The sequence below is a fragment of the Bradyrhizobium brasilense genome, from assembly GCF_029714345.1.
Classification (GTDB): domain Bacteria; phylum Pseudomonadota; class Alphaproteobacteria; order Rhizobiales; family Xanthobacteraceae; genus Bradyrhizobium; species Bradyrhizobium australafricanum.
Window position 1 is genome coordinate 1,397,672 of the sequence record NZ_CP121669.1, and the last position, 112,974, is coordinate 1,510,645.

A 112,974-nucleotide genomic window follows, 5' to 3' on the forward strand; every position below is an offset into this window, starting at 1 on the left:
ACGCGCAATGGGTGACGCGGCCCTATCCATCGATCGTGCCGTGGCAGGGCGACAGCCATCGCATCTCCGACGACATCCTGCTGGTGCGCGGCGGCGGGCATTTCGCCGGTGCCACCATGCTGCATTGGCGCAACGGCGCCGACGGGCGCGGCGCGCTTCTGACCGGCGATATCGCGATGGTGGCGATGGACCGCCGCTCGGTCAGCTTCATGTATTCCTACCCGAACTATATCCCGCTCAATGCATCAGCGGTCCGCCGCGTCGCGCGTGCGGTCGAGCCGCTGGCCTATGATCGGATCTACGGCGCCTGGTGGGGCAAGAACATCGCCTCCGACGCCAAGGCGGCGTTCGACCGTTCGGTGCAGCGCTATATTGCGGCGATCGCGGACTGACGGTTCCGGCCGCATTTGGCAACCTTGCCACGCGGCGCGATCGCGCTATATCAGGGCTTTCCCGCCACCTACCGATTGTCCGAGTTTCCGCATGACCACAACTGCTGCTGCCGAATCCCAGCCGTTCCAGGCCGAGGTTGCCGAATTGCTGCACCTGATGGTGCATTCGGTCTATTCCGAGACCGATATCTTCCTGCGCGAGTTGATCTCGAACGCGTCGGATGCCTGCGACAAGCTGCGCTACGAGGCGATCGCCAATCCGTCCCTGATCACCGACGGCACGCCGCCGGAGATCAGGATCGTCCCGAACAAGGCGGCCAACACGCTTGCCGTGGTCGATACCGGCATCGGCATGGAGCGCCAGGAGCTGATCGACAATCTCGGCACCATCGCGCGCTCCGGCACCAGATCGTTCCTGTCGAAGCTCACCGAGGCCAAGGACGGCGCCAACCTGATCGGCCAGTTCGGCGTCGGCTTCTATGCCGCGTTCATGGTCGCCGAGAAGATCGTCGTCACCAGCCGCCGCGCCGGCTCGGACGAGGTGTGGGTGTGGACGTCGGAAGGCGGCAGCGGCTTCGAGATCGCACCGGCGAGCGAAGAGGCCGCCCAGCGTGTCGCGCGCGGCACCGAGATCGTGCTGCATCTGAAGAAGGACGCCGCCAAATATCTCGAGGCCTACGAGATCGAGCGCATCGTCCGCGAATATTCCGACAACATCCAGTTTCCGATCCTGCTGGTGCCGGAAGAGGGCGAGCCGCGCCAGATCAATTCGGCAAGCGCGCTGTGGCAGCGCTCGAAATCCGAGCTCACGCCGGAGGACTACGCGCAGGCCTACAAGCAGATCGCCGGTGCGTTCGATGAGCCGGCGATGACGCTGCATTACCGCGCCGAGGGGCGGCAGTCCTACGCCGTGCTGCTGTTCGCGCCGTCGCAAAAGCCCTTTGACCTGTTTCAGGTTGAGCGCAAGGGCAAGGTCAAGCTCTACGTCCGCCGCGTCTTCATCGCCGACGATGCGGAGCTGCTGCCGGCTTACTTGCGCTTCATTCGCGGCGTGATCGACAGTGAGGATCTGCCGCTCAACATCTCGCGCGAGATGCTGCAGAACAATCCGCAGCTCGCGCAGATCCGCAAGGCCGTTACCGGCCGCGTGATCGGTGAATTGGAGACGCTCGGCGAGAAGGAGCCGGAGACCTTTGCAAAGATCTGGGACGCGTTCGGCCCGGTCATCAAGGAAGGCCTGTGGGAGGATTTCGAGCGCCGCGACAAGCTGCTGGCGCTGGCGCGCTTCACCACGACGTCGGGCGAGAACCGCTCGCTGAAGCAGGTTGTCGACGACTTCAAGCCGAACCAGACCGAGATCTATTATCTGGTCGGCGACAGCGTCGAGCGGCTGAAGTCGAACCCGAAGCTGGAATCGGCGCGGGCCCGCGGCATCGAGGTGCTGCTCCTGACCGATCCGGTCGATGCGTTCTGGACCTCGGCGCCGCTCGATTTCGGCGGCAAGCCGCTGAAGTCGCTGAGCCAGGGCGATGTCGATTTCGGCCTGATCCCGCTTGCCGACGATAAGGACGACAAGAAGGACGAACCCGCGGCCGACGCGGCGACCACGATCGCCGTGATCAAGGACGCGCTCGGCGAGCGCGTCTCCGACGTCCGGGCTTCGCAGCGGCTGACCGCGAGCGCGTCGTGCCTCGTTGCCGGCGGCGATGCGCGCGACCGCGCGCTGGAGCGGCTGCTCGCCCAGCAGAACCGCGGCGCGATCACAAAGCCGGTGCTCGAGATCAATTTGCGCCACCCGCTGGTCGCGGCGCTCGCGACCGACAGCGCGCAGGCGAAGGACCTGTCGCTGCTGCTGTTCGAACAGGCGCAGATCCTCGACGGCGAGATGCCCGACGACCCCGCCGCGTTCGCTGGCCGCATGAACCAACTCGTGCTGCGCGGATTGGGGAAGTAGAGCGCGAACTCTGAACCCGTCATCCTGAGCCCGTAGCCCGGATGGAGCGAAGCGCAATCCGGGGTCTCTTCGTTCGCTGAGGCGGGCCCCGGATTTCGCTGCGCTCCATCCGGGCTACGCAGCCGCAAATCCGTCATCCCCGCGCAAAGGCTTTGCCTTTGTCGCTGGAGGCGCGAGCGGAGCGAGCCTCGAAGGATGCGCGGCCGTACTGCTGCGGCGGGGCCGTATGCTTCGAGACTGCCGCTGCGCGGCCTCCTCAGCATGACGGACGTAGCCCGGATGGAGCGTAGCGCAATCCGGGAAAGGTCCATCCGTGGATAGCGCGGCCCCGGATTTCGCTTCGCTTCATCCGGGCTACGCATTTCTAAAACTGGCAGGCTGACTGCGCCGCCCAGGCGCTTGACAGGCCGCGCCTCATTGATGTTATGTTATAACATAACATCAAGCGAATGCCCCATGTCCCGCCGCCGCCGATCCCTCCAGCAACTGTTTGATCTCGATGCAAAAACTCCCCGTCACCATCTTGTCCGGCTTCCTCGGGGCTGGAAAGACCACTTTGCTGAACCACGTCCTGAACAACCGCCGCGGTCTGAAGGTTGCGGTGATTGTGAACGACATGAGCGAGGTGAACATCGACGCCGACCTGGTTCGCGATGGCGGTGCGAACCTGTCCCGGACTGACGAAAAACTGGTCGAGATGAGCAATGGCTGCATCTGCTGCACCCTGCGCGACGACCTGCTGAAGGAGGTGCGCGCTCTCGCCGAGAGCGGCCGCTTCGATTATCTCCTGATCGAATCGACCGGCATCTCCGAGCCGCTGCCGGTCGCCGCGACCTTCGAGTTTCGCGATGAGGATGGTCAAAGCCTCTCCGACATCGCGCGGCTCGACACCATGGTCACGGTGGTCGACGCCGCCAATCTCCTGAAGGACTACGCCTCGACCGATTTCCTCAGCCAACGCGGGGAGGCGCTCGACGGCGACAAGCGCACGCTGGTCGATCTGCTGGTCGAGCAGATCGAATTCGCCGATGTCGTGGTGCTGAACAAGGTCGATGCCGCGACGCAGGCCGAGCGCGAGGCCGCCCGCACCATCGTGCGCGCGCTCAATCCCGAGGCCGACATCGTCGAGGCGAATTTCGCAAAGGTCCCGTTCGACCGCGTGCTCGACACCGGCCGCTTCGCCTATGAGCGCGCGCAGCAGCATCCGCTCTGGCACAAAGAGCTCTACGGCTCTGCCGGGCACGTGCCGGAGACCGAGGAATACGGCATCACGAGCTTCGTCTACCGGGCGCGGCGCCCGTTCGATCCGCTGCGCTTCCACGCCTTCCTGCGCGAGAGCTGGCAAGGCGTGATCCGCGCCAAGGGCCATTTCTGGATCGCGACGCGCCCGGATTGGTGCGGCGAGCTGAGCCAGGCCGGCGCCATCGTTCGCACCGAAGGGCTCGGTTCGTGGTGGGCCGCGATCCCGCGCGAGCGCTGGCCGGATCATCCGGACTGGCGGCTGATGATGCAGCGGAGCTGGAACGATCTCTACGGCGATCGCCGGCAGGAGCTGGTCTTCATCGGCTCCGGCATGAACGAGGACGACATCCGCCGTCGGCTCGATGCCTGCCTCGTCACCGGCAGACCGGGCATGGACCCACAGGCCTGGGCTGGGCTGCGCGATCCGTTTCCGCCGTGGAGCAGGGCAGGCGAGGCGGCGTGAGGCAGTCACCGTAGCCCGGATGGAGCGGAGCGCAATCCGGGGTCTCCCGCCGCTTGAGAGGTTCCCGGATTTCGCTGCGCTCCATCCGGGCTACGCTTCTAAAACCGGTCCCAACCCGCGCCGTATCTGCTACAGAATCCCGCATCGGGGCGGAAACGGCGCGGCGTTGCGATGGCTGGCGGCAGCGATATCTTCTACGGCGGCATTCCGGTGTTTCGCGGCTTCGCGCGGCTGATGGACCCCGCGCTGTATGCGCCGTTGCCGGATGACTGGACGGTCGGCGTCGCCGATATCGTGGAATCGACCAAGGCGATCGCGGCGCAACGCTACAAGGCGGTCAACATGGCCGGCGCCGCGGTGGTCGCCGCCGTCACCAATGCGCTGGAGGGCCGCGAATTCCCCTTCGTGTTCGGCGGCGACGGTGCGAGTTTTGCGGTCGCGCCCGCCGATCTCGACAAGGCGCGCGAAGCCCTCGCCGCGACCGCGCGCTGGGTGCACGACGACCTCGATTTGGTGCTGCGGGTGGCGCTGGTGCCGATGGCCGCGATCCGCGCCGCGGGCGCCGATGTCCGCGTCGCGCGCTTCGGGCCGTCGGCCAATCTGTCCTATGCGATGTTCTCAGGCGGCGGTCTTGCTTACGCCGATGCCGCGATGAAGCGCGCCGAGTTCGCGGTCGATCCGGCGCCTCAGGGCACGCAACCCGATTTGTCCGGCCTGTCCTGCCGCTTCGAGGTGATGCCGTCCGCGCGCGGCGTCATTCTGTCGGTGCTGGTGCTGCCGGCAAAGAACGCCGATCCCGCGTCCTTCCGCAAGGTGATCGAGGATATCGTCGTCCGCGTCGAGAAGAGTCCCGACGCCGGCCGGCCGGTGCCCGCCAGCGGCCCGCCGCTGCACTGGCCGCCGCAGGGAATGGAGTACGAGGCGCGCGCACGGCGCAGCGGCCCGCTTGCGCTGCGGCGCGCCATGGTGCTCACATTCGCGCTGTGGGCCTATACGCTGATGCGGTTCAACATCCCGGTCGGCAAGTTCGCGCCGAAACGTTATCTGCAGCAGGTGGTCGAGAATTCAGACTTCCGCAAGTTCGACGACGGCCTGCGCATGATCCTGGATTGCACGCCGGAGCTCGCCGCCGACATCGAGCAGCGCCTCGCCGCCGCCGCCGTGCAGGGCATCGTGCGCTATGGCCTGCACGAGCAGGATGCCGCGATGATGACCTGCTTCACTCCGTCGGTGATGCGCGCCGACCACGTCCATTTCATTGACGGCGCTCGCGGCGGATACGCGTCGGCGGCGACGGTGCTGAAGGCGCGCGCGGTGTAGCAATTTTTCTAACCTCTCTCCGCTCTTTTGCGGGGAGAGGTCGGAAGCCTCGCCTCGCGTGGCTTCCGGGTGAGGGGCAGGGCAATGCGTGGCCGCAAGGAGATATTCATCCGACTCGCGAGATCGACGGTGAGCTGACTACAATTCAGATATGGCTACGCGGATAGAGCCCCTCACCCCAACCCTCTCCCCGCAAGAGCGGGGCGAGGGAGCATGGTCCCGTCGCGGTTGCCGCTCGGCTCAGAATTACCGCCCCACCCGCGTCCAGGTCTCGCCGCCGCACAGCGCGCCGACGCAGCCTTCGACGCGCAGCGTGCTCTCGCCGGTCACCGAGATGCTGCTCGCATAGGTGCCGCCGTCGTCGGCGTTGTAGATCTGGCCCGACCATTTGCCCGCGGCGACCGGATGCATGCCGGAAAACAGCGGCAGCCCGATGATCGGCCGGCTGGACAGCGACGGATTCGGATTCTTGTTGTCGATCTGGGGCTTGCCGGTCATCGGATCGATCGGGTCGCGCAGGCTCACCACCACGCCGCAGATGCCGCCGCCGCATTTGCTGATCTTGACGCGGGCATCGCCGGCCTGGGTCTGCCAGACGCCGACCGGCTCAGGCGCGCCTTGCGCATGCGCGGCGGGCACGGCAAGCGCCGTCGCAATGATTGCGATCATGAATTCGAATCTGCAGGCCATGGCTCATTCCCCCCAGAGCATGATCCGGAAAAGTGCGAAGCGGCTTTCCGAAAAGATCATGATCAAACAAAGAGCTAAAGCGCGATGACGATTCGACCCAATCTCATCGCGCTTTAGAGGTCGGCCTGCATAGCAAGTCGAAGAATTTCTGCAATGTCATATTCGCGCGATCAGGTGAGCGCGCTCCCAAAAATTTTGGTGCCTGTTTCAGGAGCAGTCATGCTCGGGCAACGCTCCGGTGCGAGGGCGCTGCGTCGTATTTATCCCCAGCGGGTCAGCCGGATCGAAATGATGGTGGCGAGGCCGAACGCCACCATTGCACCGCCGACCAGCGCAAACAGCGTCCACGCCGGGGCGCTCACGGTAGCGAGCCACCAGCCGCCGATGCCGACCAGCAGCAGGCGGATAGTGCCGGCCAGCACCGGTCCGCCGACCTTGGCCGCGCCCTGCGAGGAGAAATAGAGACAGACGCCGACGCCGAAGAAGCCGAAGCCCGGGCCGGCCAGCGCGAAATAGGACGAAGCCGCGGCGGTCACGCCGGGATCGGTGGTGAACAGCGCGATCCATAGCGTCGGCTTGAGCGCGACCACAAGTCCGACGAAGCCAACGACAAGTCCGGCGACGGTGCCGGCGGTCCACGCCACCTTGCGGGCGCGGGTCACGAGTCCCGCGCCGATCGCCATGCCGACCATCGGCACTGAGGCGACGCCGACCGCGAACGCGATCGGGATCAGCAAAAACTCCAGCCGCGAGCCCATGCCGTAACCGGCCAGCGTCTCGGTGCCGAAGCTGGCCAGGATCTTGGTGAAGATCAGGATCGTCAGCACGCTCTGCAGCGGCGACAGGCAGGAGATCGCGCCGACCTTGAGGATGTCGAGGAACATCGCGCGCTGGAAGCTGAAGGCGGCGAAGTCGAGTTTCAACCGGCTGCGGCCAGAGGCGAGATACCAGGCGAGGAAGATCGCACCACACGTGAAGGCCGTGAGCTGTCCGGCGGCGACGCCGCGCATGCCGAGACCGGGCATGCCGAACAACCCGAGACCCAACACGCCGCCGACCGCGATCTGGATCATCGAGACCGTGATCAGCGTCATCGAGGGAATCCGCATGTCGCCGGTGCCGCGCACGACGGAGGCGAGCGTGTTGACCAGCCAGATCGAGATCGCGCCGGAGAACAGCACCTGCGAGTAATGCATCGACTGCTCGAGCACGCCGCCATGTCCGCCGAGCAGCGCATAGAAGTTGCGGCCGAAGCCCAGCATCATCACGGTGAAGAACAGTCCGGCGCATCCGCCGATGATAGCCGCATGCAGCGCCAGATCGGCGGCGCGGTCGCGGTCGCCGGCGCCGAGCGCGCGGCTGATCGCCGACGAGACGCCGCCGCCCATCGCGCCGGCCGACATCATCTGCGTCAGCATCGCGAACGGAAACACCAGCGCAATGCCGGCCAGCGGCTCGGTGCCGAGCCGGCCGATGTAAGAGGTCTCGGCCACCGCGACCAGCGTCGAGCCGAACATGGCGATGGTGTTCGGGATCGCGAGGCGAAGCAGCGTCGGCAGGATCGGCGCGGTCAAGAGGTCATTGACCGGCGTGGCGGGCGCGGCCGTGGCCGGCTGCACGTCGTCGATCGAGGCATCAATGGTCATGCGTTACGGCTCACTTCGCAAGCGGGAGAGGGGCGCACTGCAATCCAACGCCAGTGAACCGGGCTCGCAATCAATAAATGATGATCGACATGTTACGAGGTTGCACCGTTCATCGCCACCGCCGCCGATGCAGGGGTCACCATGGCAGGCCGCATAGGTCGATCTTGCCCTGGCGCGGCGCGCGGACGATGTCGTTGACGAACGGCGCCATCGCCTCGAAGCGGATCTGCCCGGAAGGCTGTTCGCAATAGACTTCGCCGCTGAAGGGATGCCAACCGCGCGCCTGGTAGAACGCGAAATTGTGCGGCTCGCAGAATAAGATTGCAAATTTCACTGCGTCGTTGGCACGAATGGTGTGCACGGCGGCATCTAACGCGAGTGACGCGTAGCCGCGCCGCCGGCAGTCCGCGCGGGTCGAGACTCCGCCGATGCCGCCGACATGCACCTTGTGGCCATTCCAGGTGACGGTCCGGAAATAGATACCGACATGGCAGGCCAGCCCGCTGTCGTCGGGCGCATCGAGCAGTACGCGCAAATCCGCGTGGGCCCATTTGATGTCCGCCCAGACCGGCTTCTCGACCGCATCCGAGCTCCAGACCGCCCGGAGCAGCGGCTCGGCGCGCTTCCACGATGCATCTCCGTTGAGAATGTCGATTTCGATGCTCATCGTCTGGGTCCTTGGTCTTGGTTCGGGCTGTGCCGATCTGTCATAGGCGATCCGAAAATGCGGTGTTTCTCCGCCATGGAACCTTCTATAAGGGGGACCCGTTAAGTGTAGTCTCCCACCCTCTGTTGGACATTACCCCATGACCTTCACGCTACCCGATCTGCCCTACGCCCACGACGCCCTTGCTCCCTACATGTCCAAGGAAACGCTGGAGTTTCACCACGACAAGCATCACCAAGCCTACGTCACCAACGGCAACAACGCGATCAAGGGGACCGAATTCGAAGGCAAGTCCCTCGAGGAGATCGTGAAGGGTTCGTTCGGCAAGAACGCGGCCGTCTTCAACAATGCCGGTCAGCACTACAACCACATCCATTTCTGGAAGTGGATGAAGCCGAATGGCGGCGGAAGCAAGCTGCCCGGCCGGCTGGAGAAGAAGATCAATGAAGACCTCGGCGGCTTCGACAAGTTCAAGGCCGACTTCGCCGCTGCCGGCGCCGGTCAGTTCGGCTCCGGCTGGGCCTGGCTGCAGGTCAAGGGCGGCAAGCTCGAGGTCGCCAAGACTCCGAACGGCGAGAACCCGCTGGTCCACGGCGCGGTGCCGATCCTCGGCGTCGACGTCTGGGAGCACTCCTACTACATCGACTACCGCAACCGCCGTCCGGACTATCTGAAGGCGTTCGTCGAAAACCTCGTCAACTGGGACTATGTCGACGAGTTGTTCGGCAAGGCCGGCTAAGCGCGGCTTCGACCGTCGCATATTTCTTCACCCTCCCCTGAAAGGGGAGGGTCGTTTCGCATGCAGCGAAGCGAAATGCGAAACGGGGAGGGGTCATCTCTCAGCACGAGCAGTCTCTCAATGGAGAGACTGTGACCCCGCCCCGCCGCTCATTTCATTCGCGTCGACCCTCCCCTTTCAGGGGTGGGTGATTTGAGTGTGCGGCAAGATGCGCCCTCACTCGACACACACCAGCGGGGGCATTGGTGGGTAACGCGGCAAGCTATCTCCTCGTCTTCTTCGGCGGCGGTCTCGGCGCGACGTTGCGGCAATTGATCAACGTCACCTGCGCGCGCTGTATCGGCACCGCGTTTCCCTACGGCACCTTCATCATCAACATCACGGGCTCGACCGTAATGGGCCTGATCGCCGGCTATCTCGCCTTCAAGGGCGACGCCTCGCAGCCCTGGCGGCTATTTTTGATGACCGGCATCCTCGGCGGCTACACCACCTTCTCCGCCTTCTCGCTCGACACCGCGCTGCTCTATGAGCGCGGCGAGCTCGGCCTTGCGGCGCTGTACGTCGCGGGCTCGGTGGCGCTCTCGATCGCCGGCCTGTTCGCCGGGCTCGCGATCATCAGGCATTTGACGTGAGATGCGCTCGGCACCGCCGTCTCTGGAATCCTGGATCACCCGCATGCGCATGCGGGGGTGATGACACCGCGTGGTGTGGCAACTTGAATCGAGAACCATCCTTCCCGTCGTCCCGGCGAAGGCCGGGACCCATTACCCCAAATCTCAATTGTTGCGCGCGCTGGGGCCACAATCCCGTTCATGATTGAGTACGGTGGTCATGGGTCCCGGCCCCCCGTGCGCAATTGCGCACAGGCCGGGACGACGTGGGGAGGGGTCTCGCCACCTTCCATCCCGCGGAAACTGTTCATCTCCGGAACCCGCCAACCTCCCCGGCCGGCGGCATTTCCAGCCTCCAAATTTCCCTTTGGTAACCTCGCCTTAACCATGATTAGCGTTTGGTTAGGGTCGGAATGACGCGTGAAAAGCCCTCGTTTTGACATGTTGGCAGGGGAAGCAGGGCCCGGCTTTGGACGGGCCCCCCATGCGACAGATGTAAGAGGCTCTCGCGCAGTTTTGCCGCGCCGGGCGCGCGGCCGTGGAAGGGGTGCCGATTGGCGGCCCGCCGAATTGGGACACTTGCGTTGAGAGGATATTGCCGATGAATCCCGCCGACGTGGCTCAGTCAACTCTGCCACTGGCATCGAGCGACGTGTCGCTGATCGCGCTGTTCTGGCAGGCCCATTGGGTCGTCAAATGCGTGATGTTGGGACTTCTGTCCTGCTCGGTGTGGGTCTGGGCGATCGCAATCGACAAGATCCTGCTCTACGCCCGCACCAAGCGGGCCATGGACAAGTTCGAGCAGGCTTTCTGGTCCGGCCAGTCGATCGAGGAACTCTACCGGGCCCTCTCTGCCAAGCCGACCCAGTCGATGGCGGCCTGTTTCGTCGCGGCGATGCGAGAGTGGAAGCGCTCCTTCGAAAGCCAGTCGCGGTCCTTTGCCGGCCTGCAGGCGCGGATCGAGAAGGTCATGAACGTCTCGATCGCCCGGGAGGTGGAGCGGCTGGAACGCCGGCTGCTGGTGCTCGCCACCGTGGGCTCGGCCGGTCCCTTTGTCGGCCTGTTCGGCACCGTCTGGGGCATCATGTCGAGCTTCCAGTCGATCGCGGCCTCCAAAAACACCTCCTTGGCGGTGGTGGCGCCCGGTATCGCGGAAGCGCTGTTTGCCACCGCGATCGGCCTGATTGCCGCAATTCCGGCGACTATTTTCTACAATAAGTTCACTTCGGAGGTGAACCGGCAGGCCGCGCGCCTGGAGGGGTTCGCCGACGAGTTCTCCGCCATCCTGTCCCGTCAGATCGACGAGCGGGGTTGAGTTAGATGATGGTCACTTTTGCGGGTGTGCGATCATGGCGATGAGCATGGCAGGGTCCGGCGGTGGCAGACGCCGCCGCGGCGGGCGCAAGCCGGTCATGGCCGAGATCAACGTCACGCCGATGGTCGACGTGATGCTGGTGCTGCTGATCATCTTCATGGTGGCGGCGCCGCTGATGACGTCGAACATCGACATCGACCTGCCGGTGGCGAGCGGCGGCAAGTCGATCTCGTCGAACCAGCCGCCGCTGACACTGTCGGTCAAACGCACCGGCGGCGGCTGCAATTCGAATGTCGAGCTCTATCTGGGTGACGCGCCGGTCACGGCCGCCGATTTTCCGGCCAAGATCAAGGCGATCGGTGACGCCCGGTCGGATGCCGAAAAAGTGGTCTATCTGCGTGGCGACAAGGACGTCTGTTACACGGATATGATGAAACTGCTCGGGGAGGTCCGGGCCGCGGGATTCAAGGCGAATATCGTCATCATCCCGGAAGGCGGATAACCACCATGCCAAGGCACGGGGAAGCCTGATTTGAAGGTCAAGGTCGACAAGACTCTGGCGGCATCGATTGTCCTGCACGTCCTCGTGATCGGGTGGGGCCTCGTGTCGTGGTCGACCAAGGCGTACGTGATGCCCGAAGAGGAATCGGTTGCCGTCGACGTGATCTCGCCCGACCAACTCTCGCATGTCATGGCCGGTCAGAAGGACGGCAAGAAGGAAAATCCCAAGCCGCTGGTCGACAAGGTCGCTGAAGCCAAGCCGGTCGACGACACCGTCGGCAAGGTCGAGGAGAAAAAGCCCCCGGTCGTGACCGACACCGCGCCGCAGCCGGCGCCGAAGGTGGAGAAGCCGGAAGACAAGAAGCCGGATCCGCCGAAGAAGGTCGAGAACAAGCCGAAGGAAGAGCCGAAGCCGGTCGAGAAGAAGCCCGATCCGGTGAAGCCCGACCCGATCGCGGAAGCGATCAAGAAGGAAGAGAAGAAGCCGCCGCCGAAGCCGGTTCAGCAGGCCGCCAAGCCGCCGCCGGAGCAGAAGCCGAAGGATCGCGTGTTCGACCAGAGCAAGATCGCAGCCCTGCTCGACAAGCGTGACCCGACGCGGGCCGCGGCGACCGGCGATACGCTCAATGCCAACGCCGCGCTCGGCACGGCGAAGGGCAAGGCCGCCGACAATTCCGCGACCTGGGGCGCGATGTTCAAGCAGCAGGTCGAGCGCTGCTGGAAGAAGCCCTATGGCGGCATCGAGGCGCAGCAGACCGAGGCGGTGTTCTCGATCAAGCTGAAGCGTGACGGCTCGCTCGAGGGCATGCCGGTGCCGGAAGGCACGCCGGCGACGCCCTATCTGCGCGTCTATCAGGAGAGCGCGCTGCGGGCGATCATCGAATGCCAGCCGTACAATCTGCCGGCGGCCTTCTTCGACGAATGGAAGTATTTTGCGCCGGTGTTCACAGAGCGAAAGACCTGAGGGCGACGGCGTCGCTTGGCCAATAGCAAACAAAGTCTACGGACAATGACCGACCAGAATGATTTGCGTGCAATGACGTTTCGCCTCGACCGCCGACAGATGATCTCCGGAATGGCTGCCCTAGGCGTGCTGGCCGGAAGCCGCAGCGCCTTTGCACAGAAGCGCGTCGTCATTCCGGAAGGCGACTTCGCGCCGCTGCCGATCGCGATCCCGAACTTTGCCGCCGGCACGCCCGGGGACACCGAGGTCGGTGTCGGCGTGACACAGGTGATCACCAACAATCTGAAGCGCAGCGGCCTGTTTGCGCCGATCGATCAGGCGGCCTATCTCGAGAAGCAGATCAACATCGACGCGGCGCCGAACTTCAACAACTGGAAGAGCATCAACGCGCAGGCGCTGGTCACCGGCCGCATGACGCGCCAGGGCAACGGGCGGGTGAAGGCGGAGTTCCGGCTCTGGGACGTCAACACCGGCCAGCAGCTCGCCGGCCAGCAATACGACACCTCCGCCGAATACTGGCGGCGCATCGCCCACATCATCTCCGACCAGATCTACGAGCGGCTGACCGGCGAGAAGGGTTATTTCGATACCCGCGTCGTGTTCGTCGACGAGAGCGGCTCGGCGGATCGCCGCGTCAAGCGCCTCGCGCTGATGGACCAGGACGGTGCCAATGTGCGCTACCTGACCCGCGGCTCGGACCTCGTGCTGACGCCGCGCTTCTCGCCGTCGACCCAGGAAATCACCTACATGGAATTCGGGCAGGGCGACCCGCGCGTTTATCTGCTCAACATCGAGACCGGCCAGCGCGAGATCGTCGGCAACTTCCCGGGCATGTCGTTCTCGCCGCGCTTCTCGCCCGACGGCCAGCGCGTCATCATGAGCCTGCAGCAGGGCGGCAACTCCAACCTGTTCGTGATGGATCTGCGCTCGAAGTCGATGACGCGGCTGACCGACACGCCGGCGATCGACACCTCGCCGTCCTACGCGCCCGACGGCACGCGGCTGTGCTTCGAGTCGGATCGCGGCGGCAAGCCGCAGATCTACGTGATGCCGGCAACCGGCGGCGGCGCGCAGCGCATCTCGTTCGGCGACGGCACCTATTCGACGCCGGTGTGGTCGCCGCGCGGCGACTACATCGCCTTCACCAAGCAGGGCGGCGGGCAGTTCGCGATCGGCATCATGAAACCCGACGGTTCGGGCGAGCGCATCCTGACCTCGGGCTTCCACAATGAAGGCCCGACGTTTGCGCCGAACGGGCGCGTCGTGATGTTCTTCCGCGATCCCGGCGGCAACAGCGGCCCGTCGCTGTTCACCATCGACGTGTCCGGCCGCAACGAGCTGCGGGTACCGACCCCGGGCTTTGCCTCCGACCCGGCTTGGTCACCGCTGTTGTCGTGAGGTGGGTGCAGACTGCTCCTGGGAACCTCGGCGGCGGTCGGCACTTCTCACCTAGCGCACTGAATTTTATAGTGAATTCCGGCCGTCGGCTGGGCGAGGCAAGGACTTGCTAACGATGTTCGCTCAGAAAGACTTCACCTGCGATCAGTAAGAGTGCGAGCTGAAAAGGACGCGCGCTCTCACAATGCAGTTTGCAAGTCAGACGGGTGAACCGGACCGGTCGATGTCGCCGACGATTTCGGCGGCGCTGGTCGATTCCCTGTTCATGAACCCAGCGCCCATGATCTTCGGCGCCTTCGGCCCCGCCATTGCGGGCGCCGTGATTGCGGCTGTCACGAGCAATCTGTTGTGCTGGCTGTGCGTGCCGCTGTTCATCGTGGTGGGGCTGACGCGCGCGCTGCAGATGTACCGCTACCAGCAGCGCAATTCCCGGCTCACCGTCGAAGAGTCCGTGACCTGGGAGAAGCGCTACCGGATCGGCACCATCGCCTACGGCATCTCGCTCGGCATCTGGGGCGTCACCGTGCTGCTCACGACCAATGATGCCGCCGCGCACATGCTGTGCGTGACCACGGTGGTCGCCTACACCTCGGCGGGGGTAGGGCGGACCTTCGGCCGGCCGCAGATCTTCCACCTGCATCTGTTGATGTCGATCGGTCCCTTGATCCTGGCGCTGATGTATGTCGGCGGCCCCTATCACATCGCCCTTGCGCTGCTCAGCCTGGTGTTCTTCAGCGCCATCCGGCACCTGACCTCCAGCCTGCAGCGCATCTACGTCAACGCCTGGATCGCCAAGGAGCGCGAGGCCGCGCTGGCGGGTCAGTTCGATACCGCGCTGAACAACATGCCGCACGGCCTGTGCATGTTCAGCGCCGACGGCCGCGTTGCGGTGATGAACCACCGCTTCATCGAGATGATGCAGCTGTCGGACGATTTCGTGCAGCGCGGCGCCAGCGCGACCGATATCTGCAACGCCTGCGTCCTGTCCGGCTCGATCTCGGCCGCGGCCGCACAGCAGATCCTCTACGAGATCGAGAGCTCGCAGCGCGGCGATATCGTCACCAGCGACCCCGACCCAACCAAGAACCGCTCGCTCGACTGGACCTTCCAGCCGATGGCCGGCGGCGGCACGGTGGTGCTGGTCGAGGACATCACAGAGCGCAAGGACGCCGAGGCCCGGATCAGCCACCTCGCGCGCTACGACGAGCTGACCGCGCTGCCCAACCGCGTCAATTTCCGCGACGAAATCGGCCGGCTGCTCGCCATGCAGCACGGCGACCATCGCTCCGCATTGCTGTTCGTCGACCTCGACCAGTTCAAGCAGGTCAACGATACGCTCGGCCATCCCTGCGGCGACCAGCTGCTCTGCGCGGTCGCCGAGCGGCTGCGCGAGATGCTGCGGCCGGAGGATTTCGTGGCGCGGTTCGGCGGCGACGAGTTCGTGGTGTTCCAGCAGAACATCCACTCGCACGAGGACGCTGCGGCGCTGGCGCGGCGCATCGTCGACCGCCTCAGCGAGCGCTACAAGATCGACAATCACCTGGTCGAGATCGGCGCCAGCGTCGGCATCGCGATGACCGCGCCCGGCGTCGGCGCCGACACGCTGCTGAAGAACGCCGACATGGCGCTCTATCGCGCCAAGGCCGACGGCCGCGGCACCTTCTGCTTCTTCCGCGACGAGATGGCGCAAACCGTCGAGGCCCGCCGCATCCTCGAGCTCGACCTGCGCAAGGCGCTCGCCAACGAAGAATTCGAGCTGTTCTACCAGCCGCTGATCAACCTGAAGTCCGGCAAGGTGAGCACCTGCGAGGCGCTGTTGCGCTGGAACCATCCGGCGCGCGGCACGGTCTCTCCGGTCGACATCATTCCCGTTGCCGAGGACATGGGCCTGATCGTCGATCTCGGCCGCTGGATCCTGCGCAAGGCCTGCATGGAATGCATGAAGTGGCCCGAGGCGGTCAGCGTCGCGGTCAACTTCTCGCCGCAGCAGTTCCACCAGCGCGACGTGCTGAGCGAGGTTCGCTACGCGCTCGAGGTCTCCGGCCTGCCGGCGCACCGGCTCGAGATCGAGATCACCGAATCCTCGCTGCTGCACAACACCGAGCTGACCCACGACTTGCTGTCCCAGTTGCGCTCGCTCGGCGTGCGGATCTCGCTGGACGATTTCGGCACCGGCTACTCGTCGCTCAGCTACCTGCACAATTTCCCGCTGCAGAAGGTCAAGATCGACCGGTCCTTCCTCGAAGGCATCGACAGCGACCGTCCGCTGACCTTGCTGCGCGGGGTGGCGCGGCTGTCGGCGGATCTCGGTATGTCGGTCGTGGTCGAGGGCATCGAGACCAATGAGCAGCTCGAACTGATCAGCGCCGATGGCGCGGTGACCGAAGCACAGGGATACCTGTTCAGCCGGCCGGTTCCCTCCGTCCGCATCCGCCAGCTGCTCAATGCCTCGCACGGCCGGCGGACCGACGAGCAACTGCACGTGGTTCCCTCGCGCTCGATCGCTTGACACGGCGCAATATACTCAATCGATAGTTGTGAGAGCCTTCGGCTGCACCATTCGTAGTGTACCCTCGCGGCGAGAGGTTAACTGTATTGCCTCGATTGCTTTGACGGAAATTAAGAAGCTGTTAATCTTTTGGCCGCGCGTTGAAGTTGTTGCGTTGTTCAGGGAGTACCAAATGAGGTCCGCGGCCGAAGCCATCAAGCCCGCGACAGGAAGGCTTGCGGACCCTCTGGATCAAGTCGATTACCGCCTCGCTCAGACCCCGGAACAGAAAGACGAGATCTACCGGCTTCGCTATCGCGCCTATCTGCGCGAAGGCGCGATCCGGCCCTCGGCGGATGAGCGGGTCGTCGATCAGTTCGATGATGCGCCGAATGCCTGGGTGTTCGGTGTCTATCTGCAGGGCGAACTCTGCAGCTCGATCCGCATCACCGTGGTGACGCCGGAGTGGCGTACCTCGCCGACGCTCGAGGTGTTCGGCGACGTGCTGCTGCCGAAGCTTGATCAGGGTCTGGTCTTCATCGACTCGACGCGCTTCGTCGCGGATCCCGAAAAGGCCCGGAACGTTCCGGAACTGCCCTATGTCACCGTGCGCCTCGGCTCGACCGCGGGCGTGCACTTCAACGCCGATTACGGCCTGGCGCCGGTCCGGCCCGAGCACATGGCGTTCTACCGGCGTGTGTTCCTGCACGAGACCTGGTCGGAGCCGCGGCTCTATCCCGGGCTGGTGAAGCCGGTCGGCTTGATGGCGTCGCATCTGCCGACGGTGCGGGAACGCGTGCTGGCCCGCTATCCCTTCCTGCGCTCCAGCGCCTTCGAGCGGCGCATGCTGTTCGACCGCGAAGGCCAGTTGCAGCCCGACGGCTTCGTGCAGCCGTTCGAGCGCGCTTCGATCGTGCCGAATCCCTGAGGGAATCGGCCATTCTCATCGAGTCAGTGTCGATCGACTGTTGCGCGCAGGCCAAATTGTCCTGCAAAAGCGGCCGGTTCCCGCGAACCTTGCCTTCCCTTCACCATCGCGCCACATTTGCCACCCATTAACCATCGGGGGCGCTTTTCGCCATTGCCTGGCATTTGATGGGGTTCAGCAAGGTCTCGTCAAGGTTGACGGAACGTTCGCTTAACCATCGCCCTGTAGATCGATTGGGTAGTACGAAGAGCGCGAGCGTGGAGGCTCCGGGAATGAATTATCTCCAGGGTATGAAGCTGGTTACGGTTCTGGCGGTGGCGCTGTCGATGGGGGCCTGTGCCAACAAGAACCCGTTGGACGCCAATGGCGCGATTGGGGGCGCCGCGACCCCGGGCAGCCAGCAGGATTTCGTGGTCAATGTCGGTGACCGCGTGTTCTTTGAGAGCGATCAGACCGATCTCAGCCCGCAGGCGACGGCGACCCTCGACAAGCAGGCGCAGTGGCTGCAGACCTATAACCGTTACTCCTTCACCATCGAAGGTCATGCCGACGAGCGCGGCACGCGCGAATACAACATCGCGCTCGGCGCCCGCCGTGCCCAGTCGGTCCGCGCTTACCTCGCCTCGCGCGGCATCGATCCGAGCCGCATGCGCACCATTTCCTACGGCAAGGAGCGTCCGGTCGCGGTCTGTAACGACATCTCCTGCTGGTCGCAGAATCGTCGCGCCGTCACAGTGCTGAACGCCAGCTCCTGACGCGAACCTGAATGAGTGTTTTCAAGCCGGCGCCTTCGGGGCGCCGGTTTTGTTTTGGCCGCGTGAAGGCCCGGCCCGCCGTCATCAAGATGAACGAAGCTGCGCGCAATTGGCCGCTTGCTTGTTCCAGCGTCCGTACTAAACCGGTATCCCGCGACGCTGTCCCGGATTTGAAGTGCCAGTCACAATTCCGGCGTACTCCGTCTTTCAATGTCGCTCGCTTTTCACGTCGATCTCGTCGTCAGGGCAAAATGTCATCCAGGATTCATTTTCTTTCCTCCGCCGCGGCGATCGCGGCGTTGCTCGCCGTTTCCTCGCCAGTGTTTGCCCAATCCGACGATTCCGATGCTGAAATGCGGATCGAGCGGCTCGAGAACCAGCTGCGGCAGCTGACCGGTCAGAACGAGGAACTGCAATACCGCAACCGCCAGCTCGAGGAGCGGCTGCGGCAGCTTGGCGGGCAACCGCCCGGCCCAGGTGGACAGGCTCCGGCGGCTCAGCCCGGCGTCGCGGCGGTTCCGCCGGCGCAGCAACCACAGGCCTACCCGCAAGCGCAGCCGGGCTACGCCCAGCCCCAGCAAGGCTACGGCCAGCCGCAGCAAGGATATGGCCGGCAGCCGCAGGGCGGCTATGACCAGCAGCAGCAGATCGCGGCGCCTGCGCCGATCGCGCAGGAGCCGGCGCCGGCGGCTTCCGGCCGCCGCGGCCGCGGCGATGCCTTCGATCCGAACCAGAACCCGAATGCCCCAGGGGCGCCGCGCGCACTTGGCGGCGGCGGGATGCCGATGCCCAGTGAGGCGGCGGTTGGTGCGCCCGGCGGCCGTGGGGCAGGCGAGCCGCTCAATCTCGGCAACACCAGCCCGCAGCGTGCGCCCGGCGCGAGCGCAGCCCTGACCACGCTGCCGCCGTCGGCGACGTCGAAGGACGAGTTCGACCTCGGCATCGGCTATATGCAGCGCAAGGACTATGCGCTCGCCGAAGAGACGATGAAGAACTTCGGCCAGAAGTATCCGAACGATCCCCTGGTGGCGGACTCGCAATACTGGCTCGGCGAAAGCTATTTCCAGCGCCAGCAATATCGCGATGCTGCGGAGACCTTCCTCGGCGTGACCACCAAGTTCGACAAATCCGCGAAGGCGCCCGACGCCCTGCTGCGGCTCGGCCAGTCGCTGGCTGCGCTGAAGGAAAAGGAAGCGGCCTGCGCCGCGTTCGGCGAGATCACGCGGAAGTACCCGCGCGCGTCCGGCGGGGTCAAGGCTGCGGTTGACCGCGAGCAGAAGCGCGTGAAGTGCTAAACCAGATGCGGGAAGGCCGCTTCCGGCCTCTCCGCCAGCAGCTGGTTTTGCGATGCCCGACGATCAATCCGCCATCCCGGCACGGGACGCCAAGCGCCTGTTCGCAGGCCTTGCGGGCGCGCCGGCGCTCCTGCTTGCGGTGTCCGGTGGTCCCGATTCAGTCGCGCTGATGTGGCTCGCCGCGCGCTGGCGCCGCGCGCTCGCGCAGGGACCGCGGCTGGTGGCGGTCACGGTCGATCACGGCCTGCGCCCTGAAGCGGCTCGCGAGGCGCGCGACGTCAAGCGGCTGGCGCGAAATCTCGAGCTGCCGCATCACACGATGCGTTGGACCGGACCAAAGCCTGGAACCGGCGTGCCGGCGGCCGCGCGCGCGGCCCGCTACCGACTGCTCGCGCAGGCCGCGCGCAAGCATGGCGCCACGCATATTTTGACCGCGCACACCCGTGACGATCAGGCCGAGACGCTGTTGATGCGGATGCTGCGCGGCAGCGGCGTTGCGGGCCTCTCGGCAATGGCGCGCGAGACCGAGCGCGACGGCGTCTTGCTGACACGGCCGCTGCTCGACATCTCCAAGGCCCAGCTGATCGCGACGCTGAAGAAGGCGCGCATCGGCTTTGCCGACGATCCGACCAACCGCGATCGATCCTACACGCGTCCACGGTTGCGCGCGCTGATGCCGATGCTCGCGGAGGAGGGCGGCGACGCGCGGAACCTGGCGCGGCTTGCCGCGCGGATCGCGCGCGCCAATGCCGCGCTGGAGGTGCTGGTCGACGGCGCCGAGCACTATCTTGCGTTGAAGAGCGAGGATAATTCCGGCGCGGGCTTCGATGCTGCGCTGTTCGCGGTGATGCCCGAGGAAATCCGCGTCCGTCTGCTTAAGCGCGCCATCGACCGCGTCGGACATGAGGGCCCGGCCGAACTCGGCAAGGTCGAAACCCTGCTCGCCGCGATGGACGAGGCCTTGGATGGGACTTTGGGAAAACGCGAATCCAAGCTGAAACAGACCCTTGCCGGAGCGGTCATCAGCATCGCCGCCGGCCGTATCAGGATCGGCCCGGCACCGCCCCGCCGGGGGCGCTCTCGCTGAGCCGGGTTCGATTGTTTCAATCGCTGTCATAATCGGGCAAAGAGGCTTAACCACCCCGGAAAAACACCGGATTCAGCGCCATTTTTTGACCGGGAATCGCGCTAGGATGCGGTAAATAGTCGTGCGTGGTTCCCTTGGCATCTACCCCAGCGGCACCTAAATTGTATGCCATCGACGGGATGGATTCCCTGGGGATTCCCACAGAGCCTGCCCAAGGATAGAGAGAGGCCGCGATCCGCGCGACCACGAAGGAAGACCATGAACGCCAATCTGCGGAATTTCGCCCTCTGGGTCATCATTGTCCTGCTGTTGCTGGCGTTGTTCACGCTTTTCCAGAATCCTGGCCAGCGCTCGTCGTCCTCGGACATCTCGTTCTCGCAGCTTCTCACTGAGGTCGATCAGGGTCATGTCCGCGACGTCGTGATCCAGGGGCCGGAGATTCACGGCACCTTCAACAACGGCACGAGCTTCCAGACCTACGCGCCGAGCGATCCGACGCTCGTGAAGCGCCTCTTTGACGCCAAGGTGCAGATCACCGCGAAGGCGCCCGGCGATAACGTGCCGTGGTTCGTCTCGCTGCTCGTCTCCTGGTTGCCGTTCATCGCGCTGATCGGCGTGTGGATCTTCCTGTCGCGGCAGATGCAGGGCGGCGCCGGCAAGGCGATGGGCTTTGGCAAGTCGCGCGCCAAGATGCTGACCGAGGCGCATGGCCGCGTCACCTTCGAGGACGTCGCGGGTGTCGACGAGGCCAAGCAGGACCTGCAGGAGATCGTCGAATTCCTCCGCGACCCCGGCAAATTCCAGCGGCTCGGCGGACGGATTCCGCGCGGCGTGTTGCTGGTCGGCCCTCCCGGTACCGGCAAGACGCTGATCGCGCGCGCGGTCGCGGGCGAAGCCAACGTGCCGTTCTTCACCATCTCCGGTTCTGACTTCGTCGAGATGTTCGTCGGCGTCGGCGCGAGCCGCGTCCGCGACATGTTCGAGCAGGCCAAGAAGAACGCGCCCTGCATCATCTTCATCGACGAAATCGACGCGGTCGGCCGTCATCGCGGCGCCGGCCTCGGCGGCGGCAACGACGAGCGCGAGCAGACGCTGAACCAGCTGCTGGTCGAGATGGACGGCTTCGAGGCCAATGAGGGCGTGATCTTGATCGCGGCGACCAACCGTCCCGACGTGCTCGATCCCGCGTTGCTGCGTCCCGGCCGCTTCGACCGCCAGGTCGTGGTGCCGAACCCGGACGTCGTCGGCCGCGAGCAGATCCTCAAGGTTCACGTCCGCAAAGTGCCGCTGGCGCCGGATATCAACCTCAAGACCATCGCGCGGGGCACCCCGGGCTTCTCGGGCGCCGACCTGATGAATCTCGTCAACGAGGCTGCGCTGACCGCCGCCCGCCGCAACAAGCGGATGGTGACGCAGGCCGAGTTCGAAGAGGCCAAGGACAAGGTGATGATGGGCGCCGAGCGCAAGTCGCTCGTGATGACCGAGGAAGAGAAGTTGCTGACGGCCTATCACGAGGGCGGCCACGCCATCGTCGGCCTCAACGTCGTCGCGACCGATCCGATCCACAAGGCGACCATCATTCCGCGCGGCCGTGCGCTGGGCATGGTGATGCAGCTGCCCGAGCGCGACAAGCTGTCGATGTCGCTTGAGCAGATGACTTCGCGCCTTGCCATCATGATGGGTGGCCGCGTCGCCGAAGAGCTGATCTTCGGCCGCGAGAAGGTGACCTCGGGCGCCGCCTCCGACATCGAGCAGGCGACCCGCCTTGCCCGCATGATGGTGACGCGCTGGGGCCTCTCGGAAGAGCTCGGCACCGTCTCCTACGGCGAGAACCAGGACGAGGTGTTCCTCGGCATGTCGGTCTCGCGCACGCAGAACGCGTCCGAGGCGACCGTGCAGAAGATCGACTCCGAGATCAGGCGTCTGGTCGAGGAAGGCTACAACGAGGCGACCAAGATCCTCACCGAGAAGCGCGAGGACCTCGAGGCGCTCGCCAAGGGCCTGCTCGAGTTCGAGACGTTGACCGGCGACGAGATCATCGACCTCTTGAAGGGCAAGAAGCCCAATCGCGAGTCGGTGCTGGAGCCGTCGACGCCGCGCGCATCCGCCGTGCCGCCGGCCGGCAAGCCGCGCCCGCGTCCCGATCCGGACACCGGCATGGAGCCGCAGCCGCAGGCGTAAGCCTCGCCCGCGATGGCCGGCACGTCCGGCAAACCAGTTGTGCAAAAGCTCGGCCTCAAGCCGGGCTTTTGTATTTTTGTCGACGGGTTGTCCGTTCCCTACGGCGACGTTGTCGGCGAGCTGCCCGCCGATGTGCTGGTGACGAAGACCGCACGGGCACCGCTCGATGCCGTGCACCTGTTCGCCGCCAAGGCCGAGGGGCTTGCGGCCAGGCTGCGGCGTTACCGTCATGCGATCGCCCCTGACGGCATGATCTGGGTGTCGTGGCCGAAGAAGAGTTCGGGCGTCGCGACCGATCTTACGGAGAGACAGGTCCGCGAAACCGGGCTCGCGAGCGGCCTGGTCGACGTCAAGGTCTGTGCGGTCGATGACGTCTGGTCGGGACTGAAATTCGTGATCCCGGTCAAGGACCGCGGCAAGCGCTGAAATCGCGCCTTTCGAATATCCGTGGCCTCCGCTGCGGCGCCGTGGCATCCTCGCGCCAAGCCGTCAAACGGCACGGCCGCGTTGTCTGAAGGCGCGGCAAGAAAAAGGGGAGGGGAGGCTGATGCGCAAGGCATTCGGCGCGCTTGGCGCCATTTCGTTCCTGCTGCTGCCCACGTCTTCCATCGCCGCCGAGATGCGCGGCGTCACATCAACCGAAATCAGGATCGGCCAGACCATGCCCTATAGCGGGCCGGTGTCGGCGTTCGGCGCGCTCGGCAAGGGCGAAGCCGGCTATTTCAGGATGCTGAACGATCGCGGCGGCATCAATGGTCGCAAGATCAACTTCATTTCGCTGGACGATTCCTACGCGCCGCCGAAGACGGTGGAGCAGACGCGCCGCCTCGTCGAGAGCGACGAGGTCGCGCTGATCTTCTCCTCGATCGGCACCGCGCACAACACCGCGATCGCAAAGTACCTGCAGGGCAAGAACATCCCGCAGCTGTTTCTGGCCTCCGGCGCCTCGAAATTCGGCGACGTCACGCAATTCCCGCAGGCGGCGATGGGCGTGCAGGCGCCGTTCCGTTACGAGGCACGGCTCTATGCGCGTTATGCGCTGGCGAAGAATCCGAATGCAAGGTTCGCCGTCATCTCGCAGAACGACGACTACGGCCGCGACTATCTCGCCGGCCTCAAGGACGTGCTCGGCGAGAAGTATGAGTCTCTGGTCACGGTTGCGACCTATGAGATCACGGACCCGACGATTGACTCCCAGATCGTCAAGCTGAAGGCCACCAATGCCGACGTCTTCGTGATCGCGGCGACGCCGAAATTCGCGGCGCAGTCGATCCGCAAGGCCTTTGAGATCGGCTGGCGGCCGATGACCTTCCTGTCCAACACCGCGGTGTGGATCTCGACCGTGATGCAGCCTGCCGGCGTCGAGGCCGGCACCGGCATCATCTCCACGGCCTATGTGAAGGATCCGGACGACCCGGCATGGAGCGACGATCCCGGCATGAAGGGCTGGCGCGAGTTCATGACCAGATACGTGCCGGAAGGCGATCAGCACGACACCAATTACGTCAACGCCTACAACAGCGCGATGGCGCTGGAGGCGGTGCTGAAGGCCTGCGGCGACGATCTCTCGACCGAGAACATCCTGCGTCAGGCATTCGCGATCAAGGGCCTGGAATTGCCGATGCTGCTGCCGGGCATCAAGGTCAACACCTCGCCGGCCGACCACGTGCCGGTCGATCAGATGCAACTGATGCGCTTCAACGGCAAGACCTGGGATCGCTTCGGCGAGCTTCAGACGGGGAATTGAGGGTGGGGCTGATCGCGCTTGAACTGTGAGCGCCATGATCAAACCCGTCATCCTGAGGAGCCGCGCAGCGGCGTCTCGAAGGATCGACGGCCCGACTGGTGGCCGATTCATGCTTCGAGGCTCGCCCAGCGGCGCAAGGCTCGCACCTCAGGATGACGGGACGACGATGCGATTTTGGACTTATGCAGCGTCGGTTAGTTCGTGCTCTGACCCGCCGCCGCGCCGGCTCTCTTCTCGTCCGAGCGCACATGGATCACGGCGATGTCGTCCTTGTACAGCCGCTTCCAGCCTTTCAGGTGATCCAGCGCGTTGCCGGCGGGAGAGTCCGAGCTCAACAGCGTGGCATCGATCCGGTATTTGTCGAGCAGGCCCAGCAACTGGCCGACGTCGCGGGCGTCGAGCGCATCGTAGTAGTCGAGCACGAATTGCTCGCCATAGAGCTCGGCGCGGCCGTCGATGAACACTTTCATGTCGCGGCTGACCATGTAGCCGCCGAACGGCGCCGTGCTGAACACGCGCTGCGCCTTGTGCTGCTGCAGCACATCGACCGCGGCAACGGGCGAGAACATCGGCAAGAACTTGAACTGATGCTGCGCGACGAACATCGCCGTCGTCACCCACGCGCCGATCACCATCGCGATCACAGCCAGGATCGTGACGACGGGGAATGAGCGCGTTTCTCCGAAGCGGGCGGCGGTGGCGCCTGCCGTTCCCCATTGCTCGGCGATCGGCTTGGCGAGCACCAGCGGAGCGATGAACGCGAACACCTCGATGTTGCGGACATGGCTCAGCGCCATCCAGATCAGCCCGAGCAGCAGCAGGATCCGCGGCACCGACAGCATCAGCCTGCGATGGCAGATCAGGCCGATCAGGCCGAGCAGCGTGGCTTCGAAGAAGCTCGGCTTGCTGAAATCCGCCGGCTTCCATTCCCCGATCAGCGTCAGCAATTTGCCGAGGCTGAGGATCTTGGTCGCGCCCAGCAGGCTGTTCCAGCCATAGGGCGTCAGGCAGCTCGCGGCCAGCGCGGCGAGGCCGAACAGGCCCCATCGCACGACAAGCTGGCGGCGGCGGCTGCGCTCCGCGTTCCACACCGCCTCCAGTCCGATCGGTCCGATCAGCGCCAGCCCGAGAACGAAGCCGCCATGCAGATTGGCCCACAGCGTCATCAGCGGCAGCAGCCACCATGACGGTGAAGTGCGGCGATCCGCGGCCGCGAGCAGGCCGCCGATGAACGCCAGCAGCACCGGCAGCGCCAGCACATGCGGCCGCGCCAGAAAGTGGATCGTCGACAACAGCAGCGCCAGCGCCGCGATCAGGAGCGCGCGCGCCGGATCGAAATACGGGCTCAACAGATGCAGGAAGATCGCGACCGTCGCGCCGATCGCCATCGACGACAGGATCACCGGTCCGGCCCAATCGCCGCCGTATACGAGCGCGTACACCACCTGCGACAGCCACGAGCTCGAGATCCAGGGCTCGCCGAAACGGGTGAACGAGAACACGTCCGACGTCGGCATCGCGCCGTGTTCGAGGATCCACTGTCCGACCCTGATCTGCCACATCGTGTCGGAATCGCGCAGCAGGATTTCGCCGGCCGAGAGATAGAACAGATAGGCACCCACGGCGGCGCACAGCGGCACCAGTCCTCGCGCCGCGCTACGGCTGCTCACGCTGCTGGTGATGGAGAGTGACATGCGCTTTCTTGCTTGTTTCGGCCGGGGGCATCCAGAGCCCAACGCCACGCGTGACGCCAGCGCGCACTCGACCACGGCTTCCGATAAATTCGGGTAAATGCCGCGGCGATATTGCGAGTGTGCGCAAGATCAGATGTCTCGATTTCGAGCGATTACCATCGCGGCCCTGATCCGGTCGGGGAGGGGTCGGAGCGCCGCCGGCTCAATCAGAGGTGGTACCGGAGGTTGCAAAAAATCCTTACAATTCCAGCTTGTCATTCAGTCTGAATAGTTGTTCACTTCTTCAGGCGATTGCGGGATCAATCGCTCAAAACGTTGAAGACTCGTGTGTTCTGCCGGTGGGCGCCGGCGGGGCGCACGGCGGGGGGACGGAACGCCATGGTCTACCGGCGAACTCATCAGGTCGTGAAACGGCTGGCCGCGCGGCGCAGCGCCATCCTGTCGGCTGCGCGGGACGCGGCGGCGGCGGGCGGTATGGCAGCGGTCCAGATCGCACCCGTCGCGGTGCGGGCCAATGTCGCGGCCGGAACGGTCTACCGCTATTTCCCGTCGAAGGCCGAGCTGATCTCGGAATTGATCACGGAAGTCTCGCGCGACGAGCTCACGGCGATCCGGCGTGCCGCCGATGCCGCGCCGGGGCCGTCATCGGCGCTGGCCGCCGCGGTGACGACGATCGCGGTCCACGTGCTGTCGCAGCGCAAGCTCGCCTGGGGCATTTTGGCCGAGCCGGTCGACGTCGACGTCACCGCCTCGCGCCTCGCCAGCCGCCGCGACATTTCCGGTGAGCTGGCCATGCGCATCGATGCCGCGGTGCGCGCCGGACACCTGCCGGCGCAGGACACGGCGCTGGCCGCCACCGCCTTGCTCGGCGCGCTGCACGAAGCGCTGGTCGGCCCGCTGGCGCCGGCCAATCTCGACGATCCGATCAAGCTGCGTGACGCGGTGCAGACCGTGACGCTGCTTGCGCTGCGCGCGGTCGGCGTGATGGACGCACGCGCGCGTGGCCTCGTGGTGCAGGCGACGACTCCGGCGAAGGCGCTGGTCGGCGCCTGAGTCCAGGATGAGGCCAACGCGCGCGAAGAACACTTCTGTCGCATTGGCGTTGTAGGTTTCGGGGCTGGGCTCAACCACCTCACGGAGCAACCCATGACGACGACCCATGGCTCGGCCAAATGGCAGGGCGGCATCAAGGACGGCAAGGGCGCGATCTCGACCAAGAGCGGCGCGCTCTCGGATTACCCCTACGGCTTCGCCAGCCGTTTCGAGGGCAAGCCCGGTTCGAACCCGGAGGAGTTGATCGGCGCTGCGCACGCCGCCTGCTTCACGATGGCGCTGTCGCTGATCCTGGGCGAAGCCAAGCTCACGGCGGAGCATATGGAGACCAAGGCCGATGTGACCCTGGAGAAGGTCGCCGACGGCTTCGCGATCACCGCGGTGCATCTGACGCTATCGGCGAAGATCCCGGGCGCCGACAATGCGACGTTCCAGGAACTGGCCGGCAAGGCGAAGGCCGGATGTCCGGTGTCGAAGCTGCTCAACACCAAGATCACGCTCGACGCGTCATTGCAGGGCTGATCGCGGCGCGGCGGGTTAGAGCGTTTCGAGCGAAACAGGCACCGGTTCGCGTGAAGAAAACGCGTCAAACTGGAATCTAGAGCTGCGCGTCGCCCTTCGGGCCGACCGAGGCGATACGCAGCATGTTGGTGGTGCCGGGCGCGCGCAGCGGCACGCCGGCGACGATGATGACGCGCTGGCCGGCCTTGGCAAAACCGTCGCGGAACGCAATCGAGCCGGCGCGGTCGACCATGTCGTCGAGATCGTGCGCGTCCTCGGCGACCACGCAATGCACGCCCCACACCACCGACAGCTTGCGGCCGGTGACGAGGTTCGGCGTGATCGCGACCACCGGCACCTTGGGGCGCTCGCGCGCCACGCGGATCGCGGTCGAACCTGACGACGTCCAGCAGATGATCGCCGACAGGTCGAGCGTCTCGGCGATCTGCCGCGCGGCGTCGGCAATGGCGTCACCCACCGTCGCTTCGGGATCGACGCGCTGCGCGTTGATCACGTTGCGATAGGTCGGGTCGCGCTCGACCTCCTCGCCGATGCGGTTCATGGTGGAGACTGCCTCCACCGGGAATTTGCCGGCGGCGGATTCCGCCGACAGCATGATGGCGTCGGCGCCTTCGTAGACGGCGGTGGCGACGTCGGAGACTTCGGCGCGCGTCGGCACCGGCGCCTGGATCATCGATTCCAGCATCTGGGTTGCGACCACCACCGGCCTGCCGGCGCGGCGCGCCATCCGGATCATCTGCTTCTGCAGGCTCGGTACCCGTTCCAGCGGCAGTTCGACGCCGAGATCGCCGCGCGCCACCATCAGCGCGTCCGACGCTTCGATGATGTCGGCAAGGCGGTCGATCGCCTGCGGCTTCTCGATCTTGGCCATCACGGCGGCGCGGCCGCGGATCATCTTCTTGGCCTCGATCACGTCCTCGGCGCGCTGCACGAAGGACAGCGCGACCCAGTCGATCCCCTCCGGCAGCGCAGCTTCCAGGTCGGCGCGGTCCTTTGCGGTCATCGCCGACACCGGCAGATCGGTATCGGGCAGGCTGACGCCCTTGCGGTCCGACATCTTGCCGCCGATCACGACGCGCGTGACCGCGCGCTCGGGCGAGGTTTCCTCGGCGATCAGCCGCACCTTGCCGTCGTCGAGCAGCAGCGCATGGCCCGGGCGGAGCGCCGCGAGGATCTCCGGATGCGGAAGCTGGACGCGGCTGTTGTCACCCGGCGTCTTGTCGGAATCCAGAATGAAGCTCTGGCCGTTCTTGAGCTGGGTCGCGCCTTCCGCGAACGAGCCAAGCCGCAGCTTCGGCCCTTGCAGGTCGACCAGGATGCCGATCGGCCGGCCGTAGCTCGATTCGACATTGCGGATGGTCTTGACCAGCTCCCGCATCTTGTCGTGCGGGGTATGGCTCATGTTGATGCGGAAGACGTCGGCGCCCGCCTCGAACAGCTTGCGGATCATCGCGCTGTCTGAGGAGGCCGGGCCGAGCGTTGCGAGGATCTTGATTCGACGCAGTCGTCTCATGGTTTGTTTCCGGGTGGTGCGGCTGGCGGCAGACCAGACGCGCCCGGCGGCGCTGCGCCCGGCGGCGGGTTGGGCAGGCCCGGCATCGCCCCGGGACTTCCTGGACCCACGCCGCCCGGCATTCCCGGTACTTTCTGCGGCTGTTGTTCGTTGGCTTCGGTCAGCTGGACGGTCCATGCACGCTGCTCGCCGGTGTCGACCTCGAAGAAGCCGGTGCGGTCGAACCCGCGCGCCAGGCAATTTTCGGTGCCCTTGATGGTGAATTCCTTGTCGCGCGAGCACATGAAGGCCTGGCCGGACCATTCGCCGCCGCGATCATAGTCGAGAGCGTAGATGTAGTAATAGCGCGCCACAAGGTTGCCGCGCAGCAAGGTCTCGCAGGTGCGCGACGACACGTTCCACCAGCCCTCGGTGGTCCAGCCCTCGGCGTCCTTGTAGCCGAGCGCGATGCCGACGCGGCTCGAGGTGTTGTTGCAGAGCCGGAAATCGGCCGCCGCCGGGCTCGTCCACAGGCAGGCCGCGACCAGCGCCAGCACCGGCAGGAGGCCGGCCAACGTCAGACGGATATTGCGGGGAGCTGAGGCGAGGGAATCTGTTGGGCTCATGCAGCGAAGCTATATCAAATCATGGACGATTTCGCGTGCCCGGCCGGCACTGTCAACGGGCGGGCGCCCGTCTGCGACGCTGTCGGACCATGGCCAGGGTGGCCGGACCGGTCCGTTTTGCGCGCCGATATGGCAAAATCTGTGACAAATCGCGATTGCCAAAAATATCACAGCGATACCGTCTCCTTGGGCCGCTGGCGGGCCGCTGCTTGATGCCGTGCCGGTAAGGGGGGCGGGCCGCCCTCCGGCCCGCGCAGAGAGATGACAAGGGCACCTCCGAGGCCCTTCCCTGTGCCGGGCCGTAAACGGGCGGACAGAGCAAGCCACGACGAAAGGTAGGCTCGTGCCGCGCGGACCCGCGAGGGATTGATAATTTGCCAGTCGCCGGTCACGGCGCTTTGATCGCGGCATGCCCCGCCGCCGCTACACGAGATGGTCCGGTCGCTACCCGCCGGGTAGCCCCGCCGAGTGGATTGCGGACGGCCATGCCACCTGTAACGTCCGGTGCCACGGGTGCAGCCGCATGGTCGATATCCGCCTCGACATGCTGCCGCAGGACCGGCCATGGTCCCGGGTGGGCTGGTGCCTCGTCTGCCAGGAATGCGGAGCTGCGGGCGCGGTGAACATCGTGCCGACTGGCACGACATGGTCGGGCGCGCGGTTCCGTTCTCGCCGGGGTGGAAGTTATGAAGTTCTGTGCTCGGTGCGACAATGGCCGGTGGGTTTGTGAGACCCACCCGGATCGGCCGTTCTTTGGCGATCGGGCGTGCAACTGCGGCGGTGCTGGCGCACCTTGCCCCGCCTGCAATCAGACCGATCCCGCCGATCCGGAAGACTTGCCGGAGATGCCAGAGGACTTCGCACCCGACATGTGGCGAAAAAAATGAAGGATCGGGCCGATCGATTACTGTGGGGGAACTTAGGGAGGGGTTGACCCGGCTCGCGATGGCCGTGTTCATGCAACCATTGCGATAATGCCGCCGAAAGCCGGGGGGCTGCGGACGTGACGCCTGATGAATTTATCCGAAAGTGGAAGAACGTCGAACTGAATGAGCGAGCGGCGGCTCAATCTCATTTCATCGACCTCTGCCGAATGCTAGGCGAACCCGCTCCAACGGACGCCGATCCGACGGGCGAGTGGTACGCATTTGAGCGCGGTGCCACCAAGACGACTGGCGGCGAAGGGTGGGCCGACGTTTGGAAGCGCGATCACTTTGGGTGGGAGTACAAGGGCAAGCGTAAGGACCTCAAAGCGGCCTTCGCGCAATTGCAGCAATATGCTCTGGCGCTCGAAAATCCGCCGCTGCTGGTCGTCTGCGATATGGACCGGTTTGAAATCCACACCAACTGGACCAACAGCGTTTCGGCGGTCCATCAATTCGGCCTCGACGATCTGCGCGATGCCAATATCCGGCAAAAACTCAAATGGGCATTCTCTGATCCTGAGCAGTTGAAGCCGGGCAAGACCCGGCAAACGCTCACCGAGGAAGCCGCCGCCGAATTCGCAAAGCTTGCCCAACGCTTGCGCGATCGAGGCCATCCCGCCGAGGTTGTCGCCCATTTCATCAATCGGCTGGTTTTCTGCATGTTCGCGGAAGATGTCGATCTTCTTCCAAACAAGATGTTCAAGCGGATGCTGGAACATGCCTCCTCGCGGCCAGAGGAGTTTCATGCGCTTGCGAGCGACCTATTTAAGGCCATGCAATCCGGAGGACGGGTTGGCTTCGAACATGTTGCATGGTTCAACGGCGGGCTGTTCAACGATGACACGGCGCTGCCGCTGGATAAGGACGACATTGCGCTAACACTGGTCGCGGCTAATTTGGATTGGGCTGAAATCGATCCGTCCATTCTCGGCACACTGTTTGAACGCGGCCTTGATCCGGACAAGCGCTCGCAGTTGGGCGCACACTACACGGATCGGGAAAAGATTATGATGATCGTCGATCCTGTGATCGTGCGTCCATGGCTCGCAGAATGGGAAAGGGCAAAGGAGAAATTAGCAAGTTCAGTAGAGAAATCTCGCTCGGCGAAATCGGCAAGCGCGCGCACGAAAGCCCACGATCAGGCCGTCGCTGATTATCGCTCCTTCTTGAATAAGCTTCGCGCATTTAGAGTTCTCGACCCAGCATGTGGGTCGGGCAACTTCCTTTATCTCGCACTTCTTGCGCTCAAGGATATCGAACATCGCGTCAGCATCGAAGCGGAAGTCATGGGTCTTCAACGCGAGTTCTCGCAGGTCGGCCCAGCCGCAGTCAAAGGGATTGAAATCAATCCCTACGCCGCAGAGTTGGCGCGCGTTTCCGTGTGGATCGGCGAAATTCAATGGATGCGACGGAACGGCTTCGGTGTCTCCGACCGACCGATATTGAAGCCTCTCGATCATATCGAGTGTCGCGATGCAGTGTTGAATGAAGATGGCAGCGAAGCGATGTGGCCGGATGCTGACGCAATCGTCGGCAACCCGCCCTTCCTCGGCGACAAGGCCATGCTGAGTGTCCTTGGTACGGCCTATGTCGACAAATTGCGTTCAAAGTTCGCTGGTCGCGTGCCGGGCGGGGTCGATTTGGTTGTTTACTGGTTCGAAAAAGCTAGGGCTGCAGTCGAAGCCGGCTTATCCAAATCGGTCGGGCTCGTGTCCACGCAAGCTATTCGCCGCGGCTCGAACAGGTTCGTGCTGGACAAGATTTCAGAAGGCGCAACCATCTTCGACGCTTGGGCAGACGAGCCATGGGTGGTGGACGGAGCGGCTGTTCGCGTTTCGCTCGTCTGTTTCGCCAGAGAGATGGACGATCCACGTCAATATCGTTTGAATGGCAAACGGGTCGCCTCAATCCATGCCGATCTCACCGGCGATACTGTCGATCTGACGAAGGCTCTGCCCCTGCCGGAAAACGTCGGATGGTGCTTCCAAGGACCGGTAAAGGTAGGGCCATTTGATGTTACGGGCGACACGGCAAGAAACTGGCTACAGTTGCCGCGAAACCCAAATGGGCGATCTAATTCCGACGTTGTTCGCCCGTGGCTGAATGGACAAGACGTGACAAGACGGTCGTCGGACCACTGGATTATTGACTTCGCTGACATGCCCGAGAAAGAGGCAGCGATATACGAAGCACCATTCGAGTACGTTCGACGGAACGTGAAACCGTTGAGGGACAAGAATAATCGCGAGCGCCGCCGAATTTTCTGGTGGCAGCATGGAGAGACTGTTCCCGGATTGCGCAAGAAGACGATCGGGCTGGAGCGTTTGATCGCCACGCCTCGTGTTTCGAAGCATCGCATTTTTGTCTGGGTCTCACCAAAGGTGTTGCCCGATAGCCGAATAAACGTAGTGGTTCGCGACGATGATGCCACATTTGGCATTTTGCATAGCCGCTTCCACGAGGCTTGGTCGCTTCGACTTGGCGGTTGGCATGGCGTTGGCAACGATCCGCAGTATACGCCAAGCACAGGGTTCGAGACATTTCCGTTTCCGGTCGGACTTGCGCCGAATATCCTGGCTGCGGCTTATGCGAATGGTCCGCGCGCGACACAGATCGCTGTGGCGGCCGACCGATTGCATAAGTTGCGCGAGAACTGGCTAAATCCCGCCGACCTAGTCCAACGGAAGCCGGAGATTGTCGCTGGCTTTCCCGAGCGCGTCGTTCCGATAAATGAGCATGCGGACAGGGAATTGAAGAAACGCACCCTTACCAAGCTCTACAATGAGCGACCAACGTGGCTGGTGAATGCTCATGCCGAGTTGGACGCCGCTGTCGCCGCCGCATATGGCTGGCCCGCTGACATTTCGGAAGAAGATGCGCTAGCGCGGCTGTTTGCCTTAAATCAGGAACGGGCCGCAGCAGCGAGTGCTGCCGAGATGCAAGACGAGCCTGCGGACTGAGATCAAGCGGCGGTGGAAAGCGGCCTATTGCACCATCCTCTGGCCTATTTCTCTGAGCCAGCCGATTACCTCATCTCCCGGATCGCACTGAGCGAGACGGGCGTGGGACATCCTGGCGACCGCCGCTGTGTTGAGTTGCGTTTTTGCCCTTGATGTCTTTTTCGCGCATTTTTGCGGATCGTCGATAGGCCAAGGCGCCCCTCCTCCAGCCGCGAGGACCGCCTGCGCAACAAGAGCGGGTACGTCGTCAAAGTCTGCGAACGGCGCTCCGAAATTGACCACTATGTTTTGCTGTTGGTAGGCTTCCCGAATGGCATCCTGATGGAGGAAGTTCTCCATTTCACGCTTGCTAGTCGTAACCGCCGAGCAACCCGGGCGCGCGTTTACCTCTGCGGCAAACTGATCATATTTCCCGGGTTGAGGCGGCGGATTGTCGCGGTCGTAAATGTGCAGTTCCGGCCTGTTGAGGGGTTCGAGCCGAGTGGTCCAATACGCGAGATTGCAACCTCCGAATGGGAAGAAGATGAGTTCGCCAGATATCTCAAGCGCCTCAATATCCGGCACGTCCACTCCATCGGCCCTAAGTGCCTTGCTCATACCCTTGAGGAAGGAGATATCGTGCTTTCCTTCTACGCCCACGAACAGCTTGACCGAATGGTCCGGCAAAACGCCGAGAGAGTGAGCGATCCGGGCATTTGTAGTGGGCCCGCCAGTTACTATAGTTCGATTTCCGTTTGGTTGAGCCTCAATAAACCGCAGGGAGGCATCGGGCAGCGCTCGGGCAAGCATGGGCGTGTGGGTGGTCACAATTACCTGCCGCCCAGCGGTCGCAGACAGGTCAGACAACGCGGACATCAACATGCGTTGGTTTCGCGGATGCTGGCCCGTCTCGGGCTCCTCAATCGCATAGATGACCGAGCCGGCCTGCCTCTCGATCGCTGCCTTCTCGGCCTTCGCCCTAAAGAAATTCAGGAGTACAAGGCGTTTGACCCCGCTCCCTCTCTTGTTGAGAGGAATTCCTTCATCGCCCGTGATGCTGGTTTGGAATAGGCTATCCCACTTCTTCGTAGCAATAATGGGATTGAGAGTTTGGGCGACCGATGCATCCATCTCCTTGATCTTCTGAACGGTTGCCTCCGCTATCTTGCGCACCTCAGCTTCCACATGGGCTTGGACCTTGGCTAAATCCTGCTCGACAGCCTTGAGCGCATCGCGAATGGCTGCCTTTAGTGGGTCCTGCGCCTCAGCGTCTTGGTCGGTGCTCGCTCTGTCGGATTTGAACAGGGCAAACGTCGGAAGGTAGGGTGTCAAAGTAGCCCAGATTTTCCCGCCCTCTTTCTCCAAAGAGACAGGCCCTAAGTCCAGCTTGAGCGCTTCTGTGCGCTGCCAGATCGCCGCCCGGATTGGTGCATTAGCTTGTTTGTTCACCTCGGTGAGGTCGATCCCGAGTTCGTTGGCTCGCGCGATAAGCTCCGTCTTTTTCAATTGCAGTAAGTCATTCACTCCGTCTTCGGTGGGGTGTACCGCAATGGCTTCCACCGAGGTAAGCTTGGGGGTCACGAGTGAGCCGTCATACGTCTTGCGGATTTCGAGCCGGCCCTCCAAATTGACGAGATATTCAGCCTCTAAATTGGTCTCGTAGTCTGCATCCAGGATGATCTTCTCAGGAAGATCATCAAACTCACACGTAATGCGGACTGCCTTGCGATCGCCCGAAAGGCAGGCGTCGTCTTTGTCCGGCTTGGCCTCGTCAAAGAAGATCGCGAGGCTATCCATGATTGTGGATTTCCCGACGTCGTTTCGTCCCACAATCGCGGTGATGTCGTCGAAATCGATGCAAACTTCGTCTTTGAAACAGCGAAAGTTCTCTAGCTTCAATTTGGTTAGTTTCATGTAGCCCCCAGTACAACTACAGGGGGCATGCTAATACATGATGTTCGGCGCGCGGATATCCGTAGAATTGCGGTGTGACGGCCGACGGAGACGCAACCCGACGCGATCCGCGAATTGTGCCAGCGGGAGCGGCCCTAGCTCAGGTGCTAGGGCCGCTGGTGAGCCCAAGGCGCGGTACACCCCCTGCGCTCGGTCCCACTAGAGCCGAAAAGCTCAAGGTTGCATAGCGCGACGGGAAGACTGGTCCAGCGGTCTTGCGGTCGCAGGGCTTTTACCATGTACTCGTCGAATTGACGGAGACAGGAATGAACGACGTTTTTGGTAGCCGCCCCGAGGATTTCCTAAACCGTGGCCTCAAGGCGGCAGTTGGTGCCTTGCCGGTGGTTGGTGGCACGCTCAACGAATTCCTAGCGTTCGTAATAGGTGACCCCGCGCAGGAACGCCGCGATGATTTCATGAAGGCGACGCTGGAGCGCGTAATCGCCCTAGAGGTTACCAGTGAGCGCCTTCGCCCCGAGAACCTGCGCGACAACGAACAATTTCAGGCTACGTTCATTCAGGCCGTGCGCTTAGCAACGACAACCGCTTCGGCCGACAAGAAGAAACTGCTGCAAAACGCGATCATCAATTCGGCCGTTGGCGATGTTGACGAGACGGTCAGGCTGCTCTTCGTCCAGATGCTGGATCGCATCACGCCGATGCACGCAGTGCTGTTGTCGTTTTTCGATAACCCGCGAAGCAATACTGCGGCCGTCCGGAAAGCTGAGAGTATATCGCTGGGCGGAGCCTTTGCGCACCTGATAGAAGCCGCATTCCCTGAAATTCACAGCAACGGCGAGTTAATGACCCGCATGGTCCTTGATCTCCACAGCATGGGACTAACAACGACGAACTCCGTGCAGGCCATGATGACCGGCAGCGGACTGCTAGAGCGCCGTTCTACCGAACTGGGTCGGTCGTTTTTGGCGTTTATCAGCGATCCAGAAACGAAGTCAGTGCCCTGATGCGAGCGCCGCGCCTATGTCACAGAAGCAGATCAAGGAGGCTCTCGGCCTCATCTTTCAGGGTATCGGAATGCTCCAAACTGAATTCGCTCACAGGCAGTTCACGATCGACGGCCGTTTGGTCGGCGATATAGGAGAAATTATTGCAGCAACGGAATTCGACATTGAGTTGGATGACGTAAGCCGAGCGATCCACGATGGCAAAATGCCCGATGGCCGTGGGGTTCAAATCAAAGCGACGTTTCAAGATCATCTAACGTTCAAGACGATCCCCGACCTCTATCTCGGCTTTAAGCTGTTCCGAGACGGTACCCATGAGGTCATATTCAACGGGCCGGGTCGGATCATCTTCGATCATTACGCTGGCCGGGCGGGCATTGGAGAGAAACTCCTTCGCTTCCCGAACACTGTGCTCAAGAGGCTATCGGCTGACATCCCGGATAGCAGTCGGGTACCGAAGAGATTGTCCGTTCTGGCCTAAGGACCATTGGGCGGGTCCTACCGATCCAGCAATCCGGCGCGGGTACGCGGGACCGCGCGCCTTTCGCATATTTGCCCCGGCCGTTTCCGGGTTTCGGTTCCCGATGTGAAGGCGTAGTTATCGCCGATCGGAGGTGCCGGAATGTCTGATCTGGATCAAGCGTGGGCGATTTGGCGGCGGTTGTCGGGTGCCGACCGCATCAAGTTCGGATCGCGGGTGCGAAAGCTCCGCCAAAAGGAGCGGCAGGTGATGAAGGATCGCGCGATGCCGGTTGCTCGAACCTTTGCGGGCCTGACCCTGACCGAGGCGGACCTTGGCGGCGCTGGCGGATCGATCGCGGCGCGGCGGCCATAAACGGTCTCCCCACCGGCCGGCCGGCAAACCGTATGAGCGGCAGTTCACCGGCGCGGGTAGCGAACGCTGGAATACCCGTAGGACTACGGTCTCTGGCCCACGGGCACAAACTGCACTTTCAGCGCGCAAAGTTCCGGGCATAAGCTGGTGCGGTTCCCATGGGCGGGGTTTGCTATGGCCGAAATCTTCATTTGTGTGAGCATTGTCCTGTTTGGACTGACCCCGATCGGGATAGCTGCAATCGCCGTGTTTGTTTGAGCGAACGAACCTGGCCCGACCGCGCCACTCGGGCCGGTAGATGGCCCCAGCGCCTGCCTCCCATAGGCCCCCAAAGGGTGCTGGGGCCCGCTAAATGAAGAGGCCGCCTGAGTTGGCGGCCTCCTTCATTTAGACGGCTCACCGGGCCGGGGCCCGATCCGGGTGCGCAAATGTCAGCCTTTGGCGGCCATGCGAAAGGCCCACGATACGCACTGCAAGGAGCCGCAAGTCACTTCTGTTCCCGCACGGTCGATCCGGCGCGCACGCCGGAGGGCGTCTCGCCGAAGCGCCGGCGGAACATGCGATTGAAATAAGAAACGTCACCAAAGCCGACTGCATACGCGATATCGATAATGGCCAAATGCAGATGGTGCGGGTCAGTCAACATCGCGAAGGCACGCTCAAGCCGGCATCCTGCAAGATGCTCGGTGAAAGACTTTCCGGTCCCCTCGTCGAGCAATTTTTGCACGTATCGCCGCGACATACCGATCGCCCCCGCGACCTTATTCAGATCGAAATTGGGATTGCTGTAACGTCTCGCGATCTCCGCCAGGATCGCCTGCAGGTTTGCCGCCCTCACACCGCGCTCCGTAACGATGTCTGCTGCTTGGTCGGTCGGCCCGAGTGTCGCGGCTACAAGATCGACGAGATGTACGCCGACGGTGGCGGCTGATAACGGTGGTTCTTTGAAGGACGCGAGCGACCGCAGGTAGCGGTTGAGAAGTTTCAGCGCCGGTCCGGAATGTACTGGCCGGCCTGATAGGTCTTCCGGGTTGGCAACCAGAGACCTAAGGGCGGCAGCCTGCACGGTTACGAATTTGACGCTCCCGCCACGCGGCCCAAACACTCGCAGAGGCCTTCCTCGGTCGACCAAACAAGCGGAGCCGACATCATAGGCATGCTCTTGGCCAGCATTTGTAAATTGGACCGGTCCAGCCTCGACGACGTTTAGCCCGAACTGTTCACGGCTATCCTTGAGGTGGTGTTTGTGACGAATAAACTCCACCGGCGTCGTGACGAGGTGACAAACGCCAACCGCGCCGAGCGACAAGTAGGTGACGTCGATACGCGGGCGGCCGCCACTGTGATCTATCACGTCCAAGGCGAGGTTCAGCCGCGCAAACTCGTCACGGAACGTGGAGAACCGCACGCGCTCCGGCAGCATCTCGGTCGACCATTGCAAACGCTGAGATGACGTTGGCAATCTGACCTCCGTTCCGGGGGCAACCCCTCAAGAAATCGTATCGCGCTTCGCTGCCGTGTGAAACAAACTACAAAGTGTACCGCTGTCGTGCGCTATCAGCGGCACGGCGGACATTGTGGTGATGAGCCGGCTCTCGGCGGATGGGCGGCAGCATTGGATCGCCCATCCGCCGGGCCGCGCCGCCTGCCGATGCGTGCGGCGACGCATCGGAAACGTTACGCGTGACGAACGAGACCGGCTTCACCGGCGCCCTCCGGAGCGGCTGGCGGCGCGGCAGGGACCCACTCGATCGAAAGCAGCGCGAGCGGATCGGTGCCGGCGCGGTGGGCGACGTGCTGGCCCTGCTTTTCCGCGCGATCGACTAACATGACTTCCTCGCGCTCGACGGCCAGCAAGTCGGCTAGAATTTCGGCCTCCCTCTCGCGGCGTTGCTCAATCGTCAATGCCTCGCCATCGTCGGCGGCCTCGTCGATCTCGCGGTCGAGCGCGGCGATTAGCGCGTCCTTGAACAGCCACGCGATCAGTCCGATGGAATTGGGCTGCTCGGAAAATCCGATGGCGCCGCCGCCAGGAACGTTGTGAATTTCGACCTGACGGCTTTGGGCCTGAAACGCTATCGGCTCGTTGTGCTCGACGGCACCGATCGCGTCCGGCCGCCCGCTCTCGGCCAGAGCTTCGATCTGCTCGCGCATCCGCGCTTTTGCGATCGACGACGGCCACGGCGCGGCGCGGCAGCGCGCGAGATCAGCTTGCAACTCGCGGCCGCGACGCCTGCGATCCTCGATGCGATCGAGGATATTTCCTTTGATTGGCGGCACCTCGATTTCGATCATCTGCGCGACGGTCCCGTTTGGCCGCGCGCGGACCGCCGCCTCGGTATTTTGCAGCAAACGGCCGAGGAGCGTGTTCTCTGCATCTCGCGGCTCTCGCGCAGCAAGGAGCCGGTCAAGATCGCCGCGCGCACGGTCCAGCTTCCTTCGCTCCACAACAACCTGTTGGCTGTTATCGTCGCATCCGTAGCCACCCATACTGCGCGGCTTTTGCAGTTGGGCGATGTGCTGCTCAATTTTGACGATCGAGATGCGTGTCGCCTGCTCGTCCTCGAAAGACGCGCGGTACAACGCGCTGAATTCTTCGCGCCGCAATCGCATTTGCTCGACCTTCTCGCGCGCTTCGTTCGGCAGAATATCCATCGGATCGCCGATGTTCATCGCCAGCATGCCGGGCAAGGGGCCGGCAACAACGTTTCCGGTGGGTGACGGCGGCACGCTCTCGTTCGTGAACTGCGGCCTGCTACCAAAGCCAAAGTTCTGATGCTGATTGTTTGCCATTATGCGCTCGCTCAATGATCGATACCATGATCGAACCACGTTTCCATTGCAGCGAAACCCCGGTAGCTCGCTGCAAAGGGCGGCAGATACCGCCGGGGTTTCCGAGCGGCGAATTCGGGATGCGCCGAGCTATGTGCGCGGCCATGACGTGCGGTAGGTAAGGATATCGTCGATCAACCGCACGCTTGGCACATGGCCGCCGCGCGCTTTCAGGATTGCCCAGATCAACTGCCGCCGCCGATCGGCGTGCCGGCATGCGGTGTCACTGCACGTCCGCGTCCACGTCGTCGCCGCATAACGGGCAAGATCGTCGTGGATACGCACTGATTGCTGGTGGCGGCAGAGATTGGAAAAACAGGTTGCTGCTAACTCGCGAACCAATCGATCCCGCTCGGCAAGCGCCGCCCTCGTTTCTGCCGTCCGCTCGCCCGGCTTGGTGCGCAAATCCTCGCGCAGGGCGGCCAAGTCGTCCGGCGAGAGGGAGGTAAGGTCGATCCGAACTGGCCCCGTCATACCCTTACCCGAGGTGTATTATCTCGCTCGTCCTTCTTCTCGCGAAGAACCCACATTCGCCACGCAGTCGAAACGTCGGTGCACGACAAGGGCCTCGCTTGGTAGTAGGTGCGGAACTTCTTAGCGACGAAATCGACGCGCTCAGCATTCCAACCTAGCGATGCCGCGAATTCTCTATCGGCTTGTGATGGTCGCCAATCATTTCCGATCGGACTAGGGACAGACTGAGGGAGAACCTCTCTCTGTGTTTCTTTGATGTGTGTAAGTGTAAGTGTAAGTGTAGGTGTAGGTGTAGGTAGCATTGCGTCCGCATCTGCGGTCGCAGTGCGATCGGACGCATCTTTTTCCTTTTTCCACCGACGCTTAGCGGAAGCCCTATTCATTTCGACCTTTTGCCGCACATACTCATAGTCCTTCCGCAGGCGCTCGTGCGTGATCCAATTCCCGGACGATTTGCAGAGGTCAACGATGATCGGACGAACGACTTTTCCGACCTTGGCCTCCGATATACCGAGATAGCGCGCCATCCATTCATTATCGTTTGGAATTCGGCAGTGCGGCCGCTCCCACATTAGGATCAGCAGACTGAGGAGAATGCCGCGTTGCTCGTAGTTGAGATGGCGCGTGCTCGCGGTCCACTCATCGACCCACAGCGGTAGCGAGGGCAATTTACTCATAGCTCGGCTTCCTTTCCCTTGACAGGAACAGGTTCACCGGGCGTAGATGCAGTGGTCTGTAAGAGGCCGACCTAAGCCCGGTCGGAACATGACAAAGAGCGCCGCTAGACGAGAGCGGCGCTCTTTGCGTTTAGGTGGTGACGCGCCGATCGCGGTCGTGGCCGCATCGCAGCCAAAGCCGCAATCCGACCTCGGCAATCTTGCCGAGCACGTTCGGTGCTACCTCGGCGTTAGGGGCTTTCGTCGTAGCTGCTGATTTCGGCATCGAGCTTCCCTTTGCGTTGGGCGTGGCCCGGCGAATTGGGAAAGAGATCGCCAGGCCACGCGTATTGGCAAAGGGAAGTCGATCAGGCTCGACCGCGCGGGGTCGCGAGCAGCACGTACTGTGGGCGTCATGGCGGACCTTTTATGATGACGCTGTAGAACAGCGCGAGCCCGAACATGGCATCAAGCGTTACTCAGATTTTCGCTCTTGTCACGGTGTAAACCGCGATCTCTGCCGACCAATTGCGTAAATCAATTTTCCCCGAATGCTTCGCCGCGTAGTTCCGCTTTGCCCGCTTTTTCAGGCAGGAACATTGACGGCGCCGCCGAAGCAGGTTGAGGATGATGGAAGCGCGACCACGACAACATCCCTCAAGTGCGCGCAGGTCGGTCTTAGCCGAGCCGAGAGCTATCGGGCCGCAGAATGGATATCCTTCGCGCTGACGAACGGGCCGAGAGGAGCAGCAAAACATGACGACGATCGACGAGAACGTGCCTGCCCGCCCACGATAGGGGCGCCGTCGCCGCGACTGTTGCGGTGACGGGCGTCCCGGGAACGGACACAGGAGATAACGACATGGACATCAAACCTATCTCGCCCGACGATCTTCCGACGGTCCGCTGGAGGGGCAAGCCGTATCGCGTGCAGAAGCCGCTGGGTGACAATGAGATGCGGCTCGTCACGCTCGACGGTGAAAGCACCGTCGATGTGCCGGCGGCGGAGATCACATCGGAGAGGAAAAATGGCGGACGATGACAGCGAGACGCTGGCACTTCACGAGCGACTGTGGGCGCTCTATGATGAGATCGTCATGCTACTCGCGACTGATCTCGGTCTCGATGCCAACGAACTGACGGGACCTGTATTTGCCAGTGGCGAATGGACCCTCTTGCTGCAAGACCTGATCGCCAAAGCATCACCAATAACGAACCCTCGCGTGACGGCCTTGCTTAAAGAATACGACGAGTTGGAGAAGCCGCTTTGGGATGCGGCCAGAACGATAAGCGTCTAGGAGGGCAGGACGATCGAGCACGGCCGATCCGGCCGCGCTATCGATAGCCCCGGGCGCCCGGGCAAATCAGGCTGAGTGAAGCAGGCCCCGTTTCGAGAGGCCGAAACCCGACCCGAAAAGCGTCGGTCTTTCCGTAGGTTGCTGGGATTATTGCTTTTTTAGGCAATCTCCCGCAGGTCCGACGAGTTTCAGTAATGCGTCGCCGCCGCGTATCTTCCCGGAAATCCGAAGGGGGAAAGCGGCCGGGCATGATCCGGCCGCTCAATCCCGACGACCCGCGCAACCCGAACCATCCGAGCCACGAAAAGCAATGGCTCGAATTGGCGGCGGCGCTAGGGCGGATGGCAGCGGACGAAGATTGGGATCGATTGCACAACCGAACTTTAGGCAGGCGAGAAGATGGGAAAGCAAAAGGCGGCGGTCATCTACGCAAGGTTTAGCTCCGATTTGCAACGAGACCGATCGATCGATGATCAGGTGACGCTTTGCGAGCAAATCGCGCGGCGAGAGGGATACAGGGTCATCGAAGTGTTCAGTGATCGCGCCAAGTCCGGCGCGAGTATGTTTGAGCGCGACGGCTTGCTGGCGCTGATGACCGCCGCCAAGAAGCGCGCCTTTGATGGCGTGATCACCGAAAGCCTTTCGCGCCTGTCGCGCGATCCGGAAGACACCGCCGCGATCTTCAAGCGCCTTCGGTTCAACGACATCACGATCTTTGACCAGAACGGAGCCGTCACTGACATCCACGCCAGCATCGGCGGCATCGTCAATTCGATGTTTCTCAAAAATCTGGCCGACAACGTTCGCCGCCATCATAGTGGCCGCGCCCGCGAGGGAAAATTCCCCGGTGCGCTCACCTACGGTTATCGCTGCATCCTCGGCAAACCGGGAGAGCGCGAGATTGACGAAGCGCAAGCCGCGATCGTGCGGCGCATCTTCGCCGAGTATGCGGATGGCAAGCCCGCGCGCCAGATTGCGGCCGATCTCACCCGCGAGGGCATCCCATCGCCGGGCGGCGGTAAGCACTGGAACCATCAAACCTTCGTTGGTGGCATGATGGGAAGGCGCGGCATGCTCGGCAACCGGCTCTACGTTGGTGAGATTGTCTGGAATTCAAACCGGACCATCCGCAATCCGGAGACCGGAAAGCGGACGCAGCGGAAGGCAAATCCGGACGATCAAATCGTGACGAGCGTCCCGCATCTGCGGATCATCGATCAGGGGTTATGGGATCGCGTTCACGCGCTTTGCGATCAGCGCGCCAGCAGGTTTGGACATGATCGACGGGGCGGGGTGCGGCGCGGCCAATACAAAGATCACCTCTTGTCCGGCATGCTTTGCTGCGGCGCTTGCGGCGGCAACATGCGGGTCTATCAGGTTACGGCGAAGGGCGGCGGCCGGGTGGCTTGCGCCGCCGCAATCCAAAAGGGCACATGCGCGCACCGCAAAAGCTACTACCTGTCCGGCTTGGAGGCGGCGGTGCTGGACGGCATGAAAGCCAATCTCGCAAATCCGAAAGCCCTGATCGAATATGCCCGGGCCTATCACGCGCGGTGGGCCGAGAGGCAGCGGGAGATTTCGGCGGATCGGGCCGCAGCCGAAAAACAGCTTAACAAGCTGACGGTACAGATTGACCGCTACGTGACCGCGATCGGCGAAAGCGACGAGCCCGTCAAGCCGATGATGGAGCGGCTGAACAAACTGGAAGCGGAGCGGGCGGCGCTGGCGGCGAGGCTCGAGGCGACGGCGGCCGAGAGCAACGTCATTGCCCTGCATCCGGCGGCGATCGATAAGCTCGCCTCAAATGTCGAGGTCATGCATGCCGCCCTGAGCGATGCGTCCCGGCTTGGCGCCGATCCGGCCAAAGCCGCGCGGTACCGGAGCGCCTTCCGGAGCCTGTTTGATCGGTTCTTGGTCCATCCCACCCCGCGCCGGCACGCCTATGAGGTGACGCCAATTGCCCGGCTTTCGGTGATTTTGGGCGTCGATCTCTTCCCCAAGAACCGGAATTTGAAAGAAATGTTGGCCGAACAGGGGGTTACTATGCCGCTTGTGGCAAATGAGACAATTCCCACCTGATATCAATATGGTGAGCGCGACACACGGGATCACGATCATGAGCATTGACGACAAAACCAGAACGGAACTCGAGGCCGCGGTCTTCCGGCGTCTCGTCAGTCACCTGCGCAACCGCACCGATGTGCAAAACATCGACCTGATGAACCTCGCTGGCTTCTGCCGCAACTGCCTGTCCAACTGGATGAAGGAAGAGGCCGACGCCAAGGGCCTTGCCGTGAGCAAGGACGAGAGCCGTGAGGCGGTCTATGGCATGCCGTATGAGGAATGGAAGGCGAAGTATCAGGGCAGCGCGACGCCGGAGCAACTCGCGGCGATGAAGAAAGCCCAAAGCGGGCATTAAGCCGAGCAACGTCATTCCGGGATGGTGCGTTAGCACCAGACCCGGAAGCTCGAGATTCCGGGTTCGATGCTGCCGCATCGCCCCGGAATGACATTGTTCCGCGGCCGTCCGCATCTCCTGTGGGCGCGCTGTGGATGAGCGCGATGTTTCCTTGACGGAAGCCGCGCCAAAATCGAGGGTCGCCCGCAGCAAGCGGTGCGCAAGGCGCGTATTCGCGTAACATTTCAAGACCTGTTCAGGAGTGCGCGATGGCCACCACGTCTGCCGCCGTCAAGGAAGAGCCCGCAACGCGATTTGCCAAGGACCAGCTCAAGTCCATCATCGAGCGCATCGAGCGGCTGGAAGAAGAGAAGAAGACGATCTCGGACGACATTCGCGACGTCTATGCCGAGAGCAAGGGCAACGGCTTCGACGTCAAGGCGCTGCGCGCCATCATCCGTCTGCGCAAGCAGGATCCGAACGAGCGCCAGGAGCAGGAGACCATCCTGGAGACTTACATGCAGGCTTTGGGGATGCTCTGAGGCGGCCGGCGGCCACCCTGCCGGGCGTTCTGCAAGGCGCCCCCCAAAGGCTCTCCCCAACGCTCTCGCCAAGGCTCAGGTCAAAGCTGCTGGAAGACCTCCTGTCGAGGCTTGGGTGTAATCACGGGATTTGCTACACTGGTGGCGAGGTAACCGGGCAGATCGTTCAGATGGACGTGCCAGGACCAGAGCGCCGGCTCGCTGCGGTCCTCGCCGCCGACATGGTCGGCTATAGCCGCCTGATGGAGGCTGACGAGACGGGCACCCTTGCGCGTCTCAAAACCCATCGCATCGAGCTGATCGATCCGGCCATCGCCAAGAATCGCGGCCGCATCATCAAGACCACCGGTGACGGCCTGCTGGTCGAATTCCATAGCGTCGTCGATGCGGTGCTGTGCGCGGCCGAGGTCCAGAGCCGGATGGCGAAGCGCAACGCCGACGTCGCGCCGGCCCGGTGGATGCAGTTTCGCATCGGCATCAATCTTGGCGACGTGATCGTTGACGGCGCCGATATCTTCGGCGACGGCGTCAACGTCGCGTCCCGTCTGGAGACGCTGGCCGAGCCCGGCGGCATCTGCATTTCCGGCGCGGTCCGCGATCAGGTCGGCGATCGCCTGGAAGACCTGAGCTTCGAGGATCTCGGCGACCAGACCGTCAAGAACATCGCGCGCCCGATCCGGGTTTTTCGCGTTCATCTCGAATCCGGTGCCAGGCCCGTTCCGGAGCACCCGAGTGCGGTGACCGGCCCTGTCGTCGCCAAGAAGCCCTCCATCGCCGTGCTGCCGCTCGTCAACATGAGCGGCGATCCCGAGCAGGAATTCTTCGCCGACGGGCTCACCGAGGACATCATCACCGAGCTGTCGCGCTTCCACGATCTGCTGGTGATCTCGCGCAACTCGAGCTTCGTGTACAAGGGCAAGGCCGTGAAGGTGCAGGACGTCGCGAAGGAATTCGCCGTCGACTATGTGCTGGAAGGCAGCGTGCGGAAGGCGGGCGGCCGGATCCGCGTCACCGTGCAGCTGATCGACGCCGTGGCCGACCGGCACGTCTGGGCCGAACGCTACGACCGCGAGCTTGCCGACATCTTCGCCATCCAGGACGAGATGACGCGCGCGATCGTGGCGACCTTGCCGGGGCGCGTCGAGGCTGCCGCGCATGACCGCGTCAAGCGCAAGCCGACCGACAACATGGCCGCCTACGAGTGCGTGCTCGCCGCCAAGGTGCTGCATCATCGCTCGGCACGGGACGACAACGCGGAGGCGCAGCGCCTGCTCGAGCGGGCCATCGTGCTTGACCCGAACTATGCCCATGCCCACGCCTGGCGGGCCTGCGTGCTCGGCCAGACCTGGGTCTACAACTGGTGCACCGACCGCGACGCGACCATGGCGCAGGTCGCCGCAGAACTCGAGATCGCGCTCAAGCTCGACGACAATGACAGCGACGTGCACCGGATCCTCGCCGCGCTGAATCTCAACCGCGACGACCACGACAAGGCGGCCTTCCACCAGGAGCGCGCGCTCGCGCTGAACCCGAACTACGACCTCGTCGTCGTGCAGCAGGGCGAGCTCCTGACTTGGCTCGGGCGGCCCGAGGAAGGCATCGACTGGATCAAGCGGGCGATGCGCCTCAATCCGTTCCATCCGGAACGGTTCTGGAGCCATCTCGGCCGGGCCTGCTATTGCGCCGAGAAATACGCCGACGCCGTCGAGGCGTTCTCGCGGATCACGCGCCCCGACCACACCCATCATGCCTTCCTCGCGGCGACCTTCGCGCAGATGGGCAACACGGTGGCGGCCTCGGCCCACGCCGCCGAGGTGCTGAAGCGCGAGCCGACCTTCTCGGTTGCCGCGCATCTGACAACCCAGCGCTACAAGTATGAGCCCGATCGGGCACGCTACGAGGCCGGCCTGCTCAAGGCAGGGCTGCCGGCCTGAAGGGGCGGAAAGCTATCTTGTCGGCAGAAGCGCGGCTCAGCGCAGCGAGGCGGTGCGGAGCACGAAGGACTGGGTCGTCAGGAGGGCGGTCGCCGAGCCCGAGAAGCGGTCGCAGGTCATACCCATCATCGGATCTTCCGAGAAGGTCATGACGACGGCGGCCTGCGGCTTCACGAAATGAGCCCGCATCATGGTCATGTCGGTGTCGCCAAGCACCGTGGTCAGCATGGCATTGCTCGCGCTCGGCGCCAGCATCACCACGCGCATCCAGATATCGTTGCCCTTGGCAGCCGAGATCCGCGCGGAGGTGGTGATCACGCCCTGGCTCGGTGCGCCCTTGGCAACGACGGTGTTGATTTCGGTGCTGGGAACCGCGGCATTGCGCGTCGGGCGCACGTTGCGCGGGATCGGCGCGGTCGCTGCGACGATGTTTGCGCGATCGACCGGTGACGCCGCAGGCGCATAGGCCAGCGCCTTGTTGAAGTTTTCGGTTGTCGCGCTGGCAGTGGTCTGCGGATCGGTACCGCCGACCGCCTCGCGGGCCTTCAGCGCGGCAATCTGCGCTGCCGACGCCTGCTTCGGTGCCTCACCCTCGTCACCCCAGAAGCCGCGGGCATTGATGATGTCGGCAGGGGATTGCGGCGCGGTGTTCTCGGCCACCTGCACCACTTGCACCGCGGGCTTCGCCTTCGGCATTGGAACGAGCTGGGCGTCGGCAGCGGCGAGCTGGATGGCGGCGGCGAACTGCGGCTTGGCGCGCGGCAGCGGAACCGGATCGGCGGCTTTGGCGGGCGCGGCGGCGGCCACCACGGTGTTGGCGGCGGGCTTGTCGTTCACGCTGGCCGCGCCTTCGTCTTCATCGTCACTCGACTTGCCGCCACCGAACAGCTTCGCGAACAGGCTCGGCTTGCCGATGGTCGCGGCATCGTCACCATTGCCGCGGCGCTCGATATCGGCCTTGGCAAGCTCATAGCCCTTGAGCGGCGTGCCGTCGGTCGGGACATGGACGGTGCGGCCGTCGGGGAACACCCTGACCAGTTGATCGCGGGTCATGCGCGGCCAGTGGCGGATGCTGCCGGTGTCGAGATGGACGAACGGCGAGCCCGAGGTCGGATAGAAGCCGACGCCGCCGCGCTGCAGGCGGAGGCCCGCGTAGCGGATCTGCTCCAGCGGCACGCCCGGGATGAAGAAGTCCATCGCATGCCCCAGCATGTGCTGGCTGTGGCGCGCAACGCCCGAGGAGCGGCGGCGGAGCATGGCGTTGGTGGCAGGGGCGCGATAGGCGGAGATGATCTGGATCGGCTGCTTGCCGCCGACGTCGTTATAGACGTCCCACAGGATGTCGAAGAGGTGACGGTCCATCACCGTTTCATCCTGGGAGCGCCAGTCGCGCAGGAAGTGGTTGAGCTGCTTCAGCGCGCCTTCGTCGTAGCGGCCCTCGCGCTTGAAGGTGACGGTGAGGTCTTCGCCGGAATGGGTGTGGTGGAAGGAGAGTGTGCGGGTCTGGTTCAGCGCGGTGGCATCGTGCACCGATCCCGCGCCCGCCAACAGCAATAGCGCAGTCAGGCCGAGTTGGTATCCGGCCTTAGGCAACGACAGCGGATTGCAGCGGCGTGCGAAGACAGCCAGCACTATGAGCCCACCCAGTCGACGAGCGTTCGGTCGGCATCTTTCGCAGACCCCCTGCGGAAGACGGTGAACGCTTTCTTAAAGCGGGAGGGTTAACCGAGGTTTACCGACCCGCCCCCAAGTTAGGCTTAACTAACTGGGCGACTGTGGCAAAAGATAGCCCTGCTCCCCAGCCGAGACCCGAAATGGTTAACGTAAACGATCTCGCCTTTTGAGCGAGATCGTTGATTTTGCTTCAAAATTTATCCCAATCGGGCGGAAATGCAGATTAGCGGGTGATCACCCGGCGCTGCTGCTGGGCCTGCCCGCGACGGATCGGCTGCGGCTCCGGCTGTCCGAATCCTCCGAACAGGCGCTCGAAGAAGTTTGGTCCGGAGGAGCCAAAGCCGTTGTCGCCGGCGACATTGACGCCGGCGGGCAGGCTGCTGCTCGGCGGACGCGAGTAGCTCGGCTGGGCGTGCGCCACCACCGTCTCGAGGTCCTTGCCGCGGCCGTTCCTGAGCAGCGACAGCATGGCGGCGTCGCGGCCGTAAACGTCCCTGCGCAATTGCAGCTTGCCGGCATCGTCCACGAACGCGGTCTGGTAGGTGATGTTTACCGGGATCGGCGTCGGGAATTTCAGGTCGACCTCGCTCGAACCGTACATGCTGCGGATCCGCTCCGGCGTGTAGTGCTGGTTCGGCTCGGTGATGTTGAGCAGGACGGCGGCGTACTGATCGGGATTCTGCACGCGCATGCAGCCGTGGCTGAAAGCGCGCTCGTCCTTCGCGAACAGGTACTTGTCCGGCGTGTCGTGCTGATAGACCAGGAACTTGTTCGGGAAGTTGAAGCGGATGCGGCCGAGCGCGTTGGCTTCACCCGGCGGCTGCGAAATGTGGATCGAGCCGTCGCGGTTGCGCTCGAGCCTGAGGCCCATGCGCTGCAGCACCGTCGGATCCTGCTGCAGGGCCGGCAGATATTCGTTGTAGATGATCGACGGCGGCACGTTCCAGGTCGGATTGACCGTGATGTACTTCATCGTCTCGGTCAAAAGCGGCGTGGCATGCTGGCCGGGCTTCCCAGTGACGACGCGGGTGGTCCAGACCGGCGCGCCGTTCTGCATCACCTTCAGCGTGTAGTCCGGGATGTTGAGGATCACATAGGCATTGCCGACACTGGCGGCGCCGAGCTGGCGCGGCAGCCAGCGCCAGCGCTCCATGTTGACGATCACGGTATCGATCTGCCGGTCGCGCTTCGGATTGTTCAGCGCCTTCACCGTGCGCTCGTCGAGAACGCCGGTCGGCTTGAGGTCGACGCTGCTCTGGAATTTCTCAACCGCCCGCGCGACCGTCGCGTCATACTTGGTGCTGTCGGCATTCTCGGTGACGCCGAGCTTGTTGCGCAGGTCCGGCACGCGCGGATCGTCCATCTCGACCGCGGCCTGCTTCTTGCGTGCCGGCAAATATTTCAGCGTCGGGCCGTCCGCGATCGTGATGACCGGGCCGTCGCCCTGGCCGCGCAGCTCGGCGAGCTTCTGCTTCAGCTCCTTGTAGAGCTTCTGCGGCGGGTTGTAGCCGTCGAGCGCGGCGGAGGCGTCCTTGGCGGAGGTCACATTGGCGAACACTTCCGCCGGATCGATCGGGTGCTCCGGATAGAGAATGTCCGCCGACACCTGCGACCAGTGCATGCGGCCGCTCTGGGCCTGGCGGGCGTAGTCCAGCATGCTGGCGGCGAGCTTCAGCTCGGCGTCGGCCAGCGCGTCCGGCGACGTCGCCGCGGCGAAATCCGGCACCGGATAGTCTGATGCATCGAGGCCGTCGGCGGCCGCGTCCTTCAGGCGGGCGATGACGCCCTTGCCGGCGTCGGTCAGCTTGCCGGCCTTGGTGAACACCGGCGCGTATTCGCGAGCGGAATAGAATTTCTCGGCCGCCGCGCGCTCGTTCTTGCGGTCGAAGCTACGCAGCGACTTGCTGGCGAGCAGTTCGCGCAGCTTGTCGGCAACCGGCTGGTCCTCGGCGGCAACGTTGCTTGCCGCCTTCGCCGGTTCGCTCGCCGGCGCCGCGGCGGTCGCGGGGGCAGGAGCTGTGGTCGGCGCCGCTGCCGTTGCAGGCGCGGGGCTTGCGGCAGGCGCGGTGGCCGTTGCGGGGGCGGGGGTGGCCGCCGCCGGCGCGACGGCGGTATCGGTCTTCGGTGCATCGGCGGGCTTCGTCGCCGGCGCGGTCGCGACATCGGCGGGCTTCGGCTCGACGGCCTTTGCAGTCGCGCTCGGCTCTGCCGGCTTGGCGTCGACCGGTTTTGTCTCAGCGGGTTTGGCCTCGGTGGCGTGCACATCCGCTGGCTTCACGTCGGCCGGCTTGGCTGCATCGGGCAGCGCGGCGGTGGTGTCGGCCTTGAAATCGCTTGCGGTGGGGGGCGGCACGTTGGCCGGTTCGGGGCGCGGGATCGCCGCGTCGATCGCGAGTTCCGAGGCGCTGGAGTGCGGCGTGTCCTGCGCGAAGGCCGCGGTCGCGGACACCGTGAGGAAGGTTGCCGCGACGGCCATCAATACGCGGTCAAATCCTCGACGGTTGTTCGAACAGTCACGCATCGTCACACCCCCTGGGTGAAACTGCCCCTCATCAAACTGGAACAGTTCAAATCAGAATTTGGTTTCATAGCTTGCGCGAAGCGCCGGCCTCTCGATCGACTCGCACGCCTGCACACAACGAACGCAGACGATACCTTTGCCCCTCTCATGCAGCCAGCGCCATGCGGGGCAACTCACGACAAACTGACCTCGAAGCAGCTGATTTCACTCCGGGCTGTGCGTTTTTGCCACGCGGCACAGCCTTTGTCTGTCACCGCCACGACACGGTTCAAAAGGTTCCCTGGTGCGGCCTGTCGGCCTCGAGAGCTAAGTGGCGTCGCTTGCGCGCGCGCCGGCCGCAGCTTCGTCGAGCTTGCGATAGAGCGTCGAGCGGCCGATCTTGAGGCGTCGCGCGACCTCCGACATCTGTCCGCGATAATGCGAAATCGCGAAGCGGATGATCTCGTTCTCGAGATCTTCCAGAGGGCGCACCTCGCCCGCGGCATTGAGCATGGAAAGGCCGCCGGCGGTTGGCAGGGAGGCGACAACCGGTATTTCATTACCGGAAATCATGGCGGGGGCCGTGGAAGGCGACACCACCAGCGGCTCGCCCTGCAGCGATTTGCCGTCCGGCGCCGGATGCGTCATTCCTTGCGGGAAATCGGCGAGCCCGAGCTGGTCGCCATCGCTCATCACCACGGCGCGATACACGGTGTTCTCAAGCTGGCGGATGTTGCCCGGCCAGTCGAGCTGCGAGAGGTGAGCCATCGCCTCGCCGCTGATGCCAGTGATGTTGCGGTTTTCCTCGGCGCAGAACCGCGCCAGGAAATGCCGCAGCAGATGCGGGATGTCTTCGCGCCGCTGTCGCAGCGCCGGAATGGTCAGTGGCAGCACGTGCAGGCGATAGAACAGGTCCTCGCGGAACTGGCCGCCTTTCACGAGATCAAGCAGCTTGCGGTTGGTCGCCGAGATGATGCGAACATCGACCTTGACCGGCTTGCGGCCGCCGACCGCCTCGACGGTGCCTTCCTGCAGGGCGCGCAGCAATTTCACCTGTGTGGCCAGCGGCAACTCACCAACCTCGTCGAGGAACAGCGTGCCACCATGCGCTTCGACGAACTTGCCCTGATGGCGCTCGGTGGCGCCGGTGAAGGCGCCCTTCTCGTGGCCGAACAGGATCGATTCGACGAGATTGTCCGGGATCGCGCCGCAATTCACCGCAACGAACGGCTTGGCCTTGCGCTCGCTGCTGCCGTGAATGGCGCGCGCGAACAGTTCCTTGCCGACGCCGGATTCGCCCTCGATCAGCACCGGGATCGTCGAGGATGCGGCCTTTTGCGCGATGCGCAGCACCCCGGCCATCGCCTCGCTGCGGGTGATGATGTCGGAGAAGGTCAGCCGGCCCTCGCGGCTGTGGCGGATCCGCTGCAATTCGCCCTTCAGCGCCGAGGCGTTGAGGGCGTTGCGCAGGGAAACCTGCAGCCGCTCGAAGCCGACCGGCTTGACGACGAAATCCTGGGCACCGGCGCGCATCGCCGACACGACATTGTCGATGCCGCCATGCGCGGTCTGCACGATGACCGGGACGGTCAAACCAGCTTCACGAATTTTTGCGAGGACTCCGAGACCGTCGAGGCCCGGCATCACGAGGTCGAGCACGACGGCGTCAATCGCCTGCGTCTCGGATGCGGTCAGGGCCGCGATCGCCGCGTCGCCACTGTCCACGACGAGGGGCTCATAGCCGCACTTCTGCACCATGTTTTCAACCAAACGGCGCTGTACTGCGTCGTCATCGGCGATCAAAATGGTGGCAGCCATGGTTTTCCCCGCACGCTACGTTTATTTGTCTCGAATCGGGGCAATGTCGCCGATGCCGATTAACGCACTCTTAAATGTTGCAAACCCGCATTCATTCCGCCGCCGCCGACATCTTTCCGACTGAAGTAAGGTTACGAACAAGATGACCTCGCGCTCCAAAACTGCATCCAACAAGTCTGCCCTCAGCAAGGCCGCTCTCCGCAAGGAAGCCGCGTTGCGCAAAACGGCCGCGCAACGCAAATCGTCCGCAGGCGGTCCGGCGGCGAAAAAGGCAGCCAGCAAGACCGGCAAGCTTCCGGAATGGAATCTGGCAGATCTCTACTCCGGTATCGATGCGCCGGAGGTCGCACGCGACTTGCAGAAAATGGACGCAGATTGCGTCGCGTTTGAGACCGACTACAAGGGCAAGCTTGCCGAAAATACCGCCAAGGAAGGCGGCGGAAAGTGGCTGGCCGAGGCGATCAGGCGCTATGAGGCGATCGACGATTTGGCTGGCCGTCTCGGCTCTTACGCCGGCCTGGTCCATGCCGGCGACAGCGTCGATCCCGCGATTTCGAAATTCTACGGCGATGTCTCCGAGCGGCTGACCGCCGCGTCGGTGCATCTGTTGTTCTTCTCGCTCGAGCTCAATCGCGTCGACGATGATGTGATCGAGCGCGCGATGGCCGAACCCGAGCTCGGCCATTACCGGCCATGGATCGAGGATCTGCGCAAGGACAAGCCGTACCAGCTCGAGGATCGCGTCGAGCAGCTGTTCCACGAAAAGGCGCAAAGCGGCTACGCGGCCTGGAACCGGCTGTTCGACCAGACCATCTCCGGTCTGCGTTTCAAGATTGGCGGCAAGGAGCTCGCGATCGAGCCGACGCTGAACCTGCTGCAGGACAAGGCGGGGGACAAGCGCAAGGCTGCCGCGCAGGCGCTCGCCAAGACCTTCAAGGACAATGAGCGCAGCTTCGCGCTCATCACCAACACGCTCGCCAAGGACAAGGAAATCTCCGACCGCTGGCGCGGCTTCCAGGATGTCGCGGATTCCCGCCATCTCAACAACCGCGTTGAGCGCGAGGTGGTCGATGCGCTGGTCGCATCGGTGCGCGCGGCCTATCCGAAGCTGTCGCACCGCTATTACGCGCTGAAGGCCGGCTGGTTCAAAAAGAAGAAGCTGCCGCACTGGGACCGCAACGCCCCGCTGCCGTTCGCGGCGACCGGCACCATCGCCTGGCCCGAGGCGCGCAACATGGTGCTGTCGGCCTATAGCGGCTTCTCGCCCAGGATGGCCGAGATCGCGGAGCGCTTCTTCGACGATCGCTGGATCGATGCGCCGGTCCGTCCCGGCAAGGCGCCGGGCGCGTTCTCGCATCCGACCACGCCGTCGGCGCATCCCTATGTGCTGATGAACTATCAGGGCAAGCCACGCGACGTGATGACGCTGGCGCATGAGCTCGGCCATGGCGTCCATCAGGTGCTGGCGGCGAAGAACGGCGCGCTGATGGCGCCGACGCCGCTGACGCTGGCGGAAACCGCAAGCGTGTTCGGCGAGATGCTGACCTTCAAGCGGCTATTGTCGCAGACCAGGAACGCCAAGCAGCGTCAGGCGCTGCTCGCGGGCAAGGTCGAGGACATGATCAATACCGTGGTGCGGCAGATCGCGTTCTATTCATTCGAGCGCGCGGTTCATACCGAGCGCAAGAACGGCGAACTCACCGCCGAGCGGATCGGCCGGATCTGGCTCAGCGTGCAGGGCGAGAGCCTGGGGCCGGCGATCGAGATCAAGCCGGGCTACGAGACGTTCTGGATGTACATTCCGCACTTCATCCACTCGCCGTTCTACGTCTATGCCTATGCGTTCGGCGATTGCCTCGTGAACTCGCTCTATGCGGTCTACGAGCACGCGTCCGAAGGCTTTGCGGAGCGCTATCTCGACATGCTCGCCGCCGGCGGCACCAAGCACTATTCCGAGCTGCTGCGGCCGTTCGGGCTCGACGCCAAGGACCCCAAATTCTGGGACGGCGGCCTGTCCGTCATCGCCGGCATGATCGACGAGCTGGAGGCGATGGGCTGAGGCCCATCGGCGTTCCGGCCGGGCCGGGCGGCAGCCGGTCCCGTGCCAGTTTCGTTCGGCGTTTTGGGCGCCTGGCGGCATGATCGTTCCATGATGCCTGCGTTTGGGAGGGCAATCCTGCCGAGGGGCTGGCGCGGCGTCGTCGCTCGAACGTGGATCGGGGACGATTTGCGCTTCAAATCGCCCGATCGGGACCGCGCCGTTGCCCTGCCTATCCGTTTGCGGTAATGCCTCGCGGAGGAACGCGAATTTCTGACTGGGGACAGCGATGGCAGACCATAGCGAAGTGGCCTACACGACCGCCGACGGCAACGATTACGTGGCGCATGAGCAGACCTATGAAGGGTTTCTCATGCTGGTCAAATGGGGCACCATCAGCGTCGCCATCATTCTCGCCCTGATGGCCTATTTCCTGGTCTGATCCTTAAGATCGGCTAGCGGCGCCGCCGTCCCGCGGCGGTGCCGGAATTTCCTGTCGAAACCCGGATGTAAAAACCGGGTATCCAAATCTGGCGAAAATAACGCTAGTTTGAAGACGTGTGCGCCGCTCGCGCCGCCGGAGGGCCCATGAAGATTGCCGTTGCCAAGGAAATTGATCCGTCCGAGCCGCGGGTTGCGGCCTCGCCCGATACCGTGAAGAAGTTCAAGGCGCTCGGCGCCGAGGTCGCGGTCGAGCCGGGCGCGGGCATCAAGTCGGGCCTTCCCGATTCGGAGTTCACCGCGGTTGGCGCCACCGTCAGCGCGGACGCGCTCAAGGACGCCGACATCATCATCAAGGTGAAGCGGCCGGAAGCCTCCGAACTTTCCAAATACAAGCGCGGCGCGCTGGTCATCGCGATCATGGATCCCTACGGCAACGAGGCCGCGCTGAAGGCGATTGCCGATGCCGGCGTGTCCGCCTTCGCGATGGAATTGATGCCGCGCATCACCCGCGCGCAGGTGATGGACGTCTTGTCCTCGCAGGCCAATCTGGCCGGCTACCGCGCCGTGATCGAGGGTGCCGAGGCCTTTGGCCGCGCCTTCCCGATGATGATGACCGCCGCCGGCACCGTTCCGGCCGCCAAGGTGTTCGTGATGGGCGTCGGCGTCGCCGGCCTGCAGGCGATCGCGACCGCGCGGCGGCTCGGCGCCGTCGTCACCGCGACCGACGTGCGCCCGGCCACCAAGGAACAGGTCGAATCGCTCGGCGCGAAATTCCTCGCCGTCGAGGACGAGGAATTCAAGAACGCGCAGACCGCCGGCGGCTACGCCAAGGAAATGTCGAAGGAGTACCAGGCCAAGCAGGCCGCGCTGACCGCCGAGCACATCAAGAAGCAGGACATCGTGATCACGACCGCGCTGATCCCGGGCCGTCCGGCACCAATGCTCGTCACCGGCGAGATGGTGAAATCGATGAAGCCCGGCTCGGTGCTGGTCGATCTCGCGGTCGAGCGCGGCGGCAATGTCGAGGGCGCGAGGCCCGGCGAAGTGGTCGAGACCGACGGCATCAAGATCGTCGGCTACACCAATGTCGCAGGCCGCGTCGCGGCGTCGGCTTCGGGGCTCTACGCGCGCAATTTGTTCTCGTTCATCGAGACGATGGTCGACAAGGCCAACAAGGCGCTCGCGGTCAATTGGGACGACGAGCTGGTGAAGGCCACCGCGCTGACCAAGGACGGCGCCGTCATCCATCCCAACTTCCAGCCGAAGTAAGGAGAGAAGCCATGGAGCATCTCGCGCAGGCCGTCGATCCGTTCGTGTTCCGGCTGTCGATTTTCGTTCTCGCCGTGTTTGTCGGCTATTTCGTGGTTTGGTCGGTGACCCCGGCGCTGCATACGCCGCTGATGAGCGTGACCAACGCGATCTCCTCGGTGATCGTGGTCGGCGCGCTGCTCGCGGTCGGCGTCGGCATGGTTTCGAGCGGTTCGGGCTGGGCCCGCGGCTTCGGCTTCGTCGCGCTGATCTTCGCCTGCGTGAACATCTTCGGCGGCTTCCTGGTCACCCAGCGCATGCTCGCGATGTACAAGAAGAAAGCCAAGTGAGCGGCAATCACCTCGGGGTGATGAGGATTTTGGGGGACCTGAGATGAGCGCCAATCTCTCTGCACTGTTGTACCTCGTGGCGGGGGTGCTGTTCATCCTGTCGCTGCGCGGCCTGTCGAGCCCGGCGTCGTCGCGCCAGGGCAACATGTTCGGCATGATCGGCATGGCGATCGCCGTCGGCACCACGCTGGCGAGCCATCCGCCGGCCGACGGCGTGGCCTGGGTGCTGGTCATCCTCGCGGTAGCGATCGGCGGCGGCATCGGCGCCGTCATCGCGCGCCGGGTGCCGATGACCTCGATGCCCGAACTCGTCGCCGCATTCCACTCGCTGGTCGGCATGGCCGCAGTGCTGGTCGCCGCCGGTGCGTTCTATGCGCCCGAGGCGTTCGACATCGGCACGCCCGGCCACATCCATCCGCAGAGCCTGGTCGAGATGTCGCTCGGCGTCGCGATCGGCGCCTTGACCTTCACCGGTTCGGTGATCGCGTTCCTTAAGCTGTCGGCACGGATGAGCGGCGCGCCGATCATCCTGCCGTTCCGCCACGTCATCAACATCGTGCTGGCGCTGGCGCTGGTGTTCTTCATCGTCGGCCTCGTGATGAGCGGCAGCGCGCTCGACTTCTGGCTGATCACCATCATCGCGCTGGCGCTCGGCGTGCTGATGATCATCCCGATCGGCGGCGCCGACATGCCGGTCGTGATCTCGATGCTGAACTCCTACTCCGGCTGGGCCGCGGCCGGCATCGGCTTTACGCTGGGCAATTCGGCGCTGATCATCACCGGTGCGCTGGTCGGCTCCTCCGGCGCGATCCTGTCCTACATCATGTGCCACGCGATGAACCGCTCGTTCATCTCGGTGATCCTCGGCGGCTTCGGCGGCGAGACTGCGGCAGCCGGCGGCGGCTCGGGCGAGCAGAAGCCCGCCAAGCTCGGCTCGGCGGACGATGCCGCCTTCATCATGAAGAACGCCTCCAAGGTCATCATCGTGCCCGGCTACGGCATGGCGGTGGCGCAGGCCCAGCACGCGCTGCGCGAGATGGCCGACATCCTGAAGAAGGAAGGCGTCGAGGTGAAATACGCCATTCACCCGGTCGCGGGCCGCATGCCCGGCCACATGAACGTGCTGCTGGCCGAGGCCAACGTGCCCTATGACGAGGTGTTCGAGCTCGAGGACATCAACTCGGAGTTCGCCCAGGCCGACATCGCCTTCGTGATCGGCGCCAACGACGTCACCAACCCGGCGGCGGAAGAGGACAAGACCTCACCGATCTACGGCATGCCGGTGCTGCAGGTCTGGAAGGCCGGCACCGTGATGTTCATCAAGCGCTCGCTCGCCTCGGGCTATGCCGGCATCGACAACCCGCTGTTCTACCGCGACAACACCATGATGTTGCTCGGCGACGCCAAGAAGGTCACCGAGAACATCGTCAAGGCGATGTAAGGCGGTAGCGATGGCGCTGAACCGGGAGTGGCATCGAGCGCATCGCATGCCGCCCCGGGCGACGCGCGAGCAGCGTATCAAGTGGCACGTCGCGCATGCGGCGGCGTGCGCGTGCCGGCCGGTCCCCGACAGCATCAAGGCGTGCGTCGAGAAGCTGCTCAAGCTCCACGGCAAGACATAGCCGCGGCCACCGCTGATGGGACTGGCACTCGCAATCCTGAAATGGTTCCTGATCGCCGCGGTCGTCGTCTATCTCGGCGGGCTCGCGGTGCTGTACGTCAAGCAGCGCGAGCTGCTGTTTCCGATCCCGCCGGTCGGACGGACTGCGCCGGCAGCCGCGGGCCTTCCCGAAGCGGAAGAGCATGTCCTGACCACCGGCGACGGCGAGAAGGTCATCGTCTGGCACGTGCCGGCGAAGCCGGGCCGGCCGGTCGTGCTGTTCTTTCATGGCAATGGCGATTTCCTTGCCGGGCGCGTGGCGCGCTTCAAGGCCATCACGGCCGACGGCACCGGGCTGGTGGCGCTGTCCTTTCGGGGTTACGCAGGGTCGAGCGGGTCTCCGAGCGAGCAAGGACTGCTGCAGGACGCCGCGGCGGCTTACGCCTTCACCACCGCGCGGTACCGCGCCGAGCAGATCGTGGCCTGGGGTTTCTCGCTCGGCAGCGGCGTTGCGGTCGCGCTCGCCGCCGAACATCCCCTCGGCAAGCTGATCCTCGAGGCGCCGTATACGTCGACGGCTGACGTCGCCGGCGCGCATTTCTGGTATGTGCCGGTCAGCCTCCTGATGCGCGATCAATTCCACTCCGACCGGCTCATCGCGCAGGTCAAGGCGCCGCTCCTGATCATGCATGGCACCGACGATCCGGTGATCCCGATTCGCTTCGGCGAGCACCTGTTCGATCTCGCCCATGAGCCCAAGCAATTCGTGCGACTGCCCGGTGGCGGGCACGACAATCTCGACGATTTCGGTGCGATGGCGACGGCGCGGCGGTTTATCGACGCCGCGAGAGGCTGACGGCGGCGATTGTCTGTCGCATAATCGCGCTACCGAAGTGAGGGGACCCCACGATGAGCGCACACGGACCGATGCCGCGGTCGGCCTGGCTGTATCCCGTTCTGGCGGTGCTGTTGTTTGCCGCGGTCACGGCCACCGGCTACAGCTTCGCGCCATCGGCCGGGGGCTGGGTGTTTGCGGCGGTGCTGCTGGTCATTCTGTTCGGCACCGTGTTCGCGGCGGTCCACCATGCCGAGATGATCGCCGAGCGGATCGGCGAGCCGTTCGGCACATTGCTGCTGACGCTCGCGGTGACGATCATCGAGGTGGCGCTGATCTCGACCATCATGCTGGGCGAAACGCCGGCGCCGACCCTGGCCCGCGACACGGTGTTTGCGGTGGTGATGATCGTCTGCAACGGCCTGGTCGGGCTCTGCATCTTCATCGGCGGCTTGCGCTACAAGGAGCAGGATTTCCAGATCACCGGGGCGAACCTTTACCTCAGCGTGCTGTTCGTGCTCGCAACCATCACGCTCGATATGCCCAATTTCACGCTGACCTCTCCGGGCCCGGTGTTTTCCACGGCGCAGCTCGCCGTGGTCAGCGTCGTGACCGTGCTGCTCTATGCGGTGTTCCTCTACACCCAGACCATCCGTCACCGCGATTATTTCGTCAGCGGCGCCAATGAGGCGGCGGCGCATGGCGAGGTGATGTCGGACCGCATGACGGCGATCAGCGTTGCGCTGCTGCTGGTCTCGCTGCTGGCGGTGGTGCTGCTGGCGAAGAAATTCTCGCTGGTGGTCGATGTCGTCACCGTCAAGATCGGCGCGCCGCCGGCCTTTGCCGGCCTGGTGGTGGCGGCCCTGATCCTGTTGCCGGAGAGCGTTGCCGCAGTGTCGGCAGCGCGCAAGAACGACCTGCAGAAGAGCATCAACCTTGCGCTCGGCTCGTCGATCGCCACCATCGGGCTCACGGTTCCCGCGGTGGCCGTAGCCGCCTATGCGCTCGACAAGCAACTGGTGCTCGGGCTCAGCAACCAGCATATGCTGATCCTGCTGCTCACCTTCATGGTCAGCATGCTCACCTTCGGAACCGGCCGCACCAACATCCTGTTCGGGCTGGTTCACATGGTGGTGTTCGCCGTGTTCGTGTTCATGGTTTTCGTGCCGTAGAGCATGATCCGCTTAAAAAAAATTGGAGAAAATGACGATGCTCAGTGCCAAATCGGATGTGCAGGTGGATACGGCGGAAGTCCGGGTGACCGAATGGCGCCTCGCGCCGGGCAGCGCCACCGGCCACCACACCCATGAGATGGACTATGTCATCGTTCCGATCACGGCGGGCGAGATGACGATCGTGGCGCCGAACGGCGAGCGCTCGAAGGCGCAGCTCGGAGCAGGCAAATCCTATTTCCGCAAGGCCGGGGTCCAGCACGACGTGCTCAACGAGACGGCCAGCGAGATCGTGTTCCTCGAGGTCGAACTCAAGCCGTGACGCGGCGCGAGAACCAAGCAAGGAACCCTGCACCCGCCGAATGGCAGTTCCGAGCCGGCGCGGCTGTGGAAATTCATAACCCGTTAACGGCTGCGCGATGATCTAGCAGTCGGATGCGGCCTGCGCAGGGGGCGCCTCCGGCTGAAACCAAAGCGACACCAAAGGTGACGTCGGAACGGGGGTTTGCCACCGATCCGACGCAGTTGATCCCTGAATGTGCCTCAAAGTTCCAGCATGTAATACCGGGGTGGGGAGTGGCAGGTCATGCTGAGTTACCTGAAGAAATTCGTGATGGACATCTTACCCTCGGTGGCAGCGACCATCATCGGGGCGTACATCGTTAATCACTACATCGTGGCCAAGCCGGAAGCGCCGGCAACCGCGGCCGTGACCGCCGCAGTCAATCCCAAGGCAGATCCGAAAGCCGCCGCCAAGCCCGCCACCGTCGTCAGCAGCCTCCCCGAAGCCGGTGTGAAGGCCAAGGGCATGTCCGAGCGCACGCTGATCGAGCGGTCGGCGTCCGAGAAGGCCACCGTCACCGAGAAGGCCACCGTCACCGAGAAGCCTGCCGAGAAATCGGCCGACCCCAAATCGGCCGACGCAAAGTCTGACGTGCCGGCCGATACCGCCAACATCCCGGCCGACACCCGCCATCATCCGGCGGCGCCGAAGGCCGTCGCGAAGGTCGCGCCCGCCGCGCCGCAGCCGGCCGCGCCCGCGACGTCAGCCGCACCGGTCGAGGCTGCTGTGACGCCTGAGGAAAGCCGCGACGCCAACGACCTCGCGCGCGCCGCCATCGAGCGGCTGCGCAAGGAGCGTCCGCAGGAGGCCGCGCGCTCCCAGGATGCCACGCGCACCGATCTCGCCCGCCTGCCTGAGGCGCAGCGTCCGGCAGCCGCGTCGTCGATCCGGCCGTTGCCGCCGCCGATCATGGTGTCGAGCCCGTCCACCGACAATGTCGATCAATCCTCGCAGCCGCGTCCGCCCTATGCCGCCGGCGGCCAGGATTCCAACCGGCTGACGCCGCCGGCCGACATTCCGGTCCCTGTGGTGCAGGCCCCGCTCGACCTTCGCGCCGAGGCGGTCATGCCGGCGCAGAAGAACGAGCGCACGTCGGTGACCGACGACATGTTCTCCGGCATGAAGTCGATGTTCCACGCCGTCTTGCCGAAGTAGCCGCAGCGCCGCTCGATCGTTCCTGACGGGTTGTCTTCACGCCAAGCGCTAGCCGCCGGTGCGCGCCAGTCCGCTGCGCGCATTGCCGTCGCCTGGCCGCAGCGCGAGCGCGCGATTGTAGGACGCCGCCGCCTTGGCCTTGTCGCCGAGCCGCTCATAGGCCTGGCCGCGCGTGCTCCACGCCGCAACATTGCCGGGATCGGCCTGCACGGCCTCGTCGAGATCGCTGGCGGCCTGCTTGGCCTTGTCGAGCGCGAGGTAGCTGATGGCACGGCCGACCAGGGGCTCGGCCTTCTGCGGCGACAGCCCGCTGGCCGCCGTGAAATCGTCGATCGCCTGCTGATGCTGTCCGCGGACCTGATAGATCAGGGCGCGGCCGTAGAGCGCCTGGATGTTGTAAGGGTCGGCCGCCAGCGCCTGTTCGAACTCCGCCATCGCCTCGTCGAGCTTGCCGGAGCGCGCCAGCACCTGAGCACGCGTGGTGTGATCCTTGGCGCTGGTGACGTCTTGCGGGGTGATGGTGTCGGCGGCGGGCTTGTCGGCGGTGGCAGCGGGCTTCGGCTTGTCGTCCGAGGAGCCCCATGAACCGAGGTCGAAGGAGCAGCCGCCGAGCGGCAGGCCGAGAACCACTGCAATGATGACGAGATGCGGCGCGCAACGGCGGTGCGCGGGTCCTGGAAAGAGCGGGCGGGATACCGGATCAGCCGTCATGCAAAATGCTCTTGCCGGTCGCTTTGCATGGGTACCCCGGAACGCGGCGTGCTTCAAAACGACAACGCGGGCCCGTGGCCCGCGCTGTTAGACTTCCATACAGGCAAAACGGTTCAGCGAGGGCCGCGACCGGCGCCTGCACCGCCCGGACGGCCGCCGCGGTCGCCACCGGGGCCAGCGCCGAACACCGGCTTCGGCTTCATCGGCAGCAGGCCTTCGCGCTGCAGCTTCTTGCGCGCCAGCTTGCGTGCGCGGCGCACGGCTTCGGCCTTTTCGCGGGCCTTCTTCTCGGACGGCTTTTCGTAATGACCGCGGAGCTTCATCTCGCGGAAAATGCCCTCGCGCTGCATCTTCTTCTTCAGCGCCTTCAGGGCTTGGTCGACATTGTTATCGCGGACGAGAACCTGCACGCGGCATCCTCTTTTGAATTGATCGGTTCGGAATTCTGGCGAGGTGAAGGGGCGGCAAAAGGCCTGCCTCTTAACCCTAGGCGCGCGCATGTATCAGACAAACGCGCAGATGTCCACCGGTCGAGTGACTTTCGGGCCTAGTAAAGCCACGAAATAGGGCGAAAATGCCATTGTGCGGCCCCGATTTGGGTGGTTTGGCGCCCAGATGAGGGCCGCTCCCGGCGTTTTGGATAACCCGGACATTGGAAATAGGGGAGATGCGAGATGGAGATGAAGAAATACGCTGCCGAGGCCATCGGTACGTTCTGGCTCACATTCGCTGGTTGCGGCAGCGCGGTGATCGCGGCCGGCTTTCCGCAGGTCGGGATCGGCCTGGTCGGCGTGTCACTGGCCTTCGGGCTGAGCGTGGTGACCATGGCCTATGCGATCGGCCATATCTCGGGTTGCCACCTCAACCCGGCGGTGACCGTCGGGCTCGCCGCGGGTGGGCGTTTCCCGGGCGGCCAGGTGCTGCCCTACATCATCGCGCAGGTCGTGGGCGCAATCATCGCGGCTTGGCTGCTCTATGTGATCGCGAGCGGCGCGCCCGGCTTCGATGTCAGCAAGGGCTTTGCCTCCAACGGCTATGACGCGCATTCACCCGGCCAGTACAACATGGTGGTGTGCTTCATCACCGAGGTGGTGATGACCATGATGTTCCTGTTCATCATCATGGGATCGACCCATGGCAAGGCGCCCGCCGGCTTCGCACCGCTCGCCATCGGCCTCGCGCTGGTGATGATCCATCTCGTCAGCATTCCCGTCACCAACACCTCGGTGAATCCGGCGCGCAGCACCGGGCCGGCGCTGTTCGTCGGCGGCTGGGCGCTGGGACAGCTCTGGCTGTTCTGGGTCGCGCCCCTGATCGGCGGTGCGCTCGGCGGCGTGATCTATCGCTGGCTCAGCGACGAGCCGACCGGTGTCGTCGCCGGCGCGAAGACGGCGTGATCGGCGAGAGCGTTTTCGAGCGAAGTGGACGCCGGTTCGCGTGAAGAAACGCGTAAACAAAAATCCAGAGCATCGGTTCTGATTCAATCAGAACCGATGCTCCAATGGGATCGTGGTTGCCACGATCCCATTTCCATCGATGTGACGAAGGCGGCTATGGGCCGCGTGTGGAATTATCGCTTGCGGGCCGGCGTCACTTCGGTGACGTGTCCCATCTTGCGGCCGGGGCGCGGCGTGCCCTTGCCGTACAGATGCACCGTGGCGCCGGGAACGGTGAGCCACTGCTCGTAGCTCAGGATGTCGTCGCCGATCAGGTTCGTCATGACGACCTCGCCGTGACGCACCGGCTTGCCCAGCGGCCAGCCGGCGATCGCGCGGATGTGCTGCTCGAACTGTGAGATCGAGGCGCCGTCGAGCGTCCAGTGACCGGAATTGTGCACGCGCGGCGCGATCTCGTTGACCAGCACCGTCGCCTTGCTGCCGTTGCCGGGCACCGCGAACATCTCCACCGCGAGCACGCCGACATAGTCGAGCGCCGCGGCGATCTTTTCGGCGATCGCGCGTGCCTGCGCGGCAAGCTCATCGGGGATTGCGGCCGGCGCGCGGGAAATTTTCAGGATGTGGTCGCGATGCTCGTTCTCGGTGACGTCGAAGCATTCGACTTCGCCGGACGCGGAGCGGGCCGCGATCACCGAGATCTCGCGCTCGAACGGCACGAAGGCCTCGAGGATGGCCGACTTGGTGCCGAGGTCCTCCCAGACCTGCTCGAGATCGTCGCCGTCGCGGATGATGGCCTGGCCCTTGCCGTCATAGCCGAAGCGGCGGGTCTTGATCACCGCGGGCAGGCCGATGCGTTCGATTGCCGTGCGCAGCGTGTCGACCGAGGACACGTCGGCGTAGTCGGCGGTGCCGATGCCGAGCTTGCTGATGAAATCCTTCTCGATCAGCCGGTCCTGCGTGGTCTCCAGGATCTTGTAGGCCGGCAGCACCGGGCGCCGCGCGGCGAGCACCATCGCGGTCGCGGCCGGGACATTCTCGAATTCATAGGTGACGACGTCGACGTCGTTGGCGAACAGTTCGAGCGCCTCGACGTCGGCATATTCCGCGCAGGTCGCGTTCTGCACCACGTCGAACGCCGGGGAGTCCGGATCCGGCGAAAACACCTGGCAGCGGAGCCCGAGGCGCGCCGCGGCCATCGCCAGCATCCGGCCCAATTGCCCGCCGCCGAGGATTCCAATGGTGTCGCCCGGCTTCAGCTTCACTGCGTTCGAAGCCGTCACGCCGCGCCCTCCGGATGCTCGTTGACCGCGTCGGTCTGCTGCTTGCGCCAGGCCGCAAGGCGGGCCGACAGAGCCGGATCGTTGAGTGCGAGCACGCTCGCCGCGAGCAATGCGGCATTGATCGCGCCGGCCTTGCCGATCGCCAGCGTCCCGACCGGGACGCCGGCCGGCATCTGCACGATCGAATAGAGCGAATCGACGCCCGACAGCGCCTTCGACTCGACGGGAACCCCGAACACCGGAAGCTCGGTCAGCGCGGCCGTCATGCCCGGCAAATGGGCGGCGCCGCCGGCGCCGGCAATGATCACTTTGTGGCCGGCTGCCTTGGCGCCCTTGGCAAAGGCATAGAGCCGATCCGGGGTGCGGTGGGCCGAAACGATGCGCGTTTCGCAGGCCACACCGAGCGCAGCCAGCGTCTCGGCGGCATGGCGCATGGTTTCCCAGTCGGACTGACTTCCCATGATGATGGCGATCGGAGCGGTCATCTCTTCAATTCTGTGCAGGAATCCAAAAGCATAGGCCGATTATAGGGACGGCCCGGGCGTCATCCAAGGCGTGGCAAGGGAGTTAGAATGGACTATCCTGTCTTGGTGAATCCCGGCAAGCCTTCATAAGCAGGCCTCAACAAGGATGCGCATGAAGAAGAAGACGACGTCGGCCGCCTCCGGGGCCGCGAAACGACGGAAAGGCGCGCCCGCCGCGCGCAAATCCAGGCCGGGCAAGACTGCAGCCAAGCGGGCTGGCACCAAACGGGCTGGAACCGGAGCTTCCACGCGAGGCGCGGTCGCATCCGGCGACAAATCGACCATCCGCAGCTTGCGGGCGCAACTGGCGCGGGCGCAGGCCCGGATCGAGGAGTTGCAGGCCTCCGCCGAGACCGACTTCCTGCTCGACATCCTGAACCGGCGCGGATTCGAGCGCGAGCTCGCCCGTTCGCTCTCCTTCATCAAGCGCTATCAGGCCTCCGGTGCGCTGATCGTGCTCGACGTCGATCGCCTCAAGCCGATCAACGATGCCTTCGGCCACGCGGCGGGCGACGAGGTGCTGAAGGCGATCGTTGCCGCGATATCGGATCAGGTGCGCGCTTCCGATGTGATCGGCCGTCTCGGCGGTGACGAGTTCGCCGTGCTGCTGTGGAATCTCAGCGAGATCGATGCCCGCGCCAAGGCGGCTGCGCTGGAAGAGGCGATCGATCGGTTGACCTTCATGTTTCGTAACAGCCAGGTCACCGCAGGCGCCTCCGCGGGCGTTGCGATCCTCACCGCACATTCGGATATCGATCGCGTGCTCGATGAGGCCGACCGTGCGATGTATGTGCGCAAGGCGCAGCGGCGCCACGAATCCCGAGAATTATAGCGTGCTGAGATCCTCCGGCACATTGCCGTAGGCCCGCAACAGCTTGGCATCGCCGAATTCGCCGATCGCGGGATCGCCGGTGCGGCTGAACGCGACGGCGCCGATGCTGCCGGGCATCCGCGACATGGTCTCCGCGCGGCGCAGCGCGACCGCCGAGCTCTGGCATTCCTCGGCATTGCCGGCGACCGGCGTGCCGTCGTCGTCCTGCATGAAGGGCAGTGCCACGTAGTAGGTCACATCGGCCATCGCTGTGCTCCCGAAGGGTTAGAGCGTTTTCGAGCGAAGTGGGTACCGGTTCGCGTGAAGAAAACGCGCCAAAACAAAAATCCAGAGCCTCCGTTTCGTTTCAATCGAAACGGAGGCTCTAGGCGGCGTCGCTCGCCGCCCGGGTCTGCGCCGGCACGCAGCCGGCGGTGATCGCGGCCTGCAATTCCTCAAGCTCGGCTTCCAGATATTCGTTGGCCATGATCAGCGCCTTGATGGTGCTGCGCAGGTTGCCGTCGCACATCGCGATCGCCTGATCGCAGGCCTTCTCGTAGCGGCTGTTGTCGGGCAGGGAAGGCGGTGCGGACATGGCGAAACTCCCTCTGATGGCTGGCGGCTGGGCTGGCATGTTCTCTTTTTGTTCATGTGGAGTCAAGCGCCGGGAAACCGCCTTGCGTCCGTTGCCGCGAACGTGAAGCCGGTGAGGCGCTGTGGATGACGGGGAAAACCGCCGCCCGGCCTGAACCGAAAGCGCCGAACCGCGAAGGCCCGCGCCGCGGCGCGCGTCAGGCAATGATGTCGGGCGTGATCTGGTCTTCGATGAAGGCGATGCGATCGCGCAGTTGCAGCTTCCGCTTCTTCAAGCGTTGCAGCATCAAGAGATCCGGCGCCGGCGACTGGTGCAGCGCGTCGATCGCGGCATCGAGGTCGCGGTGCTCTTGTTGCAGCCGCGCGAGCTCGGCGATTAGTTCGCGCTCATCCTGATCGTTCATGGTTGTGTATTAACTGATAAGCACGATAAGGTTGTTACGGCGGAAGTCGCCGCTCGCCGGAATATCCTCCTTGAACGCGCGCTGCGCAAGCCGGACCGGTTCCATAGTCACGATTGGTTACAGATAAACCGAAATGAGTGCGTGCGGCATTTCGCGTCCCCCATCGACAGCGCCGTCCACTCGTGTACACTCGGCGGTCCGGATCGAACCTGAGGTTTAACGCACCGAGGAGTGTTCGCAATGGCAATACAGGCCCATCTCATTGAGCTGGAGCGTAAACACAAAATACTCGAGAACGAACTGCACGAAGCGCTCGTTCACCCCTCTGTAGACGACCTGCATATTTGCGAGCTCAAGCGCCGCAAGTTGATGGTCAAGGATCAAATCGAGCGGTTGAGACTGTCCGCCGACGACACGGTCCACTAGACCGCCCCCCTGCAAATTAGCAAATAGCCTGGCCTTTCACCGAGGGATGAACGCCCAAGTGCGCGCGCATCCCCCGGACGGCCATACTGTATTTGCTCAGAGTTCCGCCAACTCGCCGACATGGTCGGCGACCGCGAGCGACGACGTCAGTCCGGGCGATTCGATCCCGAACAGGTTGATCAGGCCCGCGACGCCGTGATCGGCTGGCCCCTGGATCAGGAAGTCCTGCGTCGCCACCGCCGGCGGCACGATCTTGGGGCGGATTCCCGAATAGCTCGGCATCAGCGCGCCGTCCGGCAGGGCCGGCCAATATTTCCGGATCGCCGGATAGAACCGCTCGGCCCGATCGGGGTCGACGGCGTAATCGATGTGATCGATCCATTGGACGTCGGGCCCGAACCTCGCCTGTCCGGCCATGTCGAGCGTCAGGTGCACGCCGAGCCCGCCGGGTTCCGGCACCGGGTAGATCAGCCGCGAGAATGGCGCCCTGGCGCTGCAGCTGAAATAATTGCCCTTGGCCAAATAGGCCGTTGGAATCAATTCGATCGGCATGCCCTCGACGTTGCGCGCGACCGCCGTCGCGCCGAGTCCGGCGGCATTGACCAGGAGATCGCAGGCCAGCGTCATGGGCGCCGCGCCGCCGGCCTCGATCTCGAACCCGTCGGCGGTGGCCATGGCGTGGAGCAGCGGCGTATGGAAGGCGAACGCCGCCCCGGCCTCCTCGGCGTCACCGCGCAGCGCCAGCATGTAGGCATGGCTGTCGATGATCCCGGTCGAGGGCGACAGCAGCGCTGCGTCGCAATTCAGCGCCGGCTCCAGGGCGCGCGCCGCCTCGCCCGACAACAGCTGCATGTCGTCGACGCCATTGGCCTTCGCATGCGCGCGGATCGACTGCAGCTTCTCGGTCTCCGCAGGCGTGGTGGCCACGATCAGCTTGCCGCAATTCTTGTGCGGGACGCCGTGCTCGGCGCAGTAGCGGTAGAGCGCCCGCTTGCCGCTGACGCACATCCGCGCCATCAGGCTGCCGGCGCGGTAGTAGATGCCGGCGTGGATCACCTCGCTGTTTCGCGACGAGGTCACCGTGCCGATCCCCTCGGCCTCCTCGAGCACAATCACTTCGCGGCCGGCCTGTGCCAGCCGCCGCGCCACGGCGAGGCCGATCACCCCCGCACCGACGATCACGCAATCAACCCTGTCCATCTCGTCCTTCAGGTCCGCAAATTTCCGCCCGGTCACGCCATGACCGCTGCCGCCAACATCGTTCAGCCGATCCGGCCGCTTTGGGCAAGTGCTTATTAGGCAAGTGCTTGGGCCATCTCAAAAAGTTGGGAAGCCATGCCCTGTTAGTGGAGCATTAATCATGTCAGGGCAATTGCCATAAATTAAGTCAGCATTTTCCGGTTGCATCAGTACGCGTTTACCCGATCCAAACCGCCGGAGCCGGACACTCGCCCCGGAAATCCGCGGGTGATCGATGGCTAGCAGGAAGGTGCAGGCGGGCGGGAAGAATTCGATTCCGGCAAGGGCCGTGCTCTGCCTGATCGCCGCCGTCGCGCCGTGCGCTGCAGCCCGGGCCGGCACCGGTGCGTTCGCGCCGTCGAGCTATTTGGGCAGCCTCGATCCCGGCCTGGTCTGGGAGCTCCTGATCGGCAGCGTGGTGGTCGCGTCCTTTTTCGGCGCAGTCGGGCTGTGGATTCTCTCGGCGCTGCGCAAGGCCAAGCGCGCGCAATTGCGGCGCAACGCCTTCGTCTCGTCGGCCCTCAACCATTTGAACCAGGGCGTGGTGATGACCGATGCGCAGGAGCGCATCGTGTTCTGCAACGACCGCTATCTCGACATCTACGGCCTGTCACGCGCCGACATCAGGCGCAACATGACCGGCGTCGAACTGCTGGAACTGCGCCGCGACCGCGGCGTGCTCGACGTCAGCGCCGAGGATTTCTTCGCCAGGGCCGCGGCGCCCGAGGGACTGGTTACCGAGCTGCCCGGCGGCAGGTCGGTGCTGGTAAAGTATTTTCCACTGCCGAACGGCGGCTCGGTCGCGACCCATCTCGATTGCACCGACCAGCGCAAGCTATCGCGCAAGCTCGCCTCGACCACGCAATTCCTGGAATCGGTGCTCGACAATGTTCCCGTCTGCGTCGCGGCCAAGAACATCGAGGACGGCCGCTACATCTTCGCCAACCGCGCATTCGAGCGCTTCTCGCGCTTCTCGCGCGATCACATCGTGGGCAAGCGCGCCGACGAGATCTTCCGCCCCGAGACCGCCGCCAGCATCGACACCGCCGACCGCGCGGCGCTGAACGCGGCGGAAGGCTATCATCGCAGCGAATTCTTCGTCGAACGCGGTTCGGACAAGCGGATCCTCGCCTCCAACCGCGTGATCGCCCGCAACGAGGCCGGCGAGCCGGAATTCCTGATCGCGCTGTTCGAGGACGTCACCGATCGCCGCTCGCTGTCGCGCGAGCTCGAGAACAACAAGAAATTCCTCGAGCTCGTGGTCGACAACATCCCGGTCTCGCTGATCGTGCAGCGGGTCAGCGACGGCCGTTACCTCCTGGCCAACCGCAGCGCCGAGACGATCCTCAATCGCCGCCGCGAGGACGCCGCCGGCCTGACCGCGTCCGACATCTTCAATGCGCGTGAAGCCAAGCTGATCATCGCCCGCGACGAGGCCGCGATCAGGAAGCGCAGCATGATCGCCGAGGAGCATCCGATCTCGACCAAGGACGGCCTGCGGCTGTTCCTGACCCGCCGCATGACGGTGCTCGACGATGTCGGCGAGCCACAATATCTGATCAAGACTCATGAGGACGTCACCGACCGGCGCCAGACCGAGTCGCGCATGGCGCACATGGCCTATCATGACGGCCTGACCGATCTGCCGAACCGCGCCGCCTTCCTGCAGGCGCTGACCCAGATGATCGAGGCCTGCGACGGCACCGACGAGGAGTTCGCCGTGCTCTGCGTCGATCTCGACGGGCTGAAGGAGATCAACGACGTCTACGGCCACGCGATGGGCGACAAGGTGCTGATCGAGGTCGCGCAGCGTTTGCAGGCCGTGGCACGCGGTGGCGTGGTGGCGCGGCTGTCCGGCGACGAATTCGGCCTCATCATCGACGGCAAGCAGCCGGTGGCCGGCATCGCGCTGGCCGAGCAGGCCGCCGAGGCGCTCGGGCAGGATTTTCTGATCGACGGCAAGTCGGTGCGAACCGGCCTCACCACAGGGATCGCGGTGTTCCCGGACAACGGATCCGACGCGGCCTCGCTGCTGGCCAATTCCGGCGCGGCGCTGTTTCGCGCCAAGGCGAAGTCGCGCGGCACGATCTCGATCTTCGAGCCGGAGATGGACCAGCAGATCCGCGATCGCCGCGTGCTGCACCAGGAGCTGTCGGTCGCGATCAAGAATGGCGAATTGTCGCTCTACTACCAGCCGCAGGCCGCCGCGGGCGGCAGCGTGGCGGCCAGCCAGATCATCGGCTTCGAGGCGCTGGCGCGCTGGCACCATCCGGTGCGCGGCTTCGTGCCGCCCGGCGACTTCATTCCGCTCGCGGAAGAAAGCGGCCTGATCGTCGAGATGGGCGAATGGATCCTGCGCGAAGCCTGCCGGGAGGCGGCCTCCTGGGCGATCCCGCTGCAGGTCGCGGTGAACCTGTCGCCGGCGCAATTCACCCATGGCGACCTCGTCGGCCTCGTGCATTCGATCCTGCTCGAGACCGGGCTCACGCCGGACCGGCTCGAGCTCGAAATCACCGAGGGCGTGCTGATCGAGGATTTCGACCGCGGCCTGTCGCTGCTGCGGCGCCTGAAGGCGCTCGGTGTCCGCATCTCGATGGACGATTTCGGCAGCGGCTATTCCTCGCTGAGCTACCTGCAGGCATTTCCGTTCGACAAGATCAAAATCGACCGCGCCTTCGTCATCAATCTCGGCCGCAACCCGCAATCGGCCGCGATCGTGCGCGCGGTGATCGATCTCGGCCACGGCCTTGAAATGTCGATCGTCGCCGAAGGCGTCGAGACCGAGGCGCAGCTCGACTTCCTCGCCGAAGAAGGCTGCGATGCAGTGCAGGGCTATCTGATCGGCAGGCCGGCCCCGATCGGTCAATTCGCCGCGCTGGTCGGTGGCGACCAGCTTGCCGAAACCGTGCGCAGAGCCGGGTAATTGCCCCGAATGGGCGGGCCGGCCCGGCCGGCTGTGCTTGCCATCCGTTGCACGTCCGGCTACATCTCGACCCACCACATCATTTCAGCCGAGAAAGGAGGGCCGCGTCGTGGCGAGATACACCGATCCCCACCTCAAGCGTGGCCCCGTCAACGCCCTGCAGATGCGTTTGCAGGGCTGACCGGAAACTCGCGCTAAATCCTTCCTGGTCTGCCCTTCGTGGCCGTGCGGCGTCGAACGTTTGAGCGTTCGCGCCTGCACATCAATCCCTCGCCGCGCTTCGACACGCACATCCGATGATGGCTGGACGCCTACGGTTGTTGTGTGGTCACCGGCAAGACCAGAGAATTGATCGTGACCCTCATCAATGTCCGCAATCTCGGCGTGACGCTGAACGCGCCGCTGTTTTCCGAACTGAATTTCGTCGTCAATGCCGGCGACCGCATCGGGCTGGTGGCCGCCAATGGCCGCGGCAAGTCCACGCTGCTGCGCTGTATCGCAGATGTGATGGAGCCTAACGAAGGCGATATCACCCGTGCGCGCGGACTGACCGTCGGCCATGTCGAGCAGGATGTGCCGCCGAAACTGCTGGATACGCCGTTCCATGCCGCCGTGCTCGACTTGCTTCCCGGCGAGCAGCGCGCCAGCGAGGGCTGGCGGGTCGACGTCGCCCTGCAATCGCTCGAGGTGCCGGAGGACCTATGGAGCAGGCCGCTGAAGCAGCTGAGCGGCGGCTGGCTGCGGCTTGCGGTGCTCGCCCGCGTGCTGGTGACCGAGCCCGACGTGCTGCTGCTCGACGAGCCGACCAACCATCTCGACCTCGCCAAGATCGGCCGGCTCGAGGGCTGGCTGAACGCGCTGCCGCGCGAGATGCCGGTGGTGATCGCAAGCCACGATCGCGCCTTTCTCGATGCGACGACCAACCGGACACTGTTCCTGCGCCCGGAGCGGTCGCAGCTGTTCTCGCTGCCCTATACCGCGGCGCGCGCGGCGCTCGACGAATTCGATGCCTCGGACGAGCGGCGCTATCGGCGCGACATGAAGGCCGTGCGGCAGCTCCGGCAGCAGGCCGCGAAGCTCAACAATCTCGGCATCAATTCCGGCAGCGACCTTCTGCTGTCGAAGACCAGGCAATTGAAGCAGCGCGCCGAGAGACTGGAGGAGACGGCGAAGCCCGCGCATCTGGAACGCTCGGCTGGAACGATCCGGCTCGCCAACCGCGACACCCATGCCAAGGTCCTGATCAGGCTGGACAACGCCGGGATCGCCACGCCCGATGGCAGGCTGTTGTTCAGGACCGGCCAGCAGTTCATCTGCAAGGGCGACCGGATTGCGCTGCTCGGGCCGAATGGCGCCGGCAAGACCCGCTTCGTCGCGGCGCTGCGGCTGGCGATCGAGAATGCCGCAGCGGCACCGGCCGAGATCCGGGCCACCGAGTCATTGGTGCTTGGCTATTGCGACCAGGCACTGGCCGATCTTGCCGATGGCGACACGCCGATGCGCATGCTGACGCGGCGCTTCGAGGTCGGCGATCAGCGGGCGCGCGGCCTGCTCGCCGGCGCCGGGCTCTCGATCGAGATGCAGGGCCGTCCGATCGGGCGGCTGTCGGGCGGGCAGAAGGCCCGTCTCGGCATGCTGGTGCTGCGGCTCACCCAGCCGAACTTCTATCTGCTCGACGAGCCGACCAACCACCTCGACATCGAGGGTCAGGAGGCGCTGGAAGACGAGTTGATGGAACAGCAGGCCAGTTGCCTCCTGGTGTCGCACGACCGCCAGTTCGTGCGCACGGTGGCCAACCGGTTCTGGGTGATCGAAGGCAGGAAGCTGATCGAGGTCGATGGACCGGAACAGTTCTTTGCCGCGGCCGGCGCGGACTAGCGCGTGATGGAGTCAGGTTGGATAGCCGTCGCGAAGATGGTGTGCCTCTCCCGCTTGCGGGGCCGTCGCAGGAGGAGCGTTGCCAAAATATCGAAAACAACCCCATGCAAAGTAGCCGGCGGCGGCCGGCGTTCGGGCAGGCTACTTGACACGTCGGGCAACTCAGGGGCATTATTCCAATATTCCGAAATCGTGCAGGCGTACGCTCGCCCCCGCAAGCGGGAAGGTGAGTGTGCCGTGATTCACCCGGACATCATGTAGTTCAGCGCCGCGCCTTGACGCATTTTTCGTGCGAACCCGTCTTTTGTTCGCATTGAAATGCGATAGGCGTTGCGCATGGCGGACTACGACGTCGCGATCATCGGCGGTGGCCTGAACGGCACGAGCATTGCCCGTGATGCCGCCGGCCGCGGCCTGCGCGTGATCCTGCTGGAACAGGGCGATCTCGGTTCCGGCGCATCGCAGGCTTCGCCGCGGCTGGTCCATGGCGATCTGGCCGGGCTGGAACGGCGGGAGTTCTTCCGCGTCCGCCGGGCACTGAGGGAACGCGACGTGTTGCTGCGCATTGCGCCGCATCTGGTGCGGCCGGTGCGCTTCGTGATCCCGGCGCATGCCGAGGAGCGGCCGCCGTGGCAGTTGCGGTCGTTGCTGCTGCTCTACGAACGGCTGACGTCGCGCAGCGGTCTGCCGCGCTCGGCGACGCTCGATGTCACCCATCATCCGGTCGGCAATGCGCTGAAGCGGCCGTTCGGAACCGCGTTCGAATATTCCGACTGCGTCGTCGACGATTCCCGGCTCGTCGCGCTCACCGCCGTCGATGCCGCAGCGCGCGGCGCCGATATCCGCACCGGCGCGCGCGTGACCCGGGCCGAGCGCGGCGAGACCTGGCGGCTGGTCGCGATCGACCGCGGCTACCGGCGGGCGATCACGGCGCGGGCGCTGGTCAGCGCGACCGGCGCGTGGACCGCCTCGGTCGCCGACATCGTGCTGCGGGTGCCCGCGCCGCAGCTTGCGACCGTGCAGATCAGCCAGATCGTGGTGCGCCGCCTGTTCGACTGCGACAACGTCTATGTGTTTCAGAACCCTGACGGCCGGTTGATCTTCGCCAGTCCCTACGAGCGCGACTTCACCCTGATCGGCAGCGTCAGTCATCCCTTCAAGGGTGATCCGGCGGTTGTCGCAATGGGTGTGCGCGAGGAGGCCTATCTCTGCGACGCCGCCAATCGCTACTTTCGCGAACAGATCGCTCCAGTCGATGTGCTGCGGACCGTCTCCGGTGCCAATTCCGTGCTCGTGCCCGCGCGCCGGCACATGAGCGATGGCGCAGCGCTGCTCGATATCAGGCGCGGCAAGGCGCCGCTGCTCACGACCTTCGGCGGCGACGTCACCACCGCGCGGCGCCGCGCCGAGCGGGCAGTGTCGGAGTTCACGCGGTTTTATCCGATGACGCCGCGCTGGACCGCAACGGCGCCGCTGCCGGGCGGCGAGTTCGCGTGGCAGCGCTTCGAGACCGAGGTCGACATCGCCCGCGACCGCTGGCGCTTCCTCGGCGAGGCGCAGGCGCGACGGCTGGTGGCCGCCTATGGGCTGAACGTCAGGGATGTTCTGGGCGACGCCAAAGAGAAGGCCGATCTCGGCCCGGCCTTCGGTCCCGAACTGACCGGCGCCGAGGTGCGCTACCTCATGCGCAAGGAATGGGCGCGCTTTGCCGACGATATCCTGTGGCGCCGCTCCAAGCTCGGGCTGACCATGCGGCAAGCCGATCGCGACGCGCTTGCGGCGTTCATGACGAAGATGGACTAAGCGCAGCTCTCAAATCTCCCCTTGCAAAGGGGAGGTCGCTTTGCTCGCCAGAGCAAAGCGGGTGGGGATACTGCCTCCATGGCAACCAGTGTCGCTTGTGGCCGACCCCCATCCCGACCTTCCCCTTTCAGGGGTAGGGCAATCGCATATGGCCGTTTGAGGCGATCGGAGTTCCCACAAACTCGTCATGCCCGGGCTTGTCCCGGGCATCCACGTCTTCGTTTCCACGCGAAGAAAAGACGTGGATGGCCGGGACAAGCCCGGCCATGACGGCGCGGAAGAATCGGTTCATTCCATATGCGATTGCCCTGCTTTCAGGGGGAAGGAGAGTGGCTCGAGCAGCGGCTATTGCCGCGCCGCCTCCTGTGACCAGGCGAGGTCGCGCCGGGACGGACGGCGATGCAGCCGCTCCGAGATCAGGCTCGTTGCCTGCCGGCCCTGGCCGGCGCGCAGGCACGCGACGATGAAGGTGTCCTCCCACAATTCACGTTGCGCATGGCTGCCGCCGATCCGCACCAGTTCGGGCATCAGCGGCGCAAGGATGCGCACGGCGTCGTCGTGATCGCCGGCAGCGAAGGCCGCGATCCCGCGGCCGAGCCCGATCGCCGCGGGGCCCGGCGCCAGTTTGCCGTCGGCATCGCGCGCCGCCATCTCGACCAGCCGCGCCTCGAGCGCGTCGTTGTTGGTCGTGGCTGCGACCAGCGCGTGGTGCACGTCGGCGAAATGCGCGCCGGCCTTCGGAAAGTAGCCGTCGCCATAGGCGGCGACATCCTTCCACTGCTGCTCGAGACCGGTCTTGCCGGCGACCGTCAGCCGCCACAGCAGCGAGGCCGTGTCGGTGAAGATATTGAGCGGCGGATAGGGGCGGCCCGCCGGCTTGATGTGCTGCTCGTAAATGTCGAGCGCGCTGTCGGCGTCGCCTTCCTCGATCGCAATCAAGGCGAGGTGCCAGGCGAGATGGCCCTGCAGGAAACTCGTCCGGTCATTCGCCGGCAGCCAGGCGGAGAGGAAGCTGCGGCCTTCCGCCCCATTGCCCTGCTCGAACAGCGCGTGCGCCACCGCGTGCGCCGCCCCGGCATTCTCCGGCTTCAGCGCATAGCCGCGCTCGGTGATGGCGCGGCCCGAGACGAGGTCGCCGGCCTCGGTCTTCGACCAGCCGAGATAGGTGAGGAACCACCAGTCGTCGCCATAGTCGCTGATGTAGCGCTCGCAGATCGAAAGCCGCGCCGAGTCATGGTCGGGCCGGCCGGAGAACGCATAGAGGCCGAAGGCGCCGAGCAACAGCGAGAGGATCTGCGCATCGCGCGGATATTCGGCAAGGTGCTGTTCGGCTGCTGCCATCGCCTTCTTGCCCTGGCCCTCGATGACTGAGGCGATGATCTCGATGTGCTGGCGCTCGCGCGGGCTTGCGGCCGCGGCCAGCTGCCGTGCATCGGCCGCCTTGGCGCGGGCCTTGGCGCCTTCCATGTTGAGCTGGTGCACGCGGGCACCGCCGATATGGGCCATTGCGAAATCGGGGTCCTCGGCGATCGCCGCCTCGAACGCCGCATCGGCGCCATGCAGCGCCGCCAGCATGCGATCGACGCCGTCGACATAATAAGCGGCGGCGCGGTCCGAGCTCGTCGTCAGCGGCAGGCCGTAGCGGTCGTGAATCATCGGTTGCCCTCCCGGATTTGGCTGTGAAGTCTAGGGCATGCACTCATAAGGGCAACGAGCCCTTTCGGGGCTTACGTCTGCTTAGCTCTCAACAGCATCGCAAGAGCGGAAATTGCCGGAGGTCCGAGTTGGGCCAGAAACGGACCCGCTTCTGATATCAAGGCTGCGTTGATTCCGGACCTATGCCAGGTAGGCGGCACTTAGGGGCACCGAGCTCGTTTTTGAAGCACTTTGTAGCATCATGAATTGCTACCTGTTCTGCGATAAATTCCTTGGACCAGTCGCGCATGTTGGCCTTCTGGATTGCTTCCAAGACGATCCCGCGCTGAGGATCGTCTCGCAGTGTTCCGAGAACGATTCCTCGCCCGACGCCAACGTGGGCGCAGCTATCCATGTATACGAATATCTTGATGTACTTGGTATCGATTGATCCTTTGATCACTCGATCCACTCGTGCTTTCAATAGTGTGGCAGGTACGAAAATTCTGTCATATGCGAAGCTGACATTATCCGTCGCGTCATAGATGGTCGCTTCGATGACAACTGGTGCGTCGATGTCGGCCGGGACATGCTCGAAGAGGATGCCTCTTGATGAGGCTGGTGTACCCGGCAACGTACAGGCCGCTGCGCTAGTGCAAGCAGCGCAACAAGCAATCATACAGACAGCCCATGCACGAATATCGGCGAGCCAGTTATCGATCATCTCGCGACGATGCCAACTATCTGCAATGTCCGCAATGGGCCCACAAGCCGACCACGCCAGACCGCCTGGCCTGGGTCGGCTCACTTGCTGACATGCGGGGAACAGGGGGCTGGGATCAAACGGCTTGCCCCCTTCCAGTACCAATGATCTCGCCGTCTGGTCCGACAAGTGCCCCGAATAACAGAAGAAATGGGCAAGCAAGCCAAAGATAGAATCCCGACCTGGCGCTCGTTACGACCAACTCAGCATCTACGACATGCATCGAAGTTATTGCTAGGCTTGAGACGGCAAGCGCCACGGCAAGACCCGCAAAAATCAATTTGAGATGAGGCGGCATCGGCATGGCGGAAAGCAGCATCAACGGATTGGCGAACCAGCCGAGCTGCCCCTTCGAGACGCCGAGGGGACCAAAGAACAGAAACCACCAACCGATCCATTGATCCGTTGTGTGGGGTGAGCCGTGGTTGGCTTCAACAGTCACGACCACGGGCAGAAACAGCGACGCGGCAAATAAAAGGAGCGTCACGACGTAGAGTGTCGTCTGCAACCTTAAAGCATTGCGGCTCGAAATCATTGCTGCTTCGCCCGTTCACATCGAACCAAAAAGGGTGTGTTTTACGCGAGGCCACGTGTGCTGTCTCTCGATTTATATAATAGGTTGCAGCGTGTTATGCGCTGACGAAATTGGATAGTTAAAAATGCGTTTCGGCATGCGATCGTGACCGGATGTCCGAAAGACAAGAACAGATCGCACCCGGCAAATGGGCGAGATCTGATAACTCCGCGTTCGTGTGTTTAACGGTCTCTCGATTTCAAGATCCAAACCCCCGCATCACGCACTGGAGTAACGTCCCTATGTTCTGGCTTTAGGACCTCAGCGAGCCGGGACTGCACAACGCTGTCGGCGTCCTCCAGCAACTTCCGGCCAGCTTCAGTCCATTGAGCGGAGCGCGCATCGAAAATCTTCATCAGACCGTAGTCCGCCAGCACCGCTGCCGCTTGCTGAGGAGCGGACATGGCCTGGAGATCAGCGAACCCCTTTGAGCTGCCACAAAATTGATCGACCATCCCCGCGAGAGCGACCAACAAATTCATTTCGTTTTCGGTCATCTGGCGATGTTCCCATCGAGAAGCTGCTTGCCGCAACTTACTGCTAAATTCACGGTAGCGCCAAACGTCAGTTTCGAGTCAAGAGCGAGCACAAGGTTCAGAACTGAGCAAGTGTCTTCCGGTTTGGACCTCAAAGCCGATGCAACGCGCTTTTGAGTACAGGCCCAGCAGAGGCGCGGGCGTCGACAATATTGCGGGAGATGTTCTCGAAGCGGTTGAGCCGGTGGCGATCCGCCGCTAGCTTGCCGCAAGAATCGGACCTTACGGGGAATCGGGGCTTGCAGACGTGACATCGGGCGAAGCGAGTGCGAAGGCGACGCGGCCGTTGCCTGAACCGGCCGTCCCGGACATGCCGCTGCTGCGGGTCGAGGGTGTCGCCAAGTCGTTCGGCAATTTCCGCGCGGTCGACAAGCTCTCGCTCGATATCCGCGCCGGCGAATTCTTCGCGCTGCTCGGTCCGAGCGGCTGCGGCAAGACCACGCTGCTGCGCATGCTCGCCGGCTTCGAGACACCGGATGAGGGCCGCATCCTGCTCGGCGGCAGCGACATCGCGCAGGTGCTGCCGCATGAGCGGCCCGTCAACATGATGTTCCAGAACTACGCGCTGTTCCCGCATCTGTCGGTGCGCGACAACATCGCCTTCGGTCTGAAGCGTGCCGGCATGGCGCGCGCCGATATCGCCGGGCGTGTTGCCGAGATGGTGGCGCTCGTCAAGCTCGAGGGGATGGAGAAGCGCAAGCCCGACCAGCTCTCCGGCGGACAGCGGCAGCGCGTCGCGCTGGCGCGCTCGCTGGCGCGGCGCCCGCAGGTGCTGCTGCTCGACGAGCCGCTCGCCGCGCTCGACAAGAAGCTGCGCGAGAGCACGCAGGCCGAATTGATGGAGCTGCAGCGCCGGCTCGGCATGACCTTCATCATCGTCACCCACGATCAGGAGGAGGCGATGACGATGGCCGGCCGCATCGGGGTGATGGATGCCGGCCGTCTGGTTCAGGTGGCAACTCCGCGCAATCTCTACGAGGCGCCGGCCTCGCGCTGGATCGCCGAGTTCGTCGGCGACATCAATCTGTTCAACGGCGAGGTCACGTCCCGCGAGAACGGGCGCCTGACGGTCGCGACGGCTGGTGCAGGCACCCTCGCGGTCAGCGAACTGTGGCCGCCGGTGACCAAGCAGGTCGTTACGGTCGCGATCCGCCCCGAGAAGGTGAAGCTGTCGCGCCGCGCGCCGGCAACGGACGGCGGCGCGTCGCAGGCGATCAACCGGCTGGAGGGCGTCGTCACCGACGTCAACTATCTCGGCGGCGTGACCAGCTACCGGGTGAAGCTGGAGACGGGCGCGGTGGTGCGCGCGTCGATGGCCAACACCGCGCGGCTCGATGTCGATGCCTATCTCGCCGGCCAGCGTGTAGTGGCATGGTTCACCGCCGACGATTGCCTGGTGCTCGAGCAATGAGCGCGCGCCGCATCTTTGCCCGCCCGGCGCGGTTCGCCGCGATCGCGCCCTATCTGTGGATGGTGCTGTTCTTCCTGGTGCCGTTCGGCTTCGTGCTGAAGATCAGCCTGTCGCAGACCGCGATCGCGCAGCCGCCCTATACGCCGGTGTTCGATTTCACCGAGGGCCGCGCCGCGCTGGCCGCGGCGTTCGCGCAATTGTCGTTCGACAATTTCCGCCTGCTGATCTCAGACAATCTCTACATCCTGTCCTATCTGCGCAGCCTCGTCGTTGCGGTGAGCTCGACGCTGATCCTGCTCCTGATCGGTTATCCCATTGCCTACGGCATGGCGCGATTGCCGCAGCGTTGGCAGGGCGTGGCGATGATGCTGGTCATCGTGCCGTTCTGGACCTCGTTCCTGATCCGCATCTATGCCTGGATCAACATCCTGCAGCATGACGGCCTGCTCAACCAGGTTCTGCTGGCGCTTCATATCGTGTCGACGCCGGTGGTCTGGCTGTCGACCGACAGCGCGATGTATCTCGGCATCGTGTATTCCTATCTGCCGTTCATGATCCTGCCGCTCTATGCGACGCTCTCCAGGATGGACGCGTCGCTGCTGGAGGCCGCGGGCGATCTCGGCGCCTCGCCGTTGCAAGCGTTCTGGCTGGTGACGTTCCCGCTGTCGCTGCCCGGCGTCGGCGCCGGCGCGCTGCTCTGCTTCATTCCTGTTGTCGGCGAGTTCGTGATCCCCGACCTGCTCGCCGGCTCCAACTCGCTGATGATCGGGCAGACGCTGTGGCTCGAGTTCTTCACCAACAAGGACTGGCCGGTGGCGTCAGCCGCCGCGATCGCCCTGTTGCTCCTGCTGGTGCCGCCGCTCGTGCTCTACGACCGCCTGCAGCGGCGTCAGCTCGAGGCGAACCGCTGATGGCGCGCACCATCACCAGGCTCACCCGCTTCAACATGACGTCGCTGGCGCTCGGGCTGGCCTTCCTCTATCTGCCGATCGTCATCCTCGTGATCTACTCGTTCAACGCCTCGCGGCTGGTGACGGTGTGGGGCGGCTGGTCGCTGCGCTGGTACCGCGAGTTCTTCGGCGACCGCGCCATGCTGGAGGCGGCGTGGATGAGCCTGTCGGTCGCCGCGGTGTCGGCAACGCTGGCGACACTGCTGGGCACGCTGGCGGCGATCGGGCTGGCGCGCGGCGAGCGGTTCCGGGGGCGAGCGCTGTTCTCCGGCATGCTGTATTCGCCGCTGGTCATGCCCGAGGTGATCTCCGGCCTGTCGCTGCTGTTGTTGTTCGTGGCGCTGAGTGCCGAGCGCGGCTTCTGGACGGTGACGATCGCCCACACCACGCTGACGATGTGCTTCGTCACCGTCGTAGTGCAGTCGCGCCTCGCCACGCTCGACCGCAGCCTGGAGGAGGCCGCGATGGACCTCGGCTGCGATCCGGTGCGAGCGTTCCTCCTGGCGACGCTGCCGCTGATCGTGCCGGCGATCGTCGCCGGCTGGATGCTGGCCTTCACGCTGTCGCTCGACGATGTCGTGATCGCGAGCTTCACCACCGGCCCGGGCTCGGCGACGCTGCCGATCCGGATCTATTCCGAGGTCCGGCTCGGCGTGAAGCCCGAGATCAACGCGATCTGCACGCTGGTGATCGCGCTGATCGCCGTGATCATCGTGGTCGCCTCGTTCGCCTCGAAACTGTCGAGCGCGCGCGGCGAGAGCGCCGCGCCGCTATGAAGTCCGTCACGACTTGACGGCGCCGGCGGTCAATCCGCCCACCATGTAGCGCTTGAAGGCGTAATAGACCGCAGCCGGCGGCAACGCGTAGATGAAGCCGGTGGTCATCAGGAGCTCCCACGGCGAGTCGTCCGCGGCGAGGAAGTTGCCGAGCGCGACCGGCAGCGTGATGTCGGTGTCCTTCGACAGCAGCAGGAACGCGTAGAGATATTCGTTCCACGCAAGCAGGATCGCATAGGTGCCGACCGCAACCAGTGACGGCATCATCAAGGGCACGTAGACCAGGCGGAACAGCTGCAGCGTGGTGGCGCCGTCCATCGTCGCGGCCTCGTCGAGCTCGACCGGCAGCTTGTCGGAGGCCTGCTTCAGGACCCAGATCGCATAGGGCGCGGCGATCGTCACCATCGCGAGGATCAGCGACCAGTGATTGTTGAGCAGGCCGTAATTGCCCATGGTGCGGTACATCGGCACGGCGAGGAACGCGGCCGGAATGAAGTAGGTGAACAGCGCCATGTTCATGACGGCGCGGCCGCCCGGCACGCGCAGCCGCGAGATCGAGAACGCGGCGGCGGTGGCGACGAACAACGTCAGCGCGCCGACCGCGAGCGCGATCACGGTCGAATTCCAGAACTGGATCCAGAAGTCGCGCAGGAAGTAGTGCTGCTGGTTGAACACGATCTCGAAATTGTGCAGCGTCGGATGCGTCGGCCACAGCTTGCCGGAGAACGCGTCCTCCTTGGGCGAGATCGCGAACACGAACATGTGGTAGATCGGGATCATGGTCCAGATGAAGACCGGGATGCCGATCAGCAGCAGCTTGGCTTCGGTGCCGACTTCGCGGAGGGTGGGCAGCTTCATCGCGACAACCGTTTCATCATGAAATAGACCAGCGGCAGCACGAACGGCATCGCGCAGACGATCGAGGCCATCGCCAGCGAGAGTTGGTCGAGGCGCAGATAGCGGATGCCGAGGGTCGACAGCACGTGGGTGAGGTCGGCGGGCCCGCCGCCGGTGAGCAAATAGACGCTGTTGAAGTCGCCGAGCGTCCAGATCATCGAGAGCAGCGTGCAGGTGATGTAGAGCGTCTGCATCGACGGCCAGGTGATGTAGCGGAATTTCTGCCACCAATTGGCGCCGTCGACGTCGGAGGCCTCGTACAGATCGTGCGAGATGGCGAGCCGCCCGGTCAGCAGGATCAGCGTCCAGAACGGCAGCGACTTCCAGATGTGCACGCCGATTGCCATCGCCAATGCAACCGAGGGATCGTTCAGCCAGTTCGGGCCGTCGTCGCCGGTGAACTTGAAGATCAGCTGGTTGACCACGCCCCATTCCGGATTGAGCATGAAGCGCACCGACAGGATGGTCGGGATCGAGGGCACCGCCCAGGGCAGGATGAAGATCACCGACAGCCACCTGATCCAGGGCCGCTGCTGGGCGAAGAAGCCGGACAGGAACAGCGCGATCAGCATCTTGATGTTGATGCCGATGACCAGGAAGATCAGCGTGTTGACCGCCGCGCGCGCGAAGATCGGGTCGTGATAGAGCGCGACATAGCTCGCCGGATGGCGCGCCAGCCACAGGCCGTAGCCGACCGGATAGACCACGAAGGCGAGGAAGACGAGCAGATAGGGCGCGAGCAGCACGATGCCCCAGACCTGCGGCGGCGACAGCCGCGCCGACAACGGCGGCGAGGGGACATCGGATGCGGAGAGTGTGATCGCCATTCGGTTACTCTAAGATGTCGCCTACGTCGTCGTCCCGGCGAAGGCCGGGACCCATAACCACAGGGCCCGGCCGTTGCCAGAAAGCCGTCGACCAGCCTGCTCCCAAATTACTGCCTCGGCGTATGGGTCCCGGCTTTCGCCGGGACGACGCGGAGCAAGGGGCGGCAGTGCCGGTCATCGTTGATGTTACCCCGCGACCTGCTTGATGCGGGCGATCAACTCGTCGACGGCCTTGTCCACCGGCACCTTCTCGCTGACGACGCGGTTCATGGCCTTGGCCCAGACGTTCTCGTTGTTCAGGATGGTGAACTTCCAGTTCTTGGTAAAGTCGAACGGCGCGGTGCCGCCGGTGAACTGATTGTAGACCGCCTTGCGATGCCGGTCAGCCTGCCAGAACGGGCTCGCCTGGCTTGCCTTGGTCACCGGGAACCAGCGGCCGAGCGCGCCCTCGACATAGGGCCGCAAATTGTCTTCCTGCATCAGGAAGGCAATGAACTGCTTGCCTTCCGCCTTGTTCTTGGCGTTGGCGAAGATCAGCCCGGTCTTGACGTCGGAGCGGTAGCGGATCGTCGATCCGTCCGGCGCCTTCGGGAAGGACGCGGTGATGATGTCCTGCTCATAGGCCTGCTTGCCGGCGGCGCGCTGCGCGTCGGTCAGTGCCGGGTTGGTGGAATCCTCGAACCACTTGGCCGCGATCGAGATCGTGAAGTTGTGGGTCATCACGATCGTCTTGTTGTGGAACGCGACGTTGTTGTCCGGGTCCTTCCAGGTCGTGGAGGAGGGCGGCGAGCAGGCCTTGATGTAGGTGTCGGTGTAGTCCTTCAGCGCGTGGATCAACCCGTCGCGCACCTTGGGATCGTCGACCAGGAGCTTGCCGTCGTCGTCGACCAGCTTGACGTGATAGGCGTCCATGAAGGTGTAGAACGACTGGAACGAGTCGGTGGATTCCACGCCCATCGGCTGGCCGACGCCGTAGATGCGCTGGCCGGTCGCCTTGCGGATCGCCGGCTGCACCTTGTCGCACCAGAACGACCAGTAATCCTCCCACTTGGTCGGGATGTCGGCGGCCTTGAAGCCGGCCTTCTCGAGCATGTCGCCCCAGATCTGGACGTGCATGCTCTGCTGCTTCAGCGGGAAGCCGTAATAGGCCTTCTTCTTGGCGACGTCGTTGTAGAGCAGCGCCGTCTCCAGCGTGTTCGGCGCGAACGCGTCCTTCATCGGCAGCAGGATGTCCGAGAGATCCTCGAGCTTGCCTTCATAGGCCCATTTGCCCTGCGCCTGCACGTCGTAGGAGTCGGAATAGGCGACGTCGGGCACGGTGCCGGAATCGAGCGCGGCGACCGTCTTCGGAATCATGTCCTGGATCGCGTATTGCGACAGTTCGACCTTGATGCCGGTCTTGGCTTCGAATTTCTTGATCGTCTCGAGCAGCGCGTCGTCTTCGGATTTGTAAAATCCCTTGCCCCACCAGACGGTGATCGTCTTGCCCTGGGCGAGAGCGGGTGCAGTTGCGGCGAACAGGCCGACCGCGGCGACCGCAATTGATAGCGCACCGATAACCTTGGATCTCACGTTGTTCTCCCTCATGAGGCCGGCTTTTTAACCGGTTGGAGAAAACACTAGCGCATGCCCGTGACCCGATAAAGATGTCGCGCCGCCGACTTGTGTAGGGGTTTGCGGCGAGCGCGTGGATCGGTCCCGGTGCATCGATGCGCAAAGTGAATGGATTCGATCAGTTCGACTTCGCATTCTCGGCCGACGCCGCCGGTGCGCCGCCGGGCGCGCCTGCCGCAGCATCGGGCGCCGCCGCGGGCCGTGCGGCTCCTCCGCCGGTGAAGCGCTCGATCACCGAGCGCACCGCGTCGCGGGTCTTGCGATCCTTCACGGCATCGAGCAGCGGAGCGGAGGCCGGCGAGCGGCGGATCAGGCTTTCCGGATCGGGGAAGATCAGCGGATCGTCCCACGGGCCCTGGATCACGAAGGGCAGATCGAAACCGTTGCCGCCGGCCGATGCCGAGGTCAGGCTGGCGACGCCCTTGAGATCGTATTCGCGCGACGGCACCGAGGCCGTGCCGGTCAGCGTGATCTTCGCCGTGGGGCTTTCGACATGAATGTCGTCAGCGGTCGCGACGCCGTCGGCGAATTTCACCGAGATGCTGAGATTGTCGTAGGGGGTCGAGCCGGAGCGGAAATTGCCGCCGCCGGACAGCGGCCGCTTCTCCAGCCGCTTCAATAGCTGCTCGACATTGAAGCCCGCGATCGCGCCGTCATGCCCGTTCAGCGTCGCGGTGCCGTCGAGCGACGACGCGAGCCCGAACGGGCTCGAGCCCGAGGCGGTCAGCGAGACGTTCAGGTTGCCGCGGCCGGACAGCTTGTTGATGCCGAACAATTCGCTGGCGCAGGCCTGCAGATCGACATCGGTGAACTGGAATTGCGCCCTGACGTCGGCGACCGCATCCGAGCGCGCGATCGCGAACGAGCCTTTGGCGATGCCGCCATACATCTGCGCCTCGCCGACGCTGAGCGCCAGCGCGCCGCCGCGCAGATTGGCGCCGAACGCGGTGCGGCCGAGCTTGGACGGGCCGACCGTCACCTTGGCCGCCGACAGGCGCATGTCGAGATCGGTCGACGACAGCGAGGACAGGTCGAACAGCTGCCTGTTCCAGTCGCGCTGGCCGCTGGCCAGCAGGCGGAACGTCGAGATGTAAGGCGTGAAATCGAGATTGCCGGCGGCAAGCGTCGCCTGCAGCGTCTGCCGGCCGTTATTGGCGTAGGTCATCACGCCCTCGGCGACGTTGCCGTCGAGCTCGACATTGACATTGGTGAGCGCGACCGAGCCGCCGACCACATTGGCCCGGGCCTTCAGCGCGAAGCGGCCGAAGCCGCCACCGCCGCCGGGCGGGGCCTGGCCCATCCAGCGCAACGCGTTGCGCAGCGACGGTGAGTCCATGGTGGCGACGCCTTCCATCATCAGGCTGGTGCGGTTGGCGACGGTTCCGTCGAAAGCAACCTTCAGCGGCGCGCTGGCGAGCCGTGCCTTCAGGCCGGAGCGGTCGCCCGACAGCAGCGCGACGAAGTCGCTGGCGCTGATCGAGCCGTCGACGCGTTCGCCGCGCCAGTCGAACTGGCCGGTTGCGGCAAAGGAGCGCGAGATCGAGGGCCAGGCCAGCGACAGGTCGATATCGCCGAGCTGTTCGGAGATGTTGTTGGTGCCGTCCTGGTAGTTCAGCTCGCCGTCCTGGATCCGGATTTCGGAGAACGACACCTGGTTCTCGGCGCCGGGCGTCATCGCCTTGGCGATGGTCTCGACGAACGGCGTCCAGTTGCTCTCGCCGGCGCCGTCGCGGACCACGTGGATATGCGGACGGAGCATCATGACGTCGGCAATCTCGAACCGCCGCAGCAACAGCGGCAGCAGGCGCAGATTGGCGGTCAGCACGTCGACCTGCAGGGCGGGACCGATGGTATCGGCGCCCTTCAGCCCGACATTATGAAAGGAGACGTAGCTGCCGGGAAAAACCGAGACGTCGATCGGACCGTTGACGACGAGTTCGAGCCCGGTCACGGCGCGGATCTGCGCTTCCACCGCGCGCTGGAGCGCGTCCCGGTTGAGGAACCACGACGTTCCGACCAGCCCGACCAGCGCCAGGCCGAAAAGCGCCGCGATCGGCATCCCCAGGCGCTTAATTCCTTGGGCCATCGTCAATGACATATCCGGGTCGGGTTGAATTTTGTCGGGTCGTCGTCGAACACAGCGGGCTCTCGCCGGAGGCCCCTGCCAACCCACGCAACTTGAAGGGTTTTCTTGTCGCTTTCAAGGCCATGTTGCTGCCGTGGGCCGCCGCCCGTCGCCGCACCGGGCCGTGATTGACGCATTGCGAAGATTTCGCCTAATAATCCGCTTTGCCACAGCCGTTCCGCGCCCTCCATCAGGTATTCGCTGCATGAATAAAGTTTATCCCGACGCCAAATCGGCACTCGATGGTCTCCTCAAGGACGGCATGATGATCATGTCGGGCGGCTTCGGCCTCTGCGGCATCGCCGAGACCCTGTCCGACGCGATCCGCGACTCCGGCGTCAAGGGCCTCACCGTCGTCTCCAACAATGCCGGCGTCGACGGCATCGGCCTCAGCCGGCTGCTGGAGACCCGCCAGATCAAGAAGATGATCTCGTCCTATGTCGGCGAGAACAAGCTGTTCGCCCAGCAGTACCTCGCCGGCGAGCTCGAGCTCGAGTTCAACCCGCAGGGCACGCTGGCCGAGCGCATCCGCGCCGGCGGCGCCGGAATCCCGGCCTTCTACACCAAGACCGGCGTCGGCACGCTGATCGCCGAGGGCAAGGAAGTGAAGGAATTCGACGGCGAGAAGTACATCATGGAGCGCGGCCTGTTCGCCGACGTCGCCATCGTCCATGCCTGGAAGGGCGATACCGCCGGCAACCTGGTCTACCGCAAGACCGCGCGCAACTTTAACCCGATGATGGCGACCGCCGCGAAGGTCACCGTTGCCGAGGTCGAGCACCTGGTGCCGGCCGGCGAGATCGACCCGGACCACATCCATACCCCCGGCATCTTCGTCAAACGCATCGTCGAAGTCGGGACCGGCAAGAAGCGGATCGAGTTCCGCAACACCCGTCCGCGGCCCGCCGCCTAAAACCCATTTCTTCAGGAGAGCCACATGGCCTGGACCCGTGAACAGATGGCCGCCCGCGCCGCCAAGGAGTTGCGCGACGGCTATTACGTCAATCTCGGCATCGGCATTCCGACGCTGGTCTCGAACTACATCCCCGACGGCATCGACGTCAGCCTGCAGAGCGAGAACGGCATGCTCGGCATGGGCCCGTTCCCCTATGAGGACGAGGTCGACGCCGACCTGATCAACGCCGGCAAGCAGACCGTGAGCGAGCTGCCCTCGACCAGCTATTTCTCGTCGGCCGATTCCTTCGGCATGGTGCGCGGCGGCCATATCGATCTATCGATCCTCGGCGCCATGCAGGTGGCGCAGAACGGCGACCTCGCCAACTGGATGATCCCCGGCAAGATGGTGAAGGGCATGGGCGGCGCCATGGACCTCGTCGCCGGCGTCAAGCGCGTCGTGGTCGTGATGGAGCATTCCGCCAAGGACGGCGCGAAGCTGCTCAAGCAGTGCAACCTGCCGCTGACCGGCGAGCGCGTGGTCGACATGGTCGTCACGGATTTGGCGGTGTTCACCATCGACAAGCACGGCAAGGACGGCATGGCGCTGATCGAGCTCGCCGACGGCGTCACGCTCGACGAGGTCAAGGCCAAGACCGAGGCCGAATTCCGCGTCGCGCTGAAGAACACCTGAGATGATCGGCGCGGGACGATCCTCGATCCGTCCCGCACGATCCGATGACGCCGGCTTCATCGCCGGCGTTGTCCTGGCCGCGCAGCGCGGCCCGTTGCCGCGCGGCTGGTTCGACATCGCGCTCGACCGGGGCGAGGCGGAATGCCTGGCGTTCATGACGCGGCTCGCCGTGGCGCGGGTGCGGTCATGGTATCACGTCGCCCATTTCCTGATCGCTGAAGTCGATGGCGTGCCGGCCGCCGCGCTGTGCGCGATGCCGGCATCCGGAACGGTCGTCGCGGCACGTGCGGCGATCGAGGAAGTCGCAGCAGAGACCGGCATGGATGCCGATGCCATCGTCGCGCGCGGCGGCTATGCCCGTAACTGCTGGGTGCAAGGCGGCGAGGGCGACTGGCTGATCGAGCATGTCGCCCGACAAGCGTCCCATCGCAGCGGCGGCCTGGTGCAGGACTTGATCCGCCGCGCACTCGCCGACGGCAAGGCGGCCGGTTACACGCAGGCATCGATCTCGTTCCTGATCGGCAACGACGCCGCCGAACGTTGCTACGCCAGGGCCGGCTTCACCTTCGCCGAAGAGAAGCGCGACGCCGCCTTCGAAGCGATGACCGGCGCGCCCGGCTTTCGCAGATTTGCGCGGGCGATGTGAATAGGGCGCACGGCGAACGGCCCGCATATACATCTGTCGTCCCGGCTAAGGCCGGGACCCATACGCCGCGGCGGATGTTGCAGGCGGGACTCGTCGTTGCAATCGCGCATGACAATTCGCGTCGGTGGTTATGGGTCCCGGCCTTCGCCGGGACGACAGTGGGTGTGCGGCACGATTTGTGAGTCATACGCCCGCATTCTCGCGACATGGCTTGTCCGAGTTGACAGGTTTTTGCTGAGTTGCCCGTCGGGCAGCCACACGGCGCGGCACATTCGGCGCCCGCCGTCGCCGGCTTGTCCGGTCGTCCATGCAATGGCAGAATTGCACCATGATGTGCAAAATCGGACACGGGCCATGCCACTCATCCGGATCTGGGTCTATGACGGCATCCTCGCTTCGGGCGTGGCGGGGATTGTCGACGTGTTCACCGCCGCCAATTCGGTGACGGCGCGGCGGCCGCGACGTCGCAGCGGCATGCCGTCACAGCTGCGGTGGCGCGTCGAGTCCTTGAATGGCCGGCCGGTCCAGACGGCGTCAGGCCAGGTCATCGGCGTCGATGGGCTGATCGGCGCGCGGTCTTCGGCAGACGCGGTGGTGATCCCGGGACCGTTCGTCGGCGATATCGAACGTTTCTTCGCGCGCCTCGATACCGTCGAGCCGCTGCTCGCGGCTCTGCGCCGGCAGCATGAGCGCGGTACCCTGCTCGCGTCCTATTGCACCGGCAGCTTCATCCTCGCCGAGGCCGGCCTGCTCGACGGCAGGGTTGCGACCACCCATTGGGCGAGGGGACGGACATTCGCGATGCGCTACCCGGCGGTGGATCTGCGCGTCGCCGAGATCCTCACCGAGCAGAACCGCATTGTCTGCTCCGGCGCGGTGACCACCTCGCTCAATCTCGCGCTTCGGCTGGTCGAGAAGTTCGCCGGTGCCGATGTCGCCGCCGAGACCGGCAAGCTCATGTTGATCGACAGCAATCGCATCTCGCAGGCCCCCTATGTCAGCCGCACGTCCGACACGCAGCACTCCGATGCGCTGGTGGCGCGGGCGCAGAGTATGATGGAGAAGTCGCTGCAGCAGGGCTTCAGCCTTGCCAGGCTGGCCCGCGACCTTTCGGTCAGCGAGCGGACGTTGAACCGCCGCTTCAAGCTGGCGGTCGGCGAGGCGCCCTTGCAATATCTGCAGGCGCTGCGGGTGGATGTCGCCAAGCGCCTGATCGAAACCACGCGGCTGAAGCTCGACGCGGTCAGCGCGCGCGTCGGCTACAACGATCTGTCGACCTTCCGTCGTCTGTTCAAGCGCGAAACCGGGCTCTCGCCCCGCGAATACCAGCGCCGGTTCGTGCGCAGGGCTCCCGCCGCCTGAGAAGGCCGTGTCCGAATTTGCCCTGAGAATGGCGATACTGCCACTGCCGCCGGGAGCACGCCGCGCATAGACCTCGTCCTGTCAACAACAGGAGGTCTCTCAATGCCGATGATCGACGTGACAATTCCCGAAGGAGCCCTGAAGCCGGAAGCGGAAGCGCGGCTCATCAAGGAGCTCGGCGATATCCTGATCGGCCACGAGGGATTCGATCCGGCGAACAAGGTTGCGCAAGGCGTCACCGTTGTCTTCCTGCATCGGCCGGCCGCCGTTTATGTGGCGGGCCAGCCGTCGCCATCGCCACGATTTCGCATCGTCCCGACGGTCCCCGAAGGGCAGTACACCGAAGCCTCGCGCGCGGCCTTGGTGAAGGACGTCACCGATGCGGTGGTGCGCGCCGCCGGCGGTTCGTTCGACGATGTGGCGCCGCAGGTCTGGGTGTTTCCGACCGAGGTCCCCGACGGCCAGTGGGGCAGCCGTGGCGTCATTCGTCCGCTGCCGGACATCCAGGCCTTCATCGCCGGCGAGCACGAGCGCAAGGTCGGCGAGGCGCGTCTGGCGCGACGGCGGCGCGTCAAGGCGCTGGAGTTGCTTGCGGGCGCGCTCGACGCTGCCCGCAAGGGCGTCGACTGACGCGGGCACAACCATGACATCCGACACGCATTTCAGGCTCGCGGCGGTCCAGGCCGCCGCGGTGCCATTCGATCGCGACGCATCGGTGGAGAAGGCCTGCCGCCTGATCGGCGAGGCCGGCGCCATGGGGGCGACGATCGCCGCCTTCGGCGAGACCTGGCTGCCCGGCTATCCCTTCTTCTGTCACGCGCCGACCGGGCCGAACACGTTTCGCGCGATGGCCGAGTATCTCGACAACGCGGTCGAGATTCCCTCGCCCACGACCGATCGGCTCTGCGCCGCCGCCGAGGCCGCGGGACTGGATGTCGTGATCGGCATCGCCGAACGTGATGCCGTGACCAAGGGCACGGTCTACTGCACGCTGCTGTTCATCGGCCGCGAGGGACGGCTGCTCGGCCGCCATCGCAAGCTGAAGCCCACCTTCAACGAGCGCTCGGTGTGGGCCGATGGCGATGCGGCGGGTCTGCGCGTGCATGAGCGGCCCTATGGCCGGATCAGCGGCCTCAATTGCTGGGAGCACAACACGATGCTGCCCGGCTATGCGCTGGCCGCGCAGGGAACGCAGATCCACGTCGCGGCGTGGCCGGGGCGGGAGCCTGCGGTGGCGCCACCGTCGCCGACGCCGCTCTGGCCGCGGCAGTTGTTGCTGTCGCGAGCGTTCGCCTCGCAAGCCGGCTGCTACGTCATCGCGGTCGGCGGCATGCGCTCGCACGAAATCACGCCGGAACGCTACCGCGAACTCTCGACGATCGAGTACAGCGGTGACAGCGTCATCATCGATCCGCGCGGCGAGGTCATCGCCGGTCCGGCGCAGGGCGAGGCCATCCTGATCGCGGACGGCTCGCGGGAGGCTGTGCTCGCCGCCAAGGCGCTGTGCGATATCGGCGGCCATTATTCGCGCCCCGACCTGCTGCGGCTGATCGTCGACCGCAATCCGCAGGAGCGGGTCATCGACTGCGGATTCGCCGGGCGTGTCACGCCGGAGATGTGGGAATGACGCGACGGCGCGGGCAACCCGCGCCGTCAAAGCCTGTCGCGAGAAAGGTCGCTCCGTGTCACGAAGCTTCCTGCGGAATTGCGGATGGTGATTCCTCGCCCTTGAGCTCCTCGAGACTGCGGTGCCGCGGCTCGATGCCGAGCGCCCATACGGTGATGATCTGCACGATGAGCAGTCCGATCATCAGGGCCATCACGCCGGCGACGCCGCGCGCTTCGAACAGCATCACGACCAGGAATGGTGTCACGATGGTGGCACCTCGACCGAGTGTGTTGACGATGCCGGATGCCCGCAGCCGCACCTCGGTCGGGAACAGTTCGGGAATATAGATGCCGAACAACAGCGCGACCAGGACATAGATCGGCACGGTCAGCGCGAAGCCGACGGCCGGCAGCAGGAACGGATCCGAGATCATCGGATAGATCACGCCGAGGATGATCGATATCAGCGATGCGCCGATGATCGTGGGCTTGCGGCCCCAGCGGTCGGCGGTCAGGGCGCCGATCGCCGAGCCGATCGGCGCGCCAAGCGCCATCAGCAGCGAGTAGCCGAACGAGGTCGCGACGGACAGGCCCTGCTTGATGAAGAACACCGGCAGCCAGGTCACGAAACCGTAGAGCAGCGTATTGATGGTAATCAGGCATACCGCGCCGACGATCATGCGGGACAGCAGCGGCGCGGTGAACAGCGTGGCGAGATCGGGCGACACCGGAGCCGGCGTTGCAGCCGCGGGCGCCGGCAAGGGCTGCCCCTGGGAAGCTTCCTTCTCGATCGCCTGCATCAGCGCCTCGGCCTCGGCGGTGCGTCCCACCGCCTCCAGCCAGCGCGGCGACTCCGGCAGCGACTTGCGCAGGTACCAGACGATCAAGGCGCCGACGCCGCCCAGCACGAACATCGCGCGCCAGCCGAATTGCGGGACGACGACCGATGCGACCAGCAGCGCGATGGGCAGGCCGGTCACGACGCAGACGGCGGTGAAGCCGAGCCACTTGCCGCGGCTCCGGGCCGGCACGAACTCGGTCATCGTGGAATAGCCGACAACATTTTCGGCGCCGAGACCGACGCCCATCACGAAACGGCAGGCAATCAGAAAGGCCATGTTTGGCGCAAACGCCGCCGCCAGGGACGCGATGCCGAACAGCAGCAGATTGAACTGGTAGGTGAAACGCCGTCCGTAACGGTCGCCGAGGAAGCCGGTGCCGAAAGATCCGAGCATCATGCCGACGAAGGTTGCGGAGATGAACGCGGCGTTTTGGGCGAGCGTCGAGAACCCGGTTTTCAGCGTCACGCCGAGCACGGTGCCGGCGATATAGATGTCGAAACCGTCGAAGAACATTCCGATCCCGATCAGGATCATGATCCGGCGATGGAATGGTCCGATTGGTAGCCGATCGAGGCGGCTCCCGGCATTGACCGATGTCGACATATGCGCTCTCCCCTTGACTGTTTCCTGGTGATGCGGCCCGCCATCTGTGGGCGGTTTGCCGCTTTGCTCGACTGCGGCTAGTTCAACCGGCGCTGGCTGGCCGTGTCGCGGTACCAATCGAACGGCTGTTCGTGGGTCGCGACCATCACGCTCTTGGTGTTGAAATGGTCGTCGAAACTCTCGGTGCCGCATTCCCGGCCGATGCCGGAATCGTCAACGCCGCCCCAGGGCGAGGCCGGATCGAGCCGGTGGTGATCGTTGATCCAGACGATCCCGGCCTTGACCGCGGCGGCCACGCGATGCGCGCGCGCGACGTCGCGGGTGCGAATGGCGGCGGCGAGGCCAAAGGGCGAATCGTTGGCGAGCCGGAGCGCGTCGGCCTCGTCCTTGAAGGGGGTCACCGAGGTGAAGGGGCCGAACACCTCCTCCTGGAAGATCCGCATGTCGGATTTGACGTCGGCGAACACGGTCGGTTCGACGAAATAGCCGTTGTCGTGGCCCGCGACCTTTGCGGCCACGCCGCCGGTGAGCAGCCGCGCGCCGTCTTCATGACCGTAGCGCGCATAGCTGAGAACGCGGTCGCGCTGGCGTGCCGAGATCACCGGCCCAAGCTGCGTGTTCGGATCGAACGGATCGCCAATGCGGATGGTGCGGGTCTTGGCCTGCAGCTTTTCGACGAACTCGTCGTAGATCGAGGCCTGCACGATATGGCGCGACGCGCAAACGCAGGTTTGGCCGGCGCCGATGAAGGCGCCGAACGCGGCGTAGTTGACGGCGCGGTCGACGTCGAAATCGTCGAATATCATCACCGGCGTCTTGCCACCGAGCTCCATGGTCTGGTGCGCGAACACCTTCGCCGCGGCGCTGCCCGCGATGCGGCCTGCTTCGGTCCCGCCGGTCAGCACAAGCTTGTTGATGTCGCCGTGCTCGGCGAGCATCTTGCCGGCGCTCTGGCCGAGGCCAAGCACGATGTTGAAGACGCCGGGAGGCAGCCCGGCCTCGCTGAAGATCTGGGCGAGCTTCAGTGTCGTCAGCGGCGTGTATTCCGATGGCTTGACCACGGTGACGCATCCGGTCGCCAGCACGACGGCAAGCGACTTGCACAAGATCATGAGCGGGTGATTGAAGGGCGTGCAGTTGGCGACGATTCCGATCGGCGTGCGCAGCGTGTAGTTCAGATACGCGCCTTCGACCGGGATGACGGAATCACGGCGCGACAACGCGAGTCCGGCGAAGTAGCGGAAGAAATCCGGCAGGCGCGACAGTTGCGCGCGGGTTTCGTTGACCGGACGGCCGTTGTTCAACGTCTCCAGCCGGTACAGCGTGTCGAGATTGGCCTCGAACGCGTCGGCGAGCCTGTTGACGAGCCGGGCGCGCGCCCTCGTGTCCATCCCGCCCCACGCCTTGCCTTCGAACGCGGCGCGCGCGCTCTTCATCGCACGGTCGATATCCGCGGCGGTCGAATTCGGAATCCGGGCGATGACGTCGCCGGTCGCGGGATTGCGGACGTCGAGCATCTCGCCGTCTCCGGCCTCGACCTCGCGTCCGTCGATGAAGTTGCCGTGGATCTCGACGTCGATCGTCGCGGGCTTCGACGGAATGTTCATGATGACCTCTCTTCGACGATGACGGCGTTGCGCTTGAGTGCCGGCAGCACGCGCTTCTCGGTCGCCGCGATGTGAGCCTTGATGATGCGGGCCGCGGTGCGCGCCTCGCGCTGCTGCATGGCGTCGATCAATGCGACATGCTCGGCCACGAGCTTCGCCGGGTCGTGGCCCTTCAGATTGGAGACGCTGACGCGCACCAGCCGGTCGGCCTGGCCGATCAGGTCGCAGAGCGTGGTTGCCATGCGGCGGTTGCCCGATGCGTGCGCCAGCGCCGAGTGGAAGCCGCGATTGTAGGTGATGAAGTCCTCATGGCTGCCGGAGAAGCGGCGGAATTCATCGAGTGATTTCAGGATGCTGTCGGGCGCGCTCTCGATCGCTTCGGCGACGCAGGCCGGCTCGAGCGCAAGGCGGAAGCGCAGCAGATCGCGGGCGTCGGACAGCGAGATCGGATTGACCCGGTAGCCCTGGCGGGGCTGCACCGTCACGAGGTGCTCGCGCTCGAGCCGCAGCAGGGCGTCCCGGACCGGCTGGCGGCTGACGGCGTAACGCTCGGCCAGATCCTGCTCTCGTATTTCATCACCGGGAGCAAGCTGACACGATAAAATATCAGATCGCAGGTTTTCGTAGATATTCTCGCGGAGAAGGATCATTTTATTGGGTCTCCTGCCCTGTAAAATGCCGTCTGTGAAATATCACGTCAAGCTGAAATCCTTGAAATCCGGGTGATTTGATTTATCAATCGTCCGCAGGGGCGCTTCGGAGCCCCAATGCGCGAATTTCGGGCGCGATTTGAAAGAGAGCGACGATGGACAGGCTTTTGGCCAACCGCACAGTCAACGCAGCCCAGTCGGGCGAGGGGCCGCCGCTGGTCCTGTTTCACTCGCTGCTGTCGGATCGCGCGAGCTTCGATGCGATCGTGCCGGAGCTTGCCCGGTCGTTTCGGACCATCGTGCCGGAACTACCGGGATTCGGTCGGTCGAGCGCGGTCGAGGGTGGCCTTGCCGCGATTGCCGACCGGATGGCGGACGCGGTGCATGATGCGGCTGATGGCACGCCGGCCATCGTGCTCGGCAATGGTTATGGCGGGTTCGTCGCGCTGCAGATGGCGATCCGCCACCCGGCGATCGCGAGCCGGCTGATCCTCGCCGACAGCGGTGCGGCGTTCTCCGAGCCGGGCCGCGAGGCGTTTCGCAACATGGCCAGGGTTTCAGGCGAGAAGGGGCTCGCCGCGATCACCGACATCGCAATGCGCCGGCTGTTCGCACCGGATTTCCAGGCACAGCATCCCGCGCTGATGCAGGATCGCCGCGACGCATTCCTGCGCACCGATCTCAACGTGTTCTGCGCGGCCTGCGACGCGCTGGCGAGCCTCGACCTTCGTGCCGAACTACGCAGCGTGACGGTACCGACACTCGTCGTGGTCGGCGAATATGACGAGGCGACGCCGCCGCCGATGTCATACGAATTGGCAGGCGGCCTGCCGAGAGCCAAGCTCAGGGTCATTCCGGGATGTGCGCATGTCCCGCAACTGCAATCGCCAAAACTGTTCCTCGATACGATCGGCGATTTCCTGGCGGTCAAGCATAACGCGCCCGCCTGAGGCACGCGCAAACGGCTGGAATCGCGCCGCGGGTCACGCGGCGGCGTGCCGACAATTTGGGCAGAACGCCCAGCTAATGCCGTTTGACGCGACAGCATCTCTGCCTAGTCTGACCGGAGACGGAGATGAAACATGCGAGCGATCCTTGATCACTGTACCGGCGGTCGCAGGCGCAGCTTGCCGGCGGGCACGGATTTCATCGAGGAGGGCGGCAAGACCGGTCATCTGTTCGTGCTGCTAGAGGGCAAGGTGGAAGTCGTCAAGGGTGACAGCCTGGTCGCCGTGATCGACGAGCCCGGTGCGGTGTTCGGCGAGATGAGTGTGCTGCTCGACCGGGCGCACAGCGCCAAGGTGCGCACGGCCGCTGATTGCGTCCTGTACGAGTTCGACGATGCGGCGTCGTTCCTGCGCGAGCAGCCGGCGGTGGCGCTGCTGATCGCGCAGCTGCTGGCGCAACGGCTTCATGTCGCAACGACCTATCTTGCCGACCTGATGCATCAATATGCCGATCACGGCACCCATCTGGCGATGGTCGGCGAGGTGCTGCAGAGCATGATCAACCTGCCGCCGATGCAGGTCGCGCCAGGCTCGGATCGGCAATCCGATCCAAGGATATGAGCCAGTCCGGCGCCTCGTGCACGGGAGCCGCCGGCCGCGACAGCGGCGCCTTGAGGTCGATCATCTGCGCGTCGCTGGCGGCGAGCCAGAACGCCTTGTCCTGCGCGAGATCGAGCACGATGTAGACCGGGGGCCGGCCGGGCTGCAGGCCGGTGTTGAACACCCAGCTCGCTCCGATCCGGTCGAACCACGAGCCGCTCTGGATGAACGGCGACTGATGCACATGGCCCGAGATCACCAGCGCCGGATGGTGGCGCTCGATCCAGCCGAGCAGCTCGGCGTCGCCGAAGAAGCGCTTGCCGCCCCAGCTGGTCGGCGAATCCGCCGGCGGGGCGTGATGGACCCAGATCCAGCGGCGGTGCGGCACCGCGGCCGCGGCGCGAAGCTGCTCGTCGATCCGCGCCTTGACCAGCGGGCCGTCCCACCACGGGCATACCGTGAACAGTGTGTCGCCGATGGTCAGGTTGTCGCCGTCGCACGCGACGCCGAATTCCCGGATGCCGGCGACCCAGCGCGCGATCTTCTCGCCCTCCGGGTTGCGCTCGTCGAGGTCGTGATTGCCCGAGCAGAAAACCACCCGCGTGAGATCGGCGAGCCGCGACAGGTATTTCGTGACGACGACGATCTGGGCGCGGAAATCGACCGCCGAGCCGAGGTTGAGCGCATCGCCGGCGAAGATCACGAGATCGAATTGCGGCGCCGCCGCCAGCAGCCAGTCGAACTGCGGCAATGAGTAATGCAAATCGGCGACGACAAGACAGCGCATCGGTGAAATCCGAATGCCCGGAAAATGGGCGGGGCCGCACGGCAATGAATTCAAACGAGCTAAATGGCAGCAAGATCTATGCCGCGCCGCGCGGATCCGACGCGACAGATGTTCGCAGTGTCCTGGAATCGGCCGGCAAGAGCGGGAAGGGCGGATCGCTGCTCACGCCCTTGCTGTGGCGTGAGCGAAGGTCACCTCGATCAGCGTGCCGGTGCGGCCGCCGGTCCTGATCTGGAATTTGGCGCGATTGGCTTCGACCAGCGCCTTGGTTAGCGACAGGCTGACGCCGCCGGAGCCGGCCTGATCTGAAGGCGTCGGGGCGCGGAACGGCTCGAGCGCCGCGGCGACCTCGTTGTCGTTGAGGCTCTGCCCGGTGTCGCGCACGCGCAGCATCACCTCACCGAAATCCGACAGCGCGGTCGAGACGATCACCTGGCCGCCGGCATTGGCGAGATGGATCGAGTTGCCGATCAGGTTCAGCGTGATCTGGCGCAACGCGCGGGCGTCAGCGACCACAGGCGGCAGCGTGTGGGCGAGCGAGGTGCGGATGATGATGCGCTCGCGGTTGGCCTGCGGCTGCATCACTGCGACGCAGCTCTCCACCATTTCGTTGAGGTTCTGGCTGGCGAAGGCGAGGTCGAGCTTGCCGGTCTCGATCCGCGACAGGTCGAGCAAATCGTTGACGATCGCGATCACCCGCTCGCCGGAGGCGCGGATGTCCTTCATGTATTCGACATAGCGCTCGTTGCCGAGCGCGCCGAAGCGCTCGCCGATCATCACCTCGGCAAAGCCGATGATGGCGTTGAGCGGCGTGCGCAACTCGTGGCTGATCCGCGCCAGCATGTCGGACTTGGCGTTGGCGGCGCGTTCGGCGAGCCGCCGCGCCTCGCGCAATTCGCCCTCGCTCTTTTTCGTTTGCGAGAGATCACGGAACACCGCGAAGAAGTTCGGTCCATCGGCGCGGGTGCGGCCCATCGTCACCGACAGCGGGATGATGCCGCCCTGGCGGACGCGGCCGAGCGTCTCGCGGCCATGGTCGAGCAGGCTGGCGACGCCGGCCGATTTCAGGCTGGCAAGATAGTCGAAGATGCCGTGCTGGCTTTCCGGCGCGAACAGATCGGCGAGCTTGCGGGTGACGAACTCGTCGCCGTCATAGCCGAACAGCGCCTCGGCGCTGCGGTTGCAGGAATGGATGTTGCCGTCGGCATCGAACATGATGATGCCTTCGGCCGCGGTGTCAAGGATCGCGCCGAGCTCCTCGGCGTCGGCGTGGCCGGCCTGCGGCTCAGCCGGCGCAAGCAGCGGCTCGGCGGCCGCCGCAGGCTCCGGCTCGGACAATGCGGCGGCGATCGCGGCATCCTCGTCCAGCGTGCGCGAGAAGATCAGCGCCAACGCGGAATCGTCATCCCAGGTGATGGTGTGTAGCCGCGCGTCCGCGGACACCGACTGCGCGCCGTGTTCGGTGCTCTGGTTCGCGGAGATCGTCACCGGCGTGCCGGTGCCCGACGTGCTGCTCGCCTGCGAGACGCCGGGCTCGACATAGAGCGCGTCGAGGCCGCCGGCGGCTTCCAGCGCGTGCAGGCTGTCATGGCCCATGCGCGAGAGGAAGGCGTGGTTGGCATAGAGCAGGCGGTCGAGCCGGTAGATCAGGATGCCGACCGGCAACAGATCGAGCAGCGCGCGGTCGCGCCGGGAGTCGGCGCGCGGCGCCGGCTCCGCCGCAGTCAGCCAGCTGGCCTTTGGTGTTTCCGCCGCCGTCTCCAGCTGCGCGACCGCCTCTTGCGCTGGCGCCTCTGCTTGCTGCGGCGGTTCGCTTGCGGGCGGCGCTTCGGCGACCGGCTCGGCCGGCACGCTGTCGTTCGTGGTCGCGGCGAGGCCGGCCTCGTTCTCGAGCCGCGCCGACAATTGACGGGCGAGCTCGTTGAAGGCGTTGTTCTCGACCGGCGTCAGCGACGGCGGCCGGGTGTCGCCGGCGGGACGGAACGGCACCACATTCGGTGGCGGGTCGTGACGCACTTCGTGCGTTTCCTCGTGCGTTTCCACGGCGTGATCCGGATCGGCTCGGTGTGAAGTCTCTGCGGCTGTCGGCTCGGTCAATTCCTCGGGTGGTGCTGCTGCGGTCGTGTCGGGCGGCGGCTCCGCGTGCGGCGGAGGATTGTCCTGTGGCGCGGCGGGCCCGGGCGGCGCAACGGTGCGCGGCGCCGGCGCGACATCGGCCGACAGCGATTGTGGCGCGACCGTGCCGCTGAAGAACTCATAGCGGCGCAATGCGGCGAGTCGCGCAAGCCCGTCGAGGTCGCGACACACACCAAAGCCGCGATAGCCGGCGAAATTCCTGGCACGATCGAACACCGGCAGGCCGGACAGCTCGACCGGCAGCCGGCCGCCACCGTCGACCGGCCAGTGCAGCGTGATGCCGCTCCAGGTGTCGTGGCTGGCGAACGCCTGCATGACGCGGCCCTCGGGATCGAGGCCAAAACTCTCGGCGATATCGCTCCACAGCCGGCCGAAGCCCGCCGCGGTGTGCAGGCCGATCAGGCGGGTGAATTCATCGGAGCCGAGCGAGAAGCGGGCCTCATGGTCCATCTGCCACATGAAGCGCAGCGGATGGCGCCGCACCGGCAACGGCTCGTCGAGCCAGGATGGCGGTGGCACCGGCGCCAATGTCGCGGGCTCCGGTTCGGCGACGGGCGCAGGCGTGGGCGCATCCGCGATCGCATAGGGCGAGGGGGCGGGATCGGCCGGCGGCGCTGATGTTTCCGGCGCGTTGGCCGTCTCTGCGAGATCAGGCGCGGACTCCGCCACGGGCTCTTCGGCGTGCGTCTCCGTGGGCACTTCGATCAGCGCTTCCGACAGCGGCTCCTCGACGGCAGGGCTTTCGTCGGGCGTGGTGTCAAGAGGTGCAGTCTCGACGGGCGCTGTCGCTGCGTTTGCCTGTTCTGCTGACGCGTGCGGCGACGCAGGCTGCGCAGGCACTTCGACCAGCGCTCCGGCCGGCACTTCGATCAGTGCTTCCGACAGAGGTTCCTCGGCGGCAGGTGTTTCGTCTTGCGTGGTGTCGAGAGCTGCGGTCTCGACGGGCGCCTCTACGTGCGCCGTCTCTGCTGCCGCGGCAATTAGAGCAGCATTCTCAGGTTCGGATTTGGCCGCGCTGACGAGCGGCTCGATTGTGACGCGCTCTTCCAACTGCGGGTCCAGCGCGTCGAACAGTGTGAAGGCGATCGGTGCTGCGCAGGCCGTCGCGGGCGCTTCGTCATGCGCAACGGCTTGTTCGACAACTGCAGGTGCTGGCGGCGGCTCCACGGCCATGGCCTCTTGCTGCGCTGGCGCTGCGGGAGCCTGGGCTTCGCGCGCCGGCGTCTCCGGCTCAACCGGCGCAGGGGTGATCGGCGCCGCTGGCCTCGTGGCGAGATGCGGCGCCGGCTTGATCAACGCGACCAGCGCGCGATCGGCGCCGTGGCCGATCCGCCGCAGCACGACGCGGCCGATCGCAACGCTTGCCGCCGCGCGGCCCTGCGCCAGCGCTTCGTCGCGCGCGGCATCGAGACCGGCTTCGGTGAGGTCGTGCAGGCCGGGCAGCACACGCGCCGCCTCGTTGGTTGCGACCAGCAGACCGTTGCTGGTGAAGGCGGCCGCCGGACGCGGCAAGCCGTGCAGCAGCCGCTGCAGGCGTTCCGCGAGCGGCATGCCGCGGCCGGTCGCGTTGAGCGCGGTCATCAGGATGCCGTGGCTGCCGTCCGGCAGGTCGATCCGGGCGCAGCCGCAGGTCGCGAGCATGCCGGGCGCCGCGCCGAAGCCGCGCAGCCGCTCCAGCCGGACCGCGCCATTGGCGTTCAGGCTGTGGCCGAGCCGCGCGACCTGCCGGCGGTGCGGATCGGCCGGGCCGAAGCCGCGTTTCGCCAGCTCGGCGCCGTTGGCGGCACCGAATACCTGCGCGCCGACCGGATTGGCCCAGAGAATCCGTGCGCCGTCGGCCGCCCACAGCCATGCCGGCAGGGCGCCCGTCGCATGATCCGCCAGCCTGACATCGCCGAGCGCCTGGATCTGGAATTCCGCGTCACTCATCACGCAAGATTTGACCGCATGGGTTTGGCTTTCTTCCTTAAGCTCAGCCGAAGGCCCGGCAGCCGCAGGACGACAGCCTTAACAGAAGGTTAGTATCGCAACTGGGGAACGGCAGGTCCATGTCCGCAGCGAAACTGCCCAGCCTTAAGCCGGGATAACGTTAACTTGGCTGAACGATCCACAGCCGTTTGGCGTTGTCGGGCTAAAGAGAGGTTGCTGCGAGCCGCGCGATGCGGAACCAGGCGGCGCCGCGTCACACCTGCGATTGCAGTGCCACGATATATTCTGCCGTCTATCTTGCCCTGGGCCCGCAGGGCCAAGCGGCGGGCCGATCAGCAAGCGAGGGAGAGCGACCATGAGCGATAACGGGCGTGACCATTTCGAGATCCCCAAGTTCGAGATTCCCAAGGATATGCGGTCGATGGCGGAGGCGAGTTTTGAGCAGGCGCGCAAGGCGTTCGAGCAATTCGTGACCAACGCCAAGGACACCGCCGGCAAGATCGAGGAGCGCAACGCCACGGTGCGCGCCGGCGCCAAGGATCTTTCGACCAAGGCGCTGTCCTATGCCGAAAAGAACGTGCAGTCGTCGCTGGACTACGCGCAGGCGCTGCTCAAGGCCAAGGACCTCAGCGACGTGATGCGGCTGCACAGCGAATATGTGCAGGGCCAGATGCGCTCGCTCGCCGAGCAGGCCAGCGAGATGGGCCAGGCCGTCAGCCGGGCCGCGATGGACGCGGTCAAGCCGAAGAACTGACGAGGCGCATTGGCCGCGGCCGACCCCGGCGCGTTCAGCCTCGGTCGGCCGCGGTAATCTTTTGTTCCGCCAGATAAAAAATGTGGCGTCGCACGCGATCTTACGTTGCGTTGCACAAAATTGACATGATATGGGTGTTTATTAGGCGCGCCCGACGAAGGGCACTCCCGTGAATCAAGGCAGCGTGATCCATTTCAGCGCTCCCGGCCTGATGGGCTCCGGGACGTCCGCAATGGTCACATCTACTCACCCGTTGCGAAGGATTACACGTATGACCAACCCGTCCGATCCGTTTTCCGCCTCGATCATTCCGTTTGAAGTTCCCGAGCAGATGCGCGCGTTCGCCGAGAAGGGCGTTCTGCAGGCCCGCGACAGCTACGCCAAGTTCAAGGACGCTGCCGAGACCCACAACTCGACGGTCGAGGCCGTGTTCACCTCGGTGAGCAAGGGCGCCAGCGAGTATTCGGCCAAGCTGATCGAGTTCTTCAAGGCCAACACCACCTCCTCGCTCGACTTCGCCCAGGAGCTGTTCAGCGTGAAGTCGCCGACCGAAGCGGTCGAGCTGTGGACGTCGCACGCCCGCAAGCAGTTCGAGACCTACACCGCGCAGGCCAAGGAACTGGCCGAGCTCGGCCAGAAGGTCGCCAGTGAGACCGCCGAGCCGATCAAGGCCAGCGCCTCGAAGTTCTACAAGCCGGCCGCCTGATCGCTGCCGTTTGGGAGACCAGCGAAAGGCCCGGGCCGAAGCGGTCCGGGCCTTTTTGCTGGACGCGGCCGTCGAACGGCCCGACATAACAGCGGAAATCGGCGCGTTACGGCCTTGCCAAAGCGCGGCGTTGCACCTAGTTTCCGCCCGAAATCGCCGCCCCGCTTGAGCGGGCCGCGCGTCAGGATGCAGTTGTAGCTCAGTTGGTTAGAGCGCCTGTCTGTGGAACAGGAGGTCGGTGGTTCGAGCCCACCCAACTGTACCATCCGCAAGATCACTCAGCGCGACATCGCAAGATCAGACCATAGCAAGGTCGCTCGCCCTTGTCGCCCGGCGTGTCATCGCGTCCGCTTGCACTTCTCTGTCCCGTCACCCAAACTGACTGACACGACGCCTTAACGACGCCTAGTGACACCTTTGGGGGGATGCATGGGGATCGCCGGTTCAAGGAGTTTTTCGTTTGCGTTGATATCAAGCATCGCCTTGGCGGCGCTGCTGCTGCCGGGCCGAAGTGAGGCCTACACGCCGGACCAGCAGCAGGCCTGTACGCCGGACGCGTTCCGGCTTTGCAGCCCCGAGATTCCCGACGTCGATCGCATCACGGCCTGCATGATCAGGAACAAGGCGCAGCTCTCGCCGGCCTGTCGCGTATTCTTCCGCGCGGGTCCCGATCCGCGCGAGGCGAGCGAGCGCGCGGAGCGGCGGCCTGCCAAGCGGAAGGTCTCCAAATCGCACAAGGCGAAGAAGTCGGCCCACTGACCTGGCTCTCGTCGCGCGCAGGCGAGGAGGCACCAGCTTGACGCGTGTCGTCGCGCAATCGTGCGCTTCGCGCGAAAATGCGCGATAGATCGTCTGGCTGCGATTTCAAGTCGGTCATGCGCGACAGACTGACGCCTTGTGACGCTGTCACGCAGCATCATCTGTGGGGCTTGTGTGGTTTGCCAAATCCGTTCCGCCTGTGGAACGGACGGAGTGGGACGCGTGAGCGAATACTACAAGCAAGAGATCGATCGGCACTTCGCCTGGTTCGAAGCCAAGCTGCCGGAAAAGCCGGCGCGCTTCGTCGCGTGGCTGCGCAAGCCATCGTCGCGCTATGTGCGGATTCCGCTCGCGATCCTCCTCATCATCGGCGGCATCTTCAGCTTCCTGCCGGTGCTCGGACTCTGGATGCTGCCGCTCGGACTCCTTTTGTTCGCGCAGGACGTTCCGTTCCTGCAGAAACCGACCGCGCAATTGCTCGGCTGGATCGAGCGCAAGTGGATCGAGCGCGAGCGTGCGAAAGCTGCCGGAAAACGCTAGGCACTGAGTCAAATCAAACGCTTAGCGCTTCCATTTGGGGTTGCGTCATAAGTTCGGTGTGACTCAAAAAGCAAAACGCACCGGTAATCTTGGCCGCTTTGCGGATTGCAAGAAATTTTTTCTTTCGCGAATCAGCGTGCTGATTCATTTTCGCCTCCTGGGGTCAATCTGGAGGCCAACGTATGAACGTGATTGTTTTCGCTTCGCGTAAGGGGGGCTCGGGAAAAAGTACCCTGGCTGCTCACCTCGCCGCGCAAGTGCACAAGGCAACGAAGCCCTGTCTGCTGATCGACGCCGATCCGCAGGGCTCGCTGACTCTCTGGCACAAGCTGCGCGGCACCAACGAGCCGGCGATCAAGACGGCGGTGAACTCGGTCAGCGGGATCATTGCCCAGGCCAAGCGTGACGGCATCGAGTGGGTGTTCATCGACACGCCGCCGAATCTATCAGCCGTGGTCGACGACTCCATCAAGAACGCCACGATGGTGATCATTCCGGCGCGGCCCGGCGTGTTCGACGTCAACGCCGTGCAGGAAACCATCCAGACCTGCCGCTCGATGCGCAAGCCCTATGCCGTCGTGATCAACGGCGCGCCCGCGCAGCGTGACGGCGCCGAAAGCCGCATCGTCGCGATCGCGCGCGAGGCGCTGGCGAAATTCCGCGCACCGGTGTGGAGCGGCCAGATCACCAACCGCGCCGATCTTCTGATGGCGCTCGGCCAGGGCGAAGGCGCCCGCGAATATTACGCCGAAGGCCGTGCTGCTGCCGAGATCAATCGGCTGTGGGCCGCGATCGAACGCTCGATCAAGGCGATCCGCGGCACGGCGTCGGCGTCCGGTACGATGCACAAGCAAGCGGCGTAACAACGCCGCTTACGTTCGAAATGGAAAGAACGCGCGGCACTCGCGCGTTTTTTGTGTGCTGAAGCGACCAGGCAATCGCAGATTGCCTGGCTGACACTTGCAAGCTGGCTTGCAATGACGCGATGGTTGGCCTCAAGCCACCATCAGCAGATAGAACGCAATCACCGGCACCAAGGTCAGGATCACCGACCAGATGCCGACAGCCCATAAAATATCCTCGGTCGTAAAGCCCGGCTCGGCACCCGGCCTCACGGCAACAAAGCCATTCCTCGAATTCACGACGCCCCCGCGTTGGTCTTAAGCGCAATGCGGAAGGCTGTACGCGAGCGGTTTTAAAATCCCGGTTGGAATTTCGCTGGCATTTGTGCGCGGGTGCTACTTCGGATTAACCACAGCCCCGCGGTCGGTCGCGTTCGGCCGGGTGTCGTTCGCCTCAGTGCATTGCCCCGTCCCGATCGCGGATCGCGCCGAGATGCTCGTTGATCCGGAATACGATCAGGATGAACTCGGCGGCGATGCGCGAGAACACGATGCCGACGAAGACGCTGGCGATCGACGCGAGCAACTGGATGAATCCGACGAACGGGCTGATCGCCATCGCCGTGAGGCTCCACAGGATGCCGGAGATCCCGAACAGCACGATGACCGCGATCACCAGCCAGTAGAACGTCTTGATGATCGTGGGCGTGATGAAGCGGTCCCACTGAAACAGATCCTGGAAATCGAACATCATGGTTCTCCCGGCCAGCCGAATATGATTCGCGTCTCGTCCATCCTACTGCGTGACCGCCGGCGCGATCACTTCATCCCGGGACCCTGCGCCGCAGGCGTCCGTCGGGACGAGGCCTTTTGCCGGGCCAATGGTTCGGGACGGCGCCAGGCGCCTCCGCACCAGAGGGATCGATAACGCAGAACCCCAAACCATCTCGCCTGGGCGAGCCCCGGACCGGGCGCCGGCAGTCCAGGGGCGAGCTATGCGAGTGGGCCGGTTGTGATTGCCGCAAATAACGGCCACAATCGGGCTTCCCTCCGGCATATCCTCACCCAATGACCACGCTGACCTTCGAAGACTTCAAGCCCGGCCGCTTCGGCACGTTCGGCCCGCGCCATGTTTCACGCGAGGAAATCCTCGCCTTTGCCGCCGAATTCGACCCGCAGCCGATGCATCTCGACGAGGAGGCGGCGAAGAAATCCATGCTCCGCGGCCTGTCGGGCTCGGGCTGGCATCTCGGCTCGCTGATGATGCGGATGCTGTTCGACGGCTTCATCGGCCGCACCGCCTCGCTCGGTTCGCCCGGGGTCAACGAGATGCGCTGGGTGGCGCCGCTGCGTCCGGGCGACGATTTGACGCTGGATGTCGACGTCGTCGCGGCGCGCGTCTCGAAGAGCCGGCCCGAGACCGGCATCGTCACCTTCAAGGGCACCATCCGCAACGCGCGCGGCGAGATGCTGTGCGAGATGGAGTCGCCGATCATCGTCAGCCGCCGCGACGGCGCGAGCGCATAGGAGAGATCATGCGCTTTTTTGAAGATATCGAGATCGGCGCGCGGCGCGAGTTCGGCTGCTTCACCTTCACGCCCGAGGACATCAAGCGGTTCGCCGCGCAGTTCGATCCGCAGCGCTTCCATCTCGACGAGGAGGAGGGGCGCAACTCGCTGTTCGGCGGGCTCGCCGCATCGGGCTGGCATGTCGCCAGCGTCTGCATGAAGCTGCTCGTCGCCGACGGCAAGCGACTCGCCGCGGAAGCCGCCGCGCGCGGCGAACAGATCGCGGTCTGGGGGCCCTCGCCGGGCTTCCGCGAACTGCGCTGGATCCGCCCGGTGCTGGCAGGCGATACCATCAGTTTCACCAACCAGATCGAGACCAAGCGCACGTCCGAAAAGCGGCCCGAATGGGGCATCCTTCAGGCCCGCAACACCGGCGTCAATCAGCGCAACGAGGTGGTGTTCTCGTTCCTTGCGACGGCCTTCGTGCCGCGGCGGAATCCCGGTTCCTGATGTTGCCCGCGCGCCTCTGATGTTGCGCGGACGCCATGGTTAGCGAATGACTTCTGCTGCCGACGCAGTTGTGCGTTGCGTGGAACTCAGTTTTTGCTAACGCATTCTGAACCTTTGTCCCTGCCTTATGGTTTGAGGGCACGGACATCTGGCAAGAATGACTGGGGATACCATGGCAGATCGCAGCGCGCTGAAACTCGTCGGCATTATCTTCGCGACGGTAACGGTTGTGGTGATGCTGGCCACCGGAATGGTCGTGAAGGGTTTTGCCGACGGCAATTATTCCTTCGAGACCACCGCGAGCATCGACCGCTGATTGACCGTCTGTAACTCCCGGCGCTCGAGGGAGCGCAGGTGGCGTGCATTTGCGCTTTTCAATGTGATCTGTCGGCAGGCTGCGTCACACTTCTCCTGATCAAGCTTCTGTTTAGGCATGATCTTATCGGAAAACCGCTTCACACTTTTCCGGATCATGCCTTAACGATTCCAGATCAGCACCATCACGACCGTCGCGGCCGCCAATATGCCGATGAAGCGGATCATGATCGTGCCGATGCCCTGCTGCGGCTGGCGCAGCGGAATCGGATCGGCGGCGTTATCCGGCCGGACGCTCTGCATGACTTCGTCTCCAAATTGGATGCCCGGCTAGGCGCGGTCCGGACGCGAATTCCGGATTGGACGCGGGCTCGACATCCGACGTTCAAATCGGCTTCTGCAAAAATTGACGTCGCGGAGTTTACACCGCGCTGAATAACGAATCGTTCTGCGCTGAATCACGGCCGCAAAGCGAAGCCGCCGCCCCCCGTTCAGGAGGCGGCGGCGATCAGTTTCGCAAACTGAGCTGTATCAGCTGTTGCGCAGGCCGTCGGCGGCGCGCTTCCACTGCGAGACGTTGTCGGCGATCATGCGCGTCGACTTCATCGCGGCCTGGCTGAGCTGGGCATAGCCGGAGATCTCGCGCTGGACGCGCTGGCCCTCGGCATGCAGCAGGTCACGCAGGCTCTCGAGCTCGCCGATCAGCTTCTCGATCTCGGCGAGCGAGGTGCCGGCGACGCGCTGGATCAGCGAGTTGACGTTGCTGACGGTGGCATCGGTGTTGGTGTCGGTCGGCGCGGTCTCCGGGCTCGCCACCGGCCGGCGCAGATAGGCGATATCGTTGCGCACGAAGTCGCGGATGCCGGCTTCGACTTCCGAGACGGCGGCGAGGTTGGTGTCGACCTCGGACGTCGTTTCGACTTCGGTTTCCTCGGTACGGTTGGTGGCGTTCATCGGCTTTCCCCTTGTTCGCGATGGCGAAGCGCGGCTTGTCCCCCGCACGACGAATTGATGAAGTTACGGACCTATCAGTGCCGCCGAATTTGACCGCATCTGGGCCAAGTTGCGGCAATGCCTGATCATTTAGCGCGATAGAGCTAACAGACCGTTCACCATGAGCGCTTGTAGCCGGCGCTGATGCTCTTGTTGGTGGTGCCCTGGGAGGTCTCGCCGACCGAGCCGGAGACGGTAACGCCGTCGAACAGCTTCTGCTCGGCGCCGATCCGGCGCAGCCATCTGTCGTCGGAGGTCGACAGCGTCTGGCCTGCGGTGATGCTGGTGCCGGTGTCGTTAACGGACAGGCTCGCCGACTGATCGGTGTCGTAGCTGCGCGAGGGGTGGCTGATGATGCCGGGCACCGGGACCACGCCCTGCTGGATGAGGCTGTAGCCGTTCTGCAGCGTCAGCGAATATTGCTCCGACAGCGGCACCGACTTGCTCAAGGAGGTGCCGACCTTGCTCTGGTCGGCGGAGGGATCGACCCGCGCCTCGACCGAGGTCTTGTCCCAGATCGAGGCCACGCCGCCGGTCGAGATCGCGGCCCAGGCCGAGCCGCCGGACTGCGGCAGGCTGCCGCCATTGGCGAGCCGCTCCGACAACTGCTCCGACGTCGTCATGGTGCCTTGCTTTGCGACCGTCATGTCGGCGCCGATGCGGGTGTCGAGGAATGGCGAGATCGACTGCTTGACCGACACCGCCGACGAGCCGTTGGCGTTGTTGTTGGTCGACCAGGATGGATCCTTGCCGGCGACGCTGGCGGGCCTCGCCGCACGCTTCGGCGCCAGCGTGGGCAGGCTGGTGGAATCGGTGTCGAGCTGGCTCCAGTCGAGCTTGCTCTCGTCGATGTCCTTCAGGATGTCGGCGTCATTGGCATTGGCCGCCGGCGGCTCCTCGTCGGCCGCAGCCTCGGCGTTATCAGCTGCGGTATCCTGGGCGGCGGGAGCGATCTGCCACGGCGGGGTTTGCGCGCCGGCCGACAGCGCCATCGCCAGGCTGAAGCCGGCTGCCAGCACCTGCAGCCTTGCCCAGCCAAATCGTAATGTGAAAGTCATTCCCAGCCCGCAAATTCCAGAGCCGCAGCATGCATTGCCGTGGCGCAAAATTGTGGCATCGGCGCTCTGAAAGCAAGTGATCAACGCGTGATCGTCATGTCCGGGACAAACGCGCAGCGTTCGCGCGGCGCGTCCCGAGCGCGGCCGTTCGGGGCTGGCAAAACAGGCCGCCGCTGCCGGGGCAGGGGCCCCGGACATGACGAAGGCGTGAAATCGAAAAGCCGTCAGACCGCGATGCGCGGCAGATGGATCGGGTAGCCGACGGTCTGCTCGACGAGGTCGAAACTGTCGACCAGCACGCGGAAGCTCGTCAGCTTGCCGGCCCTGAACTGCGCGAAATGCGCGATCCGGAGCGAGATCGGCTTGTTGGAGTCGAGTGCCGTCAGCGAATAGCGCAGCATCGAGGCTGCGGAATCCACGCCGAGCATGATCTGTTCCCGGTCGAAGCGGTGAACCCTGAGGTTCTCGCCGATCTGCCGGATCACCTCGAGCACCGCGGCCTTGCCGCGGCGCGCGCCGAAAAAGGAAAACAGATCGATCGGCCCATAGATGGACCATTCGACCTCGTCATCGAGCAGCGGCTCGATATCTGCAAGCTGGCGTTCGTTGATCGCGCGATGCAATGCGCGCGAAAAACGCCAGAGACTATGCTCTGTCATTTTGGCCTTGTCCTGAAACTGGATTTTCAAACGCAAACGGATGGCAGGGGGTCAGCGCCGACGCCTTGCCAGGTTGCTGCACATCGCTATTGCGGCCTGAAATAGTGCGGAACGGCAAAAACGCAAATGACTTTTTTGCAATGCACAATTGCGCGGAATTTTACCGGAATGTGACCGCCGACCTCTGGATTCTGGTTCTGACGCGCTTTTTTTGATGCGAACCGGCAT

108 protein-coding genes and 1 tRNA gene (1 of these 109 running past the window's edge) are annotated in these 112,974 nt (G+C 64.3%); 66 read left to right on the forward strand and 43 right to left on the reverse strand.

The genetic code is table 11. The annotated features are described in order from the left end of the window. The 4 genes from QA635_RS06265 to QA635_RS06280 form a co-directional block, all read left to right on the forward strand. Window positions 1–392: the final stretch of an MBL fold metallo-hydrolase gene (locus QA635_RS06265; RefSeq protein WP_283067874.1), read on the forward strand. 415 nt of this gene lie to the left of the window's left edge; the window shows 392 of its 807 coding nt (coding positions 416–807); its start codon lies beyond the left edge, outside the window; its stop codon occupies window positions 390–392. Window positions 393–483: 91 nt separating this feature from the next. Beyond that, window positions 484–2,346, forward strand: a complete 1,863-nt coding sequence (gene htpG / locus QA635_RS06270) for a molecular chaperone HtpG (RefSeq protein ID WP_283067876.1) — start codon at window positions 484–486, stop codon at window positions 2,344–2,346. A 499-nt stretch (window positions 2,347–2,845) separates the two neighbouring features. Beyond that, complete coding sequence (gene zigA, locus QA635_RS06275) at window positions 2,846–4,051, forward strand: zinc metallochaperone GTPase ZigA (protein ID WP_283067878.1); 1,206 nt, start codon at window positions 2,846–2,848, stop codon at window positions 4,049–4,051. A gap of 171 nt (window positions 4,052–4,222) precedes the next feature. Next, window positions 4,223–5,371 (forward strand): DUF3095 domain-containing protein, encoded by a 1,149-nt coding sequence (locus QA635_RS06280; RefSeq protein ID WP_283067880.1) that lies wholly within the window; start codon window positions 4,223–4,225, stop codon window positions 5,369–5,371. 246 nt (window positions 5,372–5,617) lie between these two features. Here QA635_RS06280 and QA635_RS06285 read toward each other — a convergent pair whose 3' ends face one another. The 3 genes from QA635_RS06285 to QA635_RS06295 all read right to left on the reverse strand — a co-directional run bounded on the left by QA635_RS06285 (window position 5,618) and on the right by QA635_RS06295 (window position 8,374). Beyond that, complete coding sequence (locus QA635_RS06285) at window positions 5,618–6,061, reverse strand: DUF2147 domain-containing protein (RefSeq protein ID WP_283067882.1); 444 nt, start codon at window positions 6,059–6,061, stop codon at window positions 5,618–5,620. 260 nt (window positions 6,062–6,321) lie between these two features. After that, the gene (locus tag QA635_RS06290) at window positions 6,322–7,707 is read right to left on the reverse strand and encodes an MATE family efflux transporter (RefSeq protein ID WP_253625385.1); all 1,386 of its coding nucleotides are present in this window, start codon (window positions 7,705–7,707) and stop codon (window positions 6,322–6,324) included. A 136-nt stretch (window positions 7,708–7,843) separates the two neighbouring features. Then, window positions 7,844–8,374 carry a GNAT family N-acetyltransferase gene (locus tag QA635_RS06295; RefSeq protein WP_283067887.1) on the reverse strand — a complete coding sequence of 177 codons (531 nt, stop codon included), beginning with the start codon at window positions 8,372–8,374 and terminating at the stop codon, window positions 7,844–7,846. A gap of 139 nt (window positions 8,375–8,513) precedes the next feature. Between QA635_RS06295 and QA635_RS06300 the strand changes: the two genes are divergently transcribed. The 14 genes from QA635_RS06300 to QA635_RS06365 all read left to right on the forward strand — a co-directional run bounded on the left by QA635_RS06300 (window position 8,514) and on the right by QA635_RS06365 (window position 24,383). Beyond that, window positions 8,514–9,113, forward strand: a complete 600-nt coding sequence (locus QA635_RS06300) for a superoxide dismutase (RefSeq protein WP_016846956.1) — start codon at window positions 8,514–8,516, stop codon at window positions 9,111–9,113. A 245-nt stretch (window positions 9,114–9,358) separates the two neighbouring features. Further along, the gene (crcB, locus tag QA635_RS06305; protein ID WP_283067891.1) at window positions 9,359–9,745 is read left to right on the forward strand and encodes a fluoride efflux transporter CrcB; all 387 of its coding nucleotides are present in this window, start codon (window positions 9,359–9,361) and stop codon (window positions 9,743–9,745) included. A 580-nt stretch (window positions 9,746–10,325) separates the two neighbouring features. Then, on the forward strand, window positions 10,326–11,039 hold the full coding sequence (gene tolQ, locus QA635_RS06310) for a protein TolQ (protein WP_016846954.1): 714 nt from the start codon (window positions 10,326–10,328) through the stop codon (window positions 11,037–11,039). A 34-nt stretch (window positions 11,040–11,073) separates the two neighbouring features. Then, window positions 11,074–11,541, forward strand: a complete 468-nt coding sequence (locus tag QA635_RS06315) for a biopolymer transporter ExbD (protein WP_016846953.1) — start codon at window positions 11,074–11,076, stop codon at window positions 11,539–11,541. A 30-nt stretch (window positions 11,542–11,571) separates the two neighbouring features. Continuing rightward, entirely contained in the window at window positions 11,572–12,504 is a 933-nt protein-coding gene (locus QA635_RS06320) for a cell envelope integrity TolA family protein (RefSeq protein ID WP_050386124.1), read from the forward strand. A 72-nt stretch (window positions 12,505–12,576) separates the two neighbouring features. After that, complete coding sequence (tolB, locus tag QA635_RS06325) at window positions 12,577–13,902, forward strand: Tol-Pal system beta propeller repeat protein TolB (protein WP_028340643.1); 1,326 nt, start codon at window positions 12,577–12,579, stop codon at window positions 13,900–13,902. A 184-nt stretch (window positions 13,903–14,086) separates the two neighbouring features. Then, on the forward strand, window positions 14,087–16,411 hold the full coding sequence (locus QA635_RS06330) for a putative bifunctional diguanylate cyclase/phosphodiesterase (protein ID WP_283067901.1): 2,325 nt from the start codon (window positions 14,087–14,089) through the stop codon (window positions 16,409–16,411). 172 nt (window positions 16,412–16,583) lie between these two features. Continuing rightward, window positions 16,584–17,318 carry an N-acyl amino acid synthase FeeM domain-containing protein gene (locus tag QA635_RS06335; RefSeq protein ID WP_057018120.1) on the forward strand — a complete coding sequence of 245 codons (735 nt, stop codon included), beginning with the start codon at window positions 16,584–16,586 and terminating at the stop codon, window positions 17,316–17,318. A gap of 272 nt (window positions 17,319–17,590) precedes the next feature. After that, window positions 17,591–18,073 (forward strand): peptidoglycan-associated lipoprotein Pal, encoded by a 483-nt coding sequence (gene pal, locus QA635_RS06340; protein ID WP_283067904.1) that lies wholly within the window; start codon window positions 17,591–17,593, stop codon window positions 18,071–18,073. A gap of 251 nt (window positions 18,074–18,324) precedes the next feature. Next, window positions 18,325–19,368, forward strand: a complete 1,044-nt coding sequence (ybgF, locus tag QA635_RS06345) for a tol-pal system protein YbgF (protein WP_283067906.1) — start codon at window positions 18,325–18,327, stop codon at window positions 19,366–19,368. 52 nt (window positions 19,369–19,420) lie between these two features. Next, a complete protein-coding gene (gene tilS, locus QA635_RS06350) occupies window positions 19,421–20,455 on the forward strand; it encodes a tRNA lysidine(34) synthetase TilS (protein WP_283067908.1) in 1,035 nt (344 codons plus the stop codon). A 258-nt stretch (window positions 20,456–20,713) separates the two neighbouring features. After that, complete coding sequence (gene ftsH / locus QA635_RS06355; RefSeq protein ID WP_057018122.1) at window positions 20,714–22,636, forward strand: ATP-dependent zinc metalloprotease FtsH; 1,923 nt, start codon at window positions 20,714–20,716, stop codon at window positions 22,634–22,636. 12 nt (window positions 22,637–22,648) lie between these two features. Then, a complete protein-coding gene (locus QA635_RS06360; protein ID WP_283067911.1) occupies window positions 22,649–23,062 on the forward strand; it encodes a DUF3052 domain-containing protein in 414 nt (137 codons plus the stop codon). A 121-nt stretch (window positions 23,063–23,183) separates the two neighbouring features. Beyond that, window positions 23,184–24,383 carry an ABC transporter substrate-binding protein gene (locus QA635_RS06365; RefSeq protein ID WP_283067913.1) on the forward strand — a complete coding sequence of 400 codons (1,200 nt, stop codon included), beginning with the start codon at window positions 23,184–23,186 and terminating at the stop codon, window positions 24,381–24,383. Between the two features lie 194 nt (window positions 24,384–24,577). Here QA635_RS06365 and QA635_RS06370 read toward each other — a convergent pair whose 3' ends face one another. Next, window positions 24,578–26,077, reverse strand: a complete 1,500-nt coding sequence (locus QA635_RS06370; RefSeq protein ID WP_283067915.1) for a hypothetical protein — start codon at window positions 26,075–26,077, stop codon at window positions 24,578–24,580. Between the two features lie 378 nt (window positions 26,078–26,455). Between QA635_RS06370 and QA635_RS06375 the strand changes: the two genes are divergently transcribed. Both QA635_RS06375 and QA635_RS06380 read left to right on the forward strand, forming a co-directional pair. Continuing rightward, the gene (locus QA635_RS06375) at window positions 26,456–27,130 is read left to right on the forward strand and encodes a TetR/AcrR family transcriptional regulator (RefSeq protein WP_026191806.1); all 675 of its coding nucleotides are present in this window, start codon (window positions 26,456–26,458) and stop codon (window positions 27,128–27,130) included. A gap of 93 nt (window positions 27,131–27,223) precedes the next feature. Continuing rightward, a complete protein-coding gene (locus QA635_RS06380) occupies window positions 27,224–27,652 on the forward strand; it encodes an OsmC family protein (protein ID WP_016841620.1) in 429 nt (142 codons plus the stop codon). 76 nt (window positions 27,653–27,728) lie between these two features. On the opposite strand, the gene pyk is transcribed toward QA635_RS06380, so the two are convergent. Both pyk and QA635_RS06390 read right to left on the reverse strand, forming a co-directional pair. Continuing rightward, complete coding sequence (gene pyk, locus QA635_RS06385; protein ID WP_076828028.1) at window positions 27,729–29,165, reverse strand: pyruvate kinase; 1,437 nt, start codon at window positions 29,163–29,165, stop codon at window positions 27,729–27,731. Continuing rightward, window positions 29,162–29,770 (reverse strand): DUF1036 domain-containing protein, encoded by a 609-nt coding sequence (locus tag QA635_RS06390; protein WP_038377731.1) that lies wholly within the window; start codon window positions 29,768–29,770, stop codon window positions 29,162–29,164. The genes pyk and QA635_RS06390 overlap by 4 nt, the downstream gene beginning before the upstream one ends. 1,003 nt (window positions 29,771–30,773) lie before the next feature. Between QA635_RS06390 and QA635_RS06395 the strand changes: the two genes are divergently transcribed. Continuing rightward, a complete protein-coding gene (locus tag QA635_RS06395; RefSeq protein WP_283067923.1) occupies window positions 30,774–33,656 on the forward strand; it encodes a class I SAM-dependent DNA methyltransferase in 2,883 nt (960 codons plus the stop codon). Between the two features lie 24 nt (window positions 33,657–33,680). On the opposite strand, the gene QA635_RS06400 is transcribed toward QA635_RS06395, so the two are convergent. Beyond that, window positions 33,681–35,549, reverse strand: coding sequence for an ATP-binding protein (locus QA635_RS06400; protein ID WP_283067925.1), 1,869 nt, complete (start codon window positions 35,547–35,549; stop codon window positions 33,681–33,683). A gap of 305 nt (window positions 35,550–35,854) precedes the next feature. Between QA635_RS06400 and QA635_RS06405 the strand changes: the two genes are divergently transcribed. The 3 genes from QA635_RS06405 (at window position 35,855) to QA635_RS06415 (ending at window position 37,388) form a co-directional block, all read left to right on the forward strand. Next, window positions 35,855–36,553 (forward strand): hypothetical protein, encoded by a 699-nt coding sequence (locus QA635_RS06405; RefSeq protein WP_283067927.1) that lies wholly within the window; start codon window positions 35,855–35,857, stop codon window positions 36,551–36,553. A gap of 16 nt (window positions 36,554–36,569) precedes the next feature. Continuing rightward, window positions 36,570–37,034, forward strand: a complete 465-nt coding sequence (locus QA635_RS06410) for a DUF6998 domain-containing protein (protein ID WP_283067929.1) — start codon at window positions 36,570–36,572, stop codon at window positions 37,032–37,034. A gap of 141 nt (window positions 37,035–37,175) precedes the next feature. Next, on the forward strand, window positions 37,176–37,388 hold the full coding sequence (locus QA635_RS06415; RefSeq protein WP_283067931.1) for a hypothetical protein: 213 nt from the start codon (window positions 37,176–37,178) through the stop codon (window positions 37,386–37,388). A 487-nt stretch (window positions 37,389–37,875) separates the two neighbouring features. On the opposite strand, the gene QA635_RS06420 is transcribed toward QA635_RS06415, so the two are convergent. The 5 genes from QA635_RS06420 to QA635_RS06440 all read right to left on the reverse strand — a co-directional run bounded on the left by QA635_RS06420 (window position 37,876) and on the right by QA635_RS06440 (window position 41,636). Continuing rightward, entirely contained in the window at window positions 37,876–38,850 is a 975-nt protein-coding gene (locus QA635_RS06420) for a helix-turn-helix transcriptional regulator (protein ID WP_283067933.1), read from the reverse strand. 215 nt (window positions 38,851–39,065) lie between these two features. Continuing rightward, a complete protein-coding gene (locus QA635_RS06425; protein ID WP_283067935.1) occupies window positions 39,066–40,181 on the reverse strand; it encodes a hypothetical protein in 1,116 nt (371 codons plus the stop codon). Window positions 40,182–40,310: 129 nt separating this feature from the next. Then, a complete protein-coding gene (locus tag QA635_RS06430; protein ID WP_283067937.1) occupies window positions 40,311–40,694 on the reverse strand; it encodes a hypothetical protein in 384 nt (127 codons plus the stop codon). Continuing rightward, entirely contained in the window at window positions 40,691–41,371 is a 681-nt protein-coding gene (locus QA635_RS06435; protein ID WP_283067939.1) for a DUF1376 domain-containing protein, read from the reverse strand. The genes QA635_RS06430 and QA635_RS06435 overlap by 4 nt, the downstream gene beginning before the upstream one ends. A 130-nt stretch (window positions 41,372–41,501) precedes the next feature. Continuing rightward, on the reverse strand, window positions 41,502–41,636 hold the full coding sequence (locus QA635_RS06440) for a hypothetical protein (protein ID WP_283067941.1): 135 nt from the start codon (window positions 41,634–41,636) through the stop codon (window positions 41,502–41,504). Between the two features lie 576 nt (window positions 41,637–42,212). On the opposite strand from QA635_RS06440, the gene QA635_RS06445 reads away from it, so the two are divergent. From QA635_RS06445 to QA635_RS06470, 6 genes are all read left to right on the forward strand, one after another. Then, entirely contained in the window at window positions 42,213–42,392 is a 180-nt protein-coding gene (locus QA635_RS06445) for a hypothetical protein (protein ID WP_283067943.1), read from the forward strand. Continuing rightward, window positions 42,379–42,648, forward strand: a complete 270-nt coding sequence (locus tag QA635_RS06450; RefSeq protein ID WP_283067945.1) for a hypothetical protein — start codon at window positions 42,379–42,381, stop codon at window positions 42,646–42,648. Before QA635_RS06445 ends, QA635_RS06450 begins: the two co-directional genes overlap by 14 nt. Window positions 42,649–43,047: 399 nt before the next feature. Then, window positions 43,048–44,727, forward strand: a complete 1,680-nt coding sequence (locus tag QA635_RS06455) for a recombinase family protein (protein WP_283067947.1) — start codon at window positions 43,048–43,050, stop codon at window positions 44,725–44,727. Window positions 44,728–44,764: 37 nt separating this feature from the next. Next, a complete protein-coding gene (locus QA635_RS06460) occupies window positions 44,765–45,067 on the forward strand; it encodes a DUF1244 domain-containing protein (protein ID WP_050422684.1) in 303 nt (100 codons plus the stop codon). Between the two features lie 248 nt (window positions 45,068–45,315). Beyond that, window positions 45,316–45,588 carry a DUF2312 domain-containing protein gene (locus QA635_RS06465; RefSeq protein WP_016841616.1) on the forward strand — a complete coding sequence of 91 codons (273 nt, stop codon included), beginning with the start codon at window positions 45,316–45,318 and terminating at the stop codon, window positions 45,586–45,588. Window positions 45,589–45,758: 170 nt separating this feature from the next. Further along, window positions 45,759–47,522, forward strand: coding sequence for an adenylate/guanylate cyclase domain-containing protein (locus QA635_RS06470; protein WP_283067952.1), 1,764 nt, complete (start codon window positions 45,759–45,761; stop codon window positions 47,520–47,522). 36 nt (window positions 47,523–47,558) lie between these two features. On the opposite strand, the gene QA635_RS06475 is transcribed toward QA635_RS06470, so the two are convergent. The 3 genes from QA635_RS06475 to QA635_RS06485 form a co-directional block, all read right to left on the reverse strand. Then, the gene (locus tag QA635_RS06475) at window positions 47,559–49,154 is read right to left on the reverse strand and encodes a peptidoglycan L,D-endopeptidase MepK (protein ID WP_283067954.1); all 1,596 of its coding nucleotides are present in this window, start codon (window positions 49,152–49,154) and stop codon (window positions 47,559–47,561) included. 265 nt (window positions 49,155–49,419) lie between these two features. After that, window positions 49,420–51,717, reverse strand: coding sequence for a L,D-transpeptidase family protein (locus QA635_RS06480; protein ID WP_283067956.1), 2,298 nt, complete (start codon window positions 51,715–51,717; stop codon window positions 49,420–49,422). A 306-nt stretch (window positions 51,718–52,023) separates the two neighbouring features. Further along, window positions 52,024–53,514 (reverse strand): sigma-54-dependent transcriptional regulator, encoded by a 1,491-nt coding sequence (locus QA635_RS06485; RefSeq protein ID WP_283067958.1) that lies wholly within the window; start codon window positions 53,512–53,514, stop codon window positions 52,024–52,026. A gap of 142 nt (window positions 53,515–53,656) precedes the next feature. On the opposite strand from QA635_RS06485, the gene QA635_RS06490 reads away from it, so the two are divergent. From QA635_RS06490 to QA635_RS06535, 10 genes are all read left to right on the forward strand, one after another. Next, the gene (locus tag QA635_RS06490) at window positions 53,657–55,573 is read left to right on the forward strand and encodes a M3 family oligoendopeptidase (protein WP_283067960.1); all 1,917 of its coding nucleotides are present in this window, start codon (window positions 53,657–53,659) and stop codon (window positions 55,571–55,573) included. Between the two features lie 268 nt (window positions 55,574–55,841). Then, on the forward strand, window positions 55,842–55,994 hold the full coding sequence (locus QA635_RS06495) for an aa3-type cytochrome c oxidase subunit IV (RefSeq protein ID WP_092080774.1): 153 nt from the start codon (window positions 55,842–55,844) through the stop codon (window positions 55,992–55,994). 146 nt (window positions 55,995–56,140) lie between these two features. After that, window positions 56,141–57,265: a Re/Si-specific NAD(P)(+) transhydrogenase subunit alpha gene (locus QA635_RS06500; protein ID WP_283067964.1), complete on the forward strand. Its 1,125-nt coding sequence runs from the start codon at window positions 56,141–56,143 to the stop codon at window positions 57,263–57,265. 11 nt (window positions 57,266–57,276) lie between these two features. Further along, window positions 57,277–57,594 (forward strand): proton-translocating transhydrogenase family protein, encoded by a 318-nt coding sequence (locus QA635_RS06505; RefSeq protein ID WP_016841609.1) that lies wholly within the window; start codon window positions 57,277–57,279, stop codon window positions 57,592–57,594. Window positions 57,595–57,637: 43 nt separating this feature from the next. Continuing rightward, window positions 57,638–59,035 carry an NAD(P)(+) transhydrogenase (Re/Si-specific) subunit beta gene (locus QA635_RS06510; RefSeq protein WP_253638613.1) on the forward strand — a complete coding sequence of 466 codons (1,398 nt, stop codon included), beginning with the start codon at window positions 57,638–57,640 and terminating at the stop codon, window positions 59,033–59,035. A gap of 10 nt (window positions 59,036–59,045) precedes the next feature. Next, entirely contained in the window at window positions 59,046–59,216 is a 171-nt protein-coding gene (locus QA635_RS06515; protein ID WP_283067972.1) for a hypothetical protein, read from the forward strand. Between the two features lie 15 nt (window positions 59,217–59,231). Further along, entirely contained in the window at window positions 59,232–60,050 is an 819-nt protein-coding gene (locus tag QA635_RS06520; protein ID WP_283067974.1) for an alpha/beta hydrolase, read from the forward strand. Window positions 60,051–60,103: 53 nt separating this feature from the next. Continuing rightward, window positions 60,104–61,201: a calcium:cation antiporter gene (locus QA635_RS06525; protein ID WP_092080788.1), complete on the forward strand. Its 1,098-nt coding sequence runs from the start codon at window positions 60,104–60,106 to the stop codon at window positions 61,199–61,201. Between the two features lie 37 nt (window positions 61,202–61,238). Next, window positions 61,239–61,523, forward strand: coding sequence for a cupin domain-containing protein (locus QA635_RS06530; protein WP_028340624.1), 285 nt, complete (start codon window positions 61,239–61,241; stop codon window positions 61,521–61,523). 264 nt (window positions 61,524–61,787) lie between these two features. Beyond that, on the forward strand, window positions 61,788–62,699 hold the full coding sequence (locus QA635_RS06535) for a hypothetical protein (protein WP_283067977.1): 912 nt from the start codon (window positions 61,788–61,790) through the stop codon (window positions 62,697–62,699). Between the two features lie 48 nt (window positions 62,700–62,747). On the opposite strand, the gene QA635_RS06540 is transcribed toward QA635_RS06535, so the two are convergent. Further along, complete coding sequence (locus tag QA635_RS06540; RefSeq protein WP_283067979.1) at window positions 62,748–63,410, reverse strand: tetratricopeptide repeat protein; 663 nt, start codon at window positions 63,408–63,410, stop codon at window positions 62,748–62,750. A gap of 113 nt (window positions 63,411–63,523) precedes the next feature. Further along, the gene (gene rpsU / locus QA635_RS06545; protein ID WP_021078544.1) at window positions 63,524–63,820 is read right to left on the reverse strand and encodes a 30S ribosomal protein S21; all 297 of its coding nucleotides are present in this window, start codon (window positions 63,818–63,820) and stop codon (window positions 63,524–63,526) included. 264 nt (window positions 63,821–64,084) lie between these two features. On the opposite strand from rpsU, the gene aqpZ reads away from it, so the two are divergent. Continuing rightward, a complete protein-coding gene (aqpZ, locus tag QA635_RS06550; protein WP_283067983.1) occupies window positions 64,085–64,807 on the forward strand; it encodes an aquaporin Z in 723 nt (240 codons plus the stop codon). Window positions 64,808–64,980: 173 nt separating this feature from the next. Here aqpZ and QA635_RS06555 read toward each other — a convergent pair whose 3' ends face one another. Together QA635_RS06555 and purE are read right to left on the reverse strand one after the other, a co-directional pair. Continuing rightward, window positions 64,981–66,087: a 5-(carboxyamino)imidazole ribonucleotide synthase gene (locus QA635_RS06555; protein WP_283067985.1), complete on the reverse strand. Its 1,107-nt coding sequence runs from the start codon at window positions 66,085–66,087 to the stop codon at window positions 64,981–64,983. Next, complete coding sequence (purE, locus tag QA635_RS06560) at window positions 66,084–66,572, reverse strand: 5-(carboxyamino)imidazole ribonucleotide mutase (RefSeq protein WP_028335999.1); 489 nt, start codon at window positions 66,570–66,572, stop codon at window positions 66,084–66,086. Before purE ends, QA635_RS06555 begins: the two co-directional genes overlap by 4 nt. Before the next feature lie 145 nt (window positions 66,573–66,717). On the opposite strand from purE, the gene QA635_RS06565 reads away from it, so the two are divergent. Further along, entirely contained in the window at window positions 66,718–67,443 is a 726-nt protein-coding gene (locus QA635_RS06565; RefSeq protein ID WP_283067988.1) for a GGDEF domain-containing protein, read from the forward strand. On the opposite strand, the gene QA635_RS06570 is transcribed toward QA635_RS06565, so the two are convergent. From QA635_RS06570 to QA635_RS06580, 3 genes are all read right to left on the reverse strand, one after another. Next, window positions 67,438–67,689: a hypothetical protein gene (locus QA635_RS06570; RefSeq protein ID WP_283067990.1), complete on the reverse strand. Its 252-nt coding sequence runs from the start codon at window positions 67,687–67,689 to the stop codon at window positions 67,438–67,440. The two genes, QA635_RS06565 and QA635_RS06570, sit on opposite strands and share 6 nt — an antisense overlap. A 118-nt stretch (window positions 67,690–67,807) precedes the next feature. Then, complete coding sequence (locus QA635_RS06575) at window positions 67,808–68,017, reverse strand: hypothetical protein (protein WP_028336001.1); 210 nt, start codon at window positions 68,015–68,017, stop codon at window positions 67,808–67,810. A gap of 196 nt (window positions 68,018–68,213) precedes the next feature. Continuing rightward, complete coding sequence (locus QA635_RS06580) at window positions 68,214–68,420, reverse strand: YdcH family protein (RefSeq protein ID WP_016847372.1); 207 nt, start codon at window positions 68,418–68,420, stop codon at window positions 68,214–68,216. Between the two features lie 240 nt (window positions 68,421–68,660). Between QA635_RS06580 and QA635_RS06585 the strand changes: the two genes are divergently transcribed. Beyond that, window positions 68,661–68,846, forward strand: a complete 186-nt coding sequence (locus QA635_RS06585) for a YdcH family protein (RefSeq protein ID WP_016847370.1) — start codon at window positions 68,661–68,663, stop codon at window positions 68,844–68,846. Window positions 68,847–68,942: 96 nt separating this feature from the next. On the opposite strand, the gene QA635_RS06590 is transcribed toward QA635_RS06585, so the two are convergent. Next, window positions 68,943–70,046 carry an NAD(P)/FAD-dependent oxidoreductase gene (locus QA635_RS06590; RefSeq protein ID WP_283067994.1) on the reverse strand — a complete coding sequence of 368 codons (1,104 nt, stop codon included), beginning with the start codon at window positions 70,044–70,046 and terminating at the stop codon, window positions 68,943–68,945. Window positions 70,047–70,320: 274 nt separating this feature from the next. On the opposite strand from QA635_RS06590, the gene QA635_RS06595 reads away from it, so the two are divergent. The 3 genes from QA635_RS06595 to QA635_RS06605 all read left to right on the forward strand — a co-directional run bounded on the left by QA635_RS06595 (window position 70,321) and on the right by QA635_RS06605 (window position 76,689). Continuing rightward, window positions 70,321–73,008: a sensor domain-containing protein gene (locus QA635_RS06595; protein WP_283067996.1), complete on the forward strand. Its 2,688-nt coding sequence runs from the start codon at window positions 70,321–70,323 to the stop codon at window positions 73,006–73,008. Window positions 73,009–73,362: 354 nt separating this feature from the next. Next, window positions 73,363–74,886, forward strand: coding sequence for an ABC-F family ATP-binding cassette domain-containing protein (locus QA635_RS06600; protein ID WP_283067998.1), 1,524 nt, complete (start codon window positions 73,363–73,365; stop codon window positions 74,884–74,886). Window positions 74,887–75,222: 336 nt separating this feature from the next. Continuing rightward, complete coding sequence (locus QA635_RS06605) at window positions 75,223–76,689, forward strand: glycerol-3-phosphate dehydrogenase (protein ID WP_283068000.1); 1,467 nt, start codon at window positions 75,223–75,225, stop codon at window positions 76,687–76,689. Window positions 76,690–77,034: 345 nt separating this feature from the next. Here QA635_RS06605 and QA635_RS06610 read toward each other — a convergent pair whose 3' ends face one another. The 4 genes from QA635_RS06610 to QA635_RS06625 form a co-directional block, all read right to left on the reverse strand. Beyond that, a complete protein-coding gene (locus QA635_RS06610) occupies window positions 77,035–78,264 on the reverse strand; it encodes a tetratricopeptide repeat protein (protein ID WP_283071486.1) in 1,230 nt (409 codons plus the stop codon). A gap of 238 nt (window positions 78,265–78,502) precedes the next feature. Beyond that, complete coding sequence (locus QA635_RS06615; RefSeq protein ID WP_283068002.1) at window positions 78,503–79,048, reverse strand: hypothetical protein; 546 nt, start codon at window positions 79,046–79,048, stop codon at window positions 78,503–78,505. A gap of 115 nt (window positions 79,049–79,163) precedes the next feature. Beyond that, entirely contained in the window at window positions 79,164–79,622 is a 459-nt protein-coding gene (locus tag QA635_RS06620) for a hypothetical protein (RefSeq protein WP_283068004.1), read from the reverse strand. Between the two features lie 221 nt (window positions 79,623–79,843). Then, complete coding sequence (locus QA635_RS06625; RefSeq protein ID WP_283068006.1) at window positions 79,844–80,158, reverse strand: hypothetical protein; 315 nt, start codon at window positions 80,156–80,158, stop codon at window positions 79,844–79,846. 349 nt (window positions 80,159–80,507) lie between these two features. Here QA635_RS06625 and QA635_RS06630 point away from each other — a divergent pair, with 349 nt between their 5' ends. Genes QA635_RS06630 through QA635_RS06640 form a run of 3 tightly spaced genes read left to right on the forward strand, consistent with a single transcriptional unit; the run spans window position 80,508 to window position 83,334 of the window. Next, window positions 80,508–81,608 carry an ABC transporter ATP-binding protein gene (locus QA635_RS06630; protein WP_283071488.1) on the forward strand — a complete coding sequence of 367 codons (1,101 nt, stop codon included), beginning with the start codon at window positions 80,508–80,510 and terminating at the stop codon, window positions 81,606–81,608. Next, the gene (locus QA635_RS06635; protein WP_283068008.1) at window positions 81,605–82,519 is read left to right on the forward strand and encodes an ABC transporter permease; all 915 of its coding nucleotides are present in this window, start codon (window positions 81,605–81,607) and stop codon (window positions 82,517–82,519) included. Before QA635_RS06630 ends, QA635_RS06635 begins: the two co-directional genes overlap by 4 nt. Next, the gene (locus QA635_RS06640) at window positions 82,519–83,334 is read left to right on the forward strand and encodes an ABC transporter permease (RefSeq protein ID WP_283068010.1); all 816 of its coding nucleotides are present in this window, start codon (window positions 82,519–82,521) and stop codon (window positions 83,332–83,334) included. The genes QA635_RS06635 and QA635_RS06640 overlap by 1 nt, the downstream gene beginning before the upstream one ends. A gap of 6 nt (window positions 83,335–83,340) precedes the next feature. Here the strand turns inward: QA635_RS06640 and QA635_RS06645 are convergent, their stop codons facing one another. The 4 genes from QA635_RS06645 to QA635_RS06660 form a co-directional block, all read right to left on the reverse strand. Next, complete coding sequence (locus QA635_RS06645) at window positions 83,341–84,192, reverse strand: carbohydrate ABC transporter permease (protein ID WP_016843362.1); 852 nt, start codon at window positions 84,190–84,192, stop codon at window positions 83,341–83,343. After that, complete coding sequence (locus QA635_RS06650; RefSeq protein ID WP_283068014.1) at window positions 84,189–85,058, reverse strand: carbohydrate ABC transporter permease; 870 nt, start codon at window positions 85,056–85,058, stop codon at window positions 84,189–84,191. Before QA635_RS06650 ends, QA635_RS06645 begins: the two co-directional genes overlap by 4 nt. 186 nt (window positions 85,059–85,244) lie before the next feature. Then, window positions 85,245–86,630 carry an ABC transporter substrate-binding protein gene (locus QA635_RS06655; protein WP_092085237.1) on the reverse strand — a complete coding sequence of 462 codons (1,386 nt, stop codon included), beginning with the start codon at window positions 86,628–86,630 and terminating at the stop codon, window positions 85,245–85,247. A gap of 160 nt (window positions 86,631–86,790) precedes the next feature. Beyond that, entirely contained in the window at window positions 86,791–88,758 is a 1,968-nt protein-coding gene (locus tag QA635_RS06660) for an AsmA family protein (protein WP_076829623.1), read from the reverse strand. A 244-nt stretch (window positions 88,759–89,002) separates the two neighbouring features. Between QA635_RS06660 and QA635_RS06665 the strand changes: the two genes are divergently transcribed. The 6 genes from QA635_RS06665 to QA635_RS06690 all read left to right on the forward strand — a co-directional run bounded on the left by QA635_RS06665 (window position 89,003) and on the right by QA635_RS06690 (window position 94,020). Beyond that, on the forward strand, window positions 89,003–89,710 hold the full coding sequence (locus QA635_RS06665) for a CoA transferase subunit A (RefSeq protein ID WP_283068018.1): 708 nt from the start codon (window positions 89,003–89,005) through the stop codon (window positions 89,708–89,710). Between the two features lie 24 nt (window positions 89,711–89,734). Then, entirely contained in the window at window positions 89,735–90,385 is a 651-nt protein-coding gene (locus QA635_RS06670; RefSeq protein WP_076861292.1) for a 3-oxoacid CoA-transferase subunit B, read from the forward strand. A 1-nt stretch (window position 90,386) separates the two neighbouring features. Then, a complete protein-coding gene (locus tag QA635_RS06675; RefSeq protein ID WP_283068023.1) occupies window positions 90,387–91,031 on the forward strand; it encodes an N-acetyltransferase in 645 nt (214 codons plus the stop codon). A gap of 354 nt (window positions 91,032–91,385) precedes the next feature. Next, on the forward strand, window positions 91,386–92,393 hold the full coding sequence (locus QA635_RS06680) for a GlxA family transcriptional regulator (protein WP_283068025.1): 1,008 nt from the start codon (window positions 91,386–91,388) through the stop codon (window positions 92,391–92,393). 102 nt (window positions 92,394–92,495) lie between these two features. Next, the gene (locus tag QA635_RS06685) at window positions 92,496–93,023 is read left to right on the forward strand and encodes a tautomerase family protein (RefSeq protein WP_283068028.1); all 528 of its coding nucleotides are present in this window, start codon (window positions 92,496–92,498) and stop codon (window positions 93,021–93,023) included. Between the two features lie 13 nt (window positions 93,024–93,036). Next, a complete protein-coding gene (locus QA635_RS06690; RefSeq protein ID WP_283068030.1) occupies window positions 93,037–94,020 on the forward strand; it encodes a carbon-nitrogen hydrolase family protein in 984 nt (327 codons plus the stop codon). Window positions 94,021–94,078: 58 nt separating this feature from the next. Here the strand turns inward: QA635_RS06690 and QA635_RS06695 are convergent, their stop codons facing one another. The 3 genes from QA635_RS06695 to QA635_RS06705 form a co-directional block, all read right to left on the reverse strand. Next, window positions 94,079–95,446: an MFS transporter gene (locus QA635_RS06695; protein WP_028336020.1), complete on the reverse strand. Its 1,368-nt coding sequence runs from the start codon at window positions 95,444–95,446 to the stop codon at window positions 94,079–94,081. Window positions 95,447–95,523: 77 nt separating this feature from the next. Then, entirely contained in the window at window positions 95,524–97,053 is a 1,530-nt protein-coding gene (locus QA635_RS06700) for an aldehyde dehydrogenase (RefSeq protein WP_016842317.1), read from the reverse strand. Beyond that, window positions 97,050–97,703: a GntR family transcriptional regulator gene (locus QA635_RS06705; protein ID WP_075969134.1), complete on the reverse strand. Its 654-nt coding sequence runs from the start codon at window positions 97,701–97,703 to the stop codon at window positions 97,050–97,052. Before QA635_RS06705 ends, QA635_RS06700 begins: the two co-directional genes overlap by 4 nt. 155 nt (window positions 97,704–97,858) lie before the next feature. Between QA635_RS06705 and QA635_RS06710 the strand changes: the two genes are divergently transcribed. Together QA635_RS06710 and QA635_RS06715 are read left to right on the forward strand one after the other, a co-directional pair. Further along, entirely contained in the window at window positions 97,859–98,653 is a 795-nt protein-coding gene (locus QA635_RS06710; RefSeq protein ID WP_283068034.1) for an alpha/beta fold hydrolase, read from the forward strand. Window positions 98,654–98,785: 132 nt separating this feature from the next. Then, window positions 98,786–99,271 carry a Crp/Fnr family transcriptional regulator gene (locus QA635_RS06715; protein ID WP_283068036.1) on the forward strand — a complete coding sequence of 162 codons (486 nt, stop codon included), beginning with the start codon at window positions 98,786–98,788 and terminating at the stop codon, window positions 99,269–99,271. Here QA635_RS06715 and QA635_RS06720 read toward each other — a convergent pair. Both QA635_RS06720 and QA635_RS06725 read right to left on the reverse strand, forming a co-directional pair. Next, complete coding sequence (locus QA635_RS06720; protein WP_283068038.1) at window positions 99,210–100,037, reverse strand: metallophosphoesterase family protein; 828 nt, start codon at window positions 100,035–100,037, stop codon at window positions 99,210–99,212. The genes QA635_RS06715 and QA635_RS06720 overlap by 62 nt on opposite strands. Window positions 100,038–100,199: 162 nt before the next feature. Beyond that, entirely contained in the window at window positions 100,200–104,102 is a 3,903-nt protein-coding gene (locus tag QA635_RS06725; RefSeq protein ID WP_283068040.1) for a PAS domain-containing protein, read from the reverse strand. 355 nt (window positions 104,103–104,457) lie between these two features. Here QA635_RS06725 and QA635_RS06730 point away from each other — a divergent pair, with 355 nt between their 5' ends. From QA635_RS06730 to QA635_RS06750, 5 genes are all read left to right on the forward strand, one after another. Continuing rightward, complete coding sequence (locus tag QA635_RS06730) at window positions 104,458–104,856, forward strand: phasin family protein (protein ID WP_283068042.1); 399 nt, start codon at window positions 104,458–104,460, stop codon at window positions 104,854–104,856. 271 nt (window positions 104,857–105,127) lie between these two features. Continuing rightward, window positions 105,128–105,562 carry a phasin gene (locus tag QA635_RS06735; protein WP_028336028.1) on the forward strand — a complete coding sequence of 145 codons (435 nt, stop codon included), beginning with the start codon at window positions 105,128–105,130 and terminating at the stop codon, window positions 105,560–105,562. Window positions 105,563–105,750: 188 nt separating this feature from the next. Further along, window positions 105,751–105,827, forward strand: a tRNA-His gene (locus QA635_RS06740). A gap of 200 nt (window positions 105,828–106,027) precedes the next feature. After that, window positions 106,028–106,321, forward strand: a complete 294-nt coding sequence (locus QA635_RS06745) for a hypothetical protein (RefSeq protein WP_341850416.1) — start codon at window positions 106,028–106,030, stop codon at window positions 106,319–106,321. Window positions 106,322–106,534: 213 nt separating this feature from the next. Beyond that, entirely contained in the window at window positions 106,535–106,861 is a 327-nt protein-coding gene (locus tag QA635_RS06750) for a hypothetical protein (protein WP_018273595.1), read from the forward strand. A 13-nt stretch (window positions 106,862–106,874) separates the two neighbouring features. Here the strand turns inward: QA635_RS06750 and QA635_RS06755 are convergent, their stop codons facing one another. Further along, a complete protein-coding gene (locus tag QA635_RS06755; protein WP_283068049.1) occupies window positions 106,875–107,009 on the reverse strand; it encodes a hypothetical protein in 135 nt (44 codons plus the stop codon). Between the two features lie 34 nt (window positions 107,010–107,043). Between QA635_RS06755 and QA635_RS06760 the strand changes: the two genes are divergently transcribed. Further along, entirely contained in the window at window positions 107,044–107,724 is a 681-nt protein-coding gene (locus QA635_RS06760; RefSeq protein WP_028336032.1) for a ParA family protein, read from the forward strand. Window positions 107,725–107,856: 132 nt separating this feature from the next. Here the strand turns inward: QA635_RS06760 and QA635_RS06765 are convergent, their stop codons facing one another. Together QA635_RS06765 and QA635_RS06770 are read right to left on the reverse strand one after the other, a co-directional pair. After that, window positions 107,857–108,003 carry a hypothetical protein gene (locus QA635_RS06765; protein ID WP_016841361.1) on the reverse strand — a complete coding sequence of 49 codons (147 nt, stop codon included), beginning with the start codon at window positions 108,001–108,003 and terminating at the stop codon, window positions 107,857–107,859. 154 nt (window positions 108,004–108,157) lie between these two features. Then, a complete protein-coding gene (locus tag QA635_RS06770; RefSeq protein WP_028340592.1) occupies window positions 108,158–108,454 on the reverse strand; it encodes a DUF4282 domain-containing protein in 297 nt (98 codons plus the stop codon). A gap of 317 nt (window positions 108,455–108,771) precedes the next feature. Between QA635_RS06770 and QA635_RS06775 the strand changes: the two genes are divergently transcribed. The 3 genes from QA635_RS06775 (at window position 108,772) to QA635_RS06785 (ending at window position 110,037) form a co-directional block, all read left to right on the forward strand. Next, window positions 108,772–109,230, forward strand: a complete 459-nt coding sequence (locus QA635_RS06775) for a MaoC family dehydratase (RefSeq protein ID WP_283068054.1) — start codon at window positions 108,772–108,774, stop codon at window positions 109,228–109,230. Between the two features lie 8 nt (window positions 109,231–109,238). Further along, on the forward strand, window positions 109,239–109,721 hold the full coding sequence (locus tag QA635_RS06780) for a MaoC family dehydratase (RefSeq protein ID WP_225648039.1): 483 nt from the start codon (window positions 109,239–109,241) through the stop codon (window positions 109,719–109,721). A gap of 172 nt (window positions 109,722–109,893) precedes the next feature. Beyond that, the gene (locus QA635_RS06785; protein ID WP_016841369.1) at window positions 109,894–110,037 is read left to right on the forward strand and encodes a hypothetical protein; all 144 of its coding nucleotides are present in this window, start codon (window positions 109,894–109,896) and stop codon (window positions 110,035–110,037) included. A 161-nt stretch (window positions 110,038–110,198) separates the two neighbouring features. Here the strand turns inward: QA635_RS06785 and QA635_RS06790 are convergent, their stop codons facing one another. The 4 genes from QA635_RS06790 to QA635_RS06805 form a co-directional block, all read right to left on the reverse strand. Further along, window positions 110,199–110,339 (reverse strand): hypothetical protein, encoded by a 141-nt coding sequence (locus QA635_RS06790; RefSeq protein ID WP_167350365.1) that lies wholly within the window; start codon window positions 110,337–110,339, stop codon window positions 110,199–110,201. A gap of 228 nt (window positions 110,340–110,567) precedes the next feature. Beyond that, window positions 110,568–110,990, reverse strand: a complete 423-nt coding sequence (locus QA635_RS06795) for a hypothetical protein (RefSeq protein WP_050382841.1) — start codon at window positions 110,988–110,990, stop codon at window positions 110,568–110,570. A gap of 155 nt (window positions 110,991–111,145) precedes the next feature. Beyond that, entirely contained in the window at window positions 111,146–112,087 is a 942-nt protein-coding gene (locus QA635_RS06800; protein WP_283068060.1) for a hypothetical protein, read from the reverse strand. Between the two features lie 224 nt (window positions 112,088–112,311). Then, window positions 112,312–112,746, reverse strand: coding sequence for a nuclear transport factor 2 family protein (locus QA635_RS06805; RefSeq protein WP_026193357.1), 435 nt, complete (start codon window positions 112,744–112,746; stop codon window positions 112,312–112,314). Window positions 112,747–112,974 lie beyond the last annotated feature (228 nt).

Excerpts from the sequence above, each read along its gene's own strand:
- htpG (WP_283067876.1), top strand. The coding sequence starts at position 484 with ATGACCACAACTGCTGCTGCCGAATCCCAGCCGTTCCAGGCCGAGGTT.
- zigA (WP_283067878.1), top strand. The coding sequence starts at position 2,846 with ATGCAAAAACTCCCCGTCACCATCTTGTCCGGCTTCCTCGGGGCTGGA.
- QA635_RS06280 (WP_283067880.1), top strand. The coding sequence starts at position 4,223 with ATGGCTGGCGGCAGCGATATCTTCTACGGCGGCATTCCGGTGTTTCGC.
- QA635_RS06285 (WP_283067882.1), bottom strand. The coding sequence starts at position 6,061 with ATGGCCTGCAGATTCGAATTCATGATCGCAATCATTGCGACGGCGCTT.
- QA635_RS06290 (WP_253625385.1), bottom strand. The coding sequence starts at position 7,707 with ATGACCATTGATGCCTCGATCGACGACGTGCAGCCGGCCACGGCCGCG.
- QA635_RS06295 (WP_283067887.1), bottom strand. The coding sequence starts at position 8,374 with ATGAGCATCGAAATCGACATTCTCAACGGAGATGCATCGTGGAAGCGC.
- QA635_RS06300 (WP_016846956.1), top strand. The coding sequence starts at position 8,514 with ATGACCTTCACGCTACCCGATCTGCCCTACGCCCACGACGCCCTTGCT.
- tolQ (WP_016846954.1), top strand. The coding sequence starts at position 10,326 with ATGAATCCCGCCGACGTGGCTCAGTCAACTCTGCCACTGGCATCGAGC.
- QA635_RS06315 (WP_016846953.1), top strand. The coding sequence starts at position 11,074 with ATGGCGATGAGCATGGCAGGGTCCGGCGGTGGCAGACGCCGCCGCGGC.
- tolB (WP_028340643.1), top strand. The coding sequence starts at position 12,577 with ATGACGTTTCGCCTCGACCGCCGACAGATGATCTCCGGAATGGCTGCC.
- QA635_RS06330 (WP_283067901.1), top strand. The coding sequence starts at position 14,087 with ATGCAGTTTGCAAGTCAGACGGGTGAACCGGACCGGTCGATGTCGCCG.
- QA635_RS06335 (WP_057018120.1), top strand. The coding sequence starts at position 16,584 with ATGAGGTCCGCGGCCGAAGCCATCAAGCCCGCGACAGGAAGGCTTGCG.
- pal (WP_283067904.1), top strand. The coding sequence starts at position 17,591 with ATGAATTATCTCCAGGGTATGAAGCTGGTTACGGTTCTGGCGGTGGCG.
- ybgF (WP_283067906.1), top strand. The coding sequence starts at position 18,325 with ATGTCATCCAGGATTCATTTTCTTTCCTCCGCCGCGGCGATCGCGGCG.
- tilS (WP_283067908.1), top strand. The coding sequence starts at position 19,421 with ATGCCCGACGATCAATCCGCCATCCCGGCACGGGACGCCAAGCGCCTG.
- ftsH (WP_057018122.1), top strand. The coding sequence starts at position 20,714 with ATGAACGCCAATCTGCGGAATTTCGCCCTCTGGGTCATCATTGTCCTG.
- QA635_RS06360 (WP_283067911.1), top strand. The coding sequence starts at position 22,649 with ATGGCCGGCACGTCCGGCAAACCAGTTGTGCAAAAGCTCGGCCTCAAG.
- QA635_RS06365 (WP_283067913.1), top strand. The coding sequence starts at position 23,184 with ATGCGCAAGGCATTCGGCGCGCTTGGCGCCATTTCGTTCCTGCTGCTG.
- QA635_RS06370 (WP_283067915.1), bottom strand. The coding sequence starts at position 26,077 with ATGTCACTCTCCATCACCAGCAGCGTGAGCAGCCGTAGCGCGGCGCGA.
- QA635_RS06375 (WP_026191806.1), top strand. The coding sequence starts at position 26,456 with ATGGTCTACCGGCGAACTCATCAGGTCGTGAAACGGCTGGCCGCGCGG.
- QA635_RS06380 (WP_016841620.1), top strand. The coding sequence starts at position 27,224 with ATGACGACGACCCATGGCTCGGCCAAATGGCAGGGCGGCATCAAGGAC.
- pyk (WP_076828028.1), bottom strand. The coding sequence starts at position 29,165 with ATGAGACGACTGCGTCGAATCAAGATCCTCGCAACGCTCGGCCCGGCC.
- QA635_RS06390 (WP_038377731.1), bottom strand. The coding sequence starts at position 29,770 with ATGAGCCCAACAGATTCCCTCGCCTCAGCTCCCCGCAATATCCGTCTG.
- QA635_RS06400 (WP_283067925.1), bottom strand. The coding sequence starts at position 35,549 with ATGAAACTAACCAAATTGAAGCTAGAGAACTTTCGCTGTTTCAAAGAC.
- QA635_RS06405 (WP_283067927.1), top strand. The coding sequence starts at position 35,855 with ATGAACGACGTTTTTGGTAGCCGCCCCGAGGATTTCCTAAACCGTGGC.
- QA635_RS06410 (WP_283067929.1), top strand. The coding sequence starts at position 36,570 with ATGTCACAGAAGCAGATCAAGGAGGCTCTCGGCCTCATCTTTCAGGGT.
- QA635_RS06415 (WP_283067931.1), top strand. The coding sequence starts at position 37,176 with ATGTCTGATCTGGATCAAGCGTGGGCGATTTGGCGGCGGTTGTCGGGT.
- QA635_RS06425 (WP_283067935.1), bottom strand. The coding sequence starts at position 40,181 with ATGGCAAACAATCAGCATCAGAACTTTGGCTTTGGTAGCAGGCCGCAG.
- QA635_RS06430 (WP_283067937.1), bottom strand. The coding sequence starts at position 40,694 with ATGACGGGGCCAGTTCGGATCGACCTTACCTCCCTCTCGCCGGACGAC.
- QA635_RS06435 (WP_283067939.1), bottom strand. The coding sequence starts at position 41,371 with ATGAGTAAATTGCCCTCGCTACCGCTGTGGGTCGATGAGTGGACCGCG.
- QA635_RS06440 (WP_283067941.1), bottom strand. The coding sequence starts at position 41,636 with ATGCCGAAATCAGCAGCTACGACGAAAGCCCCTAACGCCGAGGTAGCA.
- QA635_RS06445 (WP_283067943.1), top strand. The coding sequence starts at position 42,213 with ATGGACATCAAACCTATCTCGCCCGACGATCTTCCGACGGTCCGCTGG.
- QA635_RS06450 (WP_283067945.1), top strand. The coding sequence starts at position 42,379 with ATGGCGGACGATGACAGCGAGACGCTGGCACTTCACGAGCGACTGTGG.
- QA635_RS06455 (WP_283067947.1), top strand. The coding sequence starts at position 43,048 with ATGGGAAAGCAAAAGGCGGCGGTCATCTACGCAAGGTTTAGCTCCGAT.
- QA635_RS06460 (WP_050422684.1), top strand. The coding sequence starts at position 44,765 with ATGAGCATTGACGACAAAACCAGAACGGAACTCGAGGCCGCGGTCTTC.
- QA635_RS06465 (WP_016841616.1), top strand. The coding sequence starts at position 45,316 with ATGGCCACCACGTCTGCCGCCGTCAAGGAAGAGCCCGCAACGCGATTT.
- QA635_RS06470 (WP_283067952.1), top strand. The coding sequence starts at position 45,759 with ATGGACGTGCCAGGACCAGAGCGCCGGCTCGCTGCGGTCCTCGCCGCC.
- QA635_RS06480 (WP_283067956.1), bottom strand. The coding sequence starts at position 51,717 with ATGCGTGACTGTTCGAACAACCGTCGAGGATTTGACCGCGTATTGATG.
- QA635_RS06485 (WP_283067958.1), bottom strand. The coding sequence starts at position 53,514 with ATGGCTGCCACCATTTTGATCGCCGATGACGACGCAGTACAGCGCCGT.
- QA635_RS06490 (WP_283067960.1), top strand. The coding sequence starts at position 53,657 with ATGACCTCGCGCTCCAAAACTGCATCCAACAAGTCTGCCCTCAGCAAG.
- QA635_RS06495 (WP_092080774.1), top strand. The coding sequence starts at position 55,842 with ATGGCAGACCATAGCGAAGTGGCCTACACGACCGCCGACGGCAACGAT.
- QA635_RS06500 (WP_283067964.1), top strand. The coding sequence starts at position 56,141 with ATGAAGATTGCCGTTGCCAAGGAAATTGATCCGTCCGAGCCGCGGGTT.
- QA635_RS06505 (WP_016841609.1), top strand. The coding sequence starts at position 57,277 with ATGGAGCATCTCGCGCAGGCCGTCGATCCGTTCGTGTTCCGGCTGTCG.
- QA635_RS06510 (WP_253638613.1), top strand. The coding sequence starts at position 57,638 with ATGAGCGCCAATCTCTCTGCACTGTTGTACCTCGTGGCGGGGGTGCTG.
- QA635_RS06515 (WP_283067972.1), top strand. The coding sequence starts at position 59,046 with ATGGCGCTGAACCGGGAGTGGCATCGAGCGCATCGCATGCCGCCCCGG.
- QA635_RS06520 (WP_283067974.1), top strand. The coding sequence starts at position 59,232 with ATGGGACTGGCACTCGCAATCCTGAAATGGTTCCTGATCGCCGCGGTC.
- QA635_RS06525 (WP_092080788.1), top strand. The coding sequence starts at position 60,104 with ATGAGCGCACACGGACCGATGCCGCGGTCGGCCTGGCTGTATCCCGTT.
- QA635_RS06530 (WP_028340624.1), top strand. The coding sequence starts at position 61,239 with ATGCTCAGTGCCAAATCGGATGTGCAGGTGGATACGGCGGAAGTCCGG.
- QA635_RS06535 (WP_283067977.1), top strand. The coding sequence starts at position 61,788 with ATGCTGAGTTACCTGAAGAAATTCGTGATGGACATCTTACCCTCGGTG.
- QA635_RS06540 (WP_283067979.1), bottom strand. The coding sequence starts at position 63,410 with ATGACGGCTGATCCGGTATCCCGCCCGCTCTTTCCAGGACCCGCGCAC.
- aqpZ (WP_283067983.1), top strand. The coding sequence starts at position 64,085 with ATGGAGATGAAGAAATACGCTGCCGAGGCCATCGGTACGTTCTGGCTC.
- purE (WP_028335999.1), bottom strand. The coding sequence starts at position 66,572 with ATGACCGCTCCGATCGCCATCATCATGGGAAGTCAGTCCGACTGGGAA.
- QA635_RS06565 (WP_283067988.1), top strand. The coding sequence starts at position 66,718 with ATGCGCATGAAGAAGAAGACGACGTCGGCCGCCTCCGGGGCCGCGAAA.
- QA635_RS06570 (WP_283067990.1), bottom strand. The coding sequence starts at position 67,689 with ATGGCCGATGTGACCTACTACGTGGCACTGCCCTTCATGCAGGACGAC.
- QA635_RS06575 (WP_028336001.1), bottom strand. The coding sequence starts at position 68,017 with ATGTCCGCACCGCCTTCCCTGCCCGACAACAGCCGCTACGAGAAGGCC.
- QA635_RS06580 (WP_016847372.1), bottom strand. The coding sequence starts at position 68,420 with ATGAACGATCAGGATGAGCGCGAACTAATCGCCGAGCTCGCGCGGCTG.
- QA635_RS06585 (WP_016847370.1), top strand. The coding sequence starts at position 68,661 with ATGGCAATACAGGCCCATCTCATTGAGCTGGAGCGTAAACACAAAATA.
- QA635_RS06590 (WP_283067994.1), bottom strand. The coding sequence starts at position 70,046 with ATGGACAGGGTTGATTGCGTGATCGTCGGTGCGGGGGTGATCGGCCTC.
- QA635_RS06595 (WP_283067996.1), top strand. The coding sequence starts at position 70,321 with ATGGCTAGCAGGAAGGTGCAGGCGGGCGGGAAGAATTCGATTCCGGCA.
- QA635_RS06605 (WP_283068000.1), top strand. The coding sequence starts at position 75,223 with ATGGCGGACTACGACGTCGCGATCATCGGCGGTGGCCTGAACGGCACG.
- QA635_RS06610 (WP_283071486.1), bottom strand. The coding sequence starts at position 78,264 with ATGCTGGCGGCGCTGCATGGCGCCGATGCGGCGTTCGAGGCGGCGATC.
- QA635_RS06615 (WP_283068002.1), bottom strand. The coding sequence starts at position 79,048 with ATGATCGATAACTGGCTCGCCGATATTCGTGCATGGGCTGTCTGTATG.
- QA635_RS06620 (WP_283068004.1), bottom strand. The coding sequence starts at position 79,622 with ATGATTTCGAGCCGCAATGCTTTAAGGTTGCAGACGACACTCTACGTC.
- QA635_RS06625 (WP_283068006.1), bottom strand. The coding sequence starts at position 80,158 with ATGACCGAAAACGAAATGAATTTGTTGGTCGCTCTCGCGGGGATGGTC.
- QA635_RS06630 (WP_283071488.1), top strand. The coding sequence starts at position 80,508 with ATGCCGCTGCTGCGGGTCGAGGGTGTCGCCAAGTCGTTCGGCAATTTC.
- QA635_RS06635 (WP_283068008.1), top strand. The coding sequence starts at position 81,605 with ATGAGCGCGCGCCGCATCTTTGCCCGCCCGGCGCGGTTCGCCGCGATC.
- QA635_RS06640 (WP_283068010.1), top strand. The coding sequence starts at position 82,519 with ATGGCGCGCACCATCACCAGGCTCACCCGCTTCAACATGACGTCGCTG.
- QA635_RS06645 (WP_016843362.1), bottom strand. The coding sequence starts at position 84,192 with ATGAAGCTGCCCACCCTCCGCGAAGTCGGCACCGAAGCCAAGCTGCTG.
- QA635_RS06650 (WP_283068014.1), bottom strand. The coding sequence starts at position 85,058 with ATGGCGATCACACTCTCCGCATCCGATGTCCCCTCGCCGCCGTTGTCG.
- QA635_RS06660 (WP_076829623.1), bottom strand. The coding sequence starts at position 88,758 with ATGGCCCAAGGAATTAAGCGCCTGGGGATGCCGATCGCGGCGCTTTTC.
- QA635_RS06665 (WP_283068018.1), top strand. The coding sequence starts at position 89,003 with ATGAATAAAGTTTATCCCGACGCCAAATCGGCACTCGATGGTCTCCTC.
- QA635_RS06670 (WP_076861292.1), top strand. The coding sequence starts at position 89,735 with ATGGCCTGGACCCGTGAACAGATGGCCGCCCGCGCCGCCAAGGAGTTG.
- QA635_RS06675 (WP_283068023.1), top strand. The coding sequence starts at position 90,387 with ATGATCGGCGCGGGACGATCCTCGATCCGTCCCGCACGATCCGATGAC.
- QA635_RS06680 (WP_283068025.1), top strand. The coding sequence starts at position 91,386 with ATGCCACTCATCCGGATCTGGGTCTATGACGGCATCCTCGCTTCGGGC.
- QA635_RS06685 (WP_283068028.1), top strand. The coding sequence starts at position 92,496 with ATGCCGATGATCGACGTGACAATTCCCGAAGGAGCCCTGAAGCCGGAA.
- QA635_RS06690 (WP_283068030.1), top strand. The coding sequence starts at position 93,037 with ATGACATCCGACACGCATTTCAGGCTCGCGGCGGTCCAGGCCGCCGCG.
- QA635_RS06695 (WP_028336020.1), bottom strand. The coding sequence starts at position 95,446 with ATGTCGACATCGGTCAATGCCGGGAGCCGCCTCGATCGGCTACCAATC.
- QA635_RS06700 (WP_016842317.1), bottom strand. The coding sequence starts at position 97,053 with ATGAACATTCCGTCGAAGCCCGCGACGATCGACGTCGAGATCCACGGC.
- QA635_RS06705 (WP_075969134.1), bottom strand. The coding sequence starts at position 97,703 with ATGATCCTTCTCCGCGAGAATATCTACGAAAACCTGCGATCTGATATT.
- QA635_RS06710 (WP_283068034.1), top strand. The coding sequence starts at position 97,859 with ATGGACAGGCTTTTGGCCAACCGCACAGTCAACGCAGCCCAGTCGGGC.
- QA635_RS06715 (WP_283068036.1), top strand. The coding sequence starts at position 98,786 with ATGCGAGCGATCCTTGATCACTGTACCGGCGGTCGCAGGCGCAGCTTG.
- QA635_RS06720 (WP_283068038.1), bottom strand. The coding sequence starts at position 100,037 with ATGCGCTGTCTTGTCGTCGCCGATTTGCATTACTCATTGCCGCAGTTC.
- QA635_RS06725 (WP_283068040.1), bottom strand. The coding sequence starts at position 104,102 with ATGAGTGACGCGGAATTCCAGATCCAGGCGCTCGGCGATGTCAGGCTG.
- QA635_RS06730 (WP_283068042.1), top strand. The coding sequence starts at position 104,458 with ATGAGCGATAACGGGCGTGACCATTTCGAGATCCCCAAGTTCGAGATT.
- QA635_RS06735 (WP_028336028.1), top strand. The coding sequence starts at position 105,128 with ATGACCAACCCGTCCGATCCGTTTTCCGCCTCGATCATTCCGTTTGAA.
- QA635_RS06755 (WP_283068049.1), bottom strand. The coding sequence starts at position 107,009 with ATGAATCAGCACGCTGATTCGCGAAAGAAAAAATTTCTTGCAATCCGC.
- QA635_RS06760 (WP_028336032.1), top strand. The coding sequence starts at position 107,044 with ATGAACGTGATTGTTTTCGCTTCGCGTAAGGGGGGCTCGGGAAAAAGT.
- QA635_RS06770 (WP_028340592.1), bottom strand. The coding sequence starts at position 108,454 with ATGTTCGATTTCCAGGATCTGTTTCAGTGGGACCGCTTCATCACGCCC.
- QA635_RS06775 (WP_283068054.1), top strand. The coding sequence starts at position 108,772 with ATGACCACGCTGACCTTCGAAGACTTCAAGCCCGGCCGCTTCGGCACG.
- QA635_RS06780 (WP_225648039.1), top strand. The coding sequence starts at position 109,239 with ATGCGCTTTTTTGAAGATATCGAGATCGGCGCGCGGCGCGAGTTCGGC.
- QA635_RS06785 (WP_016841369.1), top strand. The coding sequence starts at position 109,894 with ATGGCAGATCGCAGCGCGCTGAAACTCGTCGGCATTATCTTCGCGACG.
- QA635_RS06790 (WP_167350365.1), bottom strand. The coding sequence starts at position 110,339 with ATGCAGAGCGTCCGGCCGGATAACGCCGCCGATCCGATTCCGCTGCGC.
- QA635_RS06795 (WP_050382841.1), bottom strand. The coding sequence starts at position 110,990 with ATGAACGCCACCAACCGTACCGAGGAAACCGAAGTCGAAACGACGTCC.
- QA635_RS06800 (WP_283068060.1), bottom strand. The coding sequence starts at position 112,087 with ATGACTTTCACATTACGATTTGGCTGGGCAAGGCTGCAGGTGCTGGCA.
- QA635_RS06805 (WP_026193357.1), bottom strand. The coding sequence starts at position 112,746 with ATGACAGAGCATAGTCTCTGGCGTTTTTCGCGCGCATTGCATCGCGCG.